The organism is Vibrio sp. R10-SG3-ISO10 (assembly GCF_059834185.1).
Window position 1 is genome coordinate 224,690 of record NZ_JCBDHG010000002.1, and the last position, 115,343, is coordinate 340,032.

Annotated in this window: 104 protein-coding genes and 1 pseudogene (2 of these 105 running past the window's edge); 33 read left to right on the forward strand and 72 right to left on the reverse strand. The window is 44.5% G+C overall.

Features of this window, described 5'->3' with window-relative positions:
- From AC6R16_RS01810 to AC6R16_RS01820, 3 genes are all read right to left on the reverse strand, one after another.
- A protein-coding gene (locus AC6R16_RS01810; protein WP_500673373.1) for an undecaprenyl-phosphate glucose phosphotransferase crosses the window boundary here: on the reverse strand, nucleotides 1-910 show its 5' portion. It extends 500 nt beyond the left edge of the window; 910 of the gene's 1,410 nt are visible here — the first part of the coding sequence; its start codon is at nucleotides 908-910; the stop codon falls past the left edge of the window.
- A 475-nt stretch (nucleotides 911-1,385) separates the two neighbouring features.
- Nucleotides 1,386-1,829: a YtoQ family protein gene (locus AC6R16_RS01815; protein ID WP_486796522.1), complete on the reverse strand. Its 444-nt coding sequence runs from the start codon at nucleotides 1,827-1,829 to the stop codon at nucleotides 1,386-1,388.
- A 14-nt stretch (nucleotides 1,830-1,843) separates the two neighbouring features.
- Complete coding sequence (locus AC6R16_RS01820) at nucleotides 1,844-2,185, reverse strand: putative quinol monooxygenase (protein WP_500673374.1); 342 nt, start codon at nucleotides 2,183-2,185, stop codon at nucleotides 1,844-1,846.
- A gap of 64 nt (nucleotides 2,186-2,249) precedes the next feature.
- Between AC6R16_RS01820 and AC6R16_RS01825 the strand changes: the two genes are divergently transcribed.
- Nucleotides 2,250-2,654: a VOC family protein gene (locus AC6R16_RS01825; RefSeq protein ID WP_500641196.1), complete on the forward strand. Its 405-nt coding sequence runs from the start codon at nucleotides 2,250-2,252 to the stop codon at nucleotides 2,652-2,654.
- Here AC6R16_RS01825 and AC6R16_RS01830 read toward each other — a convergent pair.
- The gene (locus tag AC6R16_RS01830; protein WP_500673375.1) at nucleotides 2,647-4,410 is read right to left on the reverse strand and encodes a sigma-54-dependent Fis family transcriptional regulator; all 1,764 of its coding nucleotides are present in this window, start codon (nucleotides 4,408-4,410) and stop codon (nucleotides 2,647-2,649) included. The genes AC6R16_RS01825 and AC6R16_RS01830 overlap by 8 nt on opposite strands.
- Before the next feature lie 253 nt (nucleotides 4,411-4,663).
- Between AC6R16_RS01830 and exaC the strand changes: the two genes are divergently transcribed.
- The gene (gene exaC, locus AC6R16_RS01835; RefSeq protein WP_500673376.1) at nucleotides 4,664-6,184 is read left to right on the forward strand and encodes an acetaldehyde dehydrogenase ExaC; all 1,521 of its coding nucleotides are present in this window, start codon (nucleotides 4,664-4,666) and stop codon (nucleotides 6,182-6,184) included.
- A gap of 18 nt (nucleotides 6,185-6,202) precedes the next feature.
- Here exaC and AC6R16_RS01840 read toward each other — a convergent pair whose 3' ends face one another.
- The 3 genes from AC6R16_RS01840 to AC6R16_RS01850 all read right to left on the reverse strand — a co-directional run bounded on the left by AC6R16_RS01840 (nucleotide 6,203) and on the right by AC6R16_RS01850 (nucleotide 8,230).
- Nucleotides 6,203-6,394 carry a hypothetical protein gene (locus tag AC6R16_RS01840; RefSeq protein ID WP_500673377.1) on the reverse strand — a complete coding sequence of 64 codons (192 nt, stop codon included), beginning with the start codon at nucleotides 6,392-6,394 and terminating at the stop codon, nucleotides 6,203-6,205.
- Nucleotides 6,395-6,546: 152 nt separating this feature from the next.
- The gene (locus tag AC6R16_RS01845) at nucleotides 6,547-7,311 is read right to left on the reverse strand and encodes a sulfite exporter TauE/SafE family protein (protein ID WP_500673378.1); all 765 of its coding nucleotides are present in this window, start codon (nucleotides 7,309-7,311) and stop codon (nucleotides 6,547-6,549) included.
- A gap of 88 nt (nucleotides 7,312-7,399) precedes the next feature.
- On the reverse strand, nucleotides 7,400-8,230 hold the full coding sequence (locus AC6R16_RS01850; protein WP_500641200.1) for a DUF6279 family lipoprotein: 831 nt from the start codon (nucleotides 8,228-8,230) through the stop codon (nucleotides 7,400-7,402).
- Between the two features lie 383 nt (nucleotides 8,231-8,613).
- Between AC6R16_RS01850 and AC6R16_RS01855 the strand changes: the two genes are divergently transcribed.
- The 5 genes from AC6R16_RS01855 to AC6R16_RS01875 all read left to right on the forward strand — a co-directional run bounded on the left by AC6R16_RS01855 (nucleotide 8,614) and on the right by AC6R16_RS01875 (nucleotide 12,256).
- The gene (locus tag AC6R16_RS01855; protein WP_500673379.1) at nucleotides 8,614-8,958 is read left to right on the forward strand and encodes a DUF3316 domain-containing protein; all 345 of its coding nucleotides are present in this window, start codon (nucleotides 8,614-8,616) and stop codon (nucleotides 8,956-8,958) included.
- A gap of 164 nt (nucleotides 8,959-9,122) precedes the next feature.
- The gene (locus AC6R16_RS01860; RefSeq protein ID WP_500641202.1) at nucleotides 9,123-9,506 is read left to right on the forward strand and encodes a cystatin domain-containing protein; all 384 of its coding nucleotides are present in this window, start codon (nucleotides 9,123-9,125) and stop codon (nucleotides 9,504-9,506) included.
- Between the two features lie 151 nt (nucleotides 9,507-9,657).
- Complete coding sequence (locus AC6R16_RS01865; protein ID WP_171320892.1) at nucleotides 9,658-10,086, forward strand: DUF3010 family protein; 429 nt, start codon at nucleotides 9,658-9,660, stop codon at nucleotides 10,084-10,086.
- A 222-nt stretch (nucleotides 10,087-10,308) separates the two neighbouring features.
- Nucleotides 10,309-10,983 carry a response regulator transcription factor gene (locus tag AC6R16_RS01870; RefSeq protein WP_500641203.1) on the forward strand — a complete coding sequence of 225 codons (675 nt, stop codon included), beginning with the start codon at nucleotides 10,309-10,311 and terminating at the stop codon, nucleotides 10,981-10,983.
- Entirely contained in the window at nucleotides 10,967-12,256 is a 1,290-nt protein-coding gene (locus tag AC6R16_RS01875) for a sensor histidine kinase (protein WP_500673380.1), read from the forward strand. The genes AC6R16_RS01870 and AC6R16_RS01875 overlap by 17 nt, the downstream gene beginning before the upstream one ends.
- 71 nt (nucleotides 12,257-12,327) lie before the next feature.
- Here the strand turns inward: AC6R16_RS01875 and nagE are convergent, their stop codons facing one another.
- The 7 genes from nagE to betI all read right to left on the reverse strand — a co-directional run bounded on the left by nagE (nucleotide 12,328) and on the right by betI (nucleotide 20,757).
- Nucleotides 12,328-13,779, reverse strand: a complete 1,452-nt coding sequence (nagE, locus tag AC6R16_RS01880; protein ID WP_500641205.1) for an N-acetylglucosamine-specific PTS transporter subunit IIBC — start codon at nucleotides 13,777-13,779, stop codon at nucleotides 12,328-12,330.
- 123 nt (nucleotides 13,780-13,902) lie between these two features.
- Entirely contained in the window at nucleotides 13,903-15,087 is a 1,185-nt protein-coding gene (gene choV, locus AC6R16_RS01885) for a choline ABC transporter ATP-binding protein (protein ID WP_500673381.1), read from the reverse strand.
- A 2-nt stretch (nucleotides 15,088-15,089) separates the two neighbouring features.
- Nucleotides 15,090-15,932 (reverse strand): choline ABC transporter permease subunit, encoded by an 843-nt coding sequence (gene choW, locus AC6R16_RS01890; protein ID WP_171381433.1) that lies wholly within the window; start codon nucleotides 15,930-15,932, stop codon nucleotides 15,090-15,092.
- Between the two features lie 54 nt (nucleotides 15,933-15,986).
- The gene (locus AC6R16_RS01895) at nucleotides 15,987-16,925 is read right to left on the reverse strand and encodes a choline ABC transporter substrate-binding protein (protein ID WP_500673382.1); all 939 of its coding nucleotides are present in this window, start codon (nucleotides 16,923-16,925) and stop codon (nucleotides 15,987-15,989) included.
- A gap of 28 nt (nucleotides 16,926-16,953) precedes the next feature.
- The gene (betA, locus tag AC6R16_RS01900; protein ID WP_500673383.1) at nucleotides 16,954-18,654 is read right to left on the reverse strand and encodes a choline dehydrogenase; all 1,701 of its coding nucleotides are present in this window, start codon (nucleotides 18,652-18,654) and stop codon (nucleotides 16,954-16,956) included.
- Between the two features lie 24 nt (nucleotides 18,655-18,678).
- Nucleotides 18,679-20,139, reverse strand: a complete 1,461-nt coding sequence (gene betB / locus AC6R16_RS01905) for a betaine-aldehyde dehydrogenase (protein ID WP_500673384.1) — start codon at nucleotides 20,137-20,139, stop codon at nucleotides 18,679-18,681.
- A 21-nt stretch (nucleotides 20,140-20,160) separates the two neighbouring features.
- Nucleotides 20,161-20,757 (reverse strand): transcriptional regulator BetI, encoded by a 597-nt coding sequence (gene betI, locus AC6R16_RS01910; RefSeq protein WP_500673385.1) that lies wholly within the window; start codon nucleotides 20,755-20,757, stop codon nucleotides 20,161-20,163.
- A 533-nt stretch (nucleotides 20,758-21,290) separates the two neighbouring features.
- On the opposite strand from betI, the gene AC6R16_RS01915 reads away from it, so the two are divergent.
- Nucleotides 21,291-24,551, forward strand: a complete 3,261-nt coding sequence (locus AC6R16_RS01915) for a response regulator (RefSeq protein WP_500673386.1) — start codon at nucleotides 21,291-21,293, stop codon at nucleotides 24,549-24,551.
- Nucleotides 24,548-25,264, forward strand: coding sequence for a response regulator (locus AC6R16_RS01920; protein WP_500641212.1), 717 nt, complete (start codon nucleotides 24,548-24,550; stop codon nucleotides 25,262-25,264). Before AC6R16_RS01915 ends, AC6R16_RS01920 begins: the two co-directional genes overlap by 4 nt.
- On the opposite strand, the gene AC6R16_RS01925 is transcribed toward AC6R16_RS01920, so the two are convergent.
- From AC6R16_RS01925 to AC6R16_RS01975, 11 genes are all read right to left on the reverse strand, one after another.
- A complete protein-coding gene (locus tag AC6R16_RS01925) occupies nucleotides 25,261-25,674 on the reverse strand; it encodes a GFA family protein (protein WP_500673387.1) in 414 nt (137 codons plus the stop codon). The genes AC6R16_RS01920 and AC6R16_RS01925 overlap by 4 nt on opposite strands.
- A gap of 146 nt (nucleotides 25,675-25,820) precedes the next feature.
- On the reverse strand, nucleotides 25,821-27,113 hold the full coding sequence (locus AC6R16_RS01930) for a lysine N(6)-hydroxylase/L-ornithine N(5)-oxygenase family protein (protein WP_500641214.1): 1,293 nt from the start codon (nucleotides 27,111-27,113) through the stop codon (nucleotides 25,821-25,823).
- Nucleotides 27,114-27,173: 60 nt separating this feature from the next.
- Nucleotides 27,174-28,142, reverse strand: a complete 969-nt coding sequence (locus AC6R16_RS01935; RefSeq protein ID WP_500673388.1) for a GNAT family N-acetyltransferase — start codon at nucleotides 28,140-28,142, stop codon at nucleotides 27,174-27,176.
- Entirely contained in the window at nucleotides 28,132-30,372 is a 2,241-nt protein-coding gene (locus tag AC6R16_RS01940) for a TonB-dependent siderophore receptor (protein ID WP_500673389.1), read from the reverse strand. The genes AC6R16_RS01935 and AC6R16_RS01940 overlap by 11 nt, the downstream gene beginning before the upstream one ends.
- Nucleotides 30,373-30,508: 136 nt before the next feature.
- On the reverse strand, nucleotides 30,509-35,929 hold the full coding sequence (locus AC6R16_RS01945) for a non-ribosomal peptide synthetase (protein ID WP_500673390.1): 5,421 nt from the start codon (nucleotides 35,927-35,929) through the stop codon (nucleotides 30,509-30,511).
- Complete coding sequence (locus AC6R16_RS01950; RefSeq protein ID WP_500673391.1) at nucleotides 35,926-46,815, reverse strand: amino acid adenylation domain-containing protein; 10,890 nt, start codon at nucleotides 46,813-46,815, stop codon at nucleotides 35,926-35,928. Before AC6R16_RS01950 ends, AC6R16_RS01945 begins: the two co-directional genes overlap by 4 nt.
- A gap of 236 nt (nucleotides 46,816-47,051) precedes the next feature.
- Nucleotides 47,052-47,255, reverse strand: a complete 204-nt coding sequence (locus AC6R16_RS01955; protein WP_500673392.1) for an MbtH family protein — start codon at nucleotides 47,253-47,255, stop codon at nucleotides 47,052-47,054.
- A 45-nt stretch (nucleotides 47,256-47,300) separates the two neighbouring features.
- Nucleotides 47,301-48,956 (reverse strand): multidrug ABC transporter permease/ATP-binding protein, encoded by a 1,656-nt coding sequence (locus tag AC6R16_RS01960; RefSeq protein ID WP_500673393.1) that lies wholly within the window; start codon nucleotides 48,954-48,956, stop codon nucleotides 47,301-47,303.
- Nucleotides 48,957-49,044: 88 nt separating this feature from the next.
- Entirely contained in the window at nucleotides 49,045-51,021 is a 1,977-nt protein-coding gene (gene fhuB, locus AC6R16_RS01965) for a Fe(3+)-hydroxamate ABC transporter permease FhuB (protein ID WP_500673394.1), read from the reverse strand.
- Nucleotides 51,018-51,899: an iron-siderophore ABC transporter substrate-binding protein gene (locus AC6R16_RS01970; RefSeq protein ID WP_500673395.1), complete on the reverse strand. Its 882-nt coding sequence runs from the start codon at nucleotides 51,897-51,899 to the stop codon at nucleotides 51,018-51,020. Before AC6R16_RS01970 ends, fhuB begins: the two co-directional genes overlap by 4 nt.
- Complete coding sequence (locus tag AC6R16_RS01975) at nucleotides 51,893-52,657, reverse strand: ABC transporter ATP-binding protein (RefSeq protein ID WP_500673396.1); 765 nt, start codon at nucleotides 52,655-52,657, stop codon at nucleotides 51,893-51,895. The genes AC6R16_RS01970 and AC6R16_RS01975 overlap by 7 nt, the downstream gene beginning before the upstream one ends.
- Nucleotides 52,658-52,832: 175 nt before the next feature.
- Between AC6R16_RS01975 and AC6R16_RS01980 the strand changes: the two genes are divergently transcribed.
- On the forward strand, nucleotides 52,833-53,549 hold the full coding sequence (locus tag AC6R16_RS01980) for a 4'-phosphopantetheinyl transferase family protein (protein ID WP_500673397.1): 717 nt from the start codon (nucleotides 52,833-52,835) through the stop codon (nucleotides 53,547-53,549).
- A 28-nt stretch (nucleotides 53,550-53,577) separates the two neighbouring features.
- On the opposite strand, the gene AC6R16_RS01985 is transcribed toward AC6R16_RS01980, so the two are convergent.
- Together AC6R16_RS01985 and fusA are read right to left on the reverse strand one after the other, a co-directional pair.
- Nucleotides 53,578-54,207 carry an endonuclease/exonuclease/phosphatase family protein gene (locus AC6R16_RS01985; RefSeq protein ID WP_500673398.1) on the reverse strand — a complete coding sequence of 210 codons (630 nt, stop codon included), beginning with the start codon at nucleotides 54,205-54,207 and terminating at the stop codon, nucleotides 53,578-53,580.
- 332 nt (nucleotides 54,208-54,539) lie between these two features.
- On the reverse strand, nucleotides 54,540-56,552 hold the full coding sequence (gene fusA, locus AC6R16_RS01990) for an elongation factor G (protein WP_500673399.1): 2,013 nt from the start codon (nucleotides 56,550-56,552) through the stop codon (nucleotides 54,540-54,542).
- Between the two features lie 625 nt (nucleotides 56,553-57,177).
- Between fusA and AC6R16_RS01995 the strand changes: the two genes are divergently transcribed.
- On the forward strand, nucleotides 57,178-57,699 hold the full coding sequence (locus tag AC6R16_RS01995; protein ID WP_500673400.1) for a hypothetical protein: 522 nt from the start codon (nucleotides 57,178-57,180) through the stop codon (nucleotides 57,697-57,699).
- A 44-nt stretch (nucleotides 57,700-57,743) separates the two neighbouring features.
- Entirely contained in the window at nucleotides 57,744-58,880 is a 1,137-nt protein-coding gene (locus AC6R16_RS02000; RefSeq protein WP_500673401.1) for an SEL1-like repeat protein, read from the forward strand.
- A 110-nt stretch (nucleotides 58,881-58,990) separates the two neighbouring features.
- Here AC6R16_RS02000 and AC6R16_RS02005 read toward each other — a convergent pair.
- Nucleotides 58,991-59,245 (reverse strand): annotated as a pseudogene (locus AC6R16_RS02005) (IMP dehydrogenase); the annotation flags it as partial.
- A gap of 306 nt (nucleotides 59,246-59,551) precedes the next feature.
- Between AC6R16_RS02005 and AC6R16_RS02010 the strand changes: the two are divergent.
- Nucleotides 59,552-60,193, forward strand: a complete 642-nt coding sequence (locus tag AC6R16_RS02010) for a hypothetical protein (RefSeq protein WP_500673402.1) — start codon at nucleotides 59,552-59,554, stop codon at nucleotides 60,191-60,193.
- 63 nt (nucleotides 60,194-60,256) lie between these two features.
- On the opposite strand, the gene AC6R16_RS02015 is transcribed toward AC6R16_RS02010, so the two are convergent.
- Nucleotides 60,257-60,931 (reverse strand): Rha family transcriptional regulator, encoded by a 675-nt coding sequence (locus AC6R16_RS02015; protein WP_272252428.1) that lies wholly within the window; start codon nucleotides 60,929-60,931, stop codon nucleotides 60,257-60,259.
- Nucleotides 60,932-61,361: 430 nt separating this feature from the next.
- Between AC6R16_RS02015 and AC6R16_RS02020 the strand changes: the two genes are divergently transcribed.
- The gene (locus AC6R16_RS02020; protein ID WP_500673403.1) at nucleotides 61,362-62,558 is read left to right on the forward strand and encodes a hypothetical protein; all 1,197 of its coding nucleotides are present in this window, start codon (nucleotides 61,362-61,364) and stop codon (nucleotides 62,556-62,558) included.
- 170 nt (nucleotides 62,559-62,728) lie between these two features.
- On the opposite strand, the gene AC6R16_RS02025 is transcribed toward AC6R16_RS02020, so the two are convergent.
- From AC6R16_RS02025 to AC6R16_RS02085, 13 genes are all read right to left on the reverse strand, one after another.
- Nucleotides 62,729-63,277, reverse strand: coding sequence for a hypothetical protein (locus AC6R16_RS02025; protein WP_500673404.1), 549 nt, complete (start codon nucleotides 63,275-63,277; stop codon nucleotides 62,729-62,731).
- Nucleotides 63,278-63,392: 115 nt separating this feature from the next.
- Entirely contained in the window at nucleotides 63,393-65,282 is a 1,890-nt protein-coding gene (locus AC6R16_RS02030; protein WP_500673405.1) for a hypothetical protein, read from the reverse strand.
- 36 nt (nucleotides 65,283-65,318) lie between these two features.
- Nucleotides 65,319-65,462, reverse strand: a complete 144-nt coding sequence (locus tag AC6R16_RS02035; RefSeq protein WP_080927273.1) for a GpE family phage tail protein — start codon at nucleotides 65,460-65,462, stop codon at nucleotides 65,319-65,321.
- Nucleotides 65,462-65,749 (reverse strand): phage tail assembly protein, encoded by a 288-nt coding sequence (locus AC6R16_RS02040; RefSeq protein ID WP_500673406.1) that lies wholly within the window; start codon nucleotides 65,747-65,749, stop codon nucleotides 65,462-65,464. The genes AC6R16_RS02035 and AC6R16_RS02040 overlap by 1 nt, the downstream gene beginning before the upstream one ends.
- Entirely contained in the window at nucleotides 65,733-66,413 is a 681-nt protein-coding gene (gpM, locus tag AC6R16_RS02045; protein ID WP_500673407.1) for a phage terminase small subunit, read from the reverse strand. Before gpM ends, AC6R16_RS02040 begins: the two co-directional genes overlap by 17 nt.
- A 10-nt stretch (nucleotides 66,414-66,423) precedes the next feature.
- On the reverse strand, nucleotides 66,424-66,789 hold the full coding sequence (locus tag AC6R16_RS02050) for a phage tail tube protein (protein WP_019274354.1): 366 nt from the start codon (nucleotides 66,787-66,789) through the stop codon (nucleotides 66,424-66,426).
- Between the two features lie 3 nt (nucleotides 66,790-66,792).
- Entirely contained in the window at nucleotides 66,793-67,926 is a 1,134-nt protein-coding gene (locus AC6R16_RS02055) for a phage tail sheath subtilisin-like domain-containing protein (RefSeq protein ID WP_500673408.1), read from the reverse strand.
- Complete coding sequence (locus tag AC6R16_RS02060; RefSeq protein ID WP_152472119.1) at nucleotides 67,923-68,105, reverse strand: DUF2635 domain-containing protein; 183 nt, start codon at nucleotides 68,103-68,105, stop codon at nucleotides 67,923-67,925. The genes AC6R16_RS02055 and AC6R16_RS02060 overlap by 4 nt, the downstream gene beginning before the upstream one ends.
- Complete coding sequence (locus AC6R16_RS02065; protein ID WP_500673409.1) at nucleotides 68,105-68,614, reverse strand: phage virion morphogenesis protein; 510 nt, start codon at nucleotides 68,612-68,614, stop codon at nucleotides 68,105-68,107. The genes AC6R16_RS02060 and AC6R16_RS02065 overlap by 1 nt, the downstream gene beginning before the upstream one ends.
- Nucleotides 68,611-69,075, reverse strand: coding sequence for a phage tail protein (locus AC6R16_RS02070; RefSeq protein WP_500673410.1), 465 nt, complete (start codon nucleotides 69,073-69,075; stop codon nucleotides 68,611-68,613). The genes AC6R16_RS02065 and AC6R16_RS02070 overlap by 4 nt, the downstream gene beginning before the upstream one ends.
- The gene (locus AC6R16_RS02075; RefSeq protein WP_500673590.1) at nucleotides 69,075-69,524 is read right to left on the reverse strand and encodes a head completion/stabilization protein; all 450 of its coding nucleotides are present in this window, start codon (nucleotides 69,522-69,524) and stop codon (nucleotides 69,075-69,077) included. The genes AC6R16_RS02070 and AC6R16_RS02075 overlap by 1 nt, the downstream gene beginning before the upstream one ends.
- A 108-nt stretch (nucleotides 69,525-69,632) precedes the next feature.
- On the reverse strand, nucleotides 69,633-70,670 hold the full coding sequence (locus AC6R16_RS02080; protein ID WP_500673411.1) for a phage major capsid protein, P2 family: 1,038 nt from the start codon (nucleotides 70,668-70,670) through the stop codon (nucleotides 69,633-69,635).
- A 32-nt stretch (nucleotides 70,671-70,702) separates the two neighbouring features.
- A complete protein-coding gene (locus AC6R16_RS02085; protein WP_272252458.1) occupies nucleotides 70,703-71,518 on the reverse strand; it encodes a GPO family capsid scaffolding protein in 816 nt (271 codons plus the stop codon).
- A gap of 134 nt (nucleotides 71,519-71,652) precedes the next feature.
- Between AC6R16_RS02085 and AC6R16_RS02090 the strand changes: the two genes are divergently transcribed.
- Both AC6R16_RS02090 and AC6R16_RS02095 read left to right on the forward strand, forming a co-directional pair.
- Complete coding sequence (locus AC6R16_RS02090; protein ID WP_500673412.1) at nucleotides 71,653-73,413, forward strand: terminase large subunit domain-containing protein; 1,761 nt, start codon at nucleotides 71,653-71,655, stop codon at nucleotides 73,411-73,413.
- Between the two features lie 21 nt (nucleotides 73,414-73,434).
- A complete protein-coding gene (locus tag AC6R16_RS02095; protein ID WP_500673413.1) occupies nucleotides 73,435-74,403 on the forward strand; it encodes a phage portal protein in 969 nt (322 codons plus the stop codon).
- Nucleotides 74,404-74,436: 33 nt separating this feature from the next.
- On the opposite strand, the gene AC6R16_RS02100 is transcribed toward AC6R16_RS02095, so the two are convergent.
- The 17 genes from AC6R16_RS02100 to AC6R16_RS02180 all read right to left on the reverse strand — a co-directional run bounded on the left by AC6R16_RS02100 (nucleotide 74,437) and on the right by AC6R16_RS02180 (nucleotide 87,698).
- Nucleotides 74,437-75,507: a pentapeptide repeat-containing protein gene (locus AC6R16_RS02100; protein WP_500673414.1), complete on the reverse strand. Its 1,071-nt coding sequence runs from the start codon at nucleotides 75,505-75,507 to the stop codon at nucleotides 74,437-74,439.
- Nucleotides 75,508-75,835: 328 nt separating this feature from the next.
- Nucleotides 75,836-76,348, reverse strand: coding sequence for a hypothetical protein (locus AC6R16_RS02105; RefSeq protein ID WP_500673415.1), 513 nt, complete (start codon nucleotides 76,346-76,348; stop codon nucleotides 75,836-75,838).
- A gap of 11 nt (nucleotides 76,349-76,359) precedes the next feature.
- The gene (locus AC6R16_RS02110) at nucleotides 76,360-76,896 is read right to left on the reverse strand and encodes a lysozyme (protein ID WP_500673416.1); all 537 of its coding nucleotides are present in this window, start codon (nucleotides 76,894-76,896) and stop codon (nucleotides 76,360-76,362) included.
- Nucleotides 76,893-77,135, reverse strand: a complete 243-nt coding sequence (locus AC6R16_RS02115) for a hypothetical protein (protein WP_500673417.1) — start codon at nucleotides 77,133-77,135, stop codon at nucleotides 76,893-76,895. Before AC6R16_RS02115 ends, AC6R16_RS02110 begins: the two co-directional genes overlap by 4 nt.
- Nucleotides 77,136-77,286: 151 nt before the next feature.
- Nucleotides 77,287-77,829 carry a hypothetical protein gene (locus tag AC6R16_RS02120; protein ID WP_500673418.1) on the reverse strand — a complete coding sequence of 181 codons (543 nt, stop codon included), beginning with the start codon at nucleotides 77,827-77,829 and terminating at the stop codon, nucleotides 77,287-77,289.
- Nucleotides 77,829-78,791: a hypothetical protein gene (locus AC6R16_RS02125; RefSeq protein ID WP_500673419.1), complete on the reverse strand. Its 963-nt coding sequence runs from the start codon at nucleotides 78,789-78,791 to the stop codon at nucleotides 77,829-77,831. Before AC6R16_RS02125 ends, AC6R16_RS02120 begins: the two co-directional genes overlap by 1 nt.
- Nucleotides 78,788-79,318 carry a hypothetical protein gene (locus tag AC6R16_RS02130; RefSeq protein ID WP_500673420.1) on the reverse strand — a complete coding sequence of 177 codons (531 nt, stop codon included), beginning with the start codon at nucleotides 79,316-79,318 and terminating at the stop codon, nucleotides 78,788-78,790. The genes AC6R16_RS02125 and AC6R16_RS02130 overlap by 4 nt, the downstream gene beginning before the upstream one ends.
- Complete coding sequence (locus AC6R16_RS02135; RefSeq protein WP_500673421.1) at nucleotides 79,300-80,343, reverse strand: baseplate J/gp47 family protein; 1,044 nt, start codon at nucleotides 80,341-80,343, stop codon at nucleotides 79,300-79,302. Before AC6R16_RS02135 ends, AC6R16_RS02130 begins: the two co-directional genes overlap by 19 nt.
- Nucleotides 80,340-80,741, reverse strand: coding sequence for a phage GP46 family protein (locus AC6R16_RS02140; RefSeq protein ID WP_500673422.1), 402 nt, complete (start codon nucleotides 80,739-80,741; stop codon nucleotides 80,340-80,342). Before AC6R16_RS02140 ends, AC6R16_RS02135 begins: the two co-directional genes overlap by 4 nt.
- On the reverse strand, nucleotides 80,738-81,343 hold the full coding sequence (locus tag AC6R16_RS02145; protein WP_500673423.1) for a phage baseplate assembly protein domain-containing protein: 606 nt from the start codon (nucleotides 81,341-81,343) through the stop codon (nucleotides 80,738-80,740). Before AC6R16_RS02145 ends, AC6R16_RS02140 begins: the two co-directional genes overlap by 4 nt.
- Nucleotides 81,336-82,274 carry a phage tail protein gene (locus tag AC6R16_RS02150; protein ID WP_500673424.1) on the reverse strand — a complete coding sequence of 313 codons (939 nt, stop codon included), beginning with the start codon at nucleotides 82,272-82,274 and terminating at the stop codon, nucleotides 81,336-81,338. Before AC6R16_RS02150 ends, AC6R16_RS02145 begins: the two co-directional genes overlap by 8 nt.
- Entirely contained in the window at nucleotides 82,271-83,461 is a 1,191-nt protein-coding gene (locus AC6R16_RS02155; RefSeq protein WP_500673425.1) for a DNA circularization N-terminal domain-containing protein, read from the reverse strand. The genes AC6R16_RS02150 and AC6R16_RS02155 overlap by 4 nt, the downstream gene beginning before the upstream one ends.
- A gap of 295 nt (nucleotides 83,462-83,756) precedes the next feature.
- The gene (locus tag AC6R16_RS02160; RefSeq protein WP_500673426.1) at nucleotides 83,757-84,623 is read right to left on the reverse strand and encodes a GGDEF domain-containing protein; all 867 of its coding nucleotides are present in this window, start codon (nucleotides 84,621-84,623) and stop codon (nucleotides 83,757-83,759) included.
- Between the two features lie 108 nt (nucleotides 84,624-84,731).
- Complete coding sequence (locus tag AC6R16_RS02165; protein ID WP_500673427.1) at nucleotides 84,732-84,977, reverse strand: ogr/Delta-like zinc finger family protein; 246 nt, start codon at nucleotides 84,975-84,977, stop codon at nucleotides 84,732-84,734.
- A gap of 25 nt (nucleotides 84,978-85,002) precedes the next feature.
- Nucleotides 85,003-85,221, reverse strand: coding sequence for a hypothetical protein (locus AC6R16_RS02170; protein WP_031342464.1), 219 nt, complete (start codon nucleotides 85,219-85,221; stop codon nucleotides 85,003-85,005).
- A gap of 111 nt (nucleotides 85,222-85,332) precedes the next feature.
- On the reverse strand, nucleotides 85,333-85,854 hold the full coding sequence (locus tag AC6R16_RS02175) for a hypothetical protein (protein WP_500673428.1): 522 nt from the start codon (nucleotides 85,852-85,854) through the stop codon (nucleotides 85,333-85,335).
- 14 nt (nucleotides 85,855-85,868) lie between these two features.
- Nucleotides 85,869-87,698, reverse strand: coding sequence for a replication endonuclease (locus tag AC6R16_RS02180; RefSeq protein ID WP_500673429.1), 1,830 nt, complete (start codon nucleotides 87,696-87,698; stop codon nucleotides 85,869-85,871).
- A gap of 93 nt (nucleotides 87,699-87,791) precedes the next feature.
- Between AC6R16_RS02180 and AC6R16_RS02185 the strand changes: the two genes are divergently transcribed.
- Complete coding sequence (locus AC6R16_RS02185; RefSeq protein ID WP_500673430.1) at nucleotides 87,792-88,133, forward strand: hypothetical protein; 342 nt, start codon at nucleotides 87,792-87,794, stop codon at nucleotides 88,131-88,133.
- A gap of 180 nt (nucleotides 88,134-88,313) precedes the next feature.
- Here AC6R16_RS02185 and AC6R16_RS02190 read toward each other — a convergent pair whose 3' ends face one another.
- The 6 genes from AC6R16_RS02190 to AC6R16_RS02215 form a co-directional block, all read right to left on the reverse strand.
- On the reverse strand, nucleotides 88,314-88,760 hold the full coding sequence (locus AC6R16_RS02190) for a DUF3850 domain-containing protein (protein ID WP_500673431.1): 447 nt from the start codon (nucleotides 88,758-88,760) through the stop codon (nucleotides 88,314-88,316).
- A gap of 95 nt (nucleotides 88,761-88,855) precedes the next feature.
- On the reverse strand, nucleotides 88,856-89,131 hold the full coding sequence (locus AC6R16_RS02195) for a hypothetical protein (protein ID WP_500673432.1): 276 nt from the start codon (nucleotides 89,129-89,131) through the stop codon (nucleotides 88,856-88,858).
- A complete protein-coding gene (locus AC6R16_RS02200) occupies nucleotides 89,128-89,355 on the reverse strand; it encodes a hypothetical protein (protein WP_500673433.1) in 228 nt (75 codons plus the stop codon). The genes AC6R16_RS02195 and AC6R16_RS02200 overlap by 4 nt, the downstream gene beginning before the upstream one ends.
- Nucleotides 89,343-89,555, reverse strand: coding sequence for a hypothetical protein (locus AC6R16_RS02205; protein WP_500673434.1), 213 nt, complete (start codon nucleotides 89,553-89,555; stop codon nucleotides 89,343-89,345). The genes AC6R16_RS02200 and AC6R16_RS02205 overlap by 13 nt, the downstream gene beginning before the upstream one ends.
- A gap of 28 nt (nucleotides 89,556-89,583) precedes the next feature.
- Nucleotides 89,584-90,123: a phage regulatory CII family protein gene (locus AC6R16_RS02210; protein WP_500673435.1), complete on the reverse strand. Its 540-nt coding sequence runs from the start codon at nucleotides 90,121-90,123 to the stop codon at nucleotides 89,584-89,586.
- A 67-nt stretch (nucleotides 90,124-90,190) separates the two neighbouring features.
- Complete coding sequence (locus AC6R16_RS02215; protein WP_019275486.1) at nucleotides 90,191-90,403, reverse strand: hypothetical protein; 213 nt, start codon at nucleotides 90,401-90,403, stop codon at nucleotides 90,191-90,193.
- A gap of 88 nt (nucleotides 90,404-90,491) precedes the next feature.
- Between AC6R16_RS02215 and AC6R16_RS02220 the strand changes: the two genes are divergently transcribed.
- Both AC6R16_RS02220 and AC6R16_RS02225 read left to right on the forward strand, forming a co-directional pair.
- Complete coding sequence (locus tag AC6R16_RS02220) at nucleotides 90,492-91,118, forward strand: phage repressor protein CI (RefSeq protein ID WP_500673436.1); 627 nt, start codon at nucleotides 90,492-90,494, stop codon at nucleotides 91,116-91,118.
- Nucleotides 91,118-94,468 (forward strand): COR domain-containing protein, encoded by a 3,351-nt coding sequence (locus tag AC6R16_RS02225; RefSeq protein ID WP_500673437.1) that lies wholly within the window; start codon nucleotides 91,118-91,120, stop codon nucleotides 94,466-94,468. Before AC6R16_RS02220 ends, AC6R16_RS02225 begins: the two co-directional genes overlap by 1 nt.
- Nucleotides 94,469-94,666: 198 nt before the next feature.
- Here the strand turns inward: AC6R16_RS02225 and AC6R16_RS02230 are convergent, their stop codons facing one another.
- Complete coding sequence (locus tag AC6R16_RS02230; RefSeq protein ID WP_500673438.1) at nucleotides 94,667-95,908, reverse strand: YDG/SRA domain-containing protein; 1,242 nt, start codon at nucleotides 95,906-95,908, stop codon at nucleotides 94,667-94,669.
- A 120-nt stretch (nucleotides 95,909-96,028) separates the two neighbouring features.
- Here AC6R16_RS02230 and AC6R16_RS02235 point away from each other — a divergent pair, with 120 nt between their 5' ends.
- Nucleotides 96,029-97,060, forward strand: a complete 1,032-nt coding sequence (locus AC6R16_RS02235) for a phage integrase (protein WP_500673439.1) — start codon at nucleotides 96,029-96,031, stop codon at nucleotides 97,058-97,060.
- Nucleotides 97,061-97,183: 123 nt separating this feature from the next.
- Here the strand turns inward: AC6R16_RS02235 and AC6R16_RS02240 are convergent, their stop codons facing one another.
- From AC6R16_RS02240 to AC6R16_RS02255, 4 genes are all read right to left on the reverse strand, one after another.
- A complete protein-coding gene (locus AC6R16_RS02240; protein WP_004746952.1) occupies nucleotides 97,184-98,227 on the reverse strand; it encodes a GMP reductase in 1,044 nt (347 codons plus the stop codon).
- Nucleotides 98,228-98,681: 454 nt separating this feature from the next.
- Nucleotides 98,682-100,310, reverse strand: a complete 1,629-nt coding sequence (locus AC6R16_RS02245; protein WP_500673440.1) for a methyl-accepting chemotaxis protein — start codon at nucleotides 100,308-100,310, stop codon at nucleotides 98,682-98,684.
- 275 nt (nucleotides 100,311-100,585) lie between these two features.
- Nucleotides 100,586-101,581: a porin gene (locus AC6R16_RS02250; RefSeq protein ID WP_500673441.1), complete on the reverse strand. Its 996-nt coding sequence runs from the start codon at nucleotides 101,579-101,581 to the stop codon at nucleotides 100,586-100,588.
- A 200-nt stretch (nucleotides 101,582-101,781) separates the two neighbouring features.
- Nucleotides 101,782-102,222 carry an Lrp/AsnC family transcriptional regulator gene (locus AC6R16_RS02255; protein WP_004746945.1) on the reverse strand — a complete coding sequence of 147 codons (441 nt, stop codon included), beginning with the start codon at nucleotides 102,220-102,222 and terminating at the stop codon, nucleotides 101,782-101,784.
- A 145-nt stretch (nucleotides 102,223-102,367) separates the two neighbouring features.
- Here AC6R16_RS02255 and AC6R16_RS02260 point away from each other — a divergent pair, with 145 nt between their 5' ends.
- On the forward strand, nucleotides 102,368-102,952 hold the full coding sequence (locus AC6R16_RS02260; protein ID WP_500673442.1) for a LysE family translocator: 585 nt from the start codon (nucleotides 102,368-102,370) through the stop codon (nucleotides 102,950-102,952).
- A 93-nt stretch (nucleotides 102,953-103,045) separates the two neighbouring features.
- Nucleotides 103,046-103,819, forward strand: coding sequence for a siderophore-interacting protein (locus AC6R16_RS02265; RefSeq protein ID WP_500673443.1), 774 nt, complete (start codon nucleotides 103,046-103,048; stop codon nucleotides 103,817-103,819).
- A 48-nt stretch (nucleotides 103,820-103,867) separates the two neighbouring features.
- Here the strand turns inward: AC6R16_RS02265 and AC6R16_RS02270 are convergent, their stop codons facing one another.
- Nucleotides 103,868-104,737, reverse strand: a complete 870-nt coding sequence (locus tag AC6R16_RS02270; RefSeq protein ID WP_500673444.1) for a LysR family transcriptional regulator — start codon at nucleotides 104,735-104,737, stop codon at nucleotides 103,868-103,870.
- Nucleotides 104,738-104,888: 151 nt separating this feature from the next.
- Between AC6R16_RS02270 and AC6R16_RS02275 the strand changes: the two genes are divergently transcribed.
- The 3 genes from AC6R16_RS02275 to AC6R16_RS02285 all read left to right on the forward strand — a co-directional run bounded on the left by AC6R16_RS02275 (nucleotide 104,889) and on the right by AC6R16_RS02285 (nucleotide 107,932).
- Nucleotides 104,889-105,290, forward strand: coding sequence for a hypothetical protein (locus tag AC6R16_RS02275; RefSeq protein WP_500673445.1), 402 nt, complete (start codon nucleotides 104,889-104,891; stop codon nucleotides 105,288-105,290).
- Between the two features lie 88 nt (nucleotides 105,291-105,378).
- The gene (locus tag AC6R16_RS02280; protein WP_500673446.1) at nucleotides 105,379-107,058 is read left to right on the forward strand and encodes an RluA family pseudouridine synthase; all 1,680 of its coding nucleotides are present in this window, start codon (nucleotides 105,379-105,381) and stop codon (nucleotides 107,056-107,058) included.
- A gap of 121 nt (nucleotides 107,059-107,179) precedes the next feature.
- Nucleotides 107,180-107,932 (forward strand): substrate-binding periplasmic protein, encoded by a 753-nt coding sequence (locus AC6R16_RS02285; protein ID WP_500641277.1) that lies wholly within the window; start codon nucleotides 107,180-107,182, stop codon nucleotides 107,930-107,932.
- Between the two features lie 66 nt (nucleotides 107,933-107,998).
- Here the strand turns inward: AC6R16_RS02285 and AC6R16_RS02290 are convergent, their stop codons facing one another.
- On the reverse strand, nucleotides 107,999-108,427 hold the full coding sequence (locus tag AC6R16_RS02290; protein ID WP_500641278.1) for a hypothetical protein: 429 nt from the start codon (nucleotides 108,425-108,427) through the stop codon (nucleotides 107,999-108,001).
- Nucleotides 108,428-108,645: 218 nt separating this feature from the next.
- Between AC6R16_RS02290 and AC6R16_RS02295 the strand changes: the two genes are divergently transcribed.
- The 8 genes from AC6R16_RS02295 to AC6R16_RS02330 all read left to right on the forward strand — a co-directional run.
- Entirely contained in the window at nucleotides 108,646-109,122 is a 477-nt protein-coding gene (locus AC6R16_RS02295) for an OsmC family protein (protein ID WP_500673447.1), read from the forward strand.
- Complete coding sequence (locus AC6R16_RS02300) at nucleotides 109,122-109,559, forward strand: hypothetical protein (RefSeq protein ID WP_500673448.1); 438 nt, start codon at nucleotides 109,122-109,124, stop codon at nucleotides 109,557-109,559. The genes AC6R16_RS02295 and AC6R16_RS02300 overlap by 1 nt, the downstream gene beginning before the upstream one ends.
- 81 nt (nucleotides 109,560-109,640) lie before the next feature.
- Nucleotides 109,641-110,837 (forward strand): DEAD/DEAH box helicase, encoded by a 1,197-nt coding sequence (locus tag AC6R16_RS02305; protein ID WP_500673449.1) that lies wholly within the window; start codon nucleotides 109,641-109,643, stop codon nucleotides 110,835-110,837.
- Nucleotides 110,838-111,152, forward strand: coding sequence for a N(4)-acetylcytidine aminohydrolase (gene yqfB / locus AC6R16_RS02310; RefSeq protein ID WP_500673450.1), 315 nt, complete (start codon nucleotides 110,838-110,840; stop codon nucleotides 111,150-111,152).
- A gap of 158 nt (nucleotides 111,153-111,310) precedes the next feature.
- On the forward strand, nucleotides 111,311-113,011 hold the full coding sequence (locus AC6R16_RS02315; protein ID WP_500673451.1) for a diguanylate cyclase: 1,701 nt from the start codon (nucleotides 111,311-111,313) through the stop codon (nucleotides 113,009-113,011).
- 152 nt (nucleotides 113,012-113,163) lie between these two features.
- Nucleotides 113,164-113,748, forward strand: coding sequence for a TetR/AcrR family transcriptional regulator (locus AC6R16_RS02320; protein ID WP_500673452.1), 585 nt, complete (start codon nucleotides 113,164-113,166; stop codon nucleotides 113,746-113,748).
- A gap of 99 nt (nucleotides 113,749-113,847) precedes the next feature.
- The gene (gene curA, locus AC6R16_RS02325; RefSeq protein WP_500673453.1) at nucleotides 113,848-114,879 is read left to right on the forward strand and encodes an NADPH-dependent curcumin/dihydrocurcumin reductase; all 1,032 of its coding nucleotides are present in this window, start codon (nucleotides 113,848-113,850) and stop codon (nucleotides 114,877-114,879) included.
- Nucleotides 114,880-114,888: 9 nt separating this feature from the next.
- Nucleotides 114,889-115,343, forward strand: the 5' portion of a protein-coding gene (locus AC6R16_RS02330; protein ID WP_500673454.1) for a glutathione S-transferase family protein. It continues 163 nt past the right edge of the window; the window shows 455 of its 618 coding nt (coding positions 1-455); the start codon lies at nucleotides 114,889-114,891; its stop codon lies off the right edge, out of view.

Genomic DNA, 115,343 nt, shown 5'->3' on the forward strand with positions numbered 1-115,343 from the left:
CAATTGCAACCATCAATAAAATTGGGCTAATTAGAAAAGTAATAATGCTCGCAAGAAGAAAATCTTCTGCGCGTTTTACAACACTGGCTAAACCATAAAATGGAGTATCTTGAACACTAATTGTTGGGCTGTTGCCAATCGTGCGCCAACGTGCCTGCATAAGCTCATAGGTATAAATGTCGGGTATCAGATAAACACGTGCCGTGGTATCAGAAAACATTTTCACGACGTCTTTTACTCGCTGCACTTCACCCATTGGTAATGCAATATAAACATGGCGTATCTCGCGCTTTTTTGCTTTCTCGACGGAGTCTTTTATCGATCCCAAGATTGGCTTGCTGAGGCCGTCCTTTGCAAGGCGGCTTGGCTCTCTGTCATCATAAAAACCTACGAAATCAAGGTTTGATGATTTGTCATTTGCCATATCATGCGCCAAGCGAATACCTGCATTTGAAACACCGACAATTATCGCTTTTTGCTTATATTGGTGTTTTTTGTAGTGCGCACGGATTAGAGAGTTTCCAATAAGTCGACTGGAAATCAACAGCGCGGGAGTGGCAAGCATCCAAGTGGTGATAACTACTCTAGAATGGACTTCTGTCCATTTAGTAAAGAAAGCAAACAACAATAGTACAAGCAGTGTTTGCAGCCATGCACCGACAATATTCTTAAACTCATGGCGCTGAACAAATACACCATTATATCTATACAAACCAGATTGTTCGGCAAAAAACACAAACAGCAAAGCTGATACTAAACCTGAAATAGTATAAATTTTCGAAAAATCACCTAAATATATTGTGGATACTGCAAGCAGGAAAAATATAATTACAAATCCATCAATGATTCGATAGAGGGCACTAGATTCTTCCTCTCCGAATTTAACTTTACTTTGCGTGGTCATGTCCATATTTCGGTACGCTACTACTCCTAAGACGTAGACCTTAGGGCTATTGAGTTATTTAACAATTATGTTCTACGTATAACTTTCATATCAGAAATAAAAGCGGGTTTATTTTTAATTATATAAGCAACGAAAGTAAAGTCTCATTTTTGATAAACAAAATAAGTTCTAATTTTGTATAAATTTCACTCAGAAAACATTACGTTTTTATTAATACAATCACGATTTAATTTCTTATGAGTCGCAGTTTTTAGTAAATATATATATTTACTATCACATTCTCATATATTAGACACAAAACCCCAAATTATCATATTTAAGACATGCATTGCGAATGAATACAGTTTAATCGAATATGATTGATTTCAGGTTAAAACTTGTAGCTATAACGCGATGTGTTCAATGTGGTCTATAAGCGTAATTCTCACTATAAACACCACCAGGCAGGTGGTATTTATAGTGAGCGGAATGGCCGTAATAACTAGTTGGATTGAACAACGTACTTAAGCAGCTCAACAACCTGCTCTGGTGATTCTGCCCATGCCATTGCCGCCGCGTCGACTTCTTTAAGAGGATGAATCAGTGACTCATCATGTAAAGTAATATAAGGCTTATCGAGTGCCGATAGCATGCCCGCATCGAACGCTGCATTCCACTGACGATACTTTTCTCCGAAGCGTACTACGCCAATATCACATTGTTTGATCAAAGTGGATGTGCGAATTGCATTGACCTTAGAAGACTGATGATCACGCCAAAAGCCTGATTCGTTCTGTCGTAACAAATCTCCAGCCGCATCGCTTGACTCATGGTCAGTATTCGCTGAGTAGAACTCTATATTCAGTTCCAACTTCCTTACGCCTTCTATTATGCGCTCTCGCCAATCGGTGTGTATTTCCCCACTTAGGTAAACTTTCCAAATCATTTGCTTGTTCCCTTCTAGCTTTTCTTAGAATTTGTCGCCAACACATCAGCGCGCAGTACAGTTTGCTCTATGACTATATCAGCGAGTTGCTCTCTACTTAATAAATAGTGCTGGGTTTGCTTATGTATCGCCAACGCTTGTTGGTTTTGGTAAGTCTCGTACAAATGAAACAGCTGAGGATCATTAATATCCTTCAATACATCAAATTGTATACAACCATCCTCATTCTCCACTGAACAACAAGCATTTCTTCCCATTATAGATATGTAGTCTTCTTCACGACCCTGTTTGACTCGATTGCTCACAATAATAGAGTACATGGTGGCTTTACCCTCCTTGAGTTTGGTTCTACTCATAGTTGTACCATAACAGTTTAATTGTATACAATGACAAGAGGGATAATATACAAAGGAATAAAGTATGGACAGACCAACACCATTCAGCGGCATTAGACATATCGCACTGGTTGTTCAAAAATATGAGGAGTGTGAAGCTTTTTACACAGAAATTATGGGGATGAATATCCTAAGAAGAGCCAACGATAACCTGGTTTACCTGACCAATGGCTGTGATAACTTGTCCCTTGGACGTGCGCAGTCTCAACGAGTTTGCTCACCGATAAGCGTCGATCATTTTGGTTTTATCGTCAGAACCAAAGATGAACTCCATCATTGGTACGAGTTTATGTTAGATCGAGGAGTGCCAGTCTTGGATGAGCCTCACGATCATAGTGATGGCGCTCGGAGCTTTCACTGCAAAGATCCTGAAGGTCATGTTATTCAACCGCTATATCATCCAGATATCTCGCACCAAAATATCATTTAGCTTTCATTAGCCCTAAGGCTTTAAGTTTGCGATACACCGTATTACGGCTAATGCCAAGCGCGCGAGATACTTTGCTGACATTGCCATTGTGAGTGTGATAGGTATCAATCAAGGTGGCATTAAGCGTCGACTTTAGATCGGATACCTCTTCATCATCTTTTGCACTGGGCTGCAAACCTTGCAAAGGCTGTGAAAAATGTGCGGGCAGATGTTCTATGCCTATTTCGTGGGTATCACTGGCGATTAAGCTCGCGACTTTTACTAGGTTGTCGAGTTCTCTGAGATTACCTGGCCAACGATAATTCATCAGCGCGCTTGTCAGCTCACTCGAAAGCATTTGATTATTCTGCTGATACTTGTTGTGAATAGCGTGAATCAAGGCGAGCTTATCTTGGCGTTCATACAAAGACGGTAACGTCACCACCAATCCATTGAGTCGATAATATAAGTCTTGCCTGAACTTACCTTGAGAAACCAAAAGACTTAGATCTTGATGCGTTGCCGCGACAACCTGAATATCAACATGGTGTGATTGGGCAGATCCCACCGGCATCACGACTTTATCTTGCAATACCGATAACAAGCGACATTGAGCCTCAAGCGGCATCTCCCCTATCTCATCAAGGAACAAGATCCCCTTATCGGCTTGTCTTATACGCCCACTATAGCCTTGCTTGTTAGCACCAGTAAACGCACCTGGGGCATGGCCAAACAACTCCGACTCGATTAAATCTTTCGGTAATGCACCACAGTTCACGGTAACCAAGGGCTCACTACGACGACTGCTGTGCCTGTGCAGTGCTTTAACAAACTCACCTTTTCCCACCCCGGTTTCACCTAAAATCAACAGACTGATGCCGCAACCCATGACCTTGTTGGCCTGCTGCCAAGCCTGCTCTACCTTATCGTCTCCATAATGCAAGTCACTGGCTGCGCTGATCCATTTCTTAGCGGAAGGTGATTTGCCAATGCTTTTCTTTTCGAAAACAAACTGGTTTTGTAGAGGTTGTCGGAGTAAGTTCTCAAAATGCTCGCCCACCAAAGAAGCCTGATCAATTAATTGGGTCGCCACTTGATTGTGGGCCACAACATGACCATTCTCATCCGCGATAACTATCCCTTGCCAGCCACTTTTTAAAACCGATTCGTTATGGGCCAAGTTAATTTGCAGTGATCCTTCTGGAATTTGGGTTAGCATGTAGTTTTCAACCAGCTGAACCATGTTTTGCACCAAAAGTTGCGTTGTCACATCATGTTTGGCTTGTTCGCTCGTAATATCAAGAATCCCAACCAATTCGCCTAGATGGTTGAACAGTGGACTGGCAGAGCAACTTATAAATCTGTGCTGTTTGATAAAGTGCTGTTCACCGATAATGGAAACCGCTTTTTGTTCAAAAAGAGCGGTTCCTATCGCATTGGTGCCTTTCCACTTCTCTTGCCAACAGGTGCCCGATTCGAGGGCGATTGACATCAACTTCTCTCGAAACTTCTCCTGCCCCCAACTTGCAAGTATCACACCTTCAGAGTCGGTTAATATCAAGCGGCTTTCGCTACGAGACAAAACTTGATTGAACAGAGGCAATGCACATTGCTTGACCGCCTCAATAACCCCTTGGGCATTGTAACGTCGCTCCTTGAGTAAAGCGTTTGAAACGTTAATGTCGTCCGGTTTTTTAATTTGTCTTAAGCCTGCATTTGAGCTTCTTTGCCAAGAAGAGGCGAGCCAGTCATCAGATTGTGTTGTTTGAAGTTCCATACCTGTTCCAACTTTGAACACTTGAGTTGTACCAATTTGGAACAGTTGAACAATTTGTTAACAACTCGTTCCTCTACTTTGTGTTTAAAACATCTTTCTTTAAGCCTTGAATACTCTAGCGCTAGAAAATAGTTACAACAAGTTTTTAACATTTGGTCTGTGATTTGCGTTAACTACCTGTGCCATTAGAAGTGTTCACCCGAGTGTGAGTCCTTCAGACATACTTGAATGAGAAAATAAAAAGGATATTTATATGATTTACGCACAGCCAGGCAGTCAAGGTTCCGTTGTTAATTTCAAAACCCACTATGACAATTTCATTGGGGGGGAGTGGGTGAAGCCTGTATCAGGTGAATACTTTGACAACACCTCGCCTGTTAATGGTCAAGCTTATTGTAAAGTTGCGCGTTCTGGTGAGGCGGATATTAACCTCGCGTTAGATGCAGCGCATAATGTACGAGCAAGTTGGGCAGCAACAAGCGTAACAGAACGTTCAAATATTCTGCTTAAAATCGCGGACCGAATCGAGCAGAACCTAGAAGAGCTTGCTGTTGCAGAAACATGGGAAAACGGAAAGCCTGTACGTGAAACACTGGCTGCGGATTTACCGCTTGTCGTGGATCATTTCCGTTACTTTGCTGGCTGTATCCGCGCTCAAGAAGGCAGTGCCGCTGAGCTCGACGTTAATACCGCAAGTTACCACTTCCCTGAGCCGATTGGTGTAGTTGGACAAATCATCCCTTGGAACTTCCCAATGCTAATGGCGGCATGGAAGCTAGCGCCTGCACTTGCAGCAGGGTGTTGTGTCGTCTTAAAACCCGCAGAGCAGACACCTACTTCAATCCTACTATTGATGGAAAAAATCGGTGACCTCATTCCTGCCGGAGTGGTTAATGTGGTCAACGGCTTTGGTAGCGAAGCAGGTCAAGCACTCGCAACCAGCAATCGTATTGCCAAACTCGCGTTTACAGGCTCGACAGAAATTGGTAACCATATTCTGAAGTGCGCCGCTGAAAGCCTCATTCCATCAACGGTTGAACTAGGTGGCAAATCGCCTAACATCTACTTCCCAGATATCTTTGACCATGAAGATGAATACCTTGATAAGTGTATCGAAGGGACTTTGCTTGCGTTCTTTAACCAAGGTGAAGTATGTACCTGTCCATCACGTGTCTTAGTCCACGAATCTGTCTACGATAAGTTCATCGCTAAAGTGGCGGAAAGAGCGAAGACTATCAAACAAGGCAACCCACTTGACACTGACACGCAAGTTGGCGCGCAGGCTTCTCAGGAACAATTTGATAAGATTTTAAGTTATCTTGAAATCGGCCGCCAAGAAGGTGCGAAAGTGGTGTTTGGTGGTGAGATTGCGCAGCAAACTGACGCCATTGAATCAGGTTACTACATTCAGCCTACTTTGCTTGAAGGCAACAACAAGATGCGTGTTTTCCAAGAAGAGATCTTTGGCCCTGTCATTGCGGTGACAAGTTTCAAAGATGAAGCAGAAGCGCTCGCGATTGCCAACGATACAGAATACGGTCTTGGTGCAGGCGTTTGGACTCGCGATACCAACCTAGCGTATCGAATGGGTCGCAACATAGAAGCGGGACGAATCTGGGTCAACTGTTACCACGCCTACCCTGCTCACGCAGCATTTGGTGGCTACAAGAAATCAGGTATTGGCCGAGAGACACACAAAATGATGCTCGATCACTACCAAAACACCAAGAACCTACTGATCAGTTACGATGTTAACCCGTTAGGGTTCTTCTAATTACATCTCTGAGCGCCATCAGGCGCTCTTTTCTTCTTTTCGGTGCTTGAGTTTATCGTTGAGATAGAGAACACCACTAGCAACAAGCGCAAGCAAAGAAACAGTAAACAGGGCTGGCATCTTTAATATCCATGCAAATGTTGCAGCTAGAAATGCAACGAAGGTAATCATGCGGCTACTTGACATGACTCTGCCTAGTTTTCTACTCATAAAGCCTCCTAATCGCAAATGGAAAAGGCCTCGAAGGACAAAACACTGGCCTTTTCTTGACCCTTTTATTATGCCTTTTAGAAAGCTAAATTAACCTAAATCGACATCAAAATAGATATGAGTGTGACAGTACTCATGGTAGGTAAACGCCTTTAAAGATACACATCGAAGAAAAAGTACAGCGTCATTGCAATGCTAGATAAGGCAACAAAACCTTTAACATAGTGTTGCGCCACTTTTCGAGAGACTCTTGCCGCGACATAGCCCCCAGATAGCGTGCCCAACATCACTGCCCCGCCTCGCCCCCAGTCTATCGAACCATCAATCACGAACACCACTATCGCAATAAGAGAGACACAGGAAGAGATTAGCAGCTTTAGGCCATTCATTTGGTTGATGTCACTATGCCCTGCTAGTACCAAATAGCTAAGAACCACAACACCTAAGCCTGCGTTGAAGAAACCACCGTATGCAGAGATGACAACAAGCAACATTGAGACAGAAACTACCGCCCACAGTGGATGAAGTGAGGCCGAACGAGAAAGCTTGGCTGTCCAGTGATTAATTTGGATACCAAACAGAAACAGTAACGTAGCAAAAAGCAGTAACCAAGGAATTGCCGTTAGAAATTGGCTTTCTGAAACACTTAGAAGCAAATAAGCCCCAAGTGCGCCGCCAACAAGACTAAGAATGATGGTCCGCTTCAAAGCACCACTGGACTCAGCGATGTCGTGCCTAAACCCATAGGTGCCGCTGATATAGCCCGCACATGCGGCAAAAGTATTGGTGGCATTCGCAACGACAGGAGGTATGCCCACAAACATTAGCGCTGGAAAAGTGATAAAGCTCCCGCCACCAGCAATGCTATTGAGTATCCCTCCGAGAACGCCCGCGCCAAATAACAGAATCCATTCCATAGTAATCACAAGGTTGTGTTAGGGATCTGTTACTCTAGCTTGCTCAAACCGTTAAACAAACCGCATTTTATTGTTTTTGTGGCGTAAGTTACTGAATATCGAGTGCAAGTTCTTTCCAGTCTTGTAGCTCTTCTCGATAATGCTTCGTCTGCTTTGAATTCATAGAGTTAATGACCTTAACCAGATACTGATTAGCAACTTGTTTGTTGTGATCAATTTTTTGTTCAAGCTCAGGCGCATAGAAGCTGTTGGGGTTAAACATTAATTGTTGAAACTCTGGCTGGAACTTAGCCATATTAAGCCTATTCGATAATAGAGTATTCATTTCAATACGCATTTTTGTTTGGTGATGAATCCAATCATGGGAAGTCACATACAAGTCCGCTACCCAATCATCCAACAAAGCTTGTTGTTGCTTACTGAGGCCTCCAATCCAAGTTTCCAAATTATCTTCAATTCGCTCTCTATAACGCGCTTTGATTTCAATGTCGTTAAGCTTTTGGTACTTCTTTTTGTACTTGGTATGACGAACTCGAATGCTATTCATCAACTCTTCTACTTGCTCGTTAGATAACTCTCTTGCAATGGAGTAAAGTTCTGGCGCAATCCTCGCTACAAGGCGCTGAGAGTGCTGCTGAAACTTGGTTTCTTGAACTTTAAGTTGATCAATGGTGAAGGTTTTAGGATCGATTGCCATGAGCTCATCGAGGTGTTCGATATAATTCGGGATCTCTTCTTTACGATGCCACTCGCTGAGTACCGCAACCTTTTGACTGACAATCTCTTCTTGGGAGTCATTAAGTTCAACGTAGTCGTCTAAATATTCAAGTAACAGCCAGTCCATATTGTTGTAGACAAACTTAGTACTGCATCCAGCCAGAGCCAAACAGACGATAAATAGTATACCTAGTTTTTTCATTGCTCGTTCCTGTGCAATTCACTGCTGATACCATTATTCTTAACATAGACACTTTACGCTCTCGTGTCTGTAACAACAACGCAAGCAACTTCGATACCAGATCTACTCTCTTTTTGTATGTTCTTAGCTCAAACAAACAGTTAACGGCGATCATAATAAGCGCAACGAGAATATAAAAACTATAGGGCGGCAAAGCCTCACCTCTGACGCTCACTTTGCTCAACACACAAGTCGCTGACAGCAGGTTTACTTAGTCATAAACAGGTTACGAACGTAAAGGAAAGCTTTACAAAACCTAGCGTTAATCTTACACAAGCTGACAGACCACTTACGTCCATAGGCGTAATATTTCTCTCGAAGGTCACCCATCAGGAGAAAAGATTATGAAAAAAGTGATTCTATTAGCTTCGTTAGTAATGAGTGCATCTGTATTTGCTTCAACGAATGCGACATCATCAAACACAAGCTATACCACTGACGCATACTCAACTAAGCAACAAGCCTATGATGCCGCGTTTGACCTCATGGATGAGATGAAAGCAATGAACCCAGCACAACTTAAGAACAAGTTGCATATTTCACAGAATAACGTCGTTTACCCAAGTGTGAAACTCAATGATATGACAGTACAGATTGAAGAATTTGCCAGTGCGCCAGGAAGCATTCAGTACAAAGCTGTTCTCGATGTTGATTACCAATACAAGTATCGCGAAAGCGGCAATAGCTAACCGTTTTTCACTCCACCTGCCTTGCCGCTTTATCTAAAGCGGCTTTTTTATTGCATTATCCTGACTTTAAAAGTTCATTTATGAGTAAAATGCCTATCAAAAGTGGAATATAGATAAACAATCAACAATTAACAAATCAATAATGATTACGCCCTGGAGTAAACATGAAGAAAGTTATCTTACTGTCAGTAGCCTCAGTAGCCGTTCTAGCGGGTTGCAACCAAGCGACTTCTACAAACCAAGAGTACATTTCTACTATGCCACACGACCCTATGTGTAATAGCGAAGCGATGCCTGGAGGTTTCTACCCTCCGGGTGAGGTTACACCTGAAGCAGAGAAAGCGGTTGCTCTTGCTCTTACGCAAATCACCACGTCTTCTCCGCTAAAACAGATCACTGATGTGCGCACTCAAGTTGTTGCTGGAATGAACTACGCGGTGGAATTTGAGCTCGAAAACGGTGAGGTTTGGAATGCGATTGTTTACCACTCTCTTGACGATGAATATTCAATCACTCAAGAACCAGCACTTGGTAAGATCTGCCCATAACATCCTGCTTCAAAGTAAATCTCTGGAGCTCAGCTTTTACTGGGCTTCTTTGTCCTTCCTCACCTTGCTCTCTACAATCAATGCATAAAAAGCTCGATAAGTCACAAATGGTCGATATAATGGCGCCGCTAACAAACAACTAGGTGAAAACATGAAAATTTGTGGTGTAGAGCTAAAAGGTAACGATGCGGTCATTTGTCTTCTTTCTCATGAAAATGGTGTCGTTCATTTGCCAGATTGCCGAGTAGCAAAACTAAGCATTGGTAATGCCAACGACACACAAGAGATGAAGAAATTCCAATTCTCTTTTGCCAAGTTGATAGAAGATTACAAGATTGAAAAAGTCGTCATTCGTCAGCGTCAAACCAAAGGTAAATTCGCAGGCGGTGCTGTCGGTTTTAAGTTAGAGGCTGCAATACAGCTTATCGACGACTTGAAAGTAGAAGTTGTGGCGCCAACGGCTATCAAAGAGAGCCTAAAACGAAACCCGCTAGGCATTCAGTTTAAAGATACCGGTTTAAAGCAGTATCAAGAGCAAGCATTTACCACAGCATACGCTTGCGCAATGATGCGTGGATAATCAAACGTTTAGTTTGAAGTGCCAGATTAACAAATCTTAATGTTTCGTTAAGGCGCACTAAATAAGTGCTGAGTTAGTCTGTAACTCCTTAATCTAAAACGTTTTTCGGTTTACCCCCTAAACCGATATGGCTCGCATTAGTCACGCGAGCCTTATTTTTCTCCTTAAAATCAGAGCCTTATTCGTTATGATAACCCCTAGCTATGGCAAAGGAGGGTTATTGTGAAAATATTAATCATTGAAGACGACCAAACCACCCGTGATTTTGTATCAAAAGGGCTACAAGAGCATGGCTATGCCGTTGATCAGGCAGAGGATGGCAAAAAAGGCTTGATGATGGCGCTCAGCAGCGACTATCAATTGATCATTCTTGACCGAATGCTACCCTACCTTGACGGAATGAAAGTTCTGTCGGCAATTAGAGCGACAGATAACAACATACCCGTTCTCATTCTGAGTGCAATGGACAGCATCGAAGACCGAGTTGATGGATTGCAAGCAGGCAGTGATGACTACCTTATTAAGCCATTCGCCCTCGCTGAGCTTATCGCTCGAGTTGATATCATCATTAATCGAACACATCGCTCGTTACCTCCTTCTCACACTCTTAGCTACGACTGCTTAGAAATAGATCTTAAAGCACATAAATTTACCTGCAATAATCAAGAGTTACTGCTCCAGCCTAAGGAGTTCCAACTAATTCAACATTTTATCGAACACAACGAACAAGTAGTGTCTCGGATGCGTTTGTTTGAGAGTATCTGGAGCTACCATTTTGACCCAAAGACCAACGTGATCGATGTCCACGTTGCTAATCTAAGACGTAAACTTGAAGAAGCAGGATGTACCGGGTTACTTCATACAGTAAGAGGGGCAGGTTATGTCCTTCGTCGATAACTATACCCTCTCCCGCTCATCCGTCTTCAAAACCCTTATTGGCATGTTTGTGCTGGTTGCCGCAGCCAACACCTTCGTCATACGTCAGCTATATGTAGATTCAGACACCTTTCATCGCCAGCAACTAACGAAACAACTCAACGATGAAATTCAAGAGTTCAGTTTTGCGGCAACTCAAGGCAGACCAAACGTTGAAAGCCTTTTGAAAGCTAAGCAAGCGTCTGAGACTCCATTTTACTATCGATTAATCGAACCGATGGAGCCGATACTAAACACCCAGTACTATCCAATAGCGGCCTTACCCAGTGAGAAGACCAACATCTTACTAGGCCATGATTTTCGATTAGAAATCGGCGTTAACCATAGTGTTGTCGAAGCGCATCGTGAGTCTCTCGCACCTATTGTGTTTTCTGGCATCATCATGCCTGTCGCGGTGATGCTCTGCACCGCCTTATTCTTTTCAATGCTGATCCTAAAACGATTAGAGAAGGTAAACCACGCGATGAACCGCGTGTTGTGTGGCGAGCGAGAAGTCAAACTTTCAGTTTCAGAGAAAGATGACGAATTCGATATCTTGGCGATTCATCTTAATTATATGATTGAGCAAATGGCGAAAAATGAGACAACGCTAAAGTCTTTAACCGTGGGGCTTGCTCATGACATGCGAACACCAATGGCAAGGTTGAAGCTACGTCTGGAAGAGGTTCTATCGAGTAAAGATCTATCCGAGTCTCAACAAGAGCAGTTTTCAGCCTGTCATGATGAACTCGAACTCATCTTATCGCTTTTTAACAGTATGCTCGAAATCGCTAAAATCAATAGCGGACAAATCAACTTAGCAACAGAAAGAGTTGAGCTCGGCAGCATCGTCAACGATGCCATCGAGTTCATTACCCCTGTGGCAGAGCAGAAGCGACAAAGCATTACCTATCGACAAGACCAAAGCTGCTCCATTTTAGGCGATCGTTCGTTACTTTTTCGCGCCGTATTCAATGTGATTGAAAACGCGGTGAAATACACACCAGACGATGGCAAGGTTGAAGTTGTCGTTGATCACTTTGGCGTTATGGTTGCCGATTCAGGGATAGGCATTTCTGAGCAAGATAAACTCTACGTGTGTCGCCCTATGTATCGGGCGGACAAAAGCAGAACCGAACAAGGTAATGGACTAGGGCTTTCTCTGGTTGATGCGGTACTTAGCAAACACAACGCGCGCTTAATACTGCGCGATAACAAACCTGGGCTAAGAGTACGGCTGTATTTCACTCACTAAAGCCATTGAAAAAGGCAGCTTTGAATTAAGCTGCCTTTCTAGTATGGGTTTTGAGAGCTTCACCTCACTGACTAAGCAGGTAGAGCTTTCATCTCACCAGCAACGAGCTCAGCTTCTGGGCCCAGAATGACCTGCACATTATGTTCGTTCAGTTTCACCACTCCCATTGCGCCCAACTCTTTCAGAGCAGCTTCATCAACCTTATTCATGTCATGCACTGCCAAACGAAGGCGCGTGATACAGGCATCGATACTCTCTAGGTTAGATTTTCCACCTAAAGCTTCAGTGTATTGTGCAGCCAATTTTGCTTTGTCCGTCGATGCTGCAACCGCACTAACTTCTGATTCATCTTCACGACCCGGTGTTTTAAGGTCAAATTTCGTGATAGCGAATCGGAACACAACGTAGTACAAGGCAGCAAAGCAGAGCCCTTGAACCACGAGCATATAGGGTTTGTTCGCCAGTGGCAGGTTCATAGAGAGCAAGAAGTCGATTAAACCACCACTGAATGTAAAGCCCGCTGTCCACTGGAAGGTAGCTGCAATCGTCATTGAAGCAGCAGTCAGTGCGGCATGAATCACAAACAGTACTGGCGCAACAAACATAAACGCAAATTCAAGCGGCTCAGTCACACCAGTTACAATTGCAGTCGTACCTGCCGCCAACATAATAGAGCCAACTTTCGCTTTATTCTCTGGCTTAGCACAGTGATATATCGCCAAGCCTGCCGCCGGTAGACCATAGCCCATGACAGGGAAGAAACCAGCCATGTAACGACCTGTAATACCAAGCTCACCAGTGTTGTTCCAAAAGTTGAAGATATCGTTGATACCAGCAAGGTCAGCCCAGAATACTTGGTTCAAAGCATGATGAAGGCCAAGTGGAATCAACAGACGGTTAAAGAAACCATACAAACCAGCGCCAACCGGGCCGAGATCGATAAAGCTCTTACCAAAATTAACCAGTGCAACATAGACCACAGGCCAAACCACAATAAGAATGTAAGCCACAACACACATTACTGCCGAGGTAATAATCGGTACAAAGCGGCGCCCACCAAAGAAAGCCAATACCGACGGCAGCTGAATATTATGGAAGCGATTGTAGAGCTCTCCCGCAATAATACCCGTAAGAATCCCCGTAAAGGCGTTGACGACAGCCCCATACGCAATGACAGATTCCTTACTCATATCCGCAACGGGCGTTCCCGTTAGCATAGAAATGACCGCAGGATCTGAGACCAGAGTTTGTACTATGAACAAACCTATCAAACCTGCCAGTGCTGCTGCACCGTTATTGTCTTTCGCCATGCCAAATGCGACACCAACAGCAAATAACCAAGCCTGGTTATCCATGATCGCCTTACCCGCATAAATAAGAAAGCTCGCTAACGCGCTTCCACCCGACCCCCATGTAGGGTCAAGCGCATAGCCAAATCCGAGCATTAGGCCACCCGCTGGCAGAACTGCGATAGGCACCATCAGCGCCTTACCGACTTTTTGTAGATATCCTAGTATATTCACCTTTTTGTCCCCTTTGGTTTTCGTTATTCCCAAAGAGTACTAAGAGTGAGATTAAGGCAGAGTTGAGTGTAGATTAAGATTTGTTAATGAAAAATGCCCAACCTAACAGGCTGGACATTTTGGTTAAGCGACCTGCTTGGTTTTGAAGTTACCCAGCAAGGCATCATAGAGCTCATTGTCCGTAAGGACTCCGACAAGTTCGTCTTCTTCGACCAACAAAATAGGCTGATTGCTGCGCTGTTTGAGCTCAATCGCCTCACGCATTCCTATTTCAGGACTGGCTTGAACCACCATAGAGTTGTTGATGTCATCTATTTCAAGAGTATCATCATTCCAATCCACCAGCGTTTTGTTCGAATCAACCAAACTCAAGCCTTGGGGAAGTTGCTCAACCCAAAGCTCGTCTGATGAACAAATCTCCCACTGATCATTGCGTCTTGCTAGCTCTTCACGTGACTGCATCAATGAACGACCTTTAAGCACATTAAGAGGATTTGTATGAGCGACAAAGTCCTTAACGTAATCCGTTTCCGGTGCAAGAATGATTTGTTCAGGCTTACCATGCTGAATGAGCTTGCCTGATTCCATAATCGCAATGTTGTTTCCTATTTTAAGTGCCTCGTCCAAATCGTGACTCACAAATAAGATTGTTTTGTTCAGCTTGCTTTGCAGTTGGATGAGTTCGTCTTGTAGCTGCGCACGAATCAACGGATCGAGTGCCGAAAAAGGTTCATCCATCAGTAGGATGTCGGTGTCCATTGCGAAGGCTCTTGCCAACCCTACCCGCTGCTGCATGCCACCCGATAACTCATGAGGATATTTGCTTTCCCACTCTGCTAGTCCGACCATTTCTAGCTGCGCGCGCGCTTTTTCGCGTCGCTCTTTTTTACTCATCCCTTGCATCTCTAGACCAAAAGCAACGTTATCTAGTACCGTTAGCCAAGGCATCAGGGCAAATTTTTGAAACACCATAGAGACACGATGGGTACGTAAATGACGCAATGTTTCTTCACCGCAATTGGCAAGGTCAACCACCTGCTGGCCATCTTTAATCTCTAGCGAGCCGCGGCTGATTTCATTCAAACCATTCACTGCGCGTAATAAACTCGATTTCCCCGAACCTGACAAGCCCATTAGCACGCAAATCTCACCTTCTTGAATTGAAAGGGAAACGTTATCAACGCCGACTACCTGTCCCGTTTGATCAATGATTTCTTGACGTGACAAACCTTGGTCAAGAAGAGTTAACGCCTGATCTTGTTTATCGCCAAACACCACATCTAAATTTTTAATTGTGATTGCATCCATGACTATGCCTCTTTCTGATTAGGTGTTTTGCACAAACGGTCGAGAATGATCGCAACGAGTACGATGGCTAACCCAGCTTCAAATCCTTGTGAAATATTTACCGTGTTCAACGCTCGAACCACCGGTTTGCCTAAACCATCAGCACCAACTAAAGCAGCAATGACCACCATGGAGAGTGACAACATAATGCACTGTGTTACACCCGCCATAATGCTCGGCATCGCAGCAGGCAGTTCCACTTTAAACAAAAGTTTCATTCGACTTGCGCCAAAGGCTTTCCCTGCTTCGATAAGCTCCTCTGGAACTTTGGTAATCCCTAAATAAGTCAAACGAATAGGCGCTGCAATGGCAAAGATTATCGTCGAAATCAATCCGGGTACAATACCAAGACCGAACAAAACTAGCGTAGGAATTAAGTAGACGAATGTCGGGACAGTCTGCATTAAGTCAAGCACAGGACGCAGCAAGGTATATAACCATGGGCGGTGCGCTGCCATTATGCCGATTGGAACACCAATTAATACGGAAATCGTTGTCGCTGCAAAAACAAGAACAAAGGTTTCCAGCATTTCTTGCCAATAGCCAAGATTAAGAATAGTAAGCAGAGCGCCAACAACAAACAGAACTAATGGAATACTACGGTGCAAATACCAAGCAATTGCTGCTGTTAATACAATCGGAAATGCAGGTGGCATCCATTTAAAAATATCGACAACAAAAAGAATAACGGTTTCAAGAAAGATAGAGATTGCGTCGAAGAATCCTGCCGCATTCAACGTCAGCCAATCTACGCCCGTTTCCATCCACTCACCCACAGGGATTTTGTTGTTTGTAATAAAATTCACGATATAACCTTTATTATTTGGTGAGGCAGCAACCCTGCTACCTCACCATTTTTATTATGCGTTTGACTTGATATAGCTATTCACTGCCGCAGCCGCGTCACCGCCATTCAACGTTTTAACGCCTTCTAGCCATACTTCAACTTGCTGTGGGTTTTGTTTCAACCACTGCTGCGCCGCCTTGGAAGGTTTTACGTTTTGGTTAAGAATGGCTTCCATCAGCTCATTCTCCATCTCCAAACTAAACGTTAGGTTTTTCAGCATTTGACCTACATTCTTACATTCAGAAAGGTAATTAGATCGAACGTTGGTATAAACGTTAGCTCCACCATAGTTAGGACCAAAGAAGTCATCTCCACCATCGAGGTAAGCCATCTCAATGTTGCTGTTCATTGGGTGAGGTGCCCAACCTAAATAAACGATCCATTGATTTCGGCGCACTGCACGTGCAACCTGAGAAACCATTCCCGCTTCACTCGACTCAACAAGACTAAAGTCTTTAAGGCCAAAGGCATCGCTATCAATCATTGACTGAATCAGTCGGTTACCGTCGTTACCTGGCTCTATCCCATAGATTTTGTCTCTGAACTTATCAGCATGTGTTGCAAGATCAGCAAAGCTTTTCACTCCTGCGTCGTAAACATACTTAGGTACTGCCAAGGTGTATTTCGCACCTTCAAGATTGGCGCGAACCGTTTCGACACTGCCTGCCTCACGGTATTTAGCGATATCTCCCTCCATTGTTGGCATCCAGTTGCCAAGGAAGATATCGATATCACCGTTCGCCATTGACGAGTATGTCACTGGCACAGACAGCAAATCGGTTTTCGTTTTATAGCCCATACCTTTCAGTAGTTCAGACGTCACTGCTGTCGTTGCAGTAATATCTGTCCAACCCACATCGGCAAAACGCACGGTTTCACATTGATTGGCATACGCGTTGGCGGCAAGAGCGCTCAAAGCTAGGGAGGTAAATGTTTTTGTCATCATAGACATAATGTGTTCCTTGTAATGATTACTGACTTTATTGAGCTGATTCCACAGCTCTTTTAGGTTTATTAATTCTCTGTTTGTGCTCCCACTCTGGGGCTAGCCATACAGGCATGTTGGCTGATTCGAGCAATGGTTTGGCTAAGATCATGTCTGCTACACGTTCAGCAACCATGATGGTCGGAGCGTTCAAATTGCCATTTGGGATAGTTGGGAATATTGATGAATCGACCACTCGCAACCCTTCAAGACCGCGAACTCGACACGCTTCATCCAATACGGCTAGTGGGTCATCATCAGCACCCATTTTGCAGCTACATGAAGGGTGATAAGCGCTCTCTACATTTTGCTTGACCCATTCATCAATCGCCTTATCGCTTGTGACGTCGAGTCCCGGCTGGATCTCGTCTCCTCGGTACGCGTCCATTGCAGGCTGTTGCAAAATCTCTCGCGTCAAACGAATGCAATCCCGCCAGTCCTGACGATCTTGTTCCGTCGAGATGTAGTTGAACTCAATATTGGGCTGATCATTTGGGTTTGAAGAAATGATTTCGACTGAGCCGCGACTTTCAGGCTTGTTCGGTCCGACATGAACTTGGAATCCATGCCCATCAAACGCCGCTTGACCATCGTAACGCATTGCTGCAGGTAAAAAATGGTACTGAATATTTGGCCACTTAAGACCTTTGCGCGAGCGAATGAATGCGCAGGACTCAAAATGGTTTGTCGCTCCCAATCCTTTACGTGTCAGGATCCACTCCGCACCAATTTTCGCCTTGCTCATTAAACCTAATTTACTATTAAGCGTGATGGGTTGATTACAGTGATACTGGAAGTAAACTTCTAAATGATCTTGAAGGTTTTGCCCAACTCCCGGCAGATCAAGCTCAACCTTTACACCCGCCTTGTCCAACACCGATTTAGGGCCGATTCCAGACAATTGCAGAAGCTGAGGAGAACCAATAGAACCCGCACTTGAAATCACTTCCTTTTGTGCCAGCGTCTGAATAATCTTTCCAGACTTTTCAAATTCAACGCCAATTGCTTTACCTTGTTGGATAATCACTTTGCGAACGACAACACCCTTAACTAACGTGAGGTTTGTTCGCTTTAGAGCGCGCCTTAAGTAAGCGTTAGAAGTGGATGCGCGCACTCCTTTATCCACCGTCATATGCATGGCACCAAAACCTTCTTGCTGGTAACCATTGTAGTCAGGCGTTACCGGGTAACCCGCATCTTTCCCTGCATCAATAAAAGCTTGATAAAGAGGATTAAGCTGCATGTCATTACCAGCGCAAGTACCAAGAGGCCCTTCGTTACCTCGATACTCATCGCCACCGCCTGTCCATGACTCTGCACGCTTGAAATAAGGTAAACATGACTGGTAGTTCCAGCCTTTAGCGCCATTCTGCTCCCACTCATCAAAGTCACAAGCATGTCCGCGGACATAGACCATTCCATTGATTGAAGAGCTCCCACCTAGCACTTTGCCTCGCGGGCAGTGTAACTTGCGGCCATCCAAACCAGATTCGTGCTGTGTTTCGAACTGCCAAGCGTATTTCTCCGTATTCATTGGATAGGACAAGGCAGTAGGCATCTGGATAAAGATACTCTTGTCGGTACCACCAGCTTCAAGCAGTAATACACTGTGTTCGCCGCTCTCACTAAGTCTGTCAGCCAGTACACAACCCGCAGAGCCCGCTCCTACGATGATGTAATCGTAATCTTGCTTCATTTTGAATCTCCGTATTCCCGCAAGTTACTCGTAAGGGCTTTCGTAGCCACCAAGCTCAATCAAGACACTTTTCGTCTGCGTGTAATGGCGCAGTGTCTCTGGGCCATTTTCACGCCCAATACCAGAGTGTTTATAACCGCCTACTGGCATTTCCGCAGGCGAATCACCCCAGGTGTTGACCCAACAAATACCTGCTTGAAGCTGATGAATCACTCTATGTGCACGTGAGAGGTTTTGCGTAAATACGCCAGCCGCTAGTCCATAATCCGTGTTGTTCGCTCTTTGAATCACTTCAGATTCTTGGCTGAATTTCAGAACGGACATGACAGGACCAAATATCTCGCCTTTAACGTGTTCCATGTCATCATCACAATCAGTAAATACGGTTGGTGCAACAAAGTTACCCTTGTCTAATCCATTTTCTATAACCTGATAACCACCGATGAGAAGTGTTGCCTTGCTTGCTTTAGCGCTTTCGATAGCACTAAGTACTTTGCTTAGATGCTCACGTGATATCAGAGCCCCAATCTGAGTCTCCATCTCCATTGGGTTACCGACGATAAGCTTTTCAGTACGCGCTTTTAGCTGAGCAACAAATTCATCATGCAGGGCTTCATGGACAAAGACTCGAGTGCCATGCGTGCAAACTTCACCTTGGGTATAGAAGTTCGCCACCATGGCTGCAGATACCGCATCATCAAGCTTGGCATCATCAAACACGATCATCGGCGACTTACCACCTAACTCCATAGTGACTTGCTTTAAAGTCTTCGCACTGTCTGCCATGACCAACTTGCCCGTGCCTGACTCGCCCGTAAATGACACTTTGGCGATATCAGGATGAGCCGTCAGCATCTGTCCTACTCTGTGATCCCCTTGCAGAACATTAAACACGCCATCCGGTAGACCCGCTTCTGTGAATATTTCAGCAAGCTTAAGAGCCGATAGCGGCGTTTCCTCGGAAGGCTTAAAAATCATCGCATTACCCGCAGCCAATGCTGGTGCTGATTTCCACATTGCAATTTGAATCGGGTAATTCCACGCCCCAATCCCGGCACAAATACCTAAAGGTTCGCGACGCGTATAAAAAAACTGTGTTTCACTTAAGGGTTGCTGTTCGCCTTGCATAGCTGGTGCTAAACCTGCGAAATATTCGATAACGTCTGCACCCGTTTCAATGTCTACCGCAATGGCTTCTTGTAGAGGCTTACCTGTATCAGCAACCTCGAGAGCGGCAAGTTCATCGTTGCGTTCACGTAATAGTGCAACAGCTTTTAACAAGATACGGCTACGCTCTGTTGGTGACATCGCAGACCAAACTTCGAAGCCACTTTTAGCAGCGTCTATCGCCAGCGCAAGATCTCGTTCACTTGCTTGCCCGACTTTAGCCAAAGGCTCTCCATTAGCTGGATTGTACGTAGTAAAGGTCTCGTTAGAGGTTGCATGGCAAGCTTTGCCATCGATGAATAGTGATTTCATTTCCATGTGAAGATCTGACTTTTATGATTATTTTTGAGAATAGAAAGTAAGCTGTTTGTCTAGGTAATCGTTTATGATTAACCTCGCCTTCTCGGCATCAATACCTTGTGGGTTGAGCGTCCCACGCAACCAGATACCATCAATCAGTGCAGCGATACCATGAGCAATGATCTCTGCCTGATCTTTTTCGAACAAATTCTTTAATTCAATTTTTAAATGGGACAACAATCGTTTTTCATTGACCCTTTGAAGGCGTTTCAGCTCTGGGTCATGGACTGAGTATGACCAGAAAGCCAACCACGTTTTCGCTACTTTATTTTCGGCTTGATAGCCGACAAAATTGCCATCAATAATGGCGTTAATACGTTGTTGATGAGCTTCTTTTGGCAACTCGTTGAGCTTTTGCGTTACGGTAGAGGAAAGCTGACGCAAAATCTCGCGCATCGTTTCTTCAAGCAATCCATGCTTACCGCCAAAGTAATGATTAATGATCCCAGACGAGACGCCTGCCTCTTTGCTGATCAAAGAAATACTTGCCGATTGTAGTCCCACACGATCGATCACCGCCATCGTTGCTTGTACAAGCTGAGGCTTACGAATATCAGGCATACCAACCTTCGGCATTTCATTGTTCCTTTTTTAATTGAACGATCAATTAAATATAAAATGCCTGATTTTTCATTTGTACTCAAATTGTTTTTTGTTAACAATCGCGATCAATCAAAAAATTTATAGAAAATTTGCTAAGAACTCAAAGTTTGAACATAACAATAGTTAAGTACCCAGCCAAACATCCAAAAAAGCCTTAACGCCACGAAAATAACTTTAATTCAATGACTTATTGAGCGTTAAAATCAAATTCCTTTCTACAAAATGTTAACAAGTAACCAATCAGTAGTAAGCCACCACTCGCCCCTACACATCTCACCTACTTTTTTATTTCGTACACTAATTATTTAGTAAATTATCCAATTCAACATTCAATACAGGCCATAGATTGACCTATCAAATACTTTTAAAATCAATTCTTCCATGATTAAGTGATTCAGATATTTCCGTTTGATCAAGTGCTTATCGCCTTCTATATTATGAAATAGAGCACATAAAAATGTGCACCCATGGATTGAAAAAACAACAAGACCAAGGTTGGCAGCACCATGAAGAATCCCTTTTCCACTATCCTTTCTCGAAAGGACAGACACGGCCCTCCTGCCGATGAAATAAAGAAAAGTGTGTTAGATGTCCTGCCAGAAGGCATCTTCATATGCGATGGAGTGCAAGATTCTCATTCTATCTTTTATGCCAACCCAGCATTTGGAGAGCTATATGGATGTAAACACTCCGCCATTGTCGGACAAAACCTAACTCAGTTTTACGCTCCCCTCCTTTCCAGCGCCGACCTAGATAAATTAAGAACAGCTGCAGATGCCGGAAACAAAACAAACTTTGTTGTAAGGCCAGGCAATGCAAGTACGTGGATAAAAGTCGATATCCAACCGATGTTTAGAGATGACGGCTCTCTCAATTATTTAGTAATTACCAATACCGATATTTCTGAAATTCAAAAAGCCAAAGCTGCTCTTAGAAACAGCAACCGACAATTAAAAGAAATGGTTTCACAGCAAAACAAACGTATTAGCGAACACGAGCTACAGATAGGTGTTATTTTCGAACAAGCTGTCGACGCAATGATTTTGCTTAACGAAAGCAATCAAGTACTCGATGCTAATGACTCTGCGCTATCGCTTTTTTGTCACCAAAGAGCTGACATTCTTGGTCTAGATATCACCTCATTGCTCATCGATCTCAAACCCTCGCTAATAGAACAACAACTAAAGCAAGTTCCTATGTTCCAAGAGGTATCACTTAACCAAATATTCTATGTTCATCGCGAAAGTGAAGTACTCTCCTTATCCGCCGCGACTCGTTATATTTCGATTAAAAACTGCAAGTACGTTCTCATAACCCTTCACGACAGAAGTTCGGAGCACGATGCTAAAATGGAGCTTAAGCGCAGTGAATCAGAACTGGAAAGTGTGGTTCGGAATCTAAACTTAGCGACACAAGCTGGAGGTATCGGAATTTGGAGTTGGGACTTCGAAAGTAATGAAGTGACTTGGGACGCTCGAATGTATGACATCTATGGCGTCGATTCACAATCATGTGAAAACAATTATGCTATGTGGCAAGAAAGGGTCCACCCTGAAGACGTCGACTTCGCCGAACACGCGTTACTTTCTGCGCGTGAAAACTTGAGTCAATTCAATGCTGAGTTTCGCATTCTACTGCCTAGTGGAGATATACGGTGGGTTAAGGCGGCCGCAGACGTTGTTTTCGCCGAAGACAATATCTCGCCCATAGGTATGGGTGGAGTAAACATAGACATCACCAAAGAGAAAAAAGCTCAAGCTTCTCTGCAGCAAGAAAGTGAAATTGCTCAAGCTGCAAACGAAGCAAAATCCATGTTTCTAGCCAATATGAGTCATGAGATCAGAACGCCAATGAATGGCGTTGTGGGCATGTTAAGTTTACTGAGCGAAGGCAAACTCGATTCAGAACAAAGAGCCATGGTCTCTACCATTAAAGATTCGGCATTAACCCTACTTCATATCATCAATGACATTCTAGACTTTTCCAAAATTGAAGCGGGACAAATGAGGCTAGAAAGCGCCCCTGTCGAGCTGCAGAACCTACTCGAGCGCTCGCTTGATGTTCTCTATCTTCAAGCAAATAACAAAGGGATCGATATGTACTTAACCTATGATCCCCAGTTACCCAAAGTGATAATGAGTGACAGTGTTCGAATTAGCCAAATCATGCTCAATTTAGTCGGTAACGCAGTTAAATTTACCGACAGTACAAGTGAGGTCAAAGGTAAAGTTTGGGTTTCTGCTTCTTTAGGTTCCAATGGTATCGCTCCTTGCGTTGACTTAATGGTGGAGGACAATGGTATTGGTATGACAGAGGAGCAACAAGAAAACCTGTTTAAGGCTTTCACACAAGCCGATACAAGCACCACACGACTCTACGGCGGCACTGGATTGGGGCTTTCTATTACTCATTCACTTCTAGACCTTATGGGTGGCAGCATAAACGTTGAAAGTCAATTTGGTGTGAGTAGCCGATTCACTCTTGAATTACCCTTTATAGAAGTGGAATCACCGCCGGAAGATCTTATTCCACAATACATCAATGGCACGAGAGTCTTACTTGTATCCAATGAACAAGACGTGATTACTTTCTGCGACATCAACCTATCAAACTATGACTGCAAGGTACATTTCGTTCCTACAGTTCAACGTGCAATTACTGTCCTCAATCACGCTGAAAAGACCGAGATAGAAATCGATGTCGTGATCTTCGGTCCCGACATTTATCACAACTATACCGACGGCAAGCTGTCTTCATTTGAACAAGAACATCTTGATAGAAACAAACTTATTCTCCTTACTTCAGATGCAGGTGCAAAAACTGGCTTTTTGAAAACCAACACGTACATTATGAACTGTAGCCCGTTCAAACCTAGCGAACTCACTACGGCTATTTCCGTGATAAAGGGGCATGTGAGCCCAGACATTACTCATTTAGGAAATACTACTGACGCTTTGATTATTGACGAACCTAGAGATGAACTGATTCTCGTAGTCGACGATCAACCTACGAATAGAGATGTACTAAAGCGGCAACTCTCCCATCTAGGTTACCAGTGCGAAATTGCCAAACAAGGACAAGAAGCATTGCACATGTGGCAATCCGGAAGATTTGACTTAATACTCACTGATTGCCATATGCCGGTCATGGATGGCTATGAGCTGACTAGCCAAATTCGCCAACTGGAGCGTGAAGACAAGAACCTAGGCCATATCCCCATAATTGCAATTACTGCAAATGCAATGAAAGAAGCCTCAGAGCAATGCATGACTTGTGGGATGGATGATTATCTCACCAAACCTGTCGAACTGAAGAAGCTTAATACCTCAATTATTAAGTGGCTGAAGCTGTCACCTGCATCACCCCAAGCAATTAAACCTAATAGTACAAATGCAGACGAAGGAGGCTCTCCAATCTGTATGCAGTCTCTCAAAGAGATACTTGGAACAACGGATTCATCGATCGTCTCTCCACTTTTAGAAGGCTATTGGGAGTCCGTTGCGGAAGACCTTACTTCCGCCGAACACGCTCTATTGGAGCGAGACGAACTTAATCTACAGCAAATCGCACATGCAGCAAAAGGGGCTGCCCGTTCAGCAGGCGCGCAAACGCTAGCAGAAACATTTGAGAGAATCCAAAACATAGCGCCACAAAAAGATTGGAATACCCTCACAAAGACTTTAATGGAAAGCAGAACAGAAGCAGAAAAGTTAAGGGTTTACCTTATCGAGCAGTCAATCATAGAAAGTACGGAAGCTTCGTTATGACTCAATTTATCCCTCGTGACTTTACGATCCTCATTGTCGAGGACCATAAGTTCTCACGCAAAGCCCTGATCAACATGCTTGTACGAGCAGGGTATGAGAACTTACTCAGTGCTCAAGACGGTGAAGAAGCACTGCAAAAGTTAAGCAAGCATCATGTAGATCTGATCATTACTGACATCAACATGCCAAAAATCAATGGATTAGAATTAATCAAAACAGTACGTGAAGGAGAATCAGGCGCCTCTGATTTAACTAGCATTATTGCAGTAACGACCCTATCTGACACAACAACAATAGCAAGCTGTATGACGTTAGAAGTTGATGCATTTTTAGTTAAACCAATCACCGTTCAAAGTGCTCAAGAGCAGATAAAATCGGCAGTGTCTGAACCAAAACGTTTATATCAAAAACACCTTTATGACACGGCTACAACAGAGGTCAGTTTTCAACCACCTGAAGAGGATTCCGAAGCAAACTCTCCAAAAGTCAGAGAGGTTTCTTCCCAAGTCGTTGAAATAGAGACATTATCTGAGCTGAAAGAAGGAATGATCGTACTAGAGAATATCTGCGTTAAAACAGGCGGTTGCTTGCTCAAGGCAGGAACAAAGCTGAACGCGAAATTAATCCGTCGTTTAAATGAGCTCAGCACAATCATTGAAGTCCACTCTTTCTACGCTCGAATAGATGAAACTCAGCTAGCGTATGAAATTTAAGGCTGTTTATCGAAAACTTGAACACCTTCAGGCAACTGGTACCAATCTTGTTTCTCGCTGACCCAAACATGCACGGTTGGCTCAAAAACATCATGATTGGTCGTTGTGCTGGCTTTTAGCTTTAACTTGAGTGTTGACTGTTCATCAGGATTGAAATGGTACACTCTGTTTCCGCAATCTGGGCAAAATTTCGCAAAGTTCTTGTTACCACTTTCCGCTAGTCGCTGCCATTCTTTTAACTCACCTTCAAATTCAATGTCTTTTGCACCGACTACTGCGGTAACACTAAACGGAGCAGTGGACAACTTTTGACACTCAATACAGTGGCAGGCAACTACCATCTTAGGGGGTTGGTTGAGTTTGTAGGATACTTGACCGCACTGGCAAGACCCTTCTACCAAATAGCTCATTTGCTTCTCCTTTGCAGTGAATATCCCTCATTACCCATAATGAGGGATATTCAAAATAGCAAAGTAAGATGGTGGTAGGAAAGGATTATTAAAAATAACAAAACTTGTCGCAGATTTTAAATCCACGACAAGTTCACTGGATAACACTAAGCTTTTACAGGCTCTTTTTTTGATTCAAGATTTGAGTAAAGTGAATCAACGATTTCTTTCGATCGCACTGCAAGAACAGATAACAAGGTGTCACTTAGTCCGTGCGAAGATTCGCAGCAACCTTGAAGGAACACGTTAACCTTACATGAATCCTGCATCGGTAAACGGTAGTGGCGTTCAACCTGTTTATCAGACATCAAAGGTTCGAGCTTATCTAGCATCTGATTAAACTGGTCGTAACGATACCCGGTAGCAAGAACAACTGCATCATAGTCGTGCCAGTTCTGCTCAGTGTGGATCCTATCATTGTATCGAAGTGAAATCTTACCTTCCTTCTGTCCAACTTCTTGAATATCATGACAGCGTAAATGTTGATGCTTTCCTTCGCCTGTGACTTTCTGTAGGTACAGGCGCTCATAGATTGCACTGAGCTCTTCCGTATCAACCACTGAGTAGTTCGTACCATTGAAACGTGACAGAATTGTCTTACGTTCTTCATCCGAGCTTGAATACACATGGTCAGTAAACTCTGGATCGAAGATCTCATTTACAAATGCACTGTCATCAGCAGGGTGTAGAGCAAAGTTACGGTTAACCAAGTGTACTTCGCCATCTTCATAACGATTTGTTAGGTCGACGAAAATCTCCGCTGCACTTTGGCCCGCACCCACGACCGCAATCTTAGGTGTTTCAGTACCTGCATTAAACTGCTCGCGCCATACTTTATATTTAGAAGAGTGAATGACCTTTTCGTCATCTAAACCGTTGAACAACTCCGGCAATTTAGGCATACCGCCCATACCAATCAGAAGGTTTTTTGCAATACGTACAGTTCGATTGCCGTTAATGTCTGTCGAAACAACGCGAACCTTGGTAATTTCACCATCAACTTCAATCGGTTCTATATCAATGACCCGTTGTCCGTAAGTGACAACTGATTCAAATTGATTCGCAACCCAAGTCAGATAATCATTGAATTCAACACGAGATGGATGTAGCGAGCCTAAGTTAATAAATGAGCTCAAACGATCGTGAGAGTGAAGATAGTTAACAAACGAGTATGGGCTAGTAGGGTTACGCAAGGTCACGAGATCTTTAAGACAAGAAATCTGCATTCGAGTACCGTCTAGTAGCATTCCGCCATGCCATTCAAAGTGAGATTTTTGCTCTAAGAAACAATAACTCAACTCTTGATGTTGAGCCGTTTCCTCTAATGCAATGGCGATTGACAGGTTGGCCGGGCCAAAACCTACACCTAAAACATCATATTCCTTAATCTGGTCTGTCATTTTTTAACCTCTTAATTTTGTTGAGCTCTTTGGCCCTTTCATTCCGAGATACCCGAGTAATTAATAGCAATCGCTAAAAAAGGTATCCCTCAACTGACACATTAACGCTGCCCTCTTATGAGGGAAGTCGAATTCTTTTAACTTGGCGAAGCCGTACTGTTCGAGATAACCAATCATTTTGGCGTTATCCGCTCTTGGCTCGCTGATTATTTTTTCTGTCCTTGGATCGGACAGGTAAAGGAAATGGCACACAGAAGGAAGCCAAGCTGCTACCTTGTGGCTGCCTCGGTGATGCTCCTCACCAACAAGCATATGAATGCCACGATCGTAATCGCCAGCGGCATAATAAGGTGCAATACGATCTTCTTTTGTCCAGTAGGCTTCAATATAAGCAAATGGCTCGTTATTCAAACAAACAATCAGCAATTGATTTTTGTCATTCGAGAGTTGCTCTTCTAGATAAGACTTATGCTCTTCAAGGCTGCCTGTTTGCTCCCAGAAAGCAGCCACTCGTTGACTGTTCTGCCATTTTGAAAACAGCTGCGCATGTTCTTCAACATCAAGACCCACGAGAGAAAGCGTTTGCTCTAACTCTGGGATATAACGACGGTATAGCTCACCTTTTTGCGGCCTTGGACGCAAAGGGTGATAGCCATTACTTGCCAGAACTTGCTTGTGAGGCATTAATTGACGTTGCTGCTGTAACCAAAACTCTGGCAGTTGAAGCAAACTCTCTCGCCAGACAAGTTTGATACCTTCAGCACTAACTTGAACGATATCTTCTAAAGCAGAGGCAGCATTTTCGTTAAGCTCAATGCAGCGAATATCTGTGCGCTGCTCCAAAAGTAACACCAAAGCTTTAGCGTACTCAGAACCTGTTAATGTATTCTCATTAACTCTCCAGTATCCACCGCTCTCTTTGCTAACCGTTATTCTACCTTCACCAAGATCGATACAGCATTTATCCCCTTGCTGCTCAACACTCTGCCCAAAGGGCAGAGTGTTTAGGGCATTAGTGTTACCAGTCATAGCTCAAGCTCGCAATCACGTTGCGGCGATCACCGTAGAAACAAGTTGAACCACCGTAACACGTCGAAATATATTCTTTATCGAATACGTTCTTCGCGGCAACTTGGAATTTATAGTCTTCGAAACGGTAGCTCACTGTCGCGTCATACAATGTATATGAAGGTACAACATTTTGGCCTTTGTTATCCCCATAAGTATCACCGGTATAACGTAAACCACCTCCTAGGCTGAGGCCGTCAAGCACTCCACCAAAGAATTGGTACTTTGCCCAAGCGCTCGCCAATAAATCGGCTACCTGCTCCGGTTGATTTCCTACGATGGTAGAATCAACATCATCTTTAATTTCTGAATCGACATGCGAGATGTTACCAATTAGCGTCAGTGAATCAGTGACGTTAGCTACTGCTTCTAGCTCCATTCCAAGGTTTCTGATTTCGCCAATCTGTTTAATTTCCGTACCTGAGTTGACTGTCTGAACAACGTCTTTTTTCGTTGCATGGAAAATAGAGAAATTGAAATAGCCATCAAAGCTTCTTGGTTGATATTTAACACCAGCTTCAAACGCTTCGCCACGCTCCGGCTTAGCAGCCTGTTTTGAAACAGTTTTTACAAAGGGTTCAAATGACTGGGAGTAGCTAACATAAGGAGTTAACCCATTGCTCATCACATAAGCAACAGCAGCATTAGAAGTCCACTCTTTATAGTCGGCTTTATAGCTGCTACCCGATGTTTGGTTAGTAGTCTCATTTGAAGTGTCGTCATATCTAAGACCAGCTTGAACCACCCAATTGTTATACTTCGCTTGCTCTTGGACATACAAGCCTAGCTGGTTATTTTTAGTAACTGATGTTTGCAAATCTGATTCTGATAGTTCGCTAAAAGTGCCTGTATGGGTGTCCAACAATACAACGTTATTTGAGTAACTTGGGTTATAAATATTAAATGTAGGATCAGGTCTTACGCCTACACCAGGAAGTGGTATGAAAACAGAATTGTTACCATCAGCCACGAGAGGGTCTGCGGCATAGTCTTTACTGGTAATATCGATAAGCTGATAATCTACTCCAGTAAGAAGAGTATGCTCTACATCACCAGTTTTGAACGAGAAAACTAGACGATTATCAATGTTGAACGCGTCTGAATGGCCTTGTTCAGTTGTAGCGCCTCTAAGTAGTGTTTTTCTCTCACTTGTAGGATCGAGGACCGGCTGTAATCCAGAGTCTGCTACATATCCATTTGAATAAATCTGACGCAGATCGATATCCATGCGGCTATAACGAGCAGACTGACCAAAGCTTAGAGCGCTATTGAACTGATGCTCAAATTCATACCCTAATGAAAGCTGCTCACGCTCGAACTTTTCCCAATCTGGGTTACCAACTGCAACATTATCCGCTATTTTTCCATTTGGATTACTTGTTAAAGTTCCTTCCATTGGTAAAAACTGTAGATATGGATTCGAGTCGTCTTTCTGATAGCTAGTTAGAAAAGTAATGCTAGAACTGTCGCTAATGTTCCACGCTAAAGAAGGGGCAATTAAAATGCGTTCTGCATCAACATTGTCGACTTTTGTACCATTCTTACGGCCCATAGCCACCAAACGGAACGCGACATCTTTGTTAATCTCGCGGTTTACGTCTACACTTATCTGCTTTCTATCAAACGAGCCAAACTCTACCGCTACTTGGCCAGAGCCACCATCGAATTGCGGGCGTTTACTAACTACATTGATTAAGCCTCCCGGTGGTGTCTGACCATATAACGTAGAAGCCGGACCACGTAAAATTTCAACACGTTCTAGGCCAAACGGATCAATTTGCCAACTGTAAAAACCCGCAGAGTATAAACGCGTACCATCTTGATACAGTCCGTTATTTGCTTGTTTGAATCCACGAACAACGAACCAATCTTGTTTGTTGTCATCACCGTAATGGTTAGTTTGAATACCCGGAGTGTACTGAAGTGCATCCGAGATACTGATAGACGCTCGGTCATCCATTTGCTCTCGTGTAACAACAGAAACTGCGCGAGGTGTTTCATGAATAGCTAAATCTGTTTTGGTCGCTGTTCGACTCTTTTGTCCTAGATAACTGAAGTCTGGTCCAACTGAGCTTTCGTGCTGCTGACCTACCACCACTACCGTTTCGTCTTCTGCTGCATTAACTACACCAGCAGACAAGGCAAATGTTACTGCTAAGCAAGCTTGGCTCAGCATAAACTGCCGATTCATATGTTTCTCCTTAACTTTCGGCTAAACCGAACATAATATTAATTATTATGATAATTGTTATCATTAGCATTACAATGCGAACGAAGTGTAACGAGTTTTATAATAAAATGGAATCTATAAATTAGTTGATATGGATCTATAATGTATTGTTTATTAATAAGTACCCAAGTTTATTAACAACACTCTCATCCTGAACTATCCCCAAGTGATCAGTATCGAACACCTCACTGCTTAAGAGGGCGTTAACCTCAGATAGCTTTTCACACAATAGTTTGTCTCGACCCTGTGGCTTACCAGCCCAATATGCAGTCGGCTTAGCGAGTATCTTTGGCAATGTATAGTCACGACATAATGCGCGCATGTGCTGCTCTACCGCCCAGCTGTACATCATTTGCTGCGCACTTTCAGATAGATAGTGATCAAAGTTTTGTGACGCCAACCAAGATGAAAATACGCTTGGCCAATTGTCAGGAGTTGATTGGTCAAATCCTGCAAGACAGGTTTGCTTCTGCCCTTCCGATAACTTACCTAATAGCAATTCTAGATGCTCAATCAGCTTGGCTTTTGCTGTCGGTGATTCCCATTGGTCTTCGGCAATTTCAGTGCCAGGCACATAACAGTCGAGCAACCCAAGGAAAGCAACACTTTCACCAGCAGCTTCGAGGCGAGCTGCGACTTCTTGACAGAGCGCGCCACCAAGCGACCAACCAATCAATGTGTAAGGCCCTAATGGCTGTATTTGACGAATAGTCGCGCAATAAGTATCAGCCATTGCGCTAAACGAAGTGTCAAAGCGATTTGGATAGACGAAGCTCTGAGACTGAACACCATAAACGGTCCGTTTACCAGCCAATGCTTGAGCCAGTTTCTGGTAGCCAACTGTTCGGCCTGTCACTGGGTGAATGCAGAATACAGGTGCAATCCCTTCAACATTAGGATTAAGCTTCTCGATCAGTTTGAGGTTAGCTTTGGCTTCTATCGCCTCGCCTTTTTGCGATTTAGATGCCGAGTGTATCAATTCAAGCTTTTCTATCCATGCATTTGCTTTGGCCTCGATATCTGATTGAGAATAATGACTCGTTGCATATTCAAAATCAGCGCTCAATACACCATCCACAACTTGGGCATTGATGACTAAAGGCGTCAATATGGTGTTGCCATCGGCTTGATCTCGTGAGTTTGACGACACTGGTTGACACCAATGAGCAAAACCATTGCCTTGATACTGCCCTAGGTAATTGAATGTTAGCTGCGCAGTTTGTTCTTCAGGCTCAGCGTCTAAGTAGCGCAGTCCATAGCCAATGCCTGAGTCTTGGCTCAATAATGCCATACGCTTAGCGATATCGTCTCGAGAATCTGAGGCATTCAAAGTCATTGGATATAGGCTCGTCATCCAGCCCACCATGCGGCTGAGCTCTAAACCTTCAAATACAGATTCGTCGCGACCATGACTTTCTAGATACACGCTTTGAGTCTCTTCGCTGCTTCCCATGATTGCTGTCAAAGCAGAGACGAGTTCAACTGTGATATTTTCAGTACTCAGTAAAGCTGACGTCAACTCTCGGCTTAGCGCTACCTTTTGTGAACGCTTGTTGCCATAGATTGCTTTAGCGTGTGTATTTTCCGCATGGAAAGCTTGTTCATCCCAAACGGCTTTTCTAGCTTTGCCTTGTTCTGTTGATGCCCATTTTTTGAGACTATTCACCGCCATATCCAGAGAGGTGTAAACAGGCGGTAGCTCAACTGTTTTGGTTGAGTTTTGGTCACTAGAAAGCGTTTGCTGATAGGCACGCCATAAATCATCCATCAGGACTCGCCATGAGACGCCATCTACAGCCAGGTGATGAATTACAATCATCAAGCGAGATTTCTGCCCCTCAATTTGAGCGTACCCTGCCTGAATCAGTCGGCCCGCTTCGATATCAAGGCTTGTTTGCAACTCGTGAGCGAACACTTCGAATGCTTCTAAGCTGTTTAGCTGAGTTTTCCATAGAAGATCATGGGTAACATTCTCGACGTATTGCTGCTGCCATTTACCCTCATATTGAGAAAACGACAATCTCAACGCAGGATGGTGCACTACTAACCCTTTAAGCGCAGTATCCAGTGCTTGAATATCCATATCCTGCTTCAACTCAACACACACATGCTGGTTCCAGTGATTTGGCTGAGCAAAGTTTTGCGCCATGAAATGAGCCTGAATTGGCATCAGACCAAATGGTTCTTTTGGTAACTCTCTTTGCTCTTGCTCAACTGCTGCTTCAAGTACTTGTGCTAACTCGTTCAATACTGGCGCTTGGAATACTTGCTTTGGAGATACGTTGAGACCTGCCAGTTTCAATTTGCTCACTAGCTGAAGGCTCAATATGGAATCTCCACCTAACGCAAAGAAGCTATCTTCTCGGCTGACAGAATTAATACCCAGTAGCTCTTGCCAAATCCCAGCAAGGAGAGTTTCTTTCTCACCTTGCGGTGGCAAACCTTGCGACAACTCAGATTTGAATTCTGGTTCCGGCAGCGCTTTTCTATCCACCTTACCTGCTGGAGTTAACGGCAGATCATCTAGCACCACGAGATGCGCTGGTACCATATACTCCGGCAGGTGCTCTGCAAGCTCAGCTAATATCGAAGCGCTATCAGCCTCGTTTGCTTCAGCGCCGTGCAGGTAACCCACAAGGTGGGTCATAGAGCCATGACGATGCGCCGCAACCACGCAAGTCTCGACACCGGATATTTGCTGAAGCCTTGATTCGATCTCACCCAGCTCGATTCTGAATCCACGGATTTTTATCTGTTGGTCAACACGGCCAAAATATTCCATGACACCGTCTTCCCGCCAACGAACTAAGTCACCAGTGCGATACATACGCTCGCCATTATTGGTAAATGGATCCGGCATAAACCTTTCTGAGGTCATATCCGGCTTACCCAGATACCCACGTGCGAGGCCGACTTCTTCACCAATGTACAACTCCCCAACTGCGCCTTCGGCAACTTGGTTAAGCAAACCATCTAACACATAAAGTCTACGAGCCCCAACAGGTTGGCCGATAGGTGCATAGGCGCTGGTTAGCTTATCTTGTGAGTAAGCACGCCAGATCATTGGTGTCACCACGGTTTCTGTTGGCCCATAGCCATTAATAATACGTGGTGGATTCACAATAGATTGCAGGCGGTCATAGGTTTCACGGGTAAAGGCTTCACCACCCAAAGTCCAAGAACGTACATTCAACTGAGGCTGAGTGGTCTCAATCCAGTCCAGTAAAGGCCCGACGTAGCTTGGAGGGAAACAGGCTATCGTAATCCCTTCCTGCTTGAGGATTTCACAGGTCTTTTCCGCACTCCAAAGTTGTTGATCGCGAATCACCAAGCGAGAACCAAACGCCAAAGGCACCGTCCAGCGTTCTACCGCCCCATCAAAACTGATTGAAGCAAAGTGGAGTTCAACGTCATCTTGCGTCATTCCATATTGAGCGCCAATCGTCTGCACATGCATACTCAGGCCATCATGGGCAATCGCCACACCTTTAGGTTTACCCGTCGACCCTGATGTATAGATGATGTAAGCCAACTGCTCTGGCAAGAGTTTTACTTCTGGTTTGGCTTTTGAGAGACCTTGCCAATCTAGCTCACCCATATAAAGCGGTGAAACTGAAGCCGCCTGATCCGCATGTGCGAGGATGTGCGAATTAATCTCTTCCCAACGTGAGCGCAATGATTGATCGCTGATGACCAAGCTCGCAGCAGAATCCTCGATCATGTAAGCCAATCGGTCGGTCGGATAATCAGGGTCAAGTGGTAGAAACGCCCCACCAGCCTTCATAATGGCGATCATCGCTATGATCATATCGTTGCCGCGCTCAAAAAGAACGCCCACAGCTTGATCGCGATCGACACGCTGCTCTACTAACTGGTTCGCCAGCTGGTTCGATTTTTCTTCCAGCTGTTTAAACGTCACACTATGCTGGCCGTGTTTTAATGCAATGGCTAACGGTTGCTCAATACCCTGAAGGTCGAACAACTCAGTGACGGGTTGATAACGCCACTCACCTTCTGGTTGCGACAGTTGCGATAATTTGGCGAGTTGAGCCTCATCCAGTGAGTTAAGCGCAGCCAATGGTGTATTCAGGTTTTGTTCTGCTTGTGAGACCAACAGATTCAGAGTGCTAGTAAGCGAAACCATCATGTCGGGGTCGATACGATCTTTTGCGTAAGTCAACGTTACCTGAGTACCGTTCGAAGATTCCAACACATCCAAAGCAACATCAAACAGTGCAAAGTTACCTTTAAGCGCCAGCGGCTTTACCGCTACACCCGAAGCAAACTCGACCGACTCGGTTTGATTGACCTGGTGATTAAACAACACTTGAAAGTAAGGCGTTTCGCCAACCAACCTTTCCGTCAACAATGAAGAAACCACACGATCAAACGGCAATAACTGGTGTTCCTGAATCTCCAACACTTTGCTGTGAGCTCTAGCCATGATGTGACCAAAGCTCTGATCAGGTTTTACGTCTTGAGCAACCACATTAGTGTTTACGAAAAAGCCAATAACGTCAGACACTTCGGCTCGGGCGCGGTTAGCCATTGGCATACCAATGTTGATATCGTTACGTCCTGTCAACTTGAACAGCGCTGCCTGCCAAATGGCTAGCCAAAAACTCGAAGTGGTGACGTTATTTTGCCTTGCAAGGCGTGCAATGCGTTCAGAAACATTACCATCAAATTTTAGGCTTACCTGCTGTGCTTCTCGACGCTGATTAGGTGCAATATCGCCCGTCCACTCAAACAATTTTTGCGGCTGCTTCTCACCCAGCTCTTGCTGCCAGAATTGAAGATCCTCGTCCCCTTTGCCCGCTTTTAGTAGTGCATCCTGCCAGACAGAAAAGTCACTGTACTGGATACTCAATGGCTCTAGAGACTCACCCTGATAGGCGGTGACCAGATCCCGCATAAATAATCCGATAGACCAGCCGTCAGACACTATATGGTGCATCACGATGATCACATGGGTTTTGTCTTCAGATGCACGAATACACGCCATTCGCACTGGCATCTCATGAAGCAAATCAAACGGCTTAGCGATAAATTCCGCTGTCCATTCGCCCAGCTGACTTTCCGTTAAGTGCCTAGCATCTTTAAGCTCAACGTGAGCAATACAGTGCTGGTCAACATGTTGCTTCGGCTCACCTTGGTCCGAAACAACAAAGCGCGTTCTTAGGGCGTGGTGTTTACTCATGACACCAGCAAGCGCCAGTTCCATTTTATCGGTAGAGAGCTCACCAGTTAGCTCAAAACCACCACTGATATGGTAAGCACTATTACCAGCATCAAGCTGATAGATGTCCCAAAGTCGTTTCTGTGCCGGAGAAAGAGGCACATCGCGCACCTCCTCTGCTGGGACAATCGGTAACTTTTCGAAACTCATTCCTTTGGCGTCAAGCAGAGCGATAAATTTCGCCTGCTCTTGCTCACCAAGGTTTAGAAAGCGTTTTGCTAATGCAAATTTGTCTATTTTTGGTTTTTGTTGTGCTTTTGAATTTGATTCTTGGGTCATAACAATTCCAACTCGTCCATTAGTGCAGCCATGGCGTCGAGTTCATCCTGTTCTTGTTCATTGTTTACCTGATACTGAGATTGAAGTGCATCCGTTAACGCCTGTAGCGTCCCAGCGGCAAAGAAGTCCGTTAATGAGATCGCTAAGTCGAGCTCTTTTTGTGCTTGAGCGACGATACGAGTGGCTAAAAGAGAATGGCCTCCGAGCGCAAAGAAGTTATCATCTAAGCCCACTTTTTCTGAGCCAAGGACTTGCTGCCATGTGTTGGCAAACCAGATTTCCAGTTCACTCTCTGGGGCGCGATATTCCACCTTACTCCACTCTGGAGAAGGCAACGCTTTGCGATCACGCTTGCCATTTGGTGAAAGAGGCATTTCATCCAGTGCAACGTAGATGGCCGGAACCATGTAGTCTGGAAGGTGGTCATTCAAGTGCGCTTTAGCAGCGGTTTCTTTTTCTGAATTCCACTCACCGCAAACCACGTAAGCGACAAGCTGCGTACCTGTTTGATGTTCATAAGCAATGACTGCCGATTCATCGACGTCATCGTACTGGTTGAGAACATTTTCAATTTCTTCCAGCTCAATGCGAAGTCCACGAATTTTTACCTGATGATCCAATCGACCCAGATATTCAAGTCTGCCATCTGGCATGCGAACTACTTGGTCACCGGTGCGGTACATACGAGAACCAATGTTCCCATCTTGCTCGCACCCAAACGGATTTGGCACAAAGCGATCGGCGGTCAAATCCGGTCTGGATAGGTATTCACGCGCGAGACCATCACCCGCTAGGTATAGCTCACCTGGGACGCCGACTGGCACTGGATTCCAACAATCATCCAATACATGAAGCTGAGTGTTGCTAATCGCGTGACCAATCGGGATGCGTTTACCGATAGGTAATTCGCATTGCCAGTAAGTCACGTCAATAGCCGCTTCAGTCGGACCATAAAGGTTATGCAGCTGACAATCTGTCGCACCCGTCAACACTTTTTCTGTCAACTCAGCAGGCAACGCTTCACCGCTACAAATAATACGGCGCAGGCTGCTGCACTCTCCAATATCCGTCTCACTTTCAAAAGCATGAAGCATTGAAGGAACGAAATGGATCGTCGTTACGCCCTGCTCTCGAATAGTGCTATGCAATAACTCAGGCTGTCGGTGATGATCTGGTTCAGCAATAGCTAGCCTTGCACCGTACATAAGCGGCCAGAAGAACTCCCATACAGAGACATCAAAGCTAAACGGTGTTTTCTGGAGAACACAGTCATTGGCATCTAACTGATACTCGTTTTGCATCCAAGCCAAACGGTTGTGCAGTGCCGACTGGGTATTTACCACGCCTTTTGGTAGTCCTGTAGAACCGGAAGTAAAGATGACATACAGCGACTGTTCAGCCTGCCAATTTACCACCGGAGCCACAGTGCTCTGCTCGTTGACTTGCTGTAAGATCTCAGCCTGATTTAGCGCCACATACTGACATTGAGGATTTTCTGGCCATTGTGGCAAGGTCTCACTATCGGTCAGTAAAATGGATACATCCGCAGACTCAAGAATATAATTCAAACGTTCTGCTGGATAACTTGGGTCCAATGGCACATAAGCACCACCAGCACGAGTAATCGCGTGTAAGCCAATCACTAGTTCAAACGAACGCGGTAAACCAAGGCCAACTCTGGTTTCTTCGCCCACACCTTGTTGACGTAGCCACTGAGCCAACTGATTCACTTTGCAGTCGAATTCAGCGTAAGTCATCGACTGCTGCCCCATGGACAAAGCAATCGCCTCAGGTGTGCGCTTTGCTTGAGCTTCAACAGCGACTGGTGGAGGAAGCATTTCACCCCAAGATTTCTTCGTCGCGTTGAATGCTTCAATTTGTGCGAACTCGTCAGAATCAACCAACTTGAGTTCAGACAGCATCGCGTTAGGATTCAATGCAACTTGTTCAAGCAGCTTGAGCCAGTGACCAAGTAACGCTTCAACAAACGTTTTATCGAATACTGGTGCTGCATAGTTAACAAAACCACTCCATTCGCCGTCATCATAAGCCTGAACATCTAAGCTTAATTCTAACTGAGCCGCGACCACGCCCGGATCAAACGCTTCTGCTTGTAATCCTCCCCATTCAGTGAGAATTGAGCGCTCAATACGTTGGAAGTTGAAACTCGTCTGGTACAACGGATGGTGCTGCAAATTACCCGTCACACCAAGAGACTCTACCAATACTTCAAATGGCACATCCTGATGGGTCAACGCCTGCTCGGTAAAACGTTTTATCTCTAGCAGCAGATTGTCGTAACTCATTGCAGCGTCTAACTGCGCAGGGACCACCAAATTGTTGATGAAGCAACCTTGCATCTGCTGAGTATCTGGCTGTGTTCGGCCTGCAACCGGGATACCGACTCGAATCTCCTCACGCCCAGAATACTTGTGCAGCAACAAGTGCCACAGGCTTAACATAACGTTAAATGGGGTCGTTGCACTTTGTGCAGCAAGAGTCTCAATCTCGTTGACCTGCTGCTTGGTCAGAGTGAAGTGATGACGCTGACCGGTGGTTTCTAGCTGATCTCTCGCGACATCGCTATGGAGCACAAGTGGCTCAATATCTTTTGCTAACGCCTCTTTCCACCATGACAGTGATTCTTTGGCGCTATCTGATTTTAACCATTCTTGCTGCCAGCTAGCATAATCGGCGTAATCCAGTACATCAGTCTCAATGTTTGATTCAAACTGACCTGAATGACCGTACGACGAATAAACAGCAGACAGCTCTCGAACTAGGTTTTGAATCGAAATGCCATCAGAGATGATGTGATGGACAACCAGAAGTAACTCAAATTCCTGTTCTGAATGCTTTATTGAGTACGCCCTCAATAGTAAAGGCGATGACAAATCAAAAGCTTCACCGATCCAGTTGAGGCGCTGAGCCTCTAGGTCGAAGAACTCATCAGCTGAGTATTCTGGTAATGCGAAATGACATGCGTCGTCATCAGAATGGATAGACTGCATCAGCTCGCCATCCACCTGCACGAAGCTGGTACGCAGAGCCTCATGGCGGCTAATCACAGTGCGCAACGACTGCTCTAGCCACTCTCTATTCACTTCACCTTTTAACTTAAGGCCAAGCGGCATGTGATAAGCAGAGCTTTCAGGCATCAGCTGTTGAACAAACCATAAACGCTTCTGCGAAGCACTTACTGGCATGTATTCCATGCGCGGCACTGCTTTGATCGTGACTGCAGGTTCTTTGAGTGACGTACACTGAGTTGCCATCACATCTAATCTTGGAGAATCAAAGACACTCTGTAGTAAAAGACGAATCTGGTGTTTTTGCTGCAAACGTCCAACTAGCTGGGTAGCAAGTAATGACTGACCACCCAGAGCGAAGAAATCATCATTACGACTAACTCTCTCCAGCCCAAACAAGGCTTGCCATTCTTGTGCCAGAAGCTGCTCAATCTCACCTTCTGGTGCTTCATAGGCTTTGTGCTGAACATGATTATCAGGCTGCGGCAGTTTTTTCTTGTCGACTTTACTTGCTGGCGTCAACGGCATCGAATCCATGACCACAAGCTGTGAAGGCACCATGTAGTCAGGTAGTACTTTCGCCATTTGAGCGAGAATATCATCGCCGTTTATTAGGTCAGCCTGACCTTCTACGTAACCGACCAAGTATTTTCCAGCTGAACCTTCAAAGGCGGTGACAGCACTCAGTTTACTGCCACTGATGCTCTGTATTCGTGACTCGATTTCACCTAATTCGACACGGAAGCCTCGAATTTTTATTTGGTCATCTGCTCGACCCAGATACTCCATTACGCCATCTTCGCGCCAGCGAACTAAGTCGCCAGTGCGATACATGCGCTCTCCATTATTCGCGAATGGATCGGGAACGAAACGCTCGGCCGTTAAGTCTGGACGATCAAGATAACCGCGAGCTAAGCCAACTTCTTCACCAATGTACAATTCACCACTGACACCAGAAGGAACTTGACGAAGGTCGCTATCCAATACATACAGACTACGTGCACCGACAGCAGTACCGATAGGGGCATAAGCACTTTCTAGCGGTGTTTCAGGATAAGCCTGCCAGATCATTGGCGTCACGACTGTTTCCGTCGGGCCGTACCCGTTGATAATACGCTTCGGATTCAGTACCTGCTGAAGCTTGAAATAGGTCTCTCGTGTAAAGGCTTCACCACCCAGAGTCCAAGAGCGTACCGCTAATGTTGGCTGTTCAACCTCAATCCACTCTAGCAGTGGTCCAACATAGCTTGGCGGGAAACACGCGATGGTCACGGCTTCACGCTCAAGCACTTCACATGTCTCTTGCGCACTCCAAAGCTGCTGATCTCGAATCACCAACTTTGAACCGAAGGCCAGAGGCACAGTCCATCTCTCTACTGCACCATCAAAACTGATTGAAGCAAAGTGCAGCTCGACGTCTTGTGGTGTCATACCATATCGTTGGCCAATGGTTTGAACATGCATGCTCAGACCAGAATGAGAAACACACACACCTTTAGGTTTACCCGTTGAGCCGGAGGTATAGATCACATACGCCAGCTGCTCTTCCAAAATTTCAGGACGACTTAAAACAGGTTGCTGAAGATCGATTTCAGAATACGTAATGATATTATCTCGCTGACAAATCTCACGTGCTAATTGTTGCGAACTGTCATCTGAAATTAACCATTGTGCGTCGCAATCTTCAACCATATAGGCCAGTCGATCTTGAGGGTATGAAGGATCTAAAGGTAAGAATGCAGCTCCGGATTTCAAAACACCGATCATTGCCACCAGCATGTCTGCACCACGAGCAAACATCACACCAACCCGTTGGTCTCGTTGAATGCCGCGTGCGATTAGCTCAGCTGCCACACCATCACTGAAGTTATCCAGCTGTTGGTATGTCAAAGCAAGCCGTCCAGTGCCCTTGGTTGATAAAACACTTCCCCCGAGAGGATTCGCCACAAGCGCTTCACTATCTGGTTGAGCAATCACCTGTTCTTTTAACAGTTCAGTGAAGGGTTTGTAAGCCCAAGGTTCAGACGCTTTAATATGATCAGACAAACGAGACTGTTGCTTAGCGTCCAATACATCAATATCACTCAGATTATGAGCCAACTTATCGACAAGCTGCTCAAGATAATGAGACGTCGTTGCTGACAGCGCATCAATATCTGACTGTGAGAATTTCGCTGAGTCGTACGCAAACACAATACGTAATGATTCACCTGGCAATACCGCCAGCGTTAACGGGTAATGCGTAAACTCATAGCTGTCAGGCTCGCCAATCTTAAGGCCAGTTTCACTAAACAGGCTCTCATCCAATGGATAGTTTTCAAACACCACCAACGAATCAAACAGATTCTCACCAGCCAGTGGTGATTGTGCCTGTACCTCTGACAGAGAGACATGGCTGAATTCACGCTGCGCGCTCGCCTGCTCTTGTATATCGGCAAGCCATTCACCGGTTTTCGCCTGCCAGTCGACCATCGATGTAACAGGCAAGGTATTAATAAAGAGCCCAACCATGGCTTCACTGTTTGCCATTGACGATGGTCGACCCGCAACCGTATTGCCAAAAACAGGCTGAGACTGGCCCGTGTAACGTTGAAGCGTCAGTAGCCATGCGCCTTGAATGAGAGTGTTTAGCGTGATGCCAGATGACTTCAGTTGAGACTGCCAACCACTTAGTACCTCAGCACTGAAGTCCACGTTGTGGCGCACATGCCCTAGTTTATCTTTGTTCGAACCGTATTGTTCAACCAACATTGTTGGCGCTTCAACACCATTCAGATAACCACGCCAGTACTCTTGAGCACTTTCTGGCTCTTGCTGTACAACCCATTCTAAATAGTCAGCAAAATCATGGCTGACAACAGGCAGGCTCATATTTTGGTAGTGAGCAAACAGTTCGCTAAGTAGAACACCGGTGCTCCAACCATCCATCAGAATGTGGTGGATGGTGAAGATACAAGCGATCTCATTGTCGCCCGTTGTCACAAGATCTACTCGCCACAAAGGTTTTAGCTGCTGGGCGCTCGCATCTTGCTCCAGTTCAAAACCTTGCTCAATGAGCGAACGTTTATACGATTCTAGATCAAAGCCTACTTCCTCTCGCCCATCAAAGACTCTGCTCGTGATAGGAAGGTCATCCCATACATACAGATGTGCCTGACCTTCTACTTGATGCAGCGTACTACGTAGAATCGAATGACGCTTCATCAAGGCTTTCCAACCCTCTTCTAATTGAGCAGCGTCAGCTCCCGATATAGGCAAGGTAATTTGGTTGACGTAGGTACTGGTGTCTTGCGATAGCTGAGCGTGGAAGTACAAACCTTGCTGTAGCGTAGACAACGGTAGAATTTGATTCGGAAGTTGATGAGCGTTACCACTTACATGGCTTAGCGTCACGAGACTCAGATTAGTGTTTGGCGCATCAGCTTGTGTCAAAACGGCGGAGTTAGACGTGCAATGTTCCGTCACTGCTTTGATTGCCGCTTCTAAGTGATGAACATACGCATCACACTCAGATTTCGACAGAGTAGAAAGTGAAAACTCCAAATCAACGTCAAAGCCATCATCAGTTTCACAGATATTCAATACAATTGCGGCATCCGCTTTGGAATTTTCTGGTCGCCATAAGCCAAACTCACCCAGTTCAGCCCCCTCCACATCAGCCTGCGTTGCTCGGCCTAGGAAGTTAAATAGAACATCAACATGGTCTTGATACTGCCATTGCTGCTGAACAACACCAGCGGAATAACTCAAACCGCTATCGGTGATTTTATGAGAGCCATCTTTTACACTCGCTAACAGTTCACTAATGCCGTCACTTAACACAACTTTTTGCGGGAACAGCGCAGTATGCCAGTTAACACTGCGTGAAAGATCCAACCCAAACGACTCACTGAATCGACCATGGCTTTCGCGATGAATGACAATCTCGTTTGCAGAGGTTATTTGTTTTACTGCTAGCGCAGACAATGCCATCAAAGTCTGCTCCTTGCTCATTCTGGCAAAGGCTTGAGCCGATGTAAGCAGTGGCTCGGCGAGCTCTTTGGTTATATGGTAACTGTGCTTATGAATTCCTATACTTTCGCCTTCCTTAGCAGAACCTTCAGCAAAAGCTCGTTCTGCTCGCTGAGCATTCCAGAATTCGGACTGTTTATGACTGATATGTAGATTCTCTAATGCCTCATACCAGTCAGCCTGATTGTGCGTTTTAGAAGCTAACGCATAAGGGGCGGTGCCCATTTCTTGCTGATAACTGCCCAGCAAATCTTGAATAAGCACAGGCCAAGAAAGCGCATCAATGACAAGGTGGTGAACGGCAATCAACATCTCGCCCGTCTCGATATTCAAGCCGACAGACAATTGCTTACCAACAGACGGATTAATCGCACTCTGCACAGCATCGGTGTCTATCTGCTCTACATAAAGGTTGAATTCAAAATCTGCACTAGGAACATATTCAGCGAGATACTCTGCTGCGTCATGTGTTGTCGTATCAGAAACCTCGAAAGAAAGGCGCAAACTATCGTGATGTTGCACCACTTGCTTAAGTGATCGGACAATCCCGTCTGCATTAACCGGAGCTGGCAAGTTGAGTTTTGCGTACTGGTTACACAGTTCTAGCTGGCCATTCTTATCTAGCTTGTTTTTGTTAGAATAGCCACGTTCAACGAATCGCTTCTGCATTGGTAGCAAGGCTACTTTGCCATTCAGCTCACCTTGTTCAGCTGGTTTGATTTGGCTATCGAGAACACATAACGCCATTTCACCAAGTATAGGGTGGTCAAACACTTGCTTTGGTGTCAGCATCAAACCTCGCTGACGAAGCTTACCTACCATTTGTAGCGCAGTAATTGAATCTCCACCAAGTGCAAAGAAATGGCTGTCAGAACCAATAGACTCTAGTTTAAGGAGCTCACGCCATAATTCAGCCAGTTGATGTTGAATGTCCCCTTCCAGCGGTGCACCCGCTTTTCGTTCTTCATCCCAAACCGGTGCGGCAAGTTGCTTGCGATCCACCTTACCAGCAGGTGTCAGAGGAAGTGTCTGGCTAACAATGATACGTGACGGCACCATATAATCTGGCAATTGGGAGGCTAATTCTATGCGCCATTGAGATTCAGATTGTTGCTCTGTTTCACTCAATTGAACATAACCAACTAGGCGCTTTCCTGTCGGCGACTCGTGTGCGACGACGGCGCAGAACTCAGCGTTAGCAAGCGTCTGTAGGCGAGATTCAATCTCTCCGAGCTCAATACGGAAACCACGAATTTTTACTTGCTGATCGGCACGACCAAGATATTCAACAACACCATCTTGTCTAAATCGAACCAAATCACCAGTGCGGTACATACGTTCGCCGTTTGCGGCAAATGGATCCGGAATAAAACGCTCAGCAGTCAAGTCAGGTCGTTTCAAGTAACCACGAGCAAGGCCCGATTCCATGCCAATGTACAGCTCTCCAACCGATCCAAATGGTACCTGCTTAAGGTTCTCATCCAGCACATACAACTTACGGTCACCTACAGGCTGACCAATCGGCGCGTACGAGCTTTCCAGTTTATCTTCTGGATAAGCACGCCAGATCATCGGAGTAACGACGGTTTCTGTCGGGCCGTAACCATTGACGATACGAGGTGGATTCACCACCCGTTGAATTCGTTCAAACGTTTCTCGGGTAAATGCCTCACCACCCAGTGTCAATGAGCGCAAAGATAAGTCTTGCGGAGTTTGTTCAACCCAATCTAGCCAAGGTCCTGCATAACTTGGCGGGAAACAAGCGATGGTGACTTTCTCGTCTACCAATACTTGAGTCGTTTTTTCTGGTGTCCACAACTGTTGGTCACGAATGATAAGTGTTGAGCCAAACGCCAGTGGCACAGTCCAACGCTCAACAGCACCATCAAAACTGATAGAGGCAAAATGCAGCTCTGTGTCTTCAGGTGTCATGCCATACTGCTCGCCAATCGTCTGGACGTGCATTGTCAGTCCGCGATGACTGACTGCCACGCCTTTAGGCTTACCTGTTGAGCCAGAGGTGTAAATCAAATACGCCAACTGGTCTAGATTGATCTCTCGATAGGAACACTCAGCAAGCTCAATCACTGGAGCTTCAGCTGCTAACAAAGATTCAATAACAATACACTCTTGAGCACTTTTAGAGCTTACGAAAAGATCTTGAGTCTTTTCCACCAAGTGCTGCTGAGTCAGTAACTGCTGAGCTTCACTGTCTTCAAGCATAAAGCTGATGCGCTCCGCTGGATAATCCGGATCAAGCGGTAGGAATGCACAACCTGCTTTCATGATGCCCAGCATGGCGACTAGCATATCGGTGCCACGCTCCATCATCACACCGACAACTGCTTCAGCTAGCACTTTTCTTTGACTCAGTGAATGTGCAACTAAATTCGATTGAGCTTCTAGTTCTGCGTAAGTCAGCGTTTTATCGCCATGTTTTAAAGCAATTTTTTCAGGACGCAGTTTTGCTTGCTCAGTCACCAGTGCCATAAAGGTCACAGGGTTCCACGCTTGTTGAACCTCGCCATGTTGGTTTAAACGAAGCGTATCCTGTGAGGAAAGCGTTTTCAGCTGCGATAGTTTTTGTTCAGGGGTAGCACAGAATTGTTTTAAAATACTTTTGTAGCTTTCGAGAAAGTTGTCTATTTGATTCGATGTAAACTTCTCTTTTGCATAGACTAATCTGATCGCTAGCTCATCACCTGTAATCGCATCTAAAACAAGCTCAAAAGGCGTTTCCGTTACAGGGAATTCCTCAAAAACTCCCTCTACACTGTGCGTTTTAATATTTAGGTTATGACCATGACTACGATAGTTAAAAGCGGTAGTTGGTAAAGGCATACCACCAACCAATTTTTCTATTGGCAGATGTTCAAATTTGAGTGCGTTACGTAAGTTAGATTTAGTCTTGTGTAGTACGTCAGACAAAGTTAAATCCGCCGACGCCTGAACACCTAAAATTGCATTGTTGACATAAAAACCTATGTTACGTCGGTTGGCCGAATTCCTGTTTAACGCAGGAACATTAATCGCGGGGTGTGCGTGATTCGCATAGCTGGCTAGGGTTAACAGCATAGCTGCTGACAACACTTCAAATCGAGTAATACCATGTTCTTTGGCAACTTTAGCCACCGCGTCTGACTCGTTCTTACTCAACGAATCTTCAACATGCCCAGCCTGGTAAGCATTTTTCTGAACGTCGTTACTCACTGGCAACATACATGGCTCATCACTCATTAGCGCAAGATTTTGCCATTGCTTTTGATCTTCGCTCAAATCAACAAGCTGTTGTTCAGCGGCGAAGGCTTGATAGCTTTGCCCACGAGGCTCGCGAAGCGTTTTACCAGACAAGTTATCAATAACCGATTTGACTAATAGCTGGAGTGACCAAGCATCTACGATAATATGATGAGCAGCGATACAAACAGCGAACTCACCTTCACTCACCTGATACAAAGCTAACCGATAAAGAGGGGAAGCGACCAAATTATATGGTTCGCGAACTTTTTTCAGAGCGTCTTGATAAGCAAAACTCTTAGGGTCAGAATGCTCGCGGGCATCAATGTACTCTATGTAAGGAGATTGAAGCCTTGTTATTTGTGCAGGTTGTCCGTCTTTCTCTTCAATTTCCAAATGAACAGCGCTATGAAGTGACAGTACTGATTTGAAAGTATCGACTATTGTTTCTTTGCTGAGTTCTTTCCCCGACAACCACAAAAGCCCGCCAGTATTGTAAGCAATACTTTCTGGCATCAGTTGCTGGAACAACCATAGACGTTGTTGAGAATGAGAAAGTGGGCCCCAACTAATGTTTGCAGGAGCTATCGAGATATCATCCACTGACATGTGTATACCTAAAAACTTTTGAATGTTAGGTGTCTAGTCGACACCCAGTAGTGGTACCAATCCGGACAAATAAACCTTCCGATCATTTCGCAAAGCAATATCGCTAAGATCAAGCCTTGATTACAGCTAGCTTATTGAGCTACTGAAAGAATCTATAGCGATCCTCTCAGCGATTTTAACGAGCAAAACTGACCGAACATTTATTTTGGTTGGTATAGGCTATAAGACGAGAATGGTCACTCAGCTAACGCTTCTCGCAGGCTTTTCGGACGCATGTCAGTCCACACTTCATTAATGTGGGCAAGGCAAGTTTCTTTGTTGCCAGTAACACCAACGTTTTTCCATCCATTTGGAATTGGATGATAAGTAGGCCAAATGCTGTACTGCTCTTGCGAGTTAATAACGACGGTGAATTCTGTGTTTGGGCTGTCAATACTCATAATTTCCTCAACTGATTCGTTGTTTTTTATTGTTTTGATATTTGTCTAAGCGACGACACTTTCTACTGCTTGTTGAGCTTGTGATTTATCCGCAGTATCAAGTTCCGTCAGCTGTCCACTATCCATTTTGAAGATGCGATCGGCCGCATCGAAATAGCGGTCATCGTGGGTAATCGCAATCACAGTCACACCACGTTCTTTTAGTAGCGGCAATAACTGTTGGTAAAATACTTTTCTAAAACGAGGGTCTTGATCTGCCGCCCATTCGTCGAGAAGCATGCAGCCTCGCTGTTCAGCAACGGCCATCAATAACGCAAGACGCTTACGCTGCCCCTGTGAATAACGAACATCCGACAAGCGACCATTCTCTTGAGTCACTTTGTGGCTCATTTCCAGACGGTCCATCCACTCTTTGATATCGGCCTCTGGAACATTTTGGCCTTGTCCATTAGTGATCTGGTGGAACAAGTAGAAATCACTGAACACGGTAGAGAATTGCTGACGGTAGTCAGACCAATTGTGTTCTACCATCTGCTTTCCATTGAGGAGGACGTTACCAGAGTGCGGGCGATAGAGACCTGTTAGCAAGCGAGCAAACGTAGATTTACCGCTGCCATTACCACCAATGATAAAGATCATCTCACCTTGGTTAGCTTTGAAATTAATCGGGCCAACTTTAAATGGCTGATCATCTCCGTCAGCGCGATACTCATAAGTAACCTGTTGAAGGTCAATATAGCTAAAGGGATCAGGAGCCTTGTTCGCTTTAACAAGGCTTTCATTGTCACTTAAATCGAGCGATTCAAGCTTACGCATAGAAATATTGGCGCTAATCAGACCCGGTAGCGCACCGACCGCCGCCATAAGCGGCATACGCATAAACAAAATAACTAATGCAAAGGTAGAAGCAACGTCAAAACCAGCCCAACCTAAACCCAGCGCTAGATAAAAGTTGAGGCCAATCAGTGCCAGTACAATCGTGTTAGCCATGTTAGCAGCAAAACCATTGTAGATGTCCGCTTTTGTCACCTCATCACGGTAGCCCGCAGCATTGGGGCTGAATTCATCTTCGAAGTAACGACGAGCTCGATTAGGGTTAAGCGATAGCTCTTTGCGTCCATCGATCAATGCCTGATAGTCGTGGTATAGCCTATCTTCGAGTTCACGAACCTGTCGAACATGGAAAGTGATACGTGTAACGAGTCCGTAGCCGATAACGCCCGTCGAACCGAGCATCAACAAACTGACGCCAAATAGTGGCAATGACAAGAAAGCCAAATAAGATAAGGCAACGACAGTCAATACCAATCCGTAAATCATTTCGGGCAGAGTGACAAAGGCGATGGTGATATTGCGAATGTCTGTATTTAACGAAGCTAATACACCTGCGCTACCGACATCCTCAATTTGTTCGATATCAGTGTTGATCAGTTGTTTCACCAATTGGCACCGCTTGGCAAAGACAAATTGATGGCCTAACTTGTGAAGTGAAACCTGTGCAACCGTTGCAGTGACGAGCAGCAGCACTAATAATCCGGCAAACTGCCAGATAGCACTATGTACGCTCGTTGTTTGACTGAGAAGTTCATACTGTATGAATGCGATGACACCGATGCTAAGAAATGCACTGGTGACACTAAGTAAAATGACAAGCGCTAAGGCTTTGTATTGTTTATGAGCCAACTGGAAAAGTAACTTCATCCTAGTTCCATATATTAATTATTATTTTGATTATCATTAAAGAGCAAAGAATGAGGGAAATATGAGCATCATTTCCCCCAAATCGATTTCAGAGTCTACGAAGTCCCCACATTAGGTACATACCACCAATCAAAGATGCTACTAGACCTGCAGGAATTTCTTGTGGATACAGCATCTGACGACCTAGCCAATCCGCCAATAGCATTAGACCCATGCCGACAAGTGAGGAACAGATAAGATGTTCACGAGCGCGACTAAACCCAAACAAGCGTGCTAAATGGGGAGCCATCAATCCAATAAAACTAAGGGGGCCAACAACTAATGTCGCGCTCACTGTCAGCAAAGCAACGAGCAACAACAATAAGCCTCTCGCCTGACTGACCTTAACACCCAGAGCACGCGAACTTGCCTCTCCTAGTGGCAGAATATCTAGCCATCGAGCGGTCACAAAACTCAGCCCTACTAGAACGATAGCAGCGACAGCCAAAGGAATAAGTGTTGCTTCGGTAACGTAATAGGTAGAACCAGAAAGCCACGCTAATACTTGATAGCTTCGAGGATCTCCTCCTGCCAGAACAAAACTTTGTACTGCATTCATCAGTGCTGTAATAGCAACACCTGTCAGCAAAACACGCTCAGGCTGATAGCCCGACTTGCGGTTGAGCAAAACAATCACAGACAGAGAGGCCAAAGCGCCTAACAGACCACCTAAGTACAAACCGATTAAGCTCACGCCAATACCGGAGAACATTGCGATAATTAGCCCCAAAGCCGTACCAGAACTGATCCCTATCACTTCAGGACTCGCCATTGGGTTGCCGCTTAGCCTTTGGATAACGGTACCCGCGCAAGCAAGCATCACCCCAGCCAACGCTGCAGCGACTAATCTCGGCCATCGCCATTCTAATAGGTTCCACTCGCCAGAGGAGACTAACCATTGCCAGCCTGAGCTCTGAATCGACGTGGTACTAAAAACAAACAAAACAATGGGTAGTAAGATAGCAACTAAGGCGATCGCATTTCGATTGAGCGATTTCACTTGTTCACTATGGCGCGTCATCACTGTTTGCGTCTGTGTTTGACTGCGCATTGATAACCTAGGCAGCAGCCAAAGTAATAAAGGTGCACCTAGTGCCGCAGTGGCTGCACCAGTAGGAATGATCATGGCGGCAATGCCAGGAAGCTGCTGAATAAGTAAGTCAGTGAGTGTCAGTAATAAACCACCTAACAGCATAGAAACAATAAGTTTAGGTACTAACCTATGGACACCAGTTGCACGAGTAATAGCCGGTGCCGCCAATCCAACAAAACCGATTACACCAACCTTTGCGACCACCCAAGAAGTGAGTAGCACAGCTAAGCCAAGACAGATTACCCGCAATTTAGCCAATGAAACGCCTAGACTCTTAGCGCCTTCTTCCGATAACTCCAATAAGGTTAATGGTTTAACGAATAAGAAAGAGATACCTATTGCAAGCGCTAACCTTGGTGCAAGATAAGTAATATCTGCCCATCCTGTCTGAACAAGAGAGCCCGCACCCCAAATCATTAAACCCGCTAACTTGTCTTGGTTCATCATCAGTAGAACCGTACTGACCGCTCCAAAATAGAGGTTGATCACTAGACCAGAGACAACGACGACGGTGGGTGATAAAGCACGACGCCAGGATAGTGCAAACACCAAGGCCATGGTACCGACACCACCAACCAGCGCGATAAGAGACTTAGAAAAAGTCAGCAACCATGGAGCGTATAAGGTTGCCAGCATCAGCGCAAAACTTGCACCACTCGCCACTCCTAAAGTTGAAGGAGAAGCCAGTGGGTTACGCAGAACTTGTTGCATCAAAACCCCAGCAGCGGCTAATGCAGCACCAGCAATTAATGTCGTAAAGAATCTAGGCCACCAAGTGAGATGAAGCTTAACGGATTCCGGAGACATCCAATCCGCTTGAAACAAACTGTTAATACCCGAAGAAAAATCACCTGATGTGTTTAACTGGAATCCAACAATTGCCAGCGTAAATGCCGCAAGTATCGCAACAAGACTTAGAGATAGAATTCTCATTGTGTTACCTCTTCAGTCAATGCAGCCGTGATCAGATTGGCAAAACGCAACGCGGAAGGCAGACCGCCAAAGCTCCAAGTCGGCTCAACCAATAATGAAGGGTGACCTGTTTGCTTAACTAAATATTGCCAGTATTGATCTTGTGCTAGATGTTCTTTAACTCCCGCAGGCAGCGGCTCAATCACTACAATCTGCCCTTCAATACCCTGTAACTTGTCGATACCTGTTAAATTGAAGCCCCACGCATTGGTTTCTTTGTTCCAAGCGTTTTGAATCCCGAGTTGATTCAACGCCACTTTATAAATGCTATTTTCCCCAAACACGCGCACATGCTTGGTATCCATAAACTGAACAAGTAACACCGGAGCAAGCTTGGGTGGCAGTTTGCTCTTAAGCGATTTTAACTCTTTTTCGCTGTCTGCGATTAGATCTTCGGCTTGGCTTTCCACATGAACTTCTTTTGCCATTCGACGTGTAAAATCCGTTACAGCCTCCCAGTTCACCTCTCCCACCTTGTACAAGCCGAGAATTTTTACCGGTGCAATACGAGAAAGCTGATTTTCGAGCGAGGAGAAGCGCGGAGAAAGAAAAATAGTGTCTAGCTCTAATTCTGAAAGCCTTTCTAGATTAGGCTGAGTTCTTAGTCCTACATCGACCGTTTCATCCGGAATCTTGGGGCTTCTGACCCAATCGTTGTAATCAGATTGCTGCGCAGACGCGACTGGCGTAATGCCTAGCGCAAGCATGGTTTCGGTTTGAGACCAGTCAATGGACATAACTCGCAACGGGGTATCTGAATGCTTATCTTTCGCCAATGCGGGCGTCACCATTATAGACGCTAACAGGCAAAGAGTAGTAACTGCTTTAAAACCTAGCATGGCATTGCCACCGGATATCCTGCCGCATGATCCGTTATCTGCATTTTAATTCCGTAGATATCGTGCAATTGAGGTTCGGTGAAAACTTCCGATACCGAACCTTGCGCAATCATCTTACCACTATGCAGCGCGACAATATGATCGCAAAAGCGCGCAGCCATATTAATATCGTGAATTACGATTAACACACCTAATTCAAGCTCAGTCGCGAGCTTTTTGATCAGTTCGAGCATTTCCACTTGATGAGCGATATCTAGTGCTGACAAAGGTTCATCAAGGAGTAAATATTGTGTCCTTTGTGCCAATAGCATGGCTAACCAAACTCGCTGCCGTTCACCGCCCGACAACGTATCCACAAGGCGATCTGCATACTTAGTGGTATCGGTCATTTTCATGGCTTGTTCAATGAACTGCTTGTCTTGGCTCGTTAAACGCCCAAGTAAGCCGTGCCATGGGTAGCGACCAAAACTGACTAGATCTTTGCCCGATAAACTATCTGTTGGTGGAAGATGTTGAGGAAGATAAGCAATTTGCTGAGCGAATTTTTTATCAGACCACTGAGAGACGGATTTGCCCTGCAACACGACATCGCCATCGGTTGACTTCTGTTGTTGGGCAAGGAGTTTAAGTAACGTCGATTTACCTGAGCCATTATGACCGACAAGTGCGTAAATTTTGCCTGGTTCAAAATTCATATCAAAATCTGACAGCAGCGCTCTGTCACCAACGCTAAATGCTAGCTTTCTAGCTTCGAGCATATCATTTCCCTTAAACTCTCTTTTTACATAGGGTTAATCAATAGAACACGACTGATTAACAAGGTGGAATTTATATAACAGTAAATACATAAATGCAAACCATTTTCATTTGCATTTATTGGTAATATTGTTAGGGTAATCCGCGGTTGTAAAAAGAGTGAGTTGGTAAAGAGCAATGGACAAACGATTGGCATCAGTTATTTTATCGAAAACATGGTTGTCCCTATGTCCAAACTATTCTTTTACCCTAGCGAACCGAAGCATCGATGTCTGCGTCGTTAAATTCGACACCTCGCAATTTTTGTTAGATTCGAATATTTCACAGTGGCTACCGTTACAGATAAGGCAAGCCCATCATAAACGCCAAGCAGAATTCATAGCAGGTCGTGTTGCAGCTCACTATTCAATGAGTGCAATTGGTCAATATCAAGGCGTTGAAATCAACCCAGATCGCTCTCCGCTTTTCCCAGAGGCACTAAAAGGATCAATCTCTCACAGTCAAAACCTTGCTATCGCTGCAACAATTCCAAGTGAAGCGATTCCTGATACTTACTTAGGTATCGACATCCAGCACTGGTTTTCACGTGAAGAAACAGAAGACGTCGCGACTCTTGTTTGCAAAGATGTAGAAATAGAAAGGCTGCAAGATACTCATCTTTCTTATCAGCAGAAAGTGACTCTGCTATTTTCTGCCAAAGAAGCGCTTTATAAAGCCATCTACCCACAGGTAAAAGAAGTCCTTGATTTTGATGTCGTTGAGCTAGTGGATGTAAGCACTGATCATTTAGTGTTTTCTCCATCACCTCGCTTACTAAGAAGGAAAGTCTTCCCTTTACTCCTATGCCATTACAAACTGTGTGAAAACTACGTCTTGTGCGTTGCCGAGGCGTGACAGGGACTACACCTCAACGAACGAATCCCTATGCAATGCTCGTTGTTATTGGGTAGTGGTCCGATAGTTTTTCAACGACCACGCTCGGCCCACTTTTTATTTCTATAGATCTAGATGCGAACGCATCAAGGCTTGCGCCGCTATTGTGCGTTCTCCTTTTAAACGTATGAAGACTATAGATATCCGGACGATAACTTGTTCCAACATTTATGTTGTTTTCTTCCCCATTGAAAAGGATGTTGAAATCTCCTCCCAACAAATACTTACCATCTGTCCCAACCAAGGTTTTTGTAGCGTACACCAAACTTGCTGTAAGATCCGTACCTCCAACACCTCCCGATGTTGCGTGTATCGTCGATAACCAAACATCGCCAACCAATACACTTATAATCGGGCGGCCCGAGGTGGAAAGGTACGCTATATCGTATTTAGATTGCTTATTTGTAATAATTGCCACAGAACATCTATTATTCAATGCTCCCGCTTGGAGTGACCCAATAACACTCTTTCCTGCAAATTGGTTTAGCGTAGCGATTGTCCCACACTCTTGTACCATAACGACATCATAATGTGCGCACATCGTCTTTAACGTCAGGTCTTTGTCTGCATTGCTCGCTACACCACCCTGCATATTCCAAGAGATTACTGAGATAGGCATTTATCCTCCAACTATATCCATCTGACCACACTCATTGCTCAATGAGAGAGTACGCTTAACCAATATCTTATTCAACATAACACATAATGTGTACTAAAGTTGCCGGATGTGAGCAGCTTACGAGCTTCGGATACTAGGCTGATCGAGACTTGATACGCCGTCGTTAGAAGTAGTTCACTAAGAAATACCTTGTTGGGCACCTATTAGTTGGTGGTAGATTAAATAGCGGGCTCGCTACAGTCGCATTAAAACCAATTGTTTGATTAGGACCAAGCAACAAAAAGCCGCAGATGCGGCTTTTTATCTTTCTCCAAGAAACCATAGCCTACCTGCTAAGTTTCTGAACATACTTGTTTTTGTACACTTGGTGGTGCTGGCTCATAATGACTTAAGCTCATGTTAAAGCTGCCTTCACCTCCCGTTATTGAGCGTAATCGCCTTGCATAATCTTGCAGTTCATTAATGGGTGACTTGGCTTGCAGCAAGGTATAGTTCGCGTCAATCTGCTCTGTACCCTCAATTAAGCCGCGATTACCCGACAAATCTCCCGAAACATCACCGACATATTGGGTTGGTATCGCCAGTTCCATCTGCACAATCGGCTCTAATACTATCGGCCCCGCTTCTTGGACTGCTTTTAAGAAGGCTTTTTTACCTGCAATCACAAAGGCGATTTCTTTCGAATCAACAGAATGGTACTTGCCGTCAAACACCGTCACCTCAATATCTTTGATCGGATTCCCTGAAATCGCACCTTCTTCTAACGCTTGCTTAATTCCCTTTTCAACGGCTGGAACAAGCGCGGTAGGAATCGCACCACCAACCACTTTGTTAATGAACTTAAAGCCTGAGCCTCGCTCAAGTGGCGCAACTTTTAGCTGTACTTCACCAAACTGCCCTGCACCGCCGCTTTGCTTTTTGTGACGATACTGAGCTTCGGCAGGTTTAGTAATGGTTTCGTAGTACTCAACGCTAGGCTGACCGGTTTCTACTTCAAGCTTGTAGACCGATTGCATCTTCTCTAACGCCACCTTAAGGTGGAACTCCCCTTGCCCGCTGATGATGGTCTCATTGGTACGCGCTCTATGTTCAATCCTCAATGAAGGATCTTCACTTGCGATTTTATTCAGCACATCACTAAGCTTTTGTTCGTCTCCACGTTTGATCGGTTTCAAACACAGTGAATACATCGGCTGTGGGAAGTTAAGTGTTTTTAGCTCAACATCATCTTCGTCATGAGAGTCATGCAAAATAGAGTCAAACTCTAGTTCATCCACTTTTGCCAATACGCAAAAGTCGCCTGCTAATGCTTGGTGGATCTCAGTACGTTCTTTACCTTGCAGCTGGTATAAGTGGCCAACTTTAAAGGCTTTATTACGCTCTCCAACATAAAGCTGACTGCCCGCATTGATCTCACCTTGGAAGACGCGAACGTAGGCAAGTTTGCCCATATAAGGATCAACGCTGACCTTATAAACGTGCGCAACGGTGTGCTCTAATGTTTCGCAGTTCACTTTGACTTTGTTGCCGTTTTTCTCTAGCAAAGGGGGATTGCCTTCATTTGGCATCGGCATAATTTCAGACAGAGTTCTAAGTAGTAGATCCACTCCTGCACCTGTCTCTGCTGAGACAAAACAAATTGGGATGATATGCCCGGTTCTTAACGCCTCTTCAAACGGGTCATGCAGTTGTTGCGGCGTTAGCTCCGAACCTTGCTCTAAATAGAGCTCCATTAACTCTTCATCAACCTCAATCACTTGATCGATAAGTGTTTCGTGAGCCGCTTCGACATCGTTGATCAGCGTTTCTACATTCATGTTTGGCTCAAAGAAACAATCAACCACCGCTTTTCCATCAGCCGTAGGCAAGTTAATCGGCAAGCAGTAGTCCCCAAATTTATCGCTGATTTCATCCAGTAGCTGAGAGAGCTGACTCGCCGTAACATCAAGCTTATTGATGATGATCATTTGGCATTTTTTCTGCTCTTGGGCAAAGGCAAATAAACGTTGAGAGGTTTGAGTAATAGGCTGTTGAGGGTCGATGATAAGCGCTGAGGTTTCTACCGCGGGAAAGACACTTAACGCCCGACCAAGCAGTTCATTTTGCCCCGGAGTGTCTATGATGTTTAGTCGATGCTTGTCATAGCGCATAGTCACAGGGGTAGCTTCGATACTATGTTGATACTGAATCGACTGGGCATCAAAGTCTGTAATGGTATCGCCTTTTTCAACCTTTCCTAGGGTTCTTGTTGCTTGACAGGTATGGAGAAGCTTTTCGATTAAAGTGGTTTTGCCAGTACCCGTTTGACCAACAAATGCGATATTTCGAATCTTATTGATAGGCATAGAGCCTCCTTGCAAAATGAGTTTCGGAACGTAGTGAGCACTAGAGCGGCGGGCTTACCGCCTACTCGTCTTCCATGTCATTTTGCGGATCACTCTATGCATAAAGACCAACTTCAGCTTTTATTGAAGATGAGTTTAGCATGCATCAAATAACCCCATTTTAATGTGACTTATTTCATAGCCAAAGAGGTTGAGATTTGAGCTGCATCAATTGAGAGTGAATTGGTTATAATGAAGTCACTTTAATGCACTTTATTGGTTGAAATAAAACGTAATCAACCAAGACGAGCTTTTCATTCATGCCCGCACTTTACTTGCTACGCGATAGTACAATTTATGGCGCGTTTAGGCATAACTGTGACTAACATCAGAATCAACAACCTAAATAATACCAGTATCCATTTCGATAAAACTTATCAATAAGTTAAAGTTTACTTTCTCTGTAACTATTTGGAAGCTCCATTTGGTTAAATCATTGAATTTTAGTGGGTGATAGAAAGACAATTATCCGGAGCTAAATATTTGTCGCGAGCGTTATTGCGTAAGAGTTGATTTCATAACAGAGAAGAATTCTGCCTCGATTGCAGTGTGAATAACATGAATACAATTACGGTCTAATTAAGCTATGAAAAAAGTCTTTTCCATACTTCTACTTATGTTGCTCAATGGATGTAGTACTACGCATTATGAAGAAAATAACAAAACCATGGATCTTGATAGAAATTACTTCATTGGCGAATGGGTCTGTGCCCCTAAGTACAAAGACGAATTTGCTCTTTTTAGTGATATACAGATATATCGAAACTATAAGGAAAATGGAGTACTTCACGTAACAGCTAAATTGACTATGCCAAGTGAAAACTTAGACTCCCCACTAACGGTAACAGCTAAAAGCGAAGGTGTTTGGATGCGAGATCCTTTCATCACTGATTTAACAGAGTTCCACCACAAATTTGCGGTTGAGACAAATAAAGAAACCTTCAGAAAGAAACTTACGCGGTTGCTAGAGAATGAAAGCACTCTAGAAGAAATGATTAATATAACTGTCGAACCACATAGTAGCAGTTCAATGACACTGACGTTGCCTGGAACTCACCTTAGTTGTGATAAAGCTAAGCCTTCCGCTTCAACTGATAGCAATGAATAGTGGTACGTTGCGAATCAAAATTATAAATTTAAAGGGTTTTATCTATGAAGAACGCGTTAATCTTAATGTACATAGCTATCCTACTGTCAGCTTGTGCTACTCAAGAAGGTACGTTCACGAGATGGGAGCGAGACCGGCAGGCTTTCCTTGAAACCGAATTTTCTTCTCTCTCTTTACAAGAAATAGAAAATGAGGCCCGAAGTGGGTATGACACTGCTCAATTTCATTTAGGACAGTTGTACGAATATGGTGAAGGCGTTGAAAAAGATTATCGCAAAGCTGAACATTGGTATCGCAAAGCAGCAATGCAAGGAAATAAATTTGCTCAAGATAGTATTGCCTGGTTGTACCAAGATGGCATTGCCGGTTTTAACAACTTAGCGGCTTCCACACGCTGGTATCGCTTGGCCGCTGAACAAGGTTACGCTCCTTCCCAAAATAGCCTTGCTTTCGCATATCAATACGGTACAGGAACGACTCGAGACTATAACAAATCCATTTATTGGTTTATGAAATCTGCCGAGCAAGATTATGCCCCAGCACAAAGAAACATGGGAATAGCCTACAAGAATGGTTACGGCGTAGAAAAAGATTCTTCTAAGGCCATACATTGGTTTCTCACCGCTGCGAATAATGGCGATGGAAACGCAGCTAATATGTTGGGAATTATTTACAGAGACGGCATAGGTGTACAACCAAACAAGGTACTTGCTTGGCAATGGTTTAAAAAAGCAGCAGATAGAAACAATTACAATGGCAGACAGAATTTGCTTGCCTTCGATGAATTCTCTTTCGAAGAGTATTCAGCGTTGGCCCAAAAAGGGGATCCAAATGCGCAGTTACAACTATGTCATATGTATTTCCATGGTGAACAGATCGAAAGTGATTACAACAAGGCCGTCGACTGGTGCACTCAGTCTGCTATGAACGGTCAAGTCGATGCACAGGAAGATCTCGCGAAGATGTTTCTCGGAGGTCTGATAATCAAACAGGACTATCAGAGTTCGTACATATGGTCCAAGATCGCAGCTCAAAAAAATCAAGGAGCCAAAACAATTCTGACAACCCTAAAAAGAGAATTGACTGAATCTGAAATTAACGAAGCTGAGCAAAAATATGCCCTTTGCTTAAATATCAAACCAAACTATAGCAACTGCCCAATTCCCATTCTTTTAGATTGAGTGACTACCCTTTGATTTGAGCGAGCAACAAAACCAAACTGTATATCTAGGAAAAAAAGAGCCGCTAAAAGCGGCTCTTAATAGTTCGTATTTTCCGAAGAGTTATCAAATTACTCTTTACCGAAAACGTTGTTCTCTTGCTCTTGTACGCGGATAAATGTTGTACGCTTAGTTAGCTCTTTAAGCTTTGCTGCGCCTACGTAGGTACACGTTGAACGAACACCACCAAGGATGTCTGAGATAGTACCGTGTACTGAGCCGCGGTATGGCAATAGTACGGTTTTTCCTTCAGCTGCGCGGTACTTAGCCACACCACCTGAGTGCTTGTCCATTGCAGACTGAGAAGACATGCCGTAGAACTTCAAAAGCAAACAACAAAGGCGTTATATTTCAATCATATAATTAAATTAACATGTATATAAAAACAGTTAAAAATGGCGATTCGACCCCCTATTTGACGTAGTTTTTCAATGAGTGTCGCCACTTTTGTCGCCACTTTGTAAAGAGACTACTGGAGGTTGAACCACACTTACAACGCCACCAAAAACAATAAGAAACAACTTAACATTCACCATATCAATAATATAGAATGAGCCCCTTCTTGTTCTGTGCTTATGTAAGCTCCGGCACCATACTCCTAGAAGTAAGAAAAAATAGATAAAAGGACTATCATGTTGCCAAAGCGTATTAAGATAAAGAGCCAACTCCTTGTTGCTCTATCTTTTTCTTTAGTGGGTTGCTCAAGCTATCCAAAATTTGAAAAACCAGCAGAGTACACTCCTCCTAACCACGACTACGCAAGCGTGTCATTCTATCAGTCAGTGGGTCTAAAAGGCTTTCAATATGACCCTAACGGCAATAAATATACCTCAGCTCAGAAGCTCCGTTTTACTGAAAAAGAGTACTCCGTTTCAGTATTTACTGACCACGATAGCTGCAAAGACCAAAAGAAGGTTAATTTTAGAGACATACGAGAAACGGCATACAATCGGCTACCGCTCCCAAAGAGTGAATTAGCGACAATCAAAATCAAATGGCGATCCGCAGGTTTATCATGTGAAAATCTAGTCACCTTCCCAATAACACGAAGCTCTAGTTACTCTGTAGTCCATCAAATTGGTGTCTATAGCTGCAACGTATTCGTGTACGACGATGCCACTGCCCAGAAGGTATCATTGTACGATCGTCAAAAGGGGAAAGCATCAATCTGGAACAGGCGAACAAATTCAAACTATTGCGAGCCAAAAGATTTAGAACCATCCAAATTAGTAACATCTTCTTATGATAAGTTAACTGGTAGCTTCAAACCTTAGGCTACACTCGCCCAAAAGTTTCGTAACCCTAAACATCGCCGAGCCTAAGCTCGGCGTTTTTCTTTAGAACGGGCTGTTAGCCTGATACTTGGCCAGCACTTTACGAACGTTCTCCCATAGCTCATTTAGGTCTCGATACTCTAGGTAGAAACCGCTGTCGATGAATTCGGAGCCACTGGATTCAAACCACGGTTTGTCTTCACCTTTGCCCCCTATTCCTAATTCAAACTTCGCGCAGAACTTCCCGCCTTTTGGTCTTATCTGAAACTTGATGTGATATGTCCAGTGGCTTTCTGCTGGGCAACGTTTGTAGAGTGCGGGTAACCAACCGGAGTCGTAGAAGTTAGGTAAACAGGTTTCGGGGAGTTGGTATTGAGCGGGAGGAAGTGTGGGCATGGCGCTGCGGAGTTGATTGGCCATCTGGTTGAATGCGTTGATATAGGCTTCTTTTATCTGCGCTGCTTTCCTACCTGTAAAGCCCATGACCAAGAACATAAAACCATCTTTAGTCATTTCATAAAGAGGCAAAGAGCGTCCTCTCCTGTCTTGATATTCATTGCCCGTAAAATTGCGGTCAATAAATTCTTGTGAACACTCAAGGCTTCTTAGCTTACGCAAAACATCGTCGTGCCGCTTATTAAACGCTTCTGCCACTTTAAGAGAAGTAGTACGGACTTTCTCGCCTTGATTAAAGACAAGATCAGATACAGTCAGGGTAAGGGAAGTTGTATTAGGCATAATGGCCTCCGGAAGATAGTAATGTCTATCACCAACCAGAGGGTCCAATCAATGGGTGGTGAACTGAACAAGGTTGGACCTACCGCTCTTCCGAAACGGCCAGCACGAAGCTGCCCTGCCCAGCCCACCATAAATCAGTTCATTGTCTGCAAATTAGACAAATTCACCATATACAGGTGTGCTAAAGCCGCACATATAAAAAAACCAGCAAAAGCTGGCATCTATGTGCCGGAAGAAACAAAAACGGGGGTCCAATCCCGACACTGGATTTTGCCAGTGCCGTTACAGATTAACGATGTGGAAGATCGGTGTCAAACGTTTAATTCTGTTGCATATAGTGTAAAATACATTCATCCAAACAATCGAACTTAGACACCTAAAACATTGCTAAAGCAACATCAAGTATTTATGTATTTATAAGGAGTTATTCATGACGACCAAAACCATCAGCCCTTCAAGCGAAGTTAGCTCCACTCTAAGGATTGATGGTAAATCTGTTCTCTACTACCGTAATCGCCTCAACCGAATAAAAGAAGTGTTAGAATTGTCAGGGTTAATGACTCCTGATATTGAAGAAACAGTCGAAAGTTTAATAAGTTCTTTCATGCCTCATGAACATGATTTTGAAGAAGAAAGCGCCACATTTGTACCTTACTCGGCCAGCAGCGTAAAAAGACTTGCACACAATCTCTCATTCTTGTTTAACTTTTTTCGCGACGCCGTACCTGAAGATGGTAATGCTAGAGCCGAGGCACACGAAGGGTTAGATATTGTCACTTTGATGCTGCGAGATCTAATCGTTAAGTCAAAAACGCAAAAGTTGGCAATAAATCTCGAAAACAGTCTGACTTCAGAAATAATACGTAGAATAAACTTTTTTGGTGATATATCAGAGTTGTCTAGAAAAGACACAGCCTCATCACTATTAAATGATGACACCGAGGTCAGTAGAATACTGGACACGGTCACAAAACAAGTTTCAGCTTCGGTAGAAAAAGCTAATGCAAAACTAGAAGACAATGCCAATAGAATCAAACAGCAATTTGATGAAGAGTTCAATAAACAGCTAACATCTACTAAAAAAAACATTAGTCAGCACGAAAAGATGTTTGAAAAATCCCATGCCGAGCTTAATGACCTACTAGTTGTTGCAGGAGCGAAAACCCATTCTGTTGGATATACCACTCAAGCAGATAAGGAAAAAAGTATCGCTGATATCTTAAGATGCGTTGGCTCTTTATGGCTCGCTGTTCTTTCTATATTTGCTGCATACGATTTCCATTCAATTCTTCAAGACATTTCGTCAGAAAAGTTTGATTTTGGTATAGCAATCATGCGTTGGTTGGTAGTGTTCTTGATGACCTTACCTAGCATATACCTTCTAAAAGAATCGTCTAGGCATAGGAGCGATGAGCGCCGATATAGAGAACTAGGTGTTCAAATGGCAACTATTAATTCTTATCTTGATGGTTTCACCGATGAAGATAAAGTAAAGATCAAGCACGAGCTGACTAGTAACTTCTTTTCAACGAAAGAAGCAAAAGTAGATGATTCCAGCGTGCCTGACTTATTAAAATCATTTGAAAAAAGCCTTGATGCTGTGATTCATTTAGCTAAGAAGAAGTAACATATAGTTCAATAAACATTACCCAATACACCAACACCCAAATTCAGCTCAGTGCTCCTTTCACTCTCAGCTTTGTCGACCGTGACAGGCTTATCTGAATTAATCCGGAGTTCTACTTCGGATTATTTTCGTTCTATTAGACTAAGTTTCAGTGCACGGTTGCTATATAGCTAACTCAGCTTAATTTCGCAGTCGATTTGCTCAAATCCAATCAAGGTATCCGAGTAAATAAGATCAACAGTTAATCTCTCGTTTCGTTCAAGTAGATAATCAAAGTAACCACGGCATGTTACCGCTCTACCTTTGTCTCTCACAACAACATAAGCACCTTTGCTTCTACCGATAAGCATAGTACCCGATGCTACAACCTCTAGATTCGAGACTATCCTTTCATTTCGGTCGAAATAACGGTCAGATACAGTTAACAATCCAACTGTCAACATCCAAACTAAAAATATGCCATTGCTGCTAGAAAGCTTCTCGCTCCACCTCTTCTTTTTAGGACCATAAAACTTAAACTCCGGTATATCTATATCACTTGTAGTTTGACATTTTGATTCTAGAGATAAGAAAAACACAGCGCCATAGACTAACAGTGCCGACATCACCATGATGAACGCAGAGTATGCATAGTTATGAGTGATCTCAAAATTGAGGTCTGAGAGCAGGAAACACCCAAAAGCTGCGATTGCAAGGTTTACAATAATCGAAAGCAACAACTGTCTAATCCTAAGTGGAGTTTTTATCATTTAATACTATCAAAATGGCATATACATATCTCTAAGGTATTGAAAATAATGATAAGTAAGGCACTCATCTATATCGTAGTCATTTCTAATAGCTGTACCCCAAACTACCCACATCCAAATTTAGCTCGGTGCCCTTTTCACTCTTGGCTTTGTCTACCGCGACGGGCTTATCTGACTTAATCCGGAGTTCGACTTCGGATTTACTTTTCAATGTCTGGCTTGTTAGTGGTTGGTAGGCTTGATATTGCTTTGGCGTAGTCAGATTTCCTGACTGATACGCATGGTATTGTGAGCTGGTTGTTTCACGGCGGTTTGTTGTTTCTTCAGTGGTAATACCGAGTTTGGCGTTTTTGTTTTTAATGCCATCGAGCTTGCTGGCGAGGCTGTCGACTTGTTTACCTGCCTGTTCGGTTTCTATCTTCCAACCTTCTGGAATTAGTGAATCTGGGAGTTTGTTGATAAGGGCTTTGAACTTATCCCATAACCAGCCTACCTTTTCCCCTACCCACTTAATGACCTTATCTAAGCCAACAAACTTATCGACTAAGTAAGTTATGGCGATAATCGCTGCACCTACCGCTGCCACAATCATCCCGATCGGATTAGCCATGATGACGGCGTTAAGGCCAATCATCGCAACTTTAAAAATGGCGAGTGCCGCCACAATGCCTTTGAAATTTTGAGTTACCCAGATAAGCCCTTTACCGAGTAGCGCAAAGCCTCGATACAGGCCATCGACGATTTGAATAAGCTTTTCAATAAACTCGGTGCGCCACTGCGCGTTCTTAAACTTGTCTGAGAAGCGAGTAAAGACTTTGGTGACTTTCTCCATCACTGGTGCAAGTGCAGCAAACTTCATTGAACGAACACTTTCCTGAATTTTCTGTAGTGCGTCGTTGTATGCTTCTGCCTTTGCAGCGTCTTCAGCGCTTGCTCCTCCACCAAGAGCATTAAGTTCTTTACGTGCAGCAGTTAGCCCCTGTGTACCTTCGCGAAGCATGATTAACATTTTGCGTCCATCCTGCCCGAACGCAGCATCGGCAAATGCCATCTGCTCTTGAGGTGACTCTTGCTCTGAGAACGCATCAAGCAGCATTTCGTAGGCTTGCTGGGTATCTTCTGCTCCCTGTAAGTCTTTATAGAGTGAGTTACCGCTTTTCTTAAGAAATGAACCTAGTGCGCCTGTTCCTGTCTCCTGCAATACGCCTAAGCGTTTAGTAAACCTGAGCATAGAGCCAGACAACGCATCGCTTTCAACGCCTGCATGATTGGCTTGGGATTGCATGGCTTGCAGCTCTTCAATTGGCAGGTTCAGGTTACCGGCGACTTTCGCCAGTTTGTCCATCTCGTCTGCAGTACTGTTTACCTCTGAGACCAATCCAGCCAAGCTGACACCACCCAATAAAGCGGCCCCCTTCCCTACCGTGGCAGAGGCAACATTTGGTAAACGTATTGCACCATTGAGCTTTTGAATGGGCTTCATTGCACCCTGTAAGATCGAGTACTTCTTGCTAAGGCGCGCAATCTCTTGGCCGTGCTTCTTGTAACTTCGATTTAACCGATCGCTTTCGCCTTCCAAGTCATACATTTTCACGCCTGTCTGGCTAAGCTGTTTACCTAGCCGAACCAGGTTGTTCTTGTAGCTCGTTTGCTCTGCGTTGAGCTTATCTAACTTATCCTGCTGTTTGCTGATCTTCTCTGTCAGTGCAGCACTTGGGCGCGTCGTCGATGCCGCTTTAGCTTTGAGTTCGGTGAGCTTTTCATTAGTGGCTGCAATCGCGAGGGCGTTCTTACTTATCGCTTTCTGCGAGCTTTTGAATGATGCGATCATACCTAGCGCAGCTGTGTCATCTGCCTGCGCCTTTTGCACCTTCTTGATGACCTTTGCGTAGTGATCTGATTCGCTGGAGATGCCCTTGAGCGGTGCGGATATCTTGTCTTTCATCCCCATCACAACTGACAGATTCATTTTCATGGTGATATCCCTTAATGGTGATGCAAAAAAGAGAGCTTATTCGCTCTCTTTCCGTTCGTGTCTAACTCTGGCTTTTTCCCGAAACAGCAATAAGTCTTCGTAGCTAAGCCTATCCAATTCGCTTGGCTGCCAGCCCAGTACTACTGCTATGTCTGCGTAGTAGTCTTCAACGTATTCGATTACTGTTTCGTGTTGACGAAAAAAGAAGCGATTTCAGTCAGTATCGGCGCCCAGTTCTCTGGCGCTAAGTTGAGCATATCTCGCTCATTCAAGCAGGTGATTCTTGGCACCAAAATCTGCCCTGTTTCGAAATCCATCTCACACACTTTGATGAGGTTTAAGCCCCGCAAGTTGCCCGAGTGCGGTTTGGTGATTTCAAGTTCTTCAATCATCTCGCCATCTTTCTCATGCGGTACTGCCAACTTGACCTTTTTCACTTCACTACTGTGTTTAATCGGTGTCGCCATAGCCCAGTTCTTCCTTCAGTTCTTTGAGTTTGGTTTTGCAGCCGCCTTTGTCCGGGTCCAGCTTCATCACCTGTTCATAGAGTTGGTACGCCAGTTCACGTTCGCCTTCTTCGTAATGCCAGTCACCAACCAAGCGATACATTTTCACTTTCAGTGGTGCATTGGTTGCGAGCTCACCAGATTGCAAATCTTGCACAGCATTGAGCAAGTAACTACGTTCATACTCTTTGTTGGCTTTGTGGGCTTCCAGCGAGTAATTGAACACATAGCCGCAATAGGCTGTCTGGCCGTTCATTTTCCAGTTGTGTGGTGTTTCCAGCCCAGCACCAATGGCATTGCGAAAATCATCGTGAATGGTTTCCAGCAGTCCCAAATCGACATGCCACATGAAGAACCACCACAGCACATCAAGATTGGCGTAATTGCCTTGATGCGTTTCAAGCAGGGTTTCGACGGTTGAGCGGTACTTCTCGATCAAAGACTCTTTGAATGGGTCTTTCTCCTTTGAGCCTGCTAAGGTTCGAACGTAAGATAAATCTTGTTTGAGCATCAATTGGATTTCTTCCCAGGGCTTACTCAACGCCGATGGTCGATTCGGTTGTTCTACCTTCACGACTTTAGGCTTGTTGGTGAGCGCCTGACGCTTCATTAGTATTGAATACATGGCTCGCTCCTTATTGTGGGATCAGCTCGTAACCATAGAACATGACTTCCAGCTGACCTTCCTTCACGGCCAACGTGAGCGGGTCGCCCACCCACGCATCGGTTAAGGTGTAGGTTTTGCCACTGTTCGTCTCGAGCGTGATGTTTTCATCGACGAACTTTTTAATGGCATCTTCATCGGTATTGCTGGCGTGGGCGATGACGCACTTAATGGATGGCGCCTCTTCATAAGACTCGCTGTGGCCAAGCACACCATCGTCACCCATAACTGGTTCACGCTTGAGGTTACCAAAGTTGATTTCCGCGCCTTCTTTGATTGGTAAGCGCCCCAATGAACCGGCATTAAGTACCGCGCGGCTGGTAATTGTTGTTCCCATGGCTTACTTCCTGAATTGAATCTTACCTGCAACGATGATCAGTCCATTCACGAACTGTGGTGAATCCTGATAGTTGATGCGTTGTTTGTTGGTTTGGTCGAGCTCGACAATCAAAGACTTTTTGTAGCCATCGAAATCTTGCACGATGCCCTGATATTCCAGCTCCCGATACAAAGCTAGCAATTCACTTTTGAACATGCTTGGCGTAACAATGACCTGACCGGGAGCGAACTTGGTGCCGTCCTTTGCGACTTTGTGGCGCGCGTATTTGCTCAGGATGCGTGAACGCTGCTTCTGGCGGAAATACATTGCGGTTGCCGGTGTCATGATGTCGAGGTAACTGTTGTCGGCGATACCTGACGCATTCTCGGTATACGCGGTAACGGGGCGCTCAATCTGCACTTCTTTGCTTGGCGTGACCGTGTAAGTCCCCATTCCTTCATGAAGCAGTAAATTACGCTCTGCCCAGTCGAATTCTGTTTCCGCCGTTGAGTACACGCCACTCAGCTTAAGCGTTTGTAGTGGTCGGCATGGGTCATTGGCCAATGAAGGGGCAATTTGCCCTGCCCAAGCGGCAACGGCTTCTGCATCCGACAACACCTGATTCGATGAATCCCCCAAGCTATCAATCGACATAAAGCTGATCAGGGGACAATTGCTTTTCGAACCAAAGGTCACCAGCTCCGACTGTGTACCTTTCTTTGGTAGATACGCCAAACCAGGGATTTGATTGAGCGCGTCGTAGCGCTTTTCCAAGAACTCGCCCAAGTCACGAATAGTGGTCTCGTCATTTAATGAACAAATGATATGGTGATACTGCTTATCGCCCAATGCTGCCAGCGCAGACATGGTGTCATTGCTCGCCACACTCACCGCATACACGGGCATAGTTTCATCCTGCTTGCGGAAGAACTTCACCATCTTAACGATATCTGAATTGCCAAAATGCTCAGCGGCTTTTGCATCATCCATGCAAAGCTTTACTGTGTTCGCCCCTACCGCGGCACCATCGGCAGCATTGCCGATCACTAGGCAAAGTTGCTGGTCTTCAGCACTGTTAGCCAGGCTGTTATCAATCTCGACATACATGCCTGGGACACGAGCATTGCTCGGCACTTCTGAGAAGCTGATACTCATTCTTCAGTCTCCTGTTTTTGTTGTTTCGCCTTAACCTCAACAACGGATTTATCTTTGATTCGGCGTAGCCAGTAGGTATTGCGCGGTTTCACTTCTCCCGCAGCTTTCAGCGGTTGTCTGGTTTCAGGGTCTCGAACCAGTAAGCCTTTGCTGCTCGGCTTAACCTTAAATGTTCGCATTAGGTTGCATCCTCTAGTGCAAAGTGTTCTGCAGCCATCGCCAATAACTCTTTTTCGAGCTGTGGCGTCCAGCCGATAAACGTACGTTTGGGCATGTGATAACTTCGTTTAGTGAGTATTCCGCCCTGCCACTGTCCCACCTTCGAATCGAAGAAGCCGTTTACCCTTGTGGTAAAAGAAAGCTGAGCACCGTCATTGTGCTCGCGGCCAATGACACCCGCAGTGCCCTTTAGTCCAACCTCAAATCCTTTGTCACTGGTTCGTGTTCGTAGTGCCTGAGCAAAACCCAGCAGCATGTCTTTGTTGTTGACTCCATCATCAAGCTGAGTCTTTGGCCTTCGGTTCTGATATGGGGTGTTATTAATGTCTCGCTGCGCTCTGATTTGCTGCCTGAAGAACTGCCGTGCTCGGTTTGCCATTCGGCGGTTTAAGTCATGCTTTTCAGACGCTTTCATAACTAAAACATCTACCAACTGGGTTAACTGTTCTGGGCTTTCCAGCGTTTTCATGGCAAGTCCTCGGTATGGCCAACGAAGTAAACCAGCTCATTCAGTTCATCCGCCTGCGCGGTCGCTTCAAACTCGCTGACACACTCATATCGAGTCCCTTGCTGCTTCCAGTTTCCTTGTTCGCTCTCTGCCAGTGAGTAGCTTTCTCTCAGGTCGATTTTTATCTTGATGTCACATTTGCCACCATCCAGCACCTGAGTCGCAAACGTCGGTGCTGGTAAGCCTTTCTCTGTTCGTTCCGGATCATGATTGTTGAGCCAGTTCACCAAATGCATAAACAGAATGTGCGGTTTTACTCTCGCGTTCTGAACAAAAACAATGGCGGTGTATTCCAGCTCATAGCCGTCGACCAATGGTCCTTGACCACAAAACAGAGCACCATCTTCCACCCATATATCTAAGCTCTTCGAATCAGTAATGTGGCTTTTAAACAGCTCAGTCAGGCTTTGTAGCGCTTGCATCACACCACCTCAAAGCAGTAGGTTTCGTGACCATGAACAAGCAAGTCTATAGCCTGACGATACTGGACTTCGCAATGCTGCTTTTTGTCTGTTAACGCTTCTTGTCGCTGCGCTGCTTCCGCTGTTGCATCCCCACTTAACTGAATACCGATCAACTCACTGGCTGTTAAAGCAAATACCGCCTGCTTGTAGAGCGTTGCGCCTGCTTCTTCATCTTCAAACTTATCCTTTGAAAGTGCGTTTAGGTCATCGTAAAGTGCCATGGCGCACTCCAACTCTTTGTGTACTTTGATACGCGACACGCTCGCTTGATGCAGAATGCCTGCCTCTGTTTCATTGCTCATGAAATGAAACAGAGCCTGAAACTCTGCTAGCTTCATCGCTGGATACTTTGCCGTGGCTGGTAACTCTGAGTCGTAGGTTTCGCTTTTATCGCCGACAAATTCCATCATGGTTCCTCTAAAGAAATGCGGGCAGACAAACACTGAACTCTGCTTCTGCCAAGGCTTCACAGATTGAGTGTTAGAGCCCGCATTGAGGGGGTGGTCGTTTAAGGGCTATACCCAGTTTTCGCCAATCTTCAGTTTGACGTTCTTGAATTCCATCGCGGCTGCTTTGCCGATTTCTTCAATGACGTAAGCCATGTTCATCGACTCGAAGTTTTCGATCTGATCTTTCTCGTCGTTCTTCTTACCCATTGAGCGACGAATCGAGCCTTCCTGAATGTAGATAGACAGGTTGTCGTAGCTGGTCACCATAATGCCGGTTGATGGGAAACCCGCAACCTTCACCGCAGGCAGACCACCGTAGGTTCCAATGACCTGTACTTCCTGAATCTTGCTCTTCTCGCTTGGAGTATTGCCATGCGCTTCGTAGAACTTCGCTTTGTCGTAAGCCAGCAAGTCAGAGCCGATAATCGCAATCAGGTTTGAATCGTTTTCGCACGCATCGTGAAGCAGATTCTTGGTGTTGAGCACCGCTAAATCGAGATTAATGAAGTCACCACCTTCACCGATTCGGATCTCACCGGAATTCGGCTCGATTTCAGTAATGTAGCGCTCAGCGTTATAGTCACGCATCGCCTGAAACCAACCTTTGTTGACGTCTTCACCGTTTGGATTCGAACTCGCATTGGTGTTCTTCTCTACTCGCTCACCGTACCAACCAATGGTGATTTTGTTAGCGTCAATCTGCTCACGCGTATGAGCTGAGATGATTGAGTTGAAGCGTTTGTCGTGCGCCCAGGCATCAAGTTTGTCGTAACGAATAGCGGTATCGAAGTTAGTCTGCTCACACATATACGGCATCGCGCCCATACCTGAGTAGTCTTTCGGTACACGGCGACCTTCACCTGAAGTATCAGTACGACTGGCAATCATGCCCGTTACACCCAGACCGATGGATTCGCCTTTCTGGTTCTTCACCGGAATGATGTTGATCTTCTTCAGGAACCAGTTGCTCTCTCGCATCTGGCCAATGATTTTCTGAGTGCCGTTCGGCGTGACGTTAAACTTCTGGGTCGCGTCATCCACTTCATTTTGCTCAGCGACTTTCTTCACGTAAGCATTGAGCTTGATTTGCGTTTGTTTCTGCATAGTTTTACCTGTTTCTCTTCGTCAGACTGGCGTTATAGGTACTGCTCTTCTTCGCTGTCCTGACCTGCTAGCTTGCGCGGTGTTTCGTCTGTGATTTGGCTAAGCGTTGTCGTCATATCCGACACCTGAGTCGACAACTGCTCCACCTGACCTTTGAGTTCAACGAGCTGATTGCTTTCAGGCTCCTCTTGATCAACCTCTGGCTTTTTCTGTGCGCAAAGGCTTTCGACCAACAGGCCTAAGTTGGTACTGAGTACCTTGTTCTGCTCGATGCTTTGTTTGAGCAGCTCTTCAGTTTCTTTACTCATTTCGCTTTCTTCCTCTTGTTGCGAGAACTGCTCAGGAGACTTTTCACCGCTGAGCCAGCTTTTGAATTTCTGGAATAAGGAGGCATCACTTTCTGGTTCTTCTTGCGAAAGCGCTTGGGGTTCGATCGTAAACTTTGAAAGTACGTGAACCTTGCCATCGTCCTTGCTAGAGAGATGGATTTGAGTTGTACCCAGTGATGCGGGTTTATCGGTCAGAGCCAGTCCGGTTAGATAGGCTTTCTCAGTGTTAGAAAACTTCTCAATGAACTCACAGGATGTATGAAGTAACTGGCCTTGTTCCGTCATGCGTAGCAAATGGGAGTTAGGTTTAATAACCGCGAACAGCTTGTCTTCACGCTTCTCTACCGACAACACCGAACCAAATTTGTAGCTCCAGTCATAGTGCTCTTCATTAATGCGTGCGGTGTACACCTCTGGGTTGTAGGTCTCTGCGATTTCATCAATGATTTTCTGTTCAATAACGCGACCATCAACGGTTGTCCCTGCCTGCAAAATACAAATCGGCTCTGACTGAAACATGTCTAAACTCTCCTGAATTCGATGATTTCAATCTAACGAAAGCCTTCCTCTTTTTGTATTCATCCTGATTCTAGATACCCGATATAGAACTCTCGCAAGCTGAGTAATGGCGGGCTCTGTAGCACTATGCTGGCATGGAGACGAATGCAGTAACCAATCTGAACCAGCCGCTATACACACCAGCGCAAACTCAAGCGTTTGGTCTGTTCTTACGCCAGCAAAAGCCGGCAGAAATCGCGGATAAAATCGGTGTTGCCACCCGAACGGTTCAGCAATGGATATCAAAATTTGGCTGGAAGGAAATGCGGGATGATTTGCCCGTAGAGCTCATGCTGCGTCAGAGGATCACGTATCTGATGTGGGTTGACCAAAAGCTTGAGTGTCAGGAACGCGAGCTGAAGATGCTACTCGACCAGCACTACAAACGTGTTGACGCGGAGAATAAGCGAAGCAGACCAGGCACATCCGTCGAAGGCAAAAGCCCTAGAGGTCGCAAACCTAACAAAGTTAAGAATGATGTTTCGCAGATCACCAAAGAGATGCTTGATGAATACCGCGAATGTACTTTCTTTGAGTACCAGAAAGAGATACACGCTCACAAGCTCGATGATGACATCAACGAAACACGTTTCTATCTAAAGTCGCGCCAGATTGGTCTCACCTTCTACTTTGCGTATGAAGCTTTCGAAGACGCTGTGCTTAATGGTGATAACCAGGTCTTTATCTCTGCGTCGAAAAAGCAGGCGTATATCTTCAAGAACTACATCCGTAAGTTTGCTCTGGAGATTGGAGAAGTCGACCTCAAGGGCAAAGATGACATCGAATTAAGTAATGGCGCCAAGCTGGGCTTTATGTCGACCAACGTTTCCACCTCTCAGGGTTTCAACGGCCACATGTATTGGGATGAGGTGTTTTGGATACCACGCTTCGCTGAGTTGGATGACTACGCGGGCGGCATGTCGATACAAGCGAAGTTTCGTACCACTTACATTTCGACGCCTTCCACGATGGCTCATGAAGCTTATCCGAAATGGGAAGGTAAGAAAGAGCACAGTATTGATATCAGCCACACCGCGCTGAAAGATGGGGTGTTAGGTCCTGATTTTATCTTCAGGCAGATGATCACCGTTGATGACGCGATGAAGAAAGGCGCGACCTTCTTCAACATGGAGAAGCTAAAGCGTAAATATCCAGTTAAGGAAATCTTCGACAACCTACTGCGATGCAAATTCTTGGATGACAGTGCTTCGTTCTTTTCACTAAAAGCTCTTCTCGCCTGCAAAGCGGATTCCTCTCTATGGAAAGAAGTTGACCACAACAAGCCACGCCCCGTCGGTGACACGGAAGTGTTAGTCGGCTATGACCCAAGAGGCGGTGGTCAGGGAGAAGGCTCTGATGATGCAGGATTAGTGGTCTCGCTCAAGCCAAAAATGAAAGGCGGCGTTTTCCGCTTCATCGAGCGTTTAAGACTCAAAGGCTCGAGCTATGAGCAGCAAGCTGAAGCTATTCGCGGGATCACCGAAAAATACAATGTAGTGCACCTCGCCATCGATACCAGTGGTGTAGGTTCTGCCGTGGCTGAGTTGGTTAGAAAGTTTTACCCGTCTTTACTAGAGCTGAACTACTCACCAGAGGTCAAGCGGATGATGGCCTACAAAGCCCGAGAGATCATCGGCAATGGTCGACTGCAGTTTGACGCCGAATGGGATGACCTGGTGCATTCCTTCCTGATGATTCGCCAGCAGACCACCAACATCAGTAACCAGGTTACGTTTGTCTCTAACCGCAGCAAGATAGGGTCGCATGCTGACCTCGCCTGGGCTTCAATGCATGTTATGTGCTGGGAGCCCATTGATATTAACAATGACGACGATACCACCGTTGAAATCTTCTAAGCCAAAGAGCGGAGAAACGAAGTGATTGAGATTGAATTTTCTAACCCTGTCAGTGTAATGAACAGCGACATCCTAAGTTACCTTGAAACGGCTTTGGTTGATGGGTTATATGAGCCACCTATTCCTTTCGACACCTTAGCCAAAGCGCTGCGCGTTAACCCGATGCACTCGAGCGCGATTGAGTTTAAGCGCAATACCCTCGCCTATGCTGTGAACGTTTCGCCAGTATTATCCCGTCGCGACCTTAAGCGGTTTATCCAAGACTATCTCACCTTTGGCAACGGCTATTTCCAAATTATTCGCTCACACGCGGGCAAAGGTCCTATCGTTCAGGTGAAACACATTCCCGCTTTGTATATGCGTCGCCGCGAGGACTTGGGTTATACCTACAAGCCAAAAACTTATGAGGATGATGGCAGAGTTGATTTTAAGGAGGGACAAATCTTCCATCTGTCTGAATACGACGTTGCTCAGGAGATCTATGGGTTACCCGGTCACGTAAGTGGGCTCACCTCCATCTGGCTTAATGATGATGCCACCTTGTTTCGCCGTCAGTATTACCGCAACGGCCAGCACGCGGGTTACCTGCTTTATATGAATGAACCTAGCATGACGAAAAAACAGGAAGACGAAATTAAAACCAAGCTTCAGGCAAAAGAAGGCATGGCGTTTAAGAATATGTTTGTGAATGCGCGAGGCAAAGACACTAAGGCACCAGAACTTAAGCCGATTGGCCAAGTAGAAGCAAAGGATTCGTTTAAGGAAGTGAAGAACCAAACCATGAACGATGTGCTGGCACTCCACCGCGTTCCTATCGAGCTGATGAGCGTTCGCCGTGAGAGTATTACCTCTCTCGATCTCAATAAGGTTGATTGGCTATTTCACAAGAATGAATTGTTGCCGATGATTGATGCACTGCAGGAGTTGAATGAGTTTGTTGGGCAAGAGGTAATAACTTCAAATAAATATAAAGACCTAGATCAACTCTAGGTCTTTGTATTTATTGCATGAACTATGTGTAGCTTAAGATTGTTCTTCTTCATAGCAGACACCATTAGATCCGACTTTACAACGTCTCCCAGTCACCCAAATACATCCTGAAAAATTGGCATAATGTTTGATCGTCGTTTCATTAATTAGAGCCGAAACAAGTTCACTTCCAGACAAATCTGATTCATTAATCTTACTTTCGAGAAAGATAGCTTCTCTGAAACTAGAGAGTCGCATTTCTGAATTATTGATATCCGCGCCAAAGAAATCCATGCTTTCTCCAAGCGTCATGTTAAATCTACTAGTAGATAGGTTAGCATGCCGAAAGTTCGTTCTTGTTAAAATCGACCTTGAGAAATCACTACCAACCAATGACGATTTTTCAAAAATAGCATTGGTTAAGTTGCAGCTAGTAATAACAGACCCATCTATAAGCATTCGTTTTAGCTTTGTGTATGGAGCAAAACAATCACGCATAATTATTGAAGATCTAACATCCATTTCCGAAAAATCCATACGAGACATATCGCAAATATTGAAGCTTGTAAGTTCGATGCGAGCGCCTTTAAACAACGAACCATATAGATTCATCTCAATAAACACTGCTTTATCAAACAAACAATTTTCAAAATTATTATTGCTGAGGGTCCCCCCTGTATTTCTTCTGTAAGTACCCTCAATATGAGCACCACTAAACTTTGCATTTCTAAAACTGCTATCAGTAATCTGGCACTTTATCAGAACTGCGCTACTAAAATCTGCGTTATCAAGACGCGCTTTCTTAATAGAGCAACTCATTAGTGTTGCATTATCACTTAGGTTAGATGCGTAGAAATTGCAATAATCAAGAATACATGATCGGAATTCTGCTTTTCTCAGATCTTTGCGGCTAAAATCAATACCTGTTAAGTTTTCATTTTGCGCTTGAAATCTGCTACCTTCTTTGCCATTACTTTCCAACCACAGTTTATGCTGCTCAACTCGCGCCTTAACACTGTGAACTAGCTTTTCGCTAGGTCTGTTCTCTGATTCGACTTGTAACAGCATCCGACGATATTCTGAGTCAACATCTATCTCTATTTGTGTCTTTAACTGGTCGTTCATTCCTAACTAACTCCTTTTTAAATAGAACCGAAACATACTGAAAAGAAGTTTATCTACAAGCAATCTTATAAATGCGCACAGATCGCCGACAACAGAAAACATTCGTTCATAGCGGAGCACATTTTCTATACGAATTCTGTTAACAACATCATGTGAATCTAAATAATTATGATTAAACCCTCCTTAGTCTCACTACTATGATTCATATTCCTATACTTGCGGGAGTAAAGCACCCTTGACCACATCTCCTAATGGGATTCCGCACTGTTAGTATGCTTTTTGAGTATTTACTAACGTACTTTGCATCAAGCGAAAGATTACACCGTATTTACATAGTCTCTTGTATTGCTATCCACATTTGCAAAGCCTTGAGCCTTTGCGCATTCTCCAAACAGGTCTCTAGGTTCGCTACATCTTCAGCTAGGACTTCGGCATCTCGCTCGTAATTTGTAGTAGTTTTGGCGGCACCATCAGAGACGGTGGCGGGTTGCTGAATACCGATTGCTCGATTATGCGCTCGCACTGCGTCGGCTCGGATGCGCAACCAATCAGTATCATTAACAATGCACTGCTTGTCAGTATTCTTTTGAACATACTTGATTACCTCTTTTTCGATAGTCCGGTACTGTATTTCCACCGCTTGTTTTTGCTCGGCCAGTTCCACTGCCAAAAAATAAGCTTCCTCTTGCTTTTGTTCTACTTTGTCCCAAAGGGAGTTTTGCGCTTTAAGAGCCTTAACTTCTGTAGTCCTTACGCCGTAGTCGTAAGAAAGGTAAGCAACACCACCAAGAGCGGCAGCAAAGGCAACGGCTTTAAACAGGGTTAGATACTTACTTAACATGGTTACTCTCCTTACCAACCGTTTAAACAAACGTCTTGCTCTTTACTTCGGCGCTTAGGAATACCGGCACAGTTGCTTTTTTCTAGTCGGCAATCTTTACCATTCACAAACACCCATCGCGGATACTCATTACAAGCACCAGTGCGATCACCTCGGTTAAATTTTTTCAGCAATGTAGAGCGAGCGAAGTTACCTTCCCCAAGGTTATAAACAAAGCTCACCATCATGTCGTACTCGCCTTGGTTTGGTGTTTGGGTTATATACTTGTTTACTACATGCTCTGCGGCGGCAATATCTTTAACGAAGAACTCAGCGGCTTGCTGCTCAGTGAGTACCGTATCTTGCGTTACGCCCTGGGTATGACCTAGTCCCGCTGTCCACACATCAGCACTGCATTGGTAAGGTTTTAATCTGCAACCTTCTTCGTTGGCAACATGACGCAAACCGTTTTCACTGACGCTTAGCCCTGAGTCGAGAGTAAAAACAATGGCAAGAACTGAAGCGACAGAGCACACCACCGCCTGTATTGCTTTGGTTTTTAGGCTCATATTGCGACGTCCTCTTGTGAGTTCAGCTTGTCTAGCTTGGCTTGGTTGAGTTTGGTGGCAACGGCATAGTGGCGAATAGCCATAACACCCGAAACGATACCCACGAAGATTGCGATAAGCTGGGCAATATCGTTCACACCGAAGCTGATGAGGGTTGCACTAACAGACGTTAAAATTTTCTTTAGCCCGGTAATGTCTAGCAAAGAAACCACTAACGCTTTTACCTCTGTATGATTCATTGATTTTTCTCTCGTAACTAGTGATTAGTGCCCCACAAAACCAGTGTATAGAGCTGTGGTTGAAAGGGTACTTACGGCATTTCTAGTGCAGAGATATAGAAGTTTGGGAAGGCAGAAAGAACAAACCCAGCGGCTAGGCTGGGTTTGGTGGTTAGTTAGTTGGCGCTTCTGGGTATGGGTTCTCTGCTTTAATTTTGGCTTCTAGCTCGTTGATGCGTTCGGAGAGCATTTGTACTTCATCGGTTTTGCCTTGCCGTTGCTTACGGGCTAGTTCACTTTCTAGCGGGTCGGTTAGCTGGGTGTAAAGCATTGAGCGAGTGGCATCCACTTGCGCATAGTCGTGAATGTATTTGTTACTTAGGTTGGTTACCCAAGATTCATTAATCCATTCATCCCATTGTGTTGATGGTTTTTCTATCGTGTATTTGTCCGTAACCAGAGATGCATCTTCAAACACTTTCGATTCTTGGGTTTGCTTGTGATAAGCCGTTACTTCAACGGGTTTTGATTCAACAATCCATTCCTGATTTTTTACATCAAACTTGGCCTGTTCTGTTTCTTCGTCAAAAGGTGGTTTATTTATCCACGTAGCAAACTGAGCCAAAATATATTCATCATACCCAGCCACCTTATGGATTTGACTTTCACCCTGATATATGAGGGTTTTGTAATCGTAGTGATACGCTGTTTTCATTACATCCATCCTCGGTGAATCTTAATCGAAAGGTTTGCGGTATGCGGACGATTTTCGTCGGCTGTAGGAACTACTAATGATGCATCAAATTCCACTGCCGGATTATCATAATCAGTATATGAAGAAGTGTTTAATCCGGCGTGGATATGTGCGGTTTGTCGGAATACCCCATTAGCCCAGTCACCTGCATTGCTAGGGAAACTTAAAAATCCCCCTGTAATGTTTCTTATCGCATCACCTTGAGTATCACCATGATTAACCCCACTAGGAGCACCACGAACAAAATGCCCTAAGTGATGATTTGGCAAAGTGAACGTAGTTGCACCATCCCCATCACCAAACTTCATTGCGTGAGTCATTGGAGCAGCGTCTTTTGTTGTCTGAGCAATCACCATTCCAGCCGATACTGCATAATCCCAGAGAAGTTTGTCGGTAGTTCTTGATAACTCGCCGCCTTTTAGGTCAATCCAAGCGGGCTTTTCTCCAGATTGATGAAATTCACCTATCATTCCCACCATGTTTGCTAGTGCTGCTTTAATCGGTGCTAGGTGCAGCTCATTCAACTCCGTCTCAGTTACAAACTCACTGTGCTTAAAAATGACTTGTCCAGCTTCACCCGAAATCGCTGCTTTCAGTGTCACCATACCGCCAATGCCTTTCGGTAGGGCAACTTTGGGTGTCGAGCATTCGATCACGGATTGATTACTGCTATCAAGCACATGGATTTGATGTAGGTACTCATCAAAATGCTGCTCAATTGGCAGATTTAAGATAAAGGTTAAAACGCCATTTTCATCGTAGTAACTGGTTTCAATGGTGTTTTCATAGAATGAATACATTGATTCACTTGGGGCGTCATGGGTTAACGCGCCAATGAGCCGATACTTGGTTACAGTACTTTTCAGCTCACTGTTCAATATGTCTATCCCGTGCTGAGTCGGAATAGCTTGCAGTGTGCTCATTCGGTGTCTCCTATTTCAAGTTGCCAAGTAATGGCAGTGCGGCACAAGATTTGAGTTTCAGCGTCTATTTCTAACTGTGAGCTCAACTCTGGCTTTATCGTTAAGGCGGTTGCCTGTTCAAATTTGGTTTCGGCTTCCAATGGGTAAAGCCAATGAAACTCGGTATGAGGCAATCGAACGTTTTCAAATGCGTTAATGGCTGTGCCATTGTCATAGCTGAAGAGGTCAATCAATATTAGATTGGGCCTTTTTACATCGTCATACACCAAGCCGTTTGAGCCTATTGTTCCAAGCAGGCTTTGATAATCTCGAATCTTCCAGCCAAACCCTTGCTCTTCAAACTCCGTTAATAGTGATAATTCAATATCGTCATGGGTTTTCTTAAAGTCCTTCGCTATACCGTTAATGGTATTGGTCAGCTCTGCGTTCTCGGTGTCTTGCCAGTATTCGCCTTGAGGAAGTAACCCACGGTACGCATCTGCAAAATCACCTTCGCTGTATTCAATGATTAAGTCGGAGGTGTCCATGTGACGGCTCCTAGTACATGAATCTGGTTATTGTTGATAGCAACTTCACCTACGGGCGATTTGACAATAAAGTTATTGGTCACCGTTGAAATCACTAACACAATTTCGGTGTTGGTGATGGATTCAGGCTTTTTAGTTTCTGGGTCTATCTTGCCCATTTTCCCTTTTACAAAGTTTTCAAGGGCCGTGACCACATCATCACGAATCGCTAGGTCTTCAATGCCTTGAATCTCTATAGCGAGCGGCGCTTTTTCTGGGAGGTGAGCAAACGGATGGCAACCCGCGAGTCGGTTATCTTCAAAGGTCTCTTGAACAAGATTGACCACTTCACCGCTTAGCGTTGGGTCGTTCTCACGTGCGCCAATGTAGACCTCTACCATGCCGCGCTCTGGCGTGTTATCGAGTGCCCAAGCAAAATCAACATCAGAGTGAGCCGACACTGCCCACACTTCGTAATCTTCTGACTTTCCGATCAGCTCGTTCTTCTCGAATGCCACGATTACTCGTGCTCGCCAGTGCTCTAGCTCTTCGATATCTGCACCACCTTCAATACCAAGCGATAGGATATTATTAGGGTCGATACCGCTTAGTCCTTCAGTGAGTGTGAGCTTGGCGCCGATTGGCAAATTACTGGCTGTCCCTGATTCAAGCGCAATGACGTCTACAGGCACATTGCTGTACTGCTCCTTGGTGGCTTCATACTCTTTATCACCGTAGATTAGGCGAGTACCTTTGGCGATCACCACAGTTCCACCTAGCTCAGTAAACTGCACCGTACCTTTTGCAAAGGTAGGTAAAAGGCGTGGTGTGTTGTGGCGATTAGCATGCAGGTATAGCCATGCTTCAGAACAGGTTTCAGGGTGCAATTGTCTGAAAAGCAAATCTTGATAGCCATATTGCCCATAGCTGACGCCCGCAATGGCAGAGGCTATGGCTTTGGTGGCTGGATTACTTTGCCCTGTTTCTGCTGTCAGGTTGGCTTCAGCACGAGCGATTAAGCTCTCAAGGCTCACTTGTGTACTCATTTATCTACCTTCGATAGTGGAACATCAAATGTTGAGCCGTCCGTTAGGGTTATCATGACATTACGGCCCATTTGGTTTGGCTTCTCTCTCCAAACGGTCACTTCAATGGCTTTGGCGTGACCTTGCTGAATTAACCAGGCAAGGGCTTCCTCATAAAAGCGTTTAGCAAGCCTTAAGGTTTCATCAGTCAATTTGGCTCGCTTTAGGGTCCAATCACGAGAGCCGACAATCTCTATCAGTTCATTACTCCAAGTACCGCCGCGTTCATTGCTGTCCATTCTTGCGCGGTCGTTCTTGGTTGACTCTGCGTAGTTGTAGACGCTTTGCAGTACCGCATGAGTCATGCCCTCTTTGGAGTTCACCGACTCAGTAAGCGCGTTCAATTTAAAGTGGCTCATGCTTTGTTAGGCTCCCGTGTCGTTTTGATTGCGCTGTCGTCTTCATAGTCGTGGTCGTGCGTCTCGACTTTAACGCCGCCAAACGTACCAGTCTGACCACCGACAGAGCCTGCAACTTCTGCATTCTTCACCACACTCAGGTTTCCGCCTATTTCTACATCTTTAGAAAACGTGGTTTTGTCAGCGATCACGTTCACTTGTGGCGCTTTGATAGAGACTTCATTCGCTGCTACGACATCGACCTTACCTTTGGTTGCGTAGACCTTAATTCCTTCCTCGGTTTGATGGATTAAATTTCCCTTATCATCAAGCATGGCGACCTCACCGGGCTTTAAGTCGATTTGGTAGCGCTCATCTTCAACATTGACGGTAATCCCACGAGCGGTCACACCGCCAATAAACAGGTTGTAAGCCTTGGCTTCTGGTAGTGGTCGGCTCATAAAACCGTAGTTGTGGACGCGCTTAATTCGGTCATTGGTGCGGCCTGTTGCCATTCTGATTTGCAACATGCCCGTAGTGGCGCCTGTCACCGTACCTGTTCCGATCACGTTCTTGATGCGAGCCATTAATCGCTGTTGTTGCTGGCGCTGAGCACTAGACATTACTTTGCTCCTTAAACGGTCTAACCAACTCAACGGAAGTGCTCGCGGAGCTTTCGGACACCGATAGGCCAAGTGACTTAATCACCAGCATTTCACTAAAACTCTGCTCTTTGTCGATCACTCGAATCACTCGGTTTAATCCATTAATCGCAAGCTGAGGAAAGATATCTGCGACAGACGTTGAAGCAGTCAGGCTTTCCGCTATGGCTAAGTTACGTTCATATTTGGCGCGAGATAAACATGCCGCACTGTTTTGAAGTTGGTCACAGGTGATCACCATCGTGCGCGAGCTCTCAATGCTTGGGTTGGTAATTTTGGCACTGGCATCATCCCATTGGCCCTGCACATCAATGGTGTGAAACTGCTTATTGAAGGCGCGTTTTATCTTTAAGCTGTCTATGTTGTTGCCTGTTTCAAGGCCAACATTGTTAATCGTTGCATGCGCTGTGTTCTCTATAGTCAGCACACCGTTTCGCTCGATGAGCATGTAGCCTTGTTCACGGATGAGCTGAGCAACATTTTCAACCGGAGACTCGGCGTTAATTTGAAACTCTTCAATCTTCGGCATGCCTTTAACGAGGCTCTTTACACCTAGGCCAAATGGCTTAGCCAGTTTTCTAAGCAGCTCTTCAACATTGAGGCTGTAAAGCGCATCCATAGTGATGCGCGAGTCAATCATGTTAGCGCTCTTGGAACGTCCCACTATTGGCATAGTTAAAGAGCTTGCGCTTGTCTCGTTTTCCGCCTCATCTATCTGACCGATTAAGATGGATTGGTCATTGAGAAAGAACTCTACCGACAACGGGCGATCAATCTTCATTGGTTCAACTGAGCAGTTAAAGGTATGGGCCAATTGCTCTGTTGAGTAGTTCAAGTTGGCTTGGTAGAAAGTATGCTGCTTTCCGTCAATGTACATCGTGAGTTGATTCATCGTGCATCCCTTACCGCGATGTCACCACGGATAAATAAAGGGTGCTGAAGTGCATTCATTTTGGTAATGACGTTCTCATTGGTGTACTCGTCATGGGCTATGGTCAGCGCCGACTTAAAGTGAGGTGATTGCACTGTTCTGTGTGCTTTGGTTCCCTCTACTACTTTGTCGTGCTGAGTCTGCACATTGCTTTTTAGTAATGTGAGTGCGTCATAGAGCTCTATGCTTTCTTGCGTAGAAACTTGAGTCGTTTCCTTGATGCGGCCATCAACGTTGGCAATTAGAGTTGAGAGATCACTTTGAATAATCTCTGGTTGCTTTTCGACTAAGGTGAGCTCAAAGCTGTCATGGGCCTCTAGGTCAGTCACGTCTTTACTCATCTTCACCGCACCCGTCACCATTTGTACGTTGTGGTGTTTGGTTGGGCTATCGGTTTTTACTTCTCCAAGCATCAAAGCTTGAGCACTGCGTGAGTTATCTACGGCTTCACTCTCGGAAGCAGGCTCTGATTGAACACCTTCAGACACCGTATCGACAGCGCTAGAAATCAGATCAGCCAACTCAGCAGGGTTAGTGCTCAAGCTGCTGACAGCTGAGAAGGCTTCATTTATCGCTAGGTTAATATCTTGCAACGAATCATCGGCTAGGTTCAGGCGGTTAGTAATATCGACCAACACATTGAGCGCACTCGTTGCGTTGTTTTGTACTTCGTTGATTTGAGAAACATCCAGCCCTTTCACTTCTTCAACAAATGATTGCTTAGACAGGCTTTCTACTATGTCAGCTTGTGCTTTGGTGCGTACTGTTGTCGGTGCAGTGATGGAAGGCGAAGTGCCGGCACGGACAAACTTCAGGCTCAGCGTCACTAAACCTTTCTTGGTGTTAATACTGAGGGAATGTTCCTCGAACACTAGCACCAACTCTCCTAACCAGGGATGCTCGAGTTCTCCTTTTGGTTGTTGCTCCAGGCTTTCAATGAACGCATTGGCGTCAGCTAGTGAGCTTGCACCTACGAATATAGATTCGATAGTAAATGTTCGGGCTTTGGTGCCCATGACTTTGATGTGCGGTAGTTCAGCGTAGGGGATTTCGCTCACTTGCAGACGCTTACCACCATCAAAAGAGGTAGACAGGATGTTGAGCTTCAGCCCATTCCATCTAGCGTGCTCGTGTTGTCGTTCCCACATCAATAGCCTACCAATCGAAGAAGAAGTTTGGAGTTTAAAGAGCAGAGAATGTTTAGGTGGTGAATGTCGGCTTCCAGCCCTTGTTCGGACTCACCCCTCCCCCCGCGCTAAAATTCCGCACTGTAATTTTGCGATCCTTAAAGTGATCGCGTTTCGGTAAGATTATTAAAGCACAGCCCCCGATGTATCTACATCGAGGGCTGTTTTAGATTGGGGATTTAGAGATCGTCAGAGATCGTTTTCTTTCGTTTCTATTAAAAGATAGAAACTATTATAAAATTAACTAGATTGGAGCTCATGAATAGCTCCTATTGAAAAAACCTATTCGTGTTTTGTGTTTCGTTTCATCTAGTAATCCAAAACAATCAGCATACAAACTATCAAAACTAGTATGACGCTCCGTAAAAACACAAATTCCTGCAGACACTGATATATTTTTACTATCAGGGCCTACTCTATAGATACGATTAATCGATGATTGAAGCTTCAATAGGCGCAGTTCAAGCTCTTCAATATCATTAAAATATAATAAAGCTCCAAATTCATCACCGCCCAATCTATAAACCGTACCTAATAACTTTCTAAGTTTGTCACTTAAAAGAATTAAAACATCATCACCAAAGCGGAAACCAAACTCATCGTTCACCTGCTTAAAATCATCAATATCAAACAGTACCAAAGCAAGATGGTTAACGTTTTCCTCTCTTTTATCATCGAACTGAGCACTAGCATTTTTGCTTAAAGCTTTTCTATTATACGCTCCAGTCAAGGGGTCCGTAGTTGCTGTAATATCTAAAAGCTCAGCCAAGTGTTTAACTCTATTGAGCTCTAACTTAATATCACCAAGTTCATTTTTTGTAAGAGTATTATCAGTCAACTGCTCATTGAGTTGTTCTTCAAGAATTTTATTTTTCTTTGACAACTGCTCAAACGCAACATCTGGTGACCTCTTCTCTATATCTTCGATGATTTGATCACGAGCTTGAAGCTGTTGCTTAAGAAAGTCGATATTGGCGTCCTTTTCTTCTATAACCGCTTGTTTTCTCTCGATAGTAGCTTCTTTTGTCTTCACTAATACTCTGTAAAGTCTAAAGAGAGCCCAAGAAAACCCGACTATACTTCCCAGTTGAGTCAGTAAAATTGTTGAGTTGGGTATTTCCATGGCCATTCCTTATTGCGTTTCTCACTCTGAATGTAATCAAGAAATCGATTAGAAATAACATACTGCAATAGAGTAACTTAGAAGACAATCTCAAACACCAACAACAAGTTACGTTAGTTTAGAATTAAACATTTCTATCTGGTCCAAATCCCCTTTACACAACTCAGGTTGAAGTTTTGGATCAGGTTTATCGCCACTAGGTTCGATGATGCGGTGAACAGATGTATAGGTGACAAAGACTGTGCCACAGTTTAGGTTGAGGCACTGACAGTATGCTTCACGAGTTTCTTTACTCATCGCTCTGGATGTAGCAATGCGGGCTTTGCTTTCGCACTTGGGGCAAGTGATTAACATGGCAACTCCTTTTCAGTAATTGCGCCTATAGCCTAAACTGCGGGCTTTCGACTTCGTCAGCCATTTCGATAATGGCCTTGATGGCTTCCACTTTCTCGCTATCAAGTTCACCTTGATTGTCAGCAACAACTAATCCCATTAAGTAAGCACCTGCTTGGGCGCGGTTTTCACCGTTAGTACTCAATGCGACGCCGTCGAGAATTAGCTCCAGTGCTTGCTGGAAAAGCTGTTTTTTATTAGACATATCAATATCCTTACCAATGACATTGAAAATATACTGTATATTTATACAGGTTTCTACCTGTGTTTTGCTGTCAATGTCACTGTATAAAGAGTTAGCGAAACGCCAAGAGTTCTACGAGCCGTCTTTGTACTTAAGGACTTCTCTCACTTTTCTAGCTGTTTCTTTTTCACCGTGTCTATCATCGTCGAACCTCCATGCTTCAGATCCGACAATGTGATTTTTGTTAGCTTGATATTCCGCATACAACCTGGGGTCAGCAATAGGTTTAGGTCTGTACCCCATTTTTCCTTTGTCCCTAGCCCTCTCAAAATCATTAAATTCTTGAGAGTTCAAAGGGTAAGGATTACATCCGCCTTTTAATCCTTCTTTGTATGCGGGTCGCAACCTTACTGGTAGTTCGTTCTGCGTAGATTTTACATCTGGACCAAAGTGAGACGACGAGGTTTTGCAACTATCCTTGTGCCTCATCGTTATTGACTCAGCATATTCATCGTTGAACGCATTAAATACTCCCAAAGAAATATCTGCCTGCTGGTCCGCTTGGAACGTATCTATTGCTTCATCGTGCTGGTCGAATGGTCCAACTATTTCAGTTGTGCCACCTGAGTGTTTTCGACTAAACCAAAAAGGCATGGAACCTCCTGTAACTAAACCGATAACAACCGCCCATTTCTTAGCTGAACGGATACATATTTGTCTATCGGTACTTTAGCACCAAGTTGCAGAGGTCTAATAAGACATTTTACGCCTTGTGAACTCCATCCTGTCATACGCCTGAGTTGCTCAATTAGCGGCGAGTTACAGTTATTTTCAGTGCTCCAAGGGGAAGCGCTCCGCGCTTCTTGAAGACGCTTGACGTCTTTCTTCTTAACCAAGCTGTAGTTCTCGCTACAAGTCTCGATCAACTTACCTAACCAAGAAAAGCCAATGACTTTCTTGGTTGTTTCGCCATACTTGTTCTGCTTCTCCTCATACTCGATCTTGGCTGAGCTAGCAAGCTGGCAAAACAGTGACCACTTGGAAGAATCTGCCGCTTGTCTTAGTTCCTCTAACTTAGGGTCAACAGTGGTTTGTGCCGGAGTCGTACGACGTAGATTCCGCCATAAGGAAACAGGCTCCCCACCAAATTGCTGAAACTGACGAATACGATGAGTTGAAGCCCAGGCTCTCGCTCGATAGGCCCAGTGCTCAGCTTCACTTTCTGGCATATGGCTACCATTGATGTTCTTAGATACATACTTAGCTATGTAGGCTGTCGCCCCTCCCTGCTTAGGGTTGGCCTCTTTTACATCAAATCGTTTAGTTGTATCACGCCCTAACTCTTCTCTGTCTTCAGATATTGCACGCTCTCTGAGTATCTCTATCACTTTTTCTTTATGTTCAGGAGCACAAAACAGAAAATAGTGAGCATGGCTAGTCGCATCTTTGTGAGGTTCCGCGACACGAAAACCAAAGTAATCAATGTCTAATTTTGCTAACTCAGCTCGACCTATCGCCCACTTTTTCATTAAAGCTTTGTGTCCTTCTTTGACCGACGAACCATTCCACTTAGATGAATTACGGTGGTACTTACTTGGTAGTGTCCACGTTAAAAACAAAGCCGTATAACCCAAATCTTGCGCTAGTTCTTCAAAACCACGAGAACGAACCATCATTTCAATTCGGCGGTTTTCCGGATTTGCTGTAGTGCGCTTTACAACCTCTTCTAGATTGAAGGCTTCACCTGTCTCCTCATTCATGACAGCCATAGACTCTAGATAGTCTCTTGCTTCACGCTGCTTTTGCATCCAGTTAGAGAAAGACAAAGTACTGATGTATGGCTGTTGATGTTTGCTATCACCAACACGGTCTAAGGCGATCTGCGCGAACTCAATGTACTGAGCACGTAAATGAATCAAACGTCCTTCAATCCATTGTTCGTTCTGCATTTTCAAGATAGCGATCTGAAGATTTTGCTCTAGTTCAGTAGGCTTCTTGTCCTTCTTCTTGAAACTCACGATAGGCGCCTGCACGTAGATCTTATGCAGTTCGATTCGCTGAAGTTTATAGACATGCTCTAAAGCATCTAGATAAGAGCTAAACTTCTCTGTCGAGACTTCATCAGTCAGAAAAGCTGAGCACTTATCTGCATACTCTTTTGCAAGCTTTTGAATCGCATCATCACGCATCAAGATGGCGTGGGTTAAAGGCTTAGACTTGGCTTTATTACGACTATCGACAAATGGGAATTTGTCTTCAATGAAGGGAGCCAACTTTAAGCCAAACCTTACTGCGTCTTCTGCTGATCTGATTAAGTTCTCTTTAGTAGGGTTTTTGCGCTGTTTTCTGCTCACGACTTTCTTAATGACATCGTTACGAACGAGAGCCGGTAGCCTAGGAAAGAAACGGCGAGTAAACGCAGAATAGCGGATGATTTCACCCGCTTCTGACTTACTCGCCAATTTATCCAAAGCTTGTGTTACATCACTTTGATTCATTGCTATCCTCAATTAGAATCAGCAGGTTACAGTTCATACTCACCATGTGGCATATTAAAACATGTACCTTTTAACCAACGTTTTAGGACTCTTATGGAAACCAAACTTATAGTGGAGCCTCAAGATTCGCTCCTTAAGACTCTTGACGTGCGAATCGAAGAGTCAATTTCAAACTTACAACAGCAAATTGAAGATTCCTTAGAACGACTGGGCTACTCCATGTTTGATGGCCCTACATATTCATTCGCTATCATTCAAGCAAAGCCCGCAGACTCAAGGGATGTCTCACCATTTCGAACAATAAAAGCCAATGGCTTACGTGGTTTTAGTGAGGTCGACTCAATACTGACTAAACTGGGCTTCATTGATTTAAATAAAGGCTCATTTTCCCCTATGGCTGGTTTTGATGGAGTTTACTTACTACAAAACCCTTAACCTCCATATAGAAGTGTTCAAATCCATATCCTTCCGCCCTACATTTGAAATAGTGCTTTCGCACATAGGTTTTTACTTCTTTTATAGAAAGCCTAGAACTCATATCACCCCCCAACTCCTGAGTGGTCACAATCAAGTGACCGCCAATATCTAACAGCCCTTCTATGTAAGTTTGCATATCTACTCCTTACCCATCTTGGTAAGAAAGTCGTTAGCTAAGTCGATGAACTCCCGAGCATCGTTCGCGGTTCTCTCGGCATCATCAGTCTGGTGCCCAGCTTTTCGGACAATCTCATGCCCCATGTCGATACAATCACAGGTCTCTTGAAGACGATCGCGGAGTAGCGCAATCAAGGTAGAAGCGGAATCTTTAGTCCCACACTTCAAGGATAAAACGCACCAACCTTCAGCAATACCGAACTGCCCACCATGTAGAACGTGGCTAACTTCAGCATTCACTTCCTGGCCCGTAAATTGTCCGTTTGGATCAATTTCTCGCAGGTTTAAACAATCGCCTGTTTGATAATCTCGGTCATTGAGTCGAACTTCTTGTGTCTTACGGTGAGCCAATACTTCGCTAAAATGTTCAGACTGGATTTTAATTGCATGTACCTTACTCATATTCATTCCTCAAATTTTGGATAAAAAAGCCCTCCCTCAATATTGCTAAAGAGGGATAAGGACGTAGGCAAAATGCCAAATGGCTAGGTATAAAAGGGGGGTTAACTCCAGCGTTGTTTAAATCGGCTGGCTTCCAAGTCAATAAGTTTAATTTCCCGCTTGAGTTTCAACTGCTCCGTTAAGCTATGGGTGTTTTCTCCTTGAGCGACTAGTTTTGCGCGCTGCGACAGAAGTGAATTTAAACGCCTCTCTTTTAGGCTCGCTCTTACTTCTTGTAAATTTTCTAACCCTTTGGCTTTCTGTTCTTTGTTTAAGCTGTAAGCCGCCATATCCGGACAGGGTAAATGGCAAGGTTCAGTAAATGTTTGGATACTCATATCTCAGCAAGCTCCTGTGTGTCGACGACGATAAACCCGCCTTGCCCCTCGCCTTCGCTTAATACTCCGTGGCGAACGTGATTGCATTTAAGCTGTTCGCAGGCTTGGCTTACGGCATCGTCTAAAGAATCGAAATCTCCAAGAGCCGTTGTTTCTGGCTCTTGAGTTTGTTCGTGGCGCTTCATGGCACCATCACCAAACAATCGAATGGCTACGTATTGCATGAGGTATTCTCCGAACGCGCGCCTAATGCCTTCATCGCAAGCCCTGCTTGACGGCTGATATTTTGCCAAAGACGAATGTTTGAGTTTTGCTGACGCTCTTGCCCCTCGACAGGGTTCATTTGGTACTTGGTGACGTTTAGCGCAGCGACGTTCTGTAGGTGTAAAGCTTCTTCCAGAGTGTTGAGTTCAATCGTAATCATGTTGAAACTTCTTTTCTGTTTTCTTCAGTTAACTCAGTCCGGGGACTGGCGCACCGTTGGCAACAAAATCCACTCCCATAGCTAAAAAGGGAGGCACGCCTTTAGTGCGTTCTTCGAGATCACTAATCAAAAGCACAAGATTGCCAATGCTAGCTTGAGCTTTCTGAATAATGTTGTGTTTGGTTGTACGGCTTAAGCGTACGTTTCCAGCTTGGTCTAACGCCATTTGAGACAGGTCACCCGAGTGAATCGAGTTCTCTAATGCACGTTTGATAAAGGTTTCTTCAGTTGCATCAAGCGGTATATGAGCAGTAACAACACCCAACCCAAGAAGCAGGCTGTTTACTATGGTGTGATTGCCACTGGCTTTAGTAATCGCGATGAGCTCTACACACGTTAAGACATGAGGTTGCTCTGGGTTGAGCTTGTTGCGAAGCATTGTTGGGCTCATACCTGTGCCTTCAGCCAGCTTGGTCATATTCTCTGACTTCGCAAATGCACAACACGCTTCGTTAAATGCCAATTGTTTCGTGCCAATAAATTCGCACATTGAGTCACTTTCGTTCATAGCCAATACTCATTTGCATACCAAGGAGATGAAAATGAAAAACCACCCAAGGTTTAGAAACCGTTGTTTAACCGAGGTTTTGCATTGCTTCACGAGTTGCCATTTCTAACAAAGCAACCATGTTGATCAGCGGCGTTTCCTTCGGCTTAGACTTGGCTTTGATAGGCAGGCGACCGTCAGAAACCCAGTCCATAATGGTGCGCTTAGGCATACCAGAGAACTGAGAGTATTGGTCATAGGTCATGAAAGGCGTATTTAGCACTACTTGATATGAAAGCATGGTGGTATCCTTGTAAGTTATTGATTGTTTAACATCGGACGCTAGAGTTGCAGCTCGCGGTCCATTTGAATTGGATTATTGATCGTATATGCGAACAAATCAAGCCAAATTAACCCCCTTTGATTATCAAGGTGGGAAATTCGTCACAGATCGCCTTCACGAAATTCTCGGTACGAAAACTATTAGAGACTTAGGTGACCGTTTAGATGTTTCTGCTTCTACTATAGCAACCTGGCACAAACGCGGGCTTTGTCCATACGAAGTAGTGTTGCGAGCCCACATGTACACAGGTGTTTCTTTAAAATGGTTAACACTAGGTGAAGGCGAGCCATTTCCGAACAGAGATTCTCATAAGAATGATAATGAACAAATGGAAACCAAGTTTTTGTTCGACATTGACTCTTTCAACATTAAGAACGGGAAGTTAGAAAACATCCAAACACTAACCTTCGACAAGGCATATCTAGACGAGATTGAGGCATCAAATCCGATAGCTATTCGTCAAAGCGGCTGCACTTACATTATAGATAAAAACAATTTACAAGCGGTTAGCGGCACATATCTAGTTGATATGGACGGCCTACTCTCTCTAAACGAAATACAACGTTTACCAGGCAAGAAACTGGCGATCAGATTTAATGGCTCCACTCTGACTGTTAAAGAGAATGAAGTTAAGGTTGTTGGGCGTGTGGCTTTGGTGATGGAGAAGAAGTAGTGGAAAAATTTACTAAGTTAATCGAAAGCCTACCAGAACTTGAAAAAGCGACATTAGAGCGTTTCCGAGAATATTTAGAGGAAGTGATTGGGTGCGAATTTACACTCAAATATGTTGATGTAGAATTTTATGAAAGTCTCGATATTCTTGATATACTTGAGACCAGATACTTCGGTTCGGCAGCTATCAAAGTCATAAACAGAAAGGTCATTTCCGTTGAAGGGTATGAGATCCGCAGCTCCAAGCTTACTGACGCTGACTTACTATGGTTTGAACAAAATGGCCTTATTCCTCATTTAATACATATAACTCACAGTATTAGTAGTTGGGGACACTTAGCTAAGCTAAGTAACTTGGTATCAATTCAAGCAGCTTTCAACTCAAGGCCACTACATTTTAAAACTCCAACTGACAATGCTCTTCCTTTTTTAAAAGAGTTAACCATCCAAAAAAGTGTAGAGTGCACTCTCGACGGCTTTACTAGTTCTTTAAGTAACATTGAAAAGGTTACGATAGAAAAAATAGGTGATGGCGTCATTAGTGCCGCTTCAATAAATCGCCTTGTAGCTTTGAAGGACCTGGATACAAAGGGCAACTCCATCGATAACCTTAGCGAGCTAAATTGTCCCAAATTAGACTCGCTAATAGTTAACCAGACTGTCAATTTGAATGAACTTGAAAACTGCCCGAACATTAAGTTATTGATCAGTAAAATAGACACGACAATACCTCAAACAAAAGGGCCTTCACTTAGGTTTCTTTCAGTAACAAGTGTGGCTGACACCCCCATCGTTTTAGAAAATATTGATACTCAATGTTTAGGATCACTTTATATAAGTCAAAGCGCGCAAATAGCGATTACTAAACCTATACCTACGTTGAAGCAGCTCCATATCAGAGACAGCGCGCTAGTTGGCATGCAATTTAACCTCTCGACACTACACAACCTTCCAAACCTAGTTGGCTTAGATATTATCGGAAAAAAAGTAGTTGAAGATATAGATCCAACCTGGACTCAGGTAAATCTCAAGTCACTAACAATACAAAATACAAACGTTTCAAACTTAGAATTTCTCCACTGCTTTCCAAACCTTGAAAGCTTAAATGCGAGTGCAAACCAAATTACTAGTTTGGCTCCCTTGTGCTTTTTAGAGCATCTGAATTACGTTAACGTTCAAAGAAATAACATTATTGATGTGCCTGTAGAAGTTTCAAAAGCATTTCTGCTGACTAAAGAAGGTCGAAGACATTCAGATCAAGAAGAACAAAGAGTGCTTGCGCTTGGCAACAACCCTTTGATCTCTCCGCCAATTGAAATCATTGAGCGAGGTACCGAAGCAATCAAACCTTATTTCGAATCAATGATTGGTGAGACAGAGGAGTTAAACGAAGCAAAAATCGTATTCCTTGGCAACGGGGAAGTAGGTAAAACGTCACTAATGAAAGCATTAAACAATGAAGACTTTGATGCGGAGGAAGAGACGACCCACGGAATTAATATCAACAAATTCAGAGTACCTATCAATGATAGATACTCTGTTGACGCCTCAATCTGGGATTTTGGTGGTCAGCAGATCATGCATGCTACTCACCAGTTGTTCCTATCAAGAAGATGTGTATATGTTTTAGTTATTAACGATCGTAAAGAAGACTTACATCAAGAGCAAAAGATCGATTATTGGCTTCAACAAGTACAGACCTTCGGTGGAAATTCAAAAGTCATTATCGTTCGAAACAAATCTGATATGTTTACCTGCAACAATATTCCTGAAGGTAAGCTTAAAGAGAAATATCCTAACCTCGTCTCCATAGAGTCGGTTTCGTGTAAGACGAAAGATAATATTAAACGTGTAAGAGATTTAATTAACCAACAAATACGCCTTTTACCGATGCGTAAGGTAAGACTAGCGCAAAACTGGATTAGAGTTAAAGACCAGATTAAAAGCCTATCCCAAGAAAGAGACCACTTACCTCTTTCGCAGTTCTCTGACATCTGTAACGCTAACGGTGTAACCAACTTTGAAGCTCAGATGACATTACGTAACTTGCTCCATGATTTGAGTGTAGTCATTGCTTTTGAGAAGCTTGACGGGTTCGACATGGGTATTCTTAGCCCGCATTGGATCACCGATGGGATATATACTCTTATTAACTCTAAGTTTCTTGAAGGGAAAAAAGGTTATATAAAAGAAGCTGATGTACAAAAGGAACTAGACCGAGAGTTTCCCGGAAAGTATGTAAACAAAGCTCGATTTATTATTGAGTCAATGATCGAGTTTGAGCTGTGCCACCGAGTGGGGAATGCTAACAGCGGTACATTTCTAGTCCCTAGCTTGTTACCAAAAGAAATCAAGTCGAAGGAAATTAAACGAAACGGAAACATAATCCGTTTCATTTTCCGGTACGAAAACTTGTTACCTCCGTCAATCATCCCCAATTTTCTCGTTAGGATGAGTCATCAAATCTCAGACGACAAACGTTGGCGTACTGGGGCTATCATGACAGATACAGAGCTTGATGTGCAGGCTATTGTTGAAGAGTACTCTGTAGAGAGAGAACTCAGGATCACTGTTGTCGGCCGACAAGCTCGTGATTACTTTTCTGTTATCAGACATGAAATTCGAAAACTAAACGAGCCCAATACCAAAGCCTTAGGCGTAAAAGAACTGGTGCCTCTAAACAGCACTAGTACTGAATTTGTTGACTACGATGAGTTAATTGGCCTAGAAGTAATGGGCAAACCCACCTATACTAGTGGAAAACTAATGGAAGAGTTCCCTGTGAATCAATTACTTAGTGGAATTGAATCACGAGAGGAAACCGAAAGTTCGGTTGCCAAACAAAAGCTACTCGAGGGTATAAAATTGAGTGTTGAAGTTAAACAAGGCGATATTAACGTCAAAACTGGTGATGTTGTAAACAACGTTACCACTTCGAATAGTACAGAACAATCACAAGTAGCAACTCAGTCACAAGAAGTTGATATTAAAATTGAGCTTAAAAGCTTTAAAGGAACAGCTGATTATGTACTTGAAGATCTTAAAGCTGACGCTGAAGATGAATTAATTAACGAAGTCGACAGAGATAAGTTCATTAAAGAATGCAACCGAGTTCAAAAGTCAATTAAAGAAATTGAAGATATCGAACAAGCAGAAGAAGCTGATGACAAAACTGGCCACTTCATGAGAATTCGCGACTTCTTAAACAACGCTCTAGATAAGGTTGGTCCCGTCGGCGAAGCTGTGGAGTCTCTTGGCGGCAATATTAGCAAAGTTAGAGATATGGCTAAAAAGTACAACAAAGTTGCTGGCTATTTTGGCCTGCCAATTGTTCCCGAAATTCTGCTCTAATCAGAGACCTTTAAGTCGAAGATTGGGAGGCTAACGCCTCCCTTTTTCTTACCTGTCCACAACTTTAAGTACAAATCTAAAATCCTCCGTGATTTCAATACTTTCCCCAACAGTCGTGACGCAAAAAATTGTTCAAAGACATCTCATTACATAAGGGGAAGCTACCGCTTGCAAAAAACTTCGGCTGAAGCAGAATAACTAAAAACCATGGATACTACGATGATATCGAAAGTTCTCTAGATTTATATAGTGAGATTGGTGGAGAGTTAATTCACCTTCAGCTTCACCAATTAACGCGTAATCATCCGTAACAGCAAAAATGCCTTTATCGAACATAACGTGATGGTTTGGACATAAGCACAATAGGTTATCAATACTATCATCACCATCATGCGGACGACCGAGAGGTTTAATATGTGCGCCCTCCGCATAGAAACCACTTTTAGTTTTTATAGCGGTACCACAAACCTGGCATCTATATGAATACAGCTCTTTAATTTGTCGCGATTTTTCCGTATCACGAGCAATTCTCAGTACTGTACCCGCTCGGCGCTCTGTTGGTTTTTTGGTGTAGTCTAAACGCGGTTCTGCGATTTCAACCTCTGAATTTTGGTCAGAGTAAACCAGACGGAATCGACATATCTTGAAGCCTTCTTTCCCCTTTTCCTCCCATGCATCCACCACTCTATATAAACCTGAATACACGTATCCACTCTGTGGAGAAAACTCTGATTTATGCTTGTGGCCACGAACTACGCGAACAGACAACCCCAGGTCCATGCTCTTCAATAGACCAGCATTTCCTTTTTGCGACCACGATTGATCCCTAACCTGCTTTCCATCTTCATTACCTCCGGCACCGGTATAAATGATCTCATCGCCATAGTCTGCATCATCCACGTAACCACCTGAAAGCACTATCGCTGCGGTACCTTCTGCCCCATTTCCGTCTATACCTGACGTCCAGACTCGATGAAAGCTTGAAGGCATCATCTCCTTTCTTGTTTCGAAGTGATATCCAATATTAAAACCTGGCACGTCACCAATTATTATTGGTCTCTTTGTTCCTTTAGTCTCATTCTTGGGTTTACTGGATGAATCTGATTCTAGCTCACTCACTGATTTCCCTGACTTGGAAACAACCTCAAACCCAAGTCTATTCAATGTCTTAAAACACTCACTACCAAGTCCCCCGGTGAAATGATGTGAATAAATTGATTCATCAAGGATTGCACTTAAAGCTAGCCCGAAAATAGCCTTAGGGGGAAACCGCTCACCTTTGTACAGCAAATCATACCCTGTAGAGTCAGCATAAGTTTCAGCTTCTCTGTTATTGTTTGTAAATCGTTCAATTGCAATTGTTATATCGTTACTATTCAAAGGACTAGCTAACTGCATTAAGTTTTTCAAACGATTACTCGCGTCCAATTCATACTTCATTACGACATCCTAACTATATTCAACCAGTCCAACTAAATGTGCTTCATAAGCAATATCAAACATTGTATTACGTTTCAAAACAATTTACTGTCTATTTATACAGTTTACATGATTTTTGTTATGTCTATCCGCAACTTAAAAGACAGTTCCAAAAAGCCTTGGTTATGCGAATGCTATCCAAACGGACGTTCAGGCAAACGAGTAAGAAAACGTTTCGCGACAAAAGGTGAAGCAGCTGCCTACGAGCGGTTTGTCATGCGTGAAGTTGAGGAAAAGCCCTGGGAAGGTGATAAGCCAGATCATAGAAGACTATCTGAGCTTATCGACATTTGGTTTACGCGCTATGGTGCAACGCTCGCTAACGGATCTGTAATTTATAGCAAGCTGCAAAAGATGTGTGATGCTATGGGTAACCCACTAGCTACCCTTCTTAATGCCAAGCTGTATTCAGATTTTCGCAGTCAGCGCATGCATGGGCAAATCAGCTTTGTTGATGACCGTTGGCAAAAAGGCGCACCGAGTATCGCTACGCTGAATTCTGAGTTAGCTAGATTTAAGGCTGTTTTCAGTAAGTTGAAGGAACTGGGAGAATGGAAACTCCCCAACCCTATTGAGGACGTTAAGCCTTTTAAAGATCATGAGCGCAGTATGGCTTTCTTACATAAAGAGCAAATTGCCCTGCTATTGGAATTAGTCGCCTTGCACACTAGAAAGGATATGCTCAAGATAGTTAAGCTTTGCCTTGCCACCGGAGCTCGTTGGAACGAGGCAGCGCAACTTAACGGCTCTCAGCTCACTCAATACAAAGTCACCTATACCAACACTAAAACTAAGAAGAATCGCTCTGTACCTATCTCTGAAGAGCTTTATCACGAGATCTATAAGCCAACCTCAGCTAAGTTGTTCGAAGAGTGCTACACACCCTTCTGCTACATCCTTAAGAATAAGCTCGGCATTACCCTACCCTCTGGCCAGGCTTCGCACGTTCTTCGCCATTCATTCGCCAGCCACTTTATGATGAACGGGGGGAATATTCTTGTCCTTCGAGATATCCTTGGCCATGCAGATATCAGTATGACAATGCGCTATGCGCACTTCGCACCAGATCACCTATCGGAAGCTATCACACACAACCCACTCGCTAACTTGTAGTTGTCGCCACAAAAAATTTTTCGCTGGCTGTCGCCACTTTGTCGCCACTTTACGATTTTCAGGCAAAAAAAGAGCCGCTAAAAGCGGCTCTTAATATTTCGTATTTTCCGAAGAGTTATGAAATTACTCTTTACCGAAAACGTTGTTCTCTTGCTCTTGTACACGGATGAAGGTTGTACGCTTAGTTAGCTCTTTAAGCTTTGCTGCGCCTACGTATGTACAAGTTGAACGAACACCACCAAGGATATCTGAGATAGTGCCATGAACGCTGCCGCGGTATGGCAATAGTACGGTTTTTCCTTCAGCTGCGCGGTACTTCGCCACACCACCAGAGTGCTTGTCCATTGCCGACTGTGAAGACATGCCGTAGAACTTCATGAAAGTTTTGCCGTCTTGCTCGATCACTTCGCCGCCTGACTCCTCGTGGCCTGCAAGCATACCGCCTAGCATAACGAAGTCAGCGCCGCCACCGAAGGCTTTTGCTACATCACCTGCACATGAACAACCGCCGTCACCGATGATCATACCGCCAAGGCCGTGCGCAGCATCACCACATTCGATGATTGCAGAAAGCTGAGGATAACCAACACCTGTTTTAACGCGAGTTGTACATACAGAACCTGGGCCGATACCCACTTTCACGATGTCTGCACCTGCTAGGATAAGCTCTTCACACATATCGCCAGTTACAACGTTACCTGCAGAGATAACTTTGTTAGGGAATGCGGCACGTACCTTTTCTACGTACTCGACTAAGTGCTCAGAGTAACCGTTCGCGATATCAATACAGATGAAGATAAGTTCTTCAGATAGCGCCATGATTTCTTTTGTTTTTTCGAAATCAGCATCTGAAGTCCCCGTAGAAACAAATACGTTATTTAGTGTTTTTTGATCCGCTGATTTCACGAAGTCAGCCCATTGCTCTACGGTGTAATGTTTGTGAATTGCAGTCATCACACCATGTTCCGCTAGGGCCTTAGCCATTTCAAAGCTACCGACTGAATCCATGTTTGCTGCAATTACTGGTGTGCCAGACCATTGACGACCACTATGCTTGAATGTAAAATCGCGGGTTAATTCAACTTGAGAACGACTTTTAAGAGTAGAACGCTTCGGGCGAAATAGTACATCTTTAAAGCCTAACTTAAGTTCTTGTTCGATACGCATGATAAATTTTCCTATAAGCAAATTTACGTGTCGTGCGTTTTCGGTAAACGTTGGCAGACGCTTTACTGAGTTTCGGACACAAAAAAACCGGAGCGTTGGCAGACGCTCCGGTTTTCAGCATTATAGGTCGTGATTTATTTCCCGCAAGACTGATATTTCCAATTTTTTTGTGATACAGTTCGGTTAAGTTGCATACCTAAGTAACTCCTTTCTCAGCAATTATTCGCTCTTCTCCCTTAAAAACAATCACTTAACTCAAAGCTTGCTAACCGTTTGCGCAATCCTTTTCGTCTTTACGCTGTCCAACTTCTGATCGATTGGTTGATTCACTCGTCAATAATCACCTTTAAACTCTAATTTTTACCCTTTCTCGTCAAAAGAATTTTCAAAATTTTTTACGCAAATACAAAAAAAGCAGCCGAAAATGGCTGCTTCTTGAAATTAAAGCGTTTGATTACAGTTTAAAGAATGAAAGCTGAGCTTTCTGTTTTTCTGCTAACGTAGACAGCTCATTGCTCGCACTTGCACTCTGACAAATGCCGGAAACGTTTTGATTAACCAGCTCAGACATATTCACGACGTTGCGGTTAATGTCTTGCGTGACCTGAGACTGCTGCTCTGCTGCGGTTGCAACTTGGGTATTGGCATCATTAATATTCGTTACAGACTCTGTAATACCCTGTAGCGCGCTGTTAGCTTGCAATGATAGCTCATTGTTTTTCTCCAGCATTTCAAGGCTAAGCTGCATGCTATCGTTAGCAAGACCAGACTGCTTCTGTAGCTCTTCAATGATAGCTTGGATTTCGCCCGTTGATTCTTGAGTTCTTGCTGCCAGCATTCGAACTTCATCCGCAACCACTGCAAAACCACGACCAGATTCGCCCGCACGTGCTGCTTCAATTGCTGCGTTTAGTGCTAGAAGGTTAGTCTGCTCTGAAACACCGCGAATAACTTCAATCACATCATTGATTTGTTCAGACTGCTCTTTAAGAGTTAGAACAACTTGCGCAGCTTCGTTTAGTGCATTGCCCATTTGAGCACTTGCTTGACTGCTCTCTTCAAAGATATCCAAGCCAGATTTAGCCAATTGATCGGCTTCACGTGCTGTTGAGTCTGCCATCTGAGCGTTATCACTTACGTTATCTGCGGTGCTAGAAAGCTCGTTGACTGCAGATGCGACTTGCTCAATCTCAGCTAGCTCTTGCTGAGCATTGGCTTGCGCTTGCGTCATCACGGCAGCTAACTCAGTAGAAGCGGAAGCGACTTCCTCACTAATACGGCTTAACTCTTCTACCGTGCTGTGAAGTTGCTCAGCGGTTTGGTTCACATCAGTACTCAGTTGAGAGACTTCATTATCACCATCGACCTTAGCACGAACAGAAAGATCACCATGTGCTAGCTTACGCATCACTTTCTGCAGTTGAAGGATTGGTTTCACAATCATGCCTGAAAGTACCCAAGCGACAGCTAAAGAGGCAACAAGAACAGTAAGTACCATGTACATTGCCATGTTTTTAACTTTTGTGTTTTGCTCAGCGCTATGTTCCATGGCATCGGTCGCGAACTCATTAACTTGTGCAGATAAAGTATTAATGGCGCCGACCATTTGATTGCCAGAGTCACGATACTTAGCGATAAAGCTGTTGTACTCTTGCGCGCTCACTTGGCCGCTGTCTCTTTGTGAAAACAGCTCCACTGCTCGGTGAGAGTATTGTACGTAATCTTCAATAGCACGGCGCACCACTCGTACTTCATCTCTGAATGTGTCGCGACTAGCCATCAAGTCGAGATCTTTTTGAATCTCTTTTAAACTTGTTTTAAGTTCGTTCAAAAACACTTGGCGGCGAGAATCATCGTAAATGGCATACACCGCACTAATACGTAACGGATAAACTTGATCATCTATTTTTGCCAAGGTGTCTTTGTAATACACGAGGGAATCTGTGTTAGAGCTGATAATTTCTTGCTCTGCCTCTAGATTACTTTTGGTGATCCACAATGCGATAAATAGCGCGAACGTTGTGAAGATAACAGGTACTAATACCTGTGTTCGAATAGACAAATTTTTAAGGGACAATTGCATTATTTTTCTCATTCAAGTCGTTGGACTCATCCTTGAAGTGGGAAGATTCCCATAGATAAAGTGCGCGAACTCTAGCACAAGGCGTGATCGAAGTCACATTTGAATTCTGCTTAGTTCGCATTGATTTATCTTGTAAGCTTCAGTTTTACAACAGAAACTTATCATCCATATGCAATTGATTTATAAATTAACTGAATAGCAACCTCTTTGATATAGAACAAAAAAGGCCAAGCTAATGCTTGGCCAATGGGACAGAATTTCAGGCAACTCTGTGATTAGAAATCGTAACGCACACCTAAACGAAGCGTATCTTCACCCGTGTCCTTAAAGCCGTCTGCATCAGCATCTGTCGACTTAATACCGTTGGAGAAGTAAGAAACATAAGTTCGGAAGTTACCGTTGAACTTGTAGTAACCCACGACTTCTACACCATCCGTCGCATCCGCTTTAGTGCCACTTGCCGCTTCGTTTTCTTGATTGGTGTAAACCACCGCAGCAGAGAACTGTTTTGTAAATTTGTATTTCGCAGCAACCTCAAGCGCTTTAAACTCTTTATCGCTTGTGCCTGTTGCTTTGTCATCTAGGTCACCTACTGAGTAAGTCGCGCCTAGGTAAAGTGCGTCTAGTGTATAACCTAGGCCACCAAGGATCTGGTTTTGGCTACCGTTTCCTTTACCTAGATCAGCACCTGAGAACGCTAGACCAACATCTAAACCAAACGGCGCTGAATAAAGACCTGAGATGCTGTAACCGTCAGTGTCTTCATCGCTATTTGCTTGGTAAGTGGCTTGAAGTTGAAACGCATCGAATGCACCACGGTAAGCAAACACGCTGTCTTCTTTGTCGCTTGCAGAGTTAATCACCTGCTGAACACCAGAAAACTCCGAGATATCTGTCAGATCCGATACGATAACGGCAGCCATGTCTTGACGACCAAACGACAGTGCGTGGCCATCAAAGTCTAGACCTGCATACATGTAACGGTTTTCAAACTCATCTTTATCTGTATCTTGCTCAGCTTCATAGACACCAAACGCTGACATGTCCTCAGTAATCTCAGATTTGCCTTTGAGGTTTAGACGTGCACGAGTGCTATCGTCCATCGTGCCTTTAATCTCTGCACCTTTGCTTGTGCCAATGAAGTCACCACGAAACTCTACGCGGCCACCGACTTTCAGCTCAGTACCATCAGCTTTGTACACTGTCGCTGCAAGTGAAGAACCCGATACAAGTGCTGCAAATACTGCAGACGCTGCCACTGCTTTTTTCATCTTATTTACCCTTTACATTTAGAATGAGCTTCTGTGCTCGAACTGTTGATGCGAGATAAATTAGATGGACAGAATGACGTTTTGATTGCTAATCCATTACGATTAAATGTCGATTATATTTATGGTTCATTACAGTAAAATAAACAAAATCAATCAGTTAATTTTAATAAAGACGCAATATAATTGTGTTGGTAACAAGCTTAGCGCTCGTCTTTGGGTGAATCCATGACCACCATAGTAGTGATAGACTGTACTTGAGCGCACTCACCTAATACGTCGGCATGAAACTTCTTGTAGCTTGGTAAGTCTTTGGTCTCAACTCGAAGTAAATACTCATTAGCGCCTGTGATGTTGTGGCACTCAACGACTTCATCAACGAATCTGACGTGTTCTTCGAACTCTAGCTGGGCTTGTTTTCGATGACTGGCAAGGCCGATAGAGACATAGGCGACAAAGCCGACACCAAGTTGGCTATTATCAAGCATGACTCGATAACCTTTAATCACCTCGCGTTTTTCAAGATCTTGGACGCGCCTAAGCGTGGCAGAAGCTGATAAACCAATACGCTCTGCTAACTCGACATTGGAGATTCTTCCGTCTCTTTTGAGTTCTTGCAATATTCTTTCGTCGAACTTATCCATTTCTCACCTTTATTGCGCAATTAGTCCTAGTCATTCGAATAAAAACACATAATTGCGCACTATTCCACCTAATATAGTGGTTGACCGGTCAAGACAAGCGTTACTACGCAATATTATTGCTTTCACGATAGAAATAGGACATCTCATGGAATTCGAACAACTCACTGCTCTTGTGATATTTGCCTTTGTCTCGACCTTTACACCGGGGCCAAATAACTTAATGCTGATGACTTCAGGCGCCAATGTTGGCTATATGCGTACGTTACCTCACATGTGCGGAATCGCATTTGGTTTTGCATTTATGGTCTTGCTTGTCGGGCTTGGCTTGTCAGCGGTGTTTGAAGCGTATCCAATCGCCCACCTTGTATTGAAGTATGTCAGCTTGGCTTATCTTGCCTATTTAGCAGTTAAAATCGCGCTAAGTGGACAAGCAAAAGACGTCGATAATTTTCGCCCTATGACATTCCTAGGGGCAGCCAGTTTTCAGTGGGTAAACCCAAAAGGTTGGTCTATGGCGCTAAGTTCCGTCACTCTATATAGCAATGGTGGCGGATGGATTGAACTACTGATCATTTCAACGACCTTTTTATTGGTCAACTTCCCATCGGGTTCATTTTGGATTTTGGCTGGCCGAGAGCTTCAACGTTGGCTAACAAGCGCTTTACGCATCCGAAGCTTCAATATCTTGATGGCTGTCTTATTGGTTGGCTCCACACTGCCGATGATATAGATGTCAGGAATGTAAATTTGGTTAAAGATACTATCTAACTCTGTTGTGTGCTGTTAACCTAGATGAGAACAAGAACAATTCTCGGGTTAGCACATGAAAAAGCCATCACCAAAGCACGTTACCATATCTTCAACCGAATCTGTCACGCCAAACATGCAGCGCATTACCTTTCAAAGTGATGCGCTAAAAGAGTTTCCAAACAACTGTGAGGGTGGCTACATCAAGCTATTGTTTACGCCTTCTGGTGACACTGACCCACAACAGTTATCAGGCGATGAGCGCCCAGTGATGCGTACTTACACTATTCGTAAGTTTGACGAGCAAGCGGGAACCATTGAGGTCGACTTTGTTAAACACATCACTCATGACCTTAAATGCGGTTTTGCTGCGCGCTGGGCAATGAAGGCTCAGGTTGGTGATTCCATTCATATTGCCGGCCCTGGCACCATACAAGATATGAGCACAGACGCGGATTGGTTCTTCATGACCGCAGACATGACAGCCCTACCTGCCCTATCAGCTAAGATTCGACGTCTCCCAGCTGATGCAAAAGGCTACGCTGTGATTAAAGTTATCTCTGAGCAAGATATTCAACCCATCGAAGCCCCAGAGCATTTTGAAGTCAAATGGATCTTTGAGAATGATGACTTGGCACAAGCGGTTCGCGATCTGCCTTGGTTGACTGGTAGAGCATCCGTTTGGTGTGCATGTGAGTTCGACTCAATGCGTGCGCTGCGTCAGTACTTCCGCAACGAGAAAGAAGTCGAGCGCGAAAACATCTACATTAGCAGCTACTGGAAACAAGGTGTTTCAGAAGACGGACACAAAGTGATTAAGCGCCAAGACGCTGAAGAGCAAGAAGCTTAATTCAAGGTTTTACCATGCAATAAGACCAAGAGACGCCTTCTCTTGGTCTTAATCAAAGTTCTCCGCCAAGAAGTCGATCAGTAAGCGTACTTTTGGTGAGAGATTTCGGTTTTGCGGGTAAAGTGCCCAAATCCCCTCTCGCTCATCACGATACTCTGAAAGCACCTCGACTAATTCTCCGGCCTCTAGCGCTTCTTTCACATAGTGATCCGGGAGCTGCACTAATCCAAGCCCTCGCTTTGCTGCATCAAGCAGTGCGTAGCCCGAGTTACAATGTATTCTTCCTGAAACCCGTATCGATTTTTCACTTTTAGAATCACGAAAACGCCAGTAATCAACTGACCCGACAAGACACTGACGATGGCTAAGTTCGGATAAAGTATGTGGCTCGCCGTACCTTTCTAGATAGCTAGGACTCGCACACACATACAACTGTCGACTCGATAATCGTTTGGCAATTAAGCTCGAATCCTGCAATTTCCCCAAACGAATTGCAATATCAACGCCTACCTCGATCAAATCAAGCTTTTGGTTGGTCAACATAAGTTCTAAGTCGACTTGTGGATAGAGTTCTAAGAATTGGTGTAACAATGGCGCGAGGTTTTGTTCACCGAAGGTGACGGGAGCGGTCACCTTTAGCAAACCTTTAGGTGTCGACTGCATTTGAGTGACTGCAAGTTCAGCCAGTTCTAGACCTTCGACGAGATGCTTACACTGCTGATAATAGAGTTGCCCAGCTTCCGTTACCGAGACTCTACGTGTGGTACGATTGAACAGCTTAACGGCCAGTCTTTCTTCTAACAGAGCGACTTTACGGCTTATTTGCGCGACCGATGTATCGAGCTTCTTTGCTGCAGAGGTGAAAGATTGAGTTTCTGCAACTGCGACAAACTCGCTCACTCCTTCCCAATTTGCCATAGTGATTTCTGTAATATTGTCTTGTTAAACTACGTCATTATTGCAAACCTGTAACAGTAATACCACTTAGCAAAACGCCAAGCCTAGCGCGAATTGGAGTAAAGAACTGTGCTAAAATGTGCTTCTGTTCCAAACATATCAATAACACAGCATGTCGAAACTCAAAATCTCTCTAGGCGCTGCCTTGGTCACTGTTGCCCTTGTTCTCGCTTGGGTTTTTATCCCTACCCATGTCAGGCTCAGTAGCGAAATTCTTAATCAACCCGTTGGTGAGGGGTTCAAGCTCATCGGCCACAAGGCTATCTCGACCAAACCCGAAGATGGCAAACTGAATCACTTCTTTCTAATCGATGAAAACAGTTCGGTAAAAGATGCAACTCCGTTTTTGATCACTTCAGACCCATTCATCAAAGTAAACCATACGGATGAGAACAAGCTTTCAATTACGATTAATGGTCGTGTGAAGCAATTAGACAATGACCTTTGGGTTGAAAGAGCTAATGGTACGGTTCAGCACTGGTTTATTTCGGCGCAGATTAATTACGTTCGCTAGGGTCTGTGGCTTAGTTTTCTAAACTAGAAATATGCTCACAAACAGGTAGAATCACGCCCAATTGATTTTACCTGTAGTGAATACTTTAATGCACCACCCAAACCAGCTTTTCACTCATTTCGATAGTGATATCCAATCGTATCCACTACCCGAGAAGTTTACCTTTCCTTTTTACTACCAGCCTCACCCTCTGTGTGTCCTAGCTGCGCAGCAGCTGCAGCGCCACCTTACTGTACAACAAGCTTGGCATCATGACTTTGGTATTGATGGTAACCCAGAAGGCACGGGTAAGATGTTCGGTGTGCTGCTTGTTCAGTCTCCTGAAGGCGAAATAGGCTATTTCTCTGCGTTTTCTGGCAAAATCGCCGATCAAAATTTATTGCCCGGTTTTGTTCCACCTGTGTTTGATATGTTAGCGGAAGAGAGCTTCTTTCGAACAGATCTCGCTGAGATCACTGAGCTCAATCAAGCAGTTAAAGTAGAGCAATCCAACCCAGAATTTTTGCAGCTTAAAGAAGCATTAAGTCAACTGGAACAAGGTTATGCAGAGGCAGAGCAAGAGCAACGTGACGCGATTATTGAAGGGCGCGCTAAGCGAAAAGAACAGAGAAAACAAGGCGAAGCCAACCTCGACTCTAGCCAACTTGATGCCCTACTCATTGAATTGAGTAAACAAAGTGTCGCTGAGAAAAACGTCCTTAAGTACTTAAAGTTAGAGTGGGAAGAGAAAATCGCTAGCGTCAGCTCAAAACTAAATGAACTGACAATGTCACTCAACGCCTTAAAAGAGAAACGTAAACAACTCTCTAATGCTTTGCAGAACAAGCTTTTTGAGCAATACCGTTTCTTAAACATTCGCGCTGAAGAACGGTCTCTAAAATCAATCTTTGCACCCACTACCTCTCCTGTTCCACCAGCAGGAGCAGGTGAATGTGCAGCACCTAAGCTACTCCACTACGCCTTTAAGCATGGTTTTAAGCCGCTAGCACTGGCTGAGTTTTGGTGGGGCGTTTCACCCAAATCTGAAATTCGTCAGCACACTAAGTTCTATCCTTCGTGTAACAGTAAATGCCAGCCGATCCTTGGACATATGCTTGAAGGCATGTTGGTTGACGACAATCCTCTCGAAGAAAATTGGGCGGAAGATAAAGAACTAGAGATCTTATTTGAAGATGACGCGATGGTTATCGTCAATAAGCCTTCTGGGTTGCTATCTGTACCGGGAAAAACCATCACAGATTCGGCCTACACCCGACTTCAAGAGCGTTACCCTGATGTCGAAGGGCCTTTCGTCATCCATAGACTTGATATGGCAACGTCTGGTTTACTGGTGTTTGCCTTAACCAAGCGCGCCAATAAAAGTTTGCAAAAGCAGTTTATCTCTCGCAGCGTGCAAAAACGTTACGTCGCTTTACTTGAAGGAGCAGTCTCTGAGTCTAGTGGTGAAATAGATCTGCCAATGCGTGGTGACCCGGTCGATCGCCCTCGCCAATTGGTCTGCTTTGAGCACGGTAAGCCCGCGCAAACCTACTGGGAGGAAATTTCTACAATCAATGGTAGAAGCAAACTCTACATGTACCCTAAAACGGGTCGTACTCATCAACTCCGAGTACATTGTGCTCACCACTTAGGACTTAACCTGCCTATGGTTGGCGACACCTTGTATGGCGAAAAAGCAGAGCGATTGCATTTGCATGCCGAGCGATTGGAGCTCGAACATCCCTACTCAAAACAACCTATGACCTTCGAAGCACCTGAGAGCTTCTAAACTTTCGTTGATTCATATCATCAACCTTTCGTTGGTGATATGAATATCATCAACCTTTCGTTGGTGATATGAATATCAGCAACTATTCTTTAGATACTGACATTCTCTAGAGGATTGCACTATGCTCAAACAAAGCTTCAAGCTCATCGCTTTAATCTTTGCCCTTTCTGTCTCTCACATTTCTTATGCAAATACGGTTAAGCTTGCTAATGGCGAGTGGGCCCCTTATCAATCTAAGTCGCTCAAACAAGGGGGATTTATCACGCAAATTGTACGGGAAGCTTTCGAAGCTGAAGGTTACACCGTAGAGTTTGACTACATGCCTTGGAAACGAGGTTTTGAAGAAGCAAAAGCGGGTAACTATGACGGCTCTCTTATTTGGAGTAAAAACCCAGACCGTGAGCAGCACTTCCTCTATTCCAACCCTGTTATTACTCTGAGTACCGCACTATTTCAACAAAAAGGCAAACCCGTCACTTGGAGTAACCGAGAAGATCTGTCGTCATTAAAAATCGGGGGTGTTACCGGCTATGCCTATGGTATTGAAGATCTAGAAAAAGCTGGAACGGTCAAAATACAGCGTATCGCAAGCGCTGAAAACAACTATAAAAAGCTCAAAGCTGGTCGTTTAGATGTAGTTTTGGAAGACATGGATGTCGGTATGGAAACAGTGACCAAGCTTGGCCTTACTGGCACGATTGAACCCAATGCTAAGATGCTTACAGAGCGAGACTACTTCGTGATCATTTCAAAAAACTCGCCACGTAGCCAAGAACTGTTAGACGCCTTTAATCGCGGACTAGCCAAATTAGAAGCCGAAGGTAAGCTTGAGCAATACAGACAAGCTTCAATTGAAGGTAAATACAAACAGTAATGGATGCATTCACCTATAAAAGAGAAGCTCTAGCATGGTATAGAGCTTCTCGCTGTTAACGACTAATCAGCAGATATTGTCACGAGACGAAGCCGCAATCGCGTCCCACCAGTCATATAGATATAGCGCGAGATAGATAGGAATAAGAGCCCAAAGCAGCGGATCATCAAAAACATGATACGTGGTCCCTATCGCGGCGACGGCCAACAGCATCAACTCTGTAATACCGATAAAGAGCAGCGCTTTAGTCAAATGAACCAAGTAGCGATGAACTGGAAAAGCCAACTGGGTCTTTTGGTAGGTTGCTTCAAAAACCCCAACAATCGCTGCCGCCATCAATAAACCAATCACAGCCAATATCGCAGACTGGTTACCCTTTTCCATTTCCTGCATCGCTTCAAAAGTCAGCTGATACATTAATGGTGCAGCTATGATCAAAACAAATAGCTGTTTGCCTACCACTTCTAGGTAAAACTGTTTGTGGCTCTTACCCATTGATTGTTTTCCTGCATGACATATTAAGGAATTTTATTCATTGAATTATAAAACACCTCAACGATAAAACATAGCGATGAAAAATCATTAATAAGCCAAGCTCTCAGTGCAATTCCTGTGAGGCACGCTCAATTTTTAAGTGGCAACGCTTCTACCTAGTCATTCTATCGTGTAAGACAATCTATTGGCGGAATGAGCGACCAAAAGGAATGAAAGTGATGTCCAAGTTTAGCGCTGCGGTAAAGTGGCAACGTGGCCCAAGTGAAGCCTTCAACGACAATCAATACAGTCGCGCCCATACATGGCATTTTGATGGTGGAATCACTGTACCTGCTTCATCATCACCCCATGTCATTCCACTCCCTCTGTCGGTAGAAGAAAACGTCGACCCAGAAGAAGCCTTTATCGCCTCCATTTCAAGTTGTCATATGCTGACCTTTCTTGGCATTGCTGCGAAACGCCGCTACATCATAGACAGCTATACCGATGAGGCCGTAGGTTTTCTCGAAGAAGACTCATCAGGTAGAAGCTCCGTCACACAAGTCATACTGCGCCCGAAGATCGACTTTAAAGGTGAAAAGCAACCCTCCTTGGAACAACTCGAAAAGCTACATCACCTAGCACATCAACACTGCTTTATCGCAAACTCCGTGACAACAGATATCACAACCGAAATTGTCCAAATGGGCCACTAATGAAGAAACTATTTCTTATCGCTACCTTTATCGGCTTCGGTATCTTTGTCGTTGTAGGTCAACAATCAAAACTTTTCGGTTCAAACAATCCAGATACTTTCCCTAAATTGCCTTCACAACCAGATTTTACTGTTTCACACGAGTTTGATGGACAATGGATAGGTCGAAGAGTCGACGTAAGCGGCAACAATATGTGCTCAAAGACCACTATCACTGGCACCGTAGCTGAAGGATTTGCTCAATTCATTTTGACTTACAATGGCACACCATTAAAAGGCTGGATAGAATCAAGCGAAGGCAGACTTGTACTCTACGCTACCAATAATCAGTGGGATTACCGTTTTACAGGCAAGGCGAGCGGTAACCGAATCTCCGGCGAGTGGCATTTGAAAAACGGTATCTGCAAAGGCAGTTGGTATCTGGAAAAACAAAGCTAATTGTCCCCCCCTTCTTCATGCTACACTCTGCTGCAACTATGGGGTTCTCCCCCTGATTTAATCTAGATTCAGAGTGTAAGCATGTCTTTCTCGAAACTCGGCTTAAGCCAACCTATCACTGATGCTATTTCTCAACTTGGCTATCAAAAACCCACCAATATCCAAACTAAAGCGATTCCTGTCATTCTCCGCGGAGAAGATCTGATCGCCGCTGCACAAACGGGAACGGGTAAAACCGCAAGCTTTGTGTTACCAATTCTAGAGAAACTTAGTCAAGGTGAAACACAACGTAAAAAGCGCATTCGAGCTCTCATTCTGACCCCGACTCGCGAACTAGCGGTTCAGGTTGAACAGAAGATTCAAGATTACAGTCAGCACCTAGCTCTGACTTCTGTCGCCATGTATGGTGGCGTCGACGAACAAGCTCAAAAACAAGCGTTAATCGAAGGTGTGGATATTCTCGTTGCAACGCCGGGGCGTCTGATTGATATGTACGGCAAGCGCGCGGTACATTTTGACGAAGTCGAAGTCTTGGTGCTAGATGAAGCTGACCGCATGCTGGATATGGGCTTTATTGATGATATCAACAAAATCCTTGATCGCTTACCTACAGATATTCAGAACCTTCTGTTCTCTGCCACGCTTTCAAACAAGATTCGAGACCTAGCAAAAACAGCGGTACACGACCCTTATGAGATCTCCATTGCAGCCAATCAAGCCTCGAAGAAGAACATCGAGCAATGGTTGATTACCGTTGATAAAGACAAGAAATCTGCCCTACTGAGCCATCTAATCAATGAGAATGATTGGGACCAAGCGCTGATATTTATCGAAACAAAACATGGCGCTGCTAAGCTCGCCTCTCAGCTCGAAAAACGTGGCATTATGGCCGAAGCATTCCACAGCGGCCGTAGCCAAGCGGTTCGTTCAAAACTGCTGGAAGACTTCAAAGCTGGTAAGATTAAGTACATGATCGCAACAGGGGTTGGCGCTCGCGGTATCGATATTGAAGGTTTAACGCGTGTGATTAACTATGATTTACCGTTCCCTGCCGATGAGTATGTACACCGTATTGGACGTACAGGTCGTGCAGATGCACAAGGTGAGGCAATCTCCTTTGTATCCAAAGACAACTTCAAAAACCTTTGCATGATCGAATCACGCTTGGGCCATCTCATTGAACGCCGTGAAGTTGAAGGATTCGCCCCACGAAAACCTGTACCCATTTCAATTTTGAATTATGTACCTAAGCACAAACGTCAGCAAAAGGAAGATTAAATGACCGCCCCAACAAAAATCACCTTCTTCGAGTTTCTGACTCCGTTAGTCGCCTCAGGTAAAAAGACCATTACGATTCGCGATGAATCAGAGTCTCACTACGTGCCAGGCACCACGGTTGAAGTTTTCACCCTAGAGACTGATGAAAAAGTGTGTGAGGTGAAAATCTTGTCTGTGAAACCACTGCACTTTGACGATATTAACGAGTTTCATGCCAAGCAAGAGTACATTGAACTGCCTAAGCTGAAAAAGTTAATTCGAGAAATCTATCCTAACACGGACACCTTGTTCGAAATTAGCTACGAGCTAGTCTAAATCAAATGCCCGCAGACACCCTCTGCTTCTGCGGGCATTAAAAACTTGATTCTCTCTTCCAAACCCTTCACTTCTCCTCCTTTTTTTTATTATGCAGCTAAACTTATATAGGAAAAATGTTTAATTGAATCAATAACCTTATATTGTGTGTGGTATCAATGTCAGCTTCTCTACATCGATTTCAGTACTTACCCATCGTTGCCTTAGCTATTTCAATGATTATTGGTGGCTACTTTTTCCATACTACGCTGGCCGATTGGACTAAGCGTATTGTAAGTGGCTACATGTCTGGCTTGCTTGATGACGTCGCGCACCAAATCCACGAAAAGAAACTCGACCTCTATGATATGGAGCAACCAGAAATCGATGTTTTTATTGATAACCTATCTCAATCACGTTTTGGACAAAGATTTACCATCATACATAGCAGCGGTAAGGTGCTTGGAGACTCGCAGCTTTCAAATAGAGAGATTAACACACTTGATGACCATAGTAATCGCCCAGAAGTCGTTGAAGCACTAGCTGGCAAACTGGGGATATCAAAAAGGTACAGCGAATCTATCAATCAAGATTTACTCTACGTGGCGAAGCTTCTTGAACTTCCACCCGATGAGCATGGACATGACACAAAATATGTCATACGCCTCGCAATGCCACTTACAGCGCTTACAGCAATGACACTGGATCTCGAATTAATTGTCGATGCCTTAATGGCCGCTTCCTTTATCGTACTCATCGCCTCTTCTTGGTTCAGTCATCGAAGAATCTTTGCCGTGGTCAACCATGAACGTCAACAACAGGAAATGCGGATTGCAAAGAGTACCCGTGAGATTGAACTGCTACACCAACTCGCCAATATGCTTGCAGCATGTAATAGCATTAAAGAAGCGCAGGTTGTTGTCGCAGATATCATCCCTAGGCTACTCGGCGACATTAATGGCAGCGTGTCGATCATGCGCGAGTCACGTAACCAACTCGAGATGAAGCTCGACTGGGGCGGCGAATGGCCCGCGAGTAAAGTGTATGCACCAAATGATTGCTGGGCACTCCGAAAAGGTAAGTTTCATCTATCTCATGAAAAGCATCACAACTTAGTCTGCACTCATATGAGTGGCTTGGAGGAAGACGGAACGACGTTGTGCGTTCCTCTTACCGCACATGGGAACACTGTCGGTATGTTCCATCTCTATTTTGGTGTCCAATCTGAGCAAGTCAGCGAAGAAACCAAGCAATTAGCCTTTACTCTCGCTGAGCACCTTGGATTAGCGCTGGCTAATTTAAGCCTACAGGAAAAATTACGTTCGCAAGCGATGCGAGATCCGCTTACTGGCTTGTTCAATAGACGCTACTTTGAGGAAGTTTTTGACAAAGAATGGTCCAAAGCAGAGCAAGACCATGCTGAACTGTCACTGCTAATGCTCGACCTTGACCATTTTAAGCGTTTTAACGATAACTTTGGTCATGATGCGGGAGATTACGTATTAAAAGAGGTGTCTGCTTTGCTCAATCGCTCAATCGAAGAGAATCAGGTCGCTTGTCGACTGGGCGGTGAGGAGCTGGCGATTATCTGCCCTGAGACGGGTAAAGACGAAGCGCTTAAACTGGCTAACCTTATCGTCGAATCAGTGAGAGAGCTGCACTTGGACATGAAGGGTCTCTCCTTAGGACAACTCGGCGTTTCTATCGGTGTGACCACATTCCCAGAGCTAAATGCATCTACCACTGAGTTGGTTAAAGCAGCAGACACCGCGCTTTATCAAGCTAAAGAGCAAGGGCGTAGCCAAGCTATCCATACTCATACCAATGTTGAGAAAGCGCCTACTGCAACCATCACAGATATACTGCCTCGAAAACCTTAACCACACATTCATCACTCGTAGTCTGTTAGCTCAGATTATGAGTGGTGCTTTACCAGTTTATTTACCACGCTCCCCTACACCAACAATTGCAGCTTAAATTAGCTACAAACACGCACTAGACGACTGGTCTAATTTAATTTATAGTGCACCTCATGAAAGAAAAAACGAACGATACTCGCCAGCATATACTCGATGTGGGCTATGAATTAGTGGTGACCAAAGGCTTTACGGCTGTTGGTTTGTCGCAACTATTAAAAGCCGCGGATGTACCCAAAGGCTCTTTTTATCACTACTTCAAGTCTAAGGAACAGTTTGGTGAAGCCTTAATCGAAGACTACTTCAGAACCTATCTTGCGCGACTTAACGCATTTTTTAACTCTGACGACGGTAATGCTAACGAGCGATTAATGGGTTATTTCTCACGCTGGCTTGAAGTGGAAAACGGCGTATGTAATGCCAATCGCTGTTTAGTCGTAAAGCTCAGCGCAGAGGTTTCAGATTTGTCAGAGACTATGCGCGTCGCTTTAGCAACAGGTGCAGGTCGGATCATTGAATCGATCGCTCAATGCATTCAAGCTGGTATTAAAGATGGCTCGATATCAGCGGTAAATCCTCATGCAACAGCGACACAGCTATATCAACAGTGGCTTGGCGCAAGTTTACTTAACAAGCTGGTTCAAGATCATACCCACCTTGAGCACAGCCTAGAAACAACCAAAGCACTACTAAAGACTTAAGATCAACCAAACAAGAACAATTCCCGTAGTTGAAATGTCCTACGGTAATTTTTTGAAACAGCAACTAGACGACTGGTCTAATAATAGGAAAATAACTCAATGACTAATAACGTAAACCGACGTATTGTACTTGCCTCTCGCCCTACAGGTGCCCCTTTAGCTGAAAACTTCCGCCTAGAAGAGTCTGAGAAACCAGTACCACAGCAAGGCGAAATGTTGCTTCGCAGCGTCTATCTATCTCTGGATCCCTATATGCGTGGTCGTATGAGCGATGCTAAATCCTACGCTGATCCTGTTGCCCTAGATGAAGTAATGGTTGGGGGAACAGTATGCCAAGTTGAAGCTTCAAACCATCCAGATTACGAAGTTGGTGAATGGGTATTGGCCTTTACTGGTTGGCAAGACTACGGCATCTCAGACGGTGAAGGGCTGATTAAAATGGGCAAAAATCCTGCTCACCCATCTTATGCGCTTGGTGTAATGGGGATGCCTGGTTTTACCGCTTATATGGGACTGCTTGATATTGGCCAGCCTAAAGCAGGTGACACTCTTGTTGTCGCTGCGGCAACCGGGGCTGTAGGCTCTATGGTTGGTCAAATTGGTAAGCTAAAAGGCTGCCGCGTTATCGGTGTGGCCGGTGGTGAAGAAAAGTGCCGTTACGCAGTCGAAAAGTTGGGTTTTGATCTTTGTCTCGATCACAAAGCAGATAACTTCGAACAGCAATTAGCAGCAGCGTGTGATCACGGTATCGATATCTATTTTGAGAACGTGGGTGGCAAGGTGTTCGATGCTGTTATGCCGCTACTCAACACAGGGGCTCGCGTTCCTCTGTGTGGCCTTATCTCTCAGTACAACGCTACTTCTTTGCCTGAAGGTCCAGACAGAATGTCGATGCTGATGGCCCAGCTTTTGATCAAACGAATCAAAATGCAGGGATTCATTATTTTTGACGATTATGGGCACCGCTACGGAGAGTTTGCATCAGATATGGGTCAATGGCTTGCCGAAGGAAAAATTCATTACCGTGAGCACCTCGTAGAAGGCTTTGATAAGGCTCCTGAAGCATTTATCGGCCTATTAGAAGGTAAGAATTTTGGCAAACTGGTTATCAAGACCAACGACGCACTATAAGGAACTAACATGATTAAGTTACACCATTTAAATCAATCTCGTTCCAAGCGTATTATCTGGTTGCTTGAAGAGCTCGGCGTAGACTATGAGATCGTTCCTTATCGTCGTGATAGTGTGACATTTCTAGCTCCGCCAGAGCTAAAGTCTATTCACCCACTAGGGAAGTCTCCGGTTATTGAAGAAGCAGGGAGAGTGATCACTGAGTCGGGTGCTATTACAGAGTATCTGATAGACAAATACGCGGCAGATACACTGGCGCCGGCAAGAGGAACCGACGACCACTTAGATTATTTACAATGGCTTCACTTTGCTGAGAGCTCCGCAGCTCTGCCGTTGTTACTGAAGGTTTTCGTTGAAAAAGATGGCGCTGCGATGAATTTCTTACCTGATTACGCGGCAATCGAACTGGATAAAGTGATGAGTTATGTTAATCAACGACTTGAAGGTAAGCGTTACCTAGTTGC

Coding starts and splice junctions, on each gene's coding strand:
- AC6R16_RS01815 (WP_486796522.1), bottom strand. CDS start 1,829: ATGATTTGGAAAGTTTACCTAAGTGGGGAAATACACACCGATTGGCGA.
- AC6R16_RS01820 (WP_500673374.1), bottom strand. CDS start 2,185: ATGAGTAGAACCAAACTCAAGGAGGGTAAAGCCACCATGTACTCTATT.
- AC6R16_RS01825 (WP_500641196.1), top strand. CDS start 2,250: ATGGACAGACCAACACCATTCAGCGGCATTAGACATATCGCACTGGTT.
- AC6R16_RS01830 (WP_500673375.1), bottom strand. CDS start 4,410: ATGGAACTTCAAACAACACAATCTGATGACTGGCTCGCCTCTTCTTGG.
- exaC (WP_500673376.1), top strand. CDS start 4,664: ATGATTTACGCACAGCCAGGCAGTCAAGGTTCCGTTGTTAATTTCAAA.
- AC6R16_RS01840 (WP_500673377.1), bottom strand. CDS start 6,394: ATGAGTAGAAAACTAGGCAGAGTCATGTCAAGTAGCCGCATGATTACC.
- AC6R16_RS01845 (WP_500673378.1), bottom strand. CDS start 7,311: ATGGAATGGATTCTGTTATTTGGCGCGGGCGTTCTCGGAGGGATACTC.
- AC6R16_RS01850 (WP_500641200.1), bottom strand. CDS start 8,230: ATGAAAAAACTAGGTATACTATTTATCGTCTGTTTGGCTCTGGCTGGA.
- AC6R16_RS01855 (WP_500673379.1), top strand. CDS start 8,614: ATGAAAAAAGTGATTCTATTAGCTTCGTTAGTAATGAGTGCATCTGTA.
- AC6R16_RS01860 (WP_500641202.1), top strand. CDS start 9,123: ATGAAGAAAGTTATCTTACTGTCAGTAGCCTCAGTAGCCGTTCTAGCG.
- AC6R16_RS01865 (WP_171320892.1), top strand. CDS start 9,658: ATGAAAATTTGTGGTGTAGAGCTAAAAGGTAACGATGCGGTCATTTGT.
- AC6R16_RS01875 (WP_500673380.1), top strand. CDS start 10,967: ATGTCCTTCGTCGATAACTATACCCTCTCCCGCTCATCCGTCTTCAAA.
- choV (WP_500673381.1), bottom strand. CDS start 15,087: ATGGATGCAATCACAATTAAAAATTTAGATGTGGTGTTTGGCGATAAA.
- AC6R16_RS01895 (WP_500673382.1), bottom strand. CDS start 16,925: ATGTCTATGATGACAAAAACATTTACCTCCCTAGCTTTGAGCGCTCTT.
- betA (WP_500673383.1), bottom strand. CDS start 18,654: ATGAAGCAAGATTACGATTACATCATCGTAGGAGCGGGCTCTGCGGGT.
- betB (WP_500673384.1), bottom strand. CDS start 20,139: ATGGAAATGAAATCACTATTCATCGATGGCAAAGCTTGCCATGCAACC.
- betI (WP_500673385.1), bottom strand. CDS start 20,757: ATGCCGAAGGTTGGTATGCCTGATATTCGTAAGCCTCAGCTTGTACAA.
- AC6R16_RS01915 (WP_500673386.1), top strand. CDS start 21,291: ATGAAGAATCCCTTTTCCACTATCCTTTCTCGAAAGGACAGACACGGC.
- AC6R16_RS01920 (WP_500641212.1), top strand. CDS start 24,548: ATGACTCAATTTATCCCTCGTGACTTTACGATCCTCATTGTCGAGGAC.
- AC6R16_RS01925 (WP_500673387.1), bottom strand. CDS start 25,674: ATGAGCTATTTGGTAGAAGGGTCTTGCCAGTGCGGTCAAGTATCCTAC.
- AC6R16_RS01930 (WP_500641214.1), bottom strand. CDS start 27,113: ATGACAGACCAGATTAAGGAATATGATGTTTTAGGTGTAGGTTTTGGC.
- AC6R16_RS01935 (WP_500673388.1), bottom strand. CDS start 28,142: ATGACTGGTAACACTAATGCCCTAAACACTCTGCCCTTTGGGCAGAGT.
- AC6R16_RS01940 (WP_500673389.1), bottom strand. CDS start 30,372: ATGAATCGGCAGTTTATGCTGAGCCAAGCTTGCTTAGCAGTAACATTT.
- AC6R16_RS01945 (WP_500673390.1), bottom strand. CDS start 35,929: ATGACCCAAGAATCAAATTCAAAAGCACAACAAAAACCAAAAATAGAC.
- AC6R16_RS01950 (WP_500673391.1), bottom strand. CDS start 46,815: ATGTCAGTGGATGATATCTCGATAGCTCCTGCAAACATTAGTTGGGGC.
- AC6R16_RS01955 (WP_500673392.1), bottom strand. CDS start 47,255: ATGAGTATTGACAGCCCAAACACAGAATTCACCGTCGTTATTAACTCG.
- AC6R16_RS01960 (WP_500673393.1), bottom strand. CDS start 48,956: ATGAAGTTACTTTTCCAGTTGGCTCATAAACAATACAAAGCCTTAGCG.
- fhuB (WP_500673394.1), bottom strand. CDS start 51,021: ATGAGAATTCTATCTCTAAGTCTTGTTGCGATACTTGCGGCATTTACG.
- AC6R16_RS01970 (WP_500673395.1), bottom strand. CDS start 51,899: ATGCTAGGTTTTAAAGCAGTTACTACTCTTTGCCTGTTAGCGTCTATA.
- AC6R16_RS01975 (WP_500673396.1), bottom strand. CDS start 52,657: ATGCTCGAAGCTAGAAAGCTAGCATTTAGCGTTGGTGACAGAGCGCTG.
- AC6R16_RS01980 (WP_500673397.1), top strand. CDS start 52,833: ATGGACAAACGATTGGCATCAGTTATTTTATCGAAAACATGGTTGTCC.
- AC6R16_RS01985 (WP_500673398.1), bottom strand. CDS start 54,207: ATGCCTATCTCAGTAATCTCTTGGAATATGCAGGGTGGTGTAGCGAGC.
- fusA (WP_500673399.1), bottom strand. CDS start 56,552: ATGCCTATCAATAAGATTCGAAATATCGCATTTGTTGGTCAAACGGGT.
- AC6R16_RS01995 (WP_500673400.1), top strand. CDS start 57,178: ATGAAAAAAGTCTTTTCCATACTTCTACTTATGTTGCTCAATGGATGT.
- AC6R16_RS02000 (WP_500673401.1), top strand. CDS start 57,744: ATGAAGAACGCGTTAATCTTAATGTACATAGCTATCCTACTGTCAGCT.
- AC6R16_RS02010 (WP_500673402.1), top strand. CDS start 59,552: ATGTTGCCAAAGCGTATTAAGATAAAGAGCCAACTCCTTGTTGCTCTA.
- AC6R16_RS02015 (WP_272252428.1), bottom strand. CDS start 60,931: ATGCCTAATACAACTTCCCTTACCCTGACTGTATCTGATCTTGTCTTT.
- AC6R16_RS02020 (WP_500673403.1), top strand. CDS start 61,362: ATGACGACCAAAACCATCAGCCCTTCAAGCGAAGTTAGCTCCACTCTA.
- AC6R16_RS02030 (WP_500673405.1), bottom strand. CDS start 65,282: ATGAAAATGAATCTGTCAGTTGTGATGGGGATGAAAGACAAGATATCC.
- AC6R16_RS02040 (WP_500673406.1), bottom strand. CDS start 65,749: ATGGCGACACCGATTAAACACAGTAGTGAAGTGAAAAAGGTCAAGTTG.
- gpM (WP_500673407.1), bottom strand. CDS start 66,413: ATGTATTCAATACTAATGAAGCGTCAGGCGCTCACCAACAAGCCTAAA.
- AC6R16_RS02050 (WP_019274354.1), bottom strand. CDS start 66,789: ATGGGAACAACAATTACCAGCCGCGCGGTACTTAATGCCGGTTCATTG.
- AC6R16_RS02055 (WP_500673408.1), bottom strand. CDS start 67,926: ATGAGTATCAGCTTCTCAGAAGTGCCGAGCAATGCTCGTGTCCCAGGC.
- AC6R16_RS02060 (WP_152472119.1), bottom strand. CDS start 68,105: ATGCGAACATTTAAGGTTAAGCCGAGCAGCAAAGGCTTACTGGTTCGA.
- AC6R16_RS02065 (WP_500673409.1), bottom strand. CDS start 68,614: ATGAAAACGCTGGAAAGCCCAGAACAGTTAACCCAGTTGGTAGATGTT.
- AC6R16_RS02070 (WP_500673410.1), bottom strand. CDS start 69,075: ATGCAAGCGCTACAAAGCCTGACTGAGCTGTTTAAAAGCCACATTACT.
- AC6R16_RS02075 (WP_500673590.1), bottom strand. CDS start 69,524: ATGGAATTTGTCGGCGATAAAAGCGAAACCTACGACTCAGAGTTACCA.
- AC6R16_RS02080 (WP_500673411.1), bottom strand. CDS start 70,670: ATGCAGAAACAAACGCAAATCAAGCTCAATGCTTACGTGAAGAAAGTC.
- AC6R16_RS02085 (WP_272252458.1), bottom strand. CDS start 71,518: ATGTTTCAGTCAGAGCCGATTTGTATTTTGCAGGCAGGGACAACCGTT.
- AC6R16_RS02090 (WP_500673412.1), top strand. CDS start 71,653: ATGGAGACGAATGCAGTAACCAATCTGAACCAGCCGCTATACACACCA.
- AC6R16_RS02100 (WP_500673414.1), bottom strand. CDS start 75,507: ATGAACGACCAGTTAAAGACACAAATAGAGATAGATGTTGACTCAGAA.
- AC6R16_RS02105 (WP_500673415.1), bottom strand. CDS start 76,348: ATGTTAAGTAAGTATCTAACCCTGTTTAAAGCCGTTGCCTTTGCTGCC.
- AC6R16_RS02110 (WP_500673416.1), bottom strand. CDS start 76,896: ATGAGCCTAAAAACCAAAGCAATACAGGCGGTGGTGTGCTCTGTCGCT.
- AC6R16_RS02115 (WP_500673417.1), bottom strand. CDS start 77,135: ATGAATCATACAGAGGTAAAAGCGTTAGTGGTTTCTTTGCTAGACATT.
- AC6R16_RS02120 (WP_500673418.1), bottom strand. CDS start 77,829: ATGAAAACAGCGTATCACTACGATTACAAAACCCTCATATATCAGGGT.
- AC6R16_RS02125 (WP_500673419.1), bottom strand. CDS start 78,791: ATGAGCACACTGCAAGCTATTCCGACTCAGCACGGGATAGACATATTG.
- AC6R16_RS02130 (WP_500673420.1), bottom strand. CDS start 79,318: ATGGACACCTCCGACTTAATCATTGAATACAGCGAAGGTGATTTTGCA.
- AC6R16_RS02135 (WP_500673421.1), bottom strand. CDS start 80,343: ATGAGTACACAAGTGAGCCTTGAGAGCTTAATCGCTCGTGCTGAAGCC.
- AC6R16_RS02140 (WP_500673422.1), bottom strand. CDS start 80,741: ATGAGCCACTTTAAATTGAACGCGCTTACTGAGTCGGTGAACTCCAAA.
- AC6R16_RS02145 (WP_500673423.1), bottom strand. CDS start 81,343: ATGTCTAGTGCTCAGCGCCAGCAACAACAGCGATTAATGGCTCGCATC.
- AC6R16_RS02150 (WP_500673424.1), bottom strand. CDS start 82,274: ATGAATCAACTCACGATGTACATTGACGGAAAGCAGCATACTTTCTAC.
- AC6R16_RS02155 (WP_500673425.1), bottom strand. CDS start 83,461: ATGTGGGAACGACAACACGAGCACGCTAGATGGAATGGGCTGAAGCTC.
- AC6R16_RS02160 (WP_500673426.1), bottom strand. CDS start 84,623: ATGGAAATACCCAACTCAACAATTTTACTGACTCAACTGGGAAGTATA.
- AC6R16_RS02165 (WP_500673427.1), bottom strand. CDS start 84,977: ATGTTAATCACTTGCCCCAAGTGCGAAAGCAAAGCCCGCATTGCTACA.
- AC6R16_RS02170 (WP_031342464.1), bottom strand. CDS start 85,221: ATGTCTAATAAAAAACAGCTTTTCCAGCAAGCACTGGAGCTAATTCTC.
- AC6R16_RS02175 (WP_500673428.1), bottom strand. CDS start 85,854: ATGCCTTTTTGGTTTAGTCGAAAACACTCAGGTGGCACAACTGAAATA.
- AC6R16_RS02180 (WP_500673429.1), bottom strand. CDS start 87,698: ATGAATCAAAGTGATGTAACACAAGCTTTGGATAAATTGGCGAGTAAG.
- AC6R16_RS02185 (WP_500673430.1), top strand. CDS start 87,792: ATGGAAACCAAACTTATAGTGGAGCCTCAAGATTCGCTCCTTAAGACT.
- AC6R16_RS02190 (WP_500673431.1), bottom strand. CDS start 88,760: ATGAATATGAGTAAGGTACATGCAATTAAAATCCAGTCTGAACATTTT.
- AC6R16_RS02195 (WP_500673432.1), bottom strand. CDS start 89,131: ATGAGTATCCAAACATTTACTGAACCTTGCCATTTACCCTGTCCGGAT.
- AC6R16_RS02200 (WP_500673433.1), bottom strand. CDS start 89,355: ATGCAATACGTAGCCATTCGATTGTTTGGTGATGGTGCCATGAAGCGC.
- AC6R16_RS02205 (WP_500673434.1), bottom strand. CDS start 89,555: ATGATTACGATTGAACTCAACACTCTGGAAGAAGCTTTACACCTACAG.
- AC6R16_RS02210 (WP_500673435.1), bottom strand. CDS start 90,123: ATGAACGAAAGTGACTCAATGTGCGAATTTATTGGCACGAAACAATTG.
- AC6R16_RS02215 (WP_019275486.1), bottom strand. CDS start 90,403: ATGCTTTCATATCAAGTAGTGCTAAATACGCCTTTCATGACCTATGAC.
- AC6R16_RS02220 (WP_500673436.1), top strand. CDS start 90,492: ATGCGAACAAATCAAGCCAAATTAACCCCCTTTGATTATCAAGGTGGG.
- AC6R16_RS02230 (WP_500673438.1), bottom strand. CDS start 95,908: ATGAAGTATGAATTGGACGCGAGTAATCGTTTGAAAAACTTAATGCAG.
- AC6R16_RS02235 (WP_500673439.1), top strand. CDS start 96,029: ATGTCTATCCGCAACTTAAAAGACAGTTCCAAAAAGCCTTGGTTATGC.
- AC6R16_RS02240 (WP_004746952.1), bottom strand. CDS start 98,227: ATGCGTATCGAACAAGAACTTAAGTTAGGCTTTAAAGATGTACTATTT.
- AC6R16_RS02245 (WP_500673440.1), bottom strand. CDS start 100,310: ATGCAATTGTCCCTTAAAAATTTGTCTATTCGAACACAGGTATTAGTA.
- AC6R16_RS02250 (WP_500673441.1), bottom strand. CDS start 101,581: ATGAAAAAAGCAGTGGCAGCGTCTGCAGTATTTGCAGCACTTGTATCG.
- AC6R16_RS02255 (WP_004746945.1), bottom strand. CDS start 102,222: ATGGATAAGTTCGACGAAAGAATATTGCAAGAACTCAAAAGAGACGGA.
- AC6R16_RS02260 (WP_500673442.1), top strand. CDS start 102,368: ATGGAATTCGAACAACTCACTGCTCTTGTGATATTTGCCTTTGTCTCG.
- AC6R16_RS02265 (WP_500673443.1), top strand. CDS start 103,046: ATGAAAAAGCCATCACCAAAGCACGTTACCATATCTTCAACCGAATCT.
- AC6R16_RS02270 (WP_500673444.1), bottom strand. CDS start 104,737: ATGGCAAATTGGGAAGGAGTGAGCGAGTTTGTCGCAGTTGCAGAAACT.
- AC6R16_RS02275 (WP_500673445.1), top strand. CDS start 104,889: ATGTCGAAACTCAAAATCTCTCTAGGCGCTGCCTTGGTCACTGTTGCC.
- AC6R16_RS02280 (WP_500673446.1), top strand. CDS start 105,379: ATGCACCACCCAAACCAGCTTTTCACTCATTTCGATAGTGATATCCAA.
- AC6R16_RS02285 (WP_500641277.1), top strand. CDS start 107,180: ATGCTCAAACAAAGCTTCAAGCTCATCGCTTTAATCTTTGCCCTTTCT.
- AC6R16_RS02290 (WP_500641278.1), bottom strand. CDS start 108,427: ATGGGTAAGAGCCACAAACAGTTTTACCTAGAAGTGGTAGGCAAACAG.
- AC6R16_RS02295 (WP_500673447.1), top strand. CDS start 108,646: ATGTCCAAGTTTAGCGCTGCGGTAAAGTGGCAACGTGGCCCAAGTGAA.
- AC6R16_RS02300 (WP_500673448.1), top strand. CDS start 109,122: ATGAAGAAACTATTTCTTATCGCTACCTTTATCGGCTTCGGTATCTTT.
- AC6R16_RS02305 (WP_500673449.1), top strand. CDS start 109,641: ATGTCTTTCTCGAAACTCGGCTTAAGCCAACCTATCACTGATGCTATT.
- yqfB (WP_500673450.1), top strand. CDS start 110,838: ATGACCGCCCCAACAAAAATCACCTTCTTCGAGTTTCTGACTCCGTTA.
- AC6R16_RS02315 (WP_500673451.1), top strand. CDS start 111,311: ATGTCAGCTTCTCTACATCGATTTCAGTACTTACCCATCGTTGCCTTA.
- AC6R16_RS02320 (WP_500673452.1), top strand. CDS start 113,164: ATGAAAGAAAAAACGAACGATACTCGCCAGCATATACTCGATGTGGGC.
- curA (WP_500673453.1), top strand. CDS start 113,848: ATGACTAATAACGTAAACCGACGTATTGTACTTGCCTCTCGCCCTACA.